General features: G+C 68.9%; 101 protein-coding genes and 1 tRNA gene (2 of these 102 cut by a window edge). 51 read left to right on the forward strand and 51 right to left on the reverse strand.

Annotated elements, in window-relative coordinates; genetic code table 11:
• From AMYBE_RS0110290 to AMYBE_RS0110300, 3 genes are all read left to right on the forward strand, one after another.
• Nucleotides 1-9,936, forward strand: partial view of a type I polyketide synthase gene (locus tag AMYBE_RS0110290; protein ID WP_020659292.1) — the 3' portion only. It extends 10,773 nt beyond the left edge of the window; only the last 9,936 of its 20,709 coding nucleotides appear in the window; its start codon lies off the left edge, out of view; the stop codon is at nt 9,934-9,936.
• A 274-nt stretch (nt 9,937-10,210) separates the two neighbouring features.
• On the forward strand, nt 10,211-10,525 hold the full coding sequence (locus tag AMYBE_RS0110295; RefSeq protein ID WP_245573177.1) for an asparagine synthase-related protein: 315 nt from the start codon (nt 10,211-10,213) through the stop codon (nt 10,523-10,525).
• Nucleotides 10,526-10,685: 160 nt separating this feature from the next.
• The gene (locus tag AMYBE_RS0110300) at nt 10,686-10,895 is read left to right on the forward strand and encodes a DUF5988 family protein (RefSeq protein WP_027927542.1); all 210 of its coding nucleotides are present in this window, start codon (nt 10,686-10,688) and stop codon (nt 10,893-10,895) included.
• Between the two features lie 453 nt (nt 10,896-11,348).
• On the opposite strand, the gene AMYBE_RS0110305 is transcribed toward AMYBE_RS0110300, so the two are convergent.
• On the reverse strand, nt 11,349-11,954 hold the full coding sequence (locus tag AMYBE_RS0110305) for a TetR/AcrR family transcriptional regulator (RefSeq protein WP_020659294.1): 606 nt from the start codon (nt 11,952-11,954) through the stop codon (nt 11,349-11,351).
• 161 nt (nt 11,955-12,115) lie between these two features.
• Here AMYBE_RS0110305 and AMYBE_RS0110310 point away from each other — a divergent pair, with 161 nt between their 5' ends.
• From AMYBE_RS0110310 to AMYBE_RS41405, 4 genes are all read left to right on the forward strand, one after another.
• A complete protein-coding gene (locus AMYBE_RS0110310) occupies nt 12,116-13,048 on the forward strand; it encodes an alpha/beta hydrolase family protein (RefSeq protein WP_020659295.1) in 933 nt (310 codons plus the stop codon).
• 77 nt (nt 13,049-13,125) lie between these two features.
• Nucleotides 13,126-13,623, forward strand: coding sequence for an LLM class flavin-dependent oxidoreductase (locus tag AMYBE_RS43915; protein WP_425386945.1), 498 nt, complete (start codon nt 13,126-13,128; stop codon nt 13,621-13,623).
• A 68-nt stretch (nt 13,624-13,691) separates the two neighbouring features.
• Nucleotides 13,692-14,660, forward strand: coding sequence for an alpha/beta hydrolase (locus AMYBE_RS0110315; protein ID WP_020659296.1), 969 nt, complete (start codon nt 13,692-13,694; stop codon nt 14,658-14,660).
• Nucleotides 14,661-15,184: 524 nt separating this feature from the next.
• Entirely contained in the window at nt 15,185-15,661 is a 477-nt protein-coding gene (locus tag AMYBE_RS41405) for a hemerythrin domain-containing protein (protein ID WP_154676160.1), read from the forward strand.
• A gap of 287 nt (nt 15,662-15,948) precedes the next feature.
• Here the strand turns inward: AMYBE_RS41405 and AMYBE_RS0110330 are convergent, their stop codons facing one another.
• Nucleotides 15,949-16,308, reverse strand: a complete 360-nt coding sequence (locus tag AMYBE_RS0110330) for a DUF2249 domain-containing protein (RefSeq protein ID WP_020659299.1) — start codon at nt 16,306-16,308, stop codon at nt 15,949-15,951.
• A gap of 112 nt (nt 16,309-16,420) precedes the next feature.
• On the opposite strand from AMYBE_RS0110330, the gene AMYBE_RS0110335 reads away from it, so the two are divergent.
• Together AMYBE_RS0110335 and AMYBE_RS0110340 are read left to right on the forward strand one after the other, a co-directional pair.
• Entirely contained in the window at nt 16,421-16,774 is a 354-nt protein-coding gene (locus AMYBE_RS0110335; RefSeq protein WP_051124673.1) for a metal-sulfur cluster assembly factor, read from the forward strand.
• Nucleotides 16,762-17,907: a hypothetical protein gene (locus AMYBE_RS0110340; protein WP_020659301.1), complete on the forward strand. Its 1,146-nt coding sequence runs from the start codon at nt 16,762-16,764 to the stop codon at nt 17,905-17,907. The genes AMYBE_RS0110335 and AMYBE_RS0110340 overlap by 13 nt, the downstream gene beginning before the upstream one ends.
• A gap of 99 nt (nt 17,908-18,006) precedes the next feature.
• Here the strand turns inward: AMYBE_RS0110340 and AMYBE_RS0110345 are convergent, their stop codons facing one another.
• Nucleotides 18,007-19,605 carry a PucR family transcriptional regulator gene (locus AMYBE_RS0110345; RefSeq protein ID WP_020659302.1) on the reverse strand — a complete coding sequence of 533 codons (1,599 nt, stop codon included), beginning with the start codon at nt 19,603-19,605 and terminating at the stop codon, nt 18,007-18,009.
• A 334-nt stretch (nt 19,606-19,939) separates the two neighbouring features.
• Between AMYBE_RS0110345 and AMYBE_RS41410 the strand changes: the two genes are divergently transcribed.
• The 9 genes from AMYBE_RS41410 (at nt 19,940) to AMYBE_RS44765 (ending at nt 29,705) form a co-directional block, all read left to right on the forward strand.
• Nucleotides 19,940-20,974, forward strand: coding sequence for a ketopantoate reductase family protein (locus AMYBE_RS41410; RefSeq protein WP_020659303.1), 1,035 nt, complete (start codon nt 19,940-19,942; stop codon nt 20,972-20,974).
• On the forward strand, nt 20,971-21,750 hold the full coding sequence (locus tag AMYBE_RS0110355; RefSeq protein ID WP_020659304.1) for a class II aldolase/adducin family protein: 780 nt from the start codon (nt 20,971-20,973) through the stop codon (nt 21,748-21,750). The genes AMYBE_RS41410 and AMYBE_RS0110355 overlap by 4 nt, the downstream gene beginning before the upstream one ends.
• A 15-nt stretch (nt 21,751-21,765) precedes the next feature.
• Nucleotides 21,766-22,752 (forward strand): MBL fold metallo-hydrolase, encoded by a 987-nt coding sequence (locus AMYBE_RS0110360; protein WP_020659305.1) that lies wholly within the window; start codon nt 21,766-21,768, stop codon nt 22,750-22,752.
• A gap of 22 nt (nt 22,753-22,774) precedes the next feature.
• Nucleotides 22,775-24,109: an MFS transporter gene (locus tag AMYBE_RS41415; RefSeq protein WP_020659306.1), complete on the forward strand. Its 1,335-nt coding sequence runs from the start codon at nt 22,775-22,777 to the stop codon at nt 24,107-24,109.
• Nucleotides 24,110-24,144: 35 nt separating this feature from the next.
• On the forward strand, nt 24,145-25,248 hold the full coding sequence (locus AMYBE_RS0110370) for an MBL fold metallo-hydrolase (RefSeq protein ID WP_020659307.1): 1,104 nt from the start codon (nt 24,145-24,147) through the stop codon (nt 25,246-25,248).
• Between the two features lie 63 nt (nt 25,249-25,311).
• Complete coding sequence (locus AMYBE_RS0110375; RefSeq protein WP_020659308.1) at nt 25,312-26,358, forward strand: MBL fold metallo-hydrolase; 1,047 nt, start codon at nt 25,312-25,314, stop codon at nt 26,356-26,358.
• A 656-nt stretch (nt 26,359-27,014) separates the two neighbouring features.
• Nucleotides 27,015-27,536: a MarR family winged helix-turn-helix transcriptional regulator gene (locus AMYBE_RS0110380; RefSeq protein ID WP_020659309.1), complete on the forward strand. Its 522-nt coding sequence runs from the start codon at nt 27,015-27,017 to the stop codon at nt 27,534-27,536.
• A gap of 130 nt (nt 27,537-27,666) precedes the next feature.
• On the forward strand, nt 27,667-29,286 hold the full coding sequence (locus AMYBE_RS0110385) for an MFS transporter (protein WP_020659310.1): 1,620 nt from the start codon (nt 27,667-27,669) through the stop codon (nt 29,284-29,286).
• A gap of 17 nt (nt 29,287-29,303) precedes the next feature.
• Nucleotides 29,304-29,705, forward strand: coding sequence for a hypothetical protein (locus tag AMYBE_RS44765; protein WP_245573178.1), 402 nt, complete (start codon nt 29,304-29,306; stop codon nt 29,703-29,705).
• An 85-nt stretch (nt 29,706-29,790) separates the two neighbouring features.
• On the opposite strand, the gene AMYBE_RS0110390 is transcribed toward AMYBE_RS44765, so the two are convergent.
• The 9 genes from AMYBE_RS0110390 to AMYBE_RS0110425 form a co-directional block, all read right to left on the reverse strand.
• On the reverse strand, nt 29,791-30,504 hold the full coding sequence (locus tag AMYBE_RS0110390) for a YgjP family zinc-dependent metalloprotease (protein ID WP_020659311.1): 714 nt from the start codon (nt 30,502-30,504) through the stop codon (nt 29,791-29,793).
• Nucleotides 30,501-33,800, reverse strand: coding sequence for a type I restriction endonuclease subunit R (locus AMYBE_RS0110395; protein WP_020659312.1), 3,300 nt, complete (start codon nt 33,798-33,800; stop codon nt 30,501-30,503). The genes AMYBE_RS0110390 and AMYBE_RS0110395 overlap by 4 nt, the downstream gene beginning before the upstream one ends.
• On the reverse strand, nt 33,797-35,068 hold the full coding sequence (locus tag AMYBE_RS43920; protein WP_084469936.1) for a restriction endonuclease subunit S: 1,272 nt from the start codon (nt 35,066-35,068) through the stop codon (nt 33,797-33,799). Before AMYBE_RS43920 ends, AMYBE_RS0110395 begins: the two co-directional genes overlap by 4 nt.
• Nucleotides 35,061-37,463 (reverse strand): type I restriction-modification system subunit M, encoded by a 2,403-nt coding sequence (locus AMYBE_RS0110400; protein WP_020659313.1) that lies wholly within the window; start codon nt 37,461-37,463, stop codon nt 35,061-35,063. Before AMYBE_RS0110400 ends, AMYBE_RS43920 begins: the two co-directional genes overlap by 8 nt.
• Before the next feature lie 262 nt (nt 37,464-37,725).
• Nucleotides 37,726-38,694, reverse strand: coding sequence for an S-4TM family putative pore-forming effector (locus AMYBE_RS0110405; RefSeq protein ID WP_020659314.1), 969 nt, complete (start codon nt 38,692-38,694; stop codon nt 37,726-37,728).
• A 3-nt stretch (nt 38,695-38,697) separates the two neighbouring features.
• Entirely contained in the window at nt 38,698-39,558 is an 861-nt protein-coding gene (locus AMYBE_RS0110410; RefSeq protein ID WP_027927548.1) for a CBASS oligonucleotide cyclase, read from the reverse strand.
• A gap of 22 nt (nt 39,559-39,580) precedes the next feature.
• Complete coding sequence (locus AMYBE_RS0110415; protein ID WP_020659315.1) at nt 39,581-40,084, reverse strand: hypothetical protein; 504 nt, start codon at nt 40,082-40,084, stop codon at nt 39,581-39,583.
• Entirely contained in the window at nt 40,081-40,560 is a 480-nt protein-coding gene (locus AMYBE_RS0110420; RefSeq protein ID WP_154676162.1) for a hypothetical protein, read from the reverse strand. Before AMYBE_RS0110420 ends, AMYBE_RS0110415 begins: the two co-directional genes overlap by 4 nt.
• Nucleotides 40,547-41,452: an AAA family ATPase gene (locus AMYBE_RS0110425; protein ID WP_020659317.1), complete on the reverse strand. Its 906-nt coding sequence runs from the start codon at nt 41,450-41,452 to the stop codon at nt 40,547-40,549. Before AMYBE_RS0110425 ends, AMYBE_RS0110420 begins: the two co-directional genes overlap by 14 nt.
• Nucleotides 41,453-41,694: 242 nt before the next feature.
• On the opposite strand from AMYBE_RS0110425, the gene AMYBE_RS43925 reads away from it, so the two are divergent.
• Nucleotides 41,695-42,810, forward strand: a complete 1,116-nt coding sequence (locus tag AMYBE_RS43925) for a helix-turn-helix domain-containing protein (RefSeq protein ID WP_020659318.1) — start codon at nt 41,695-41,697, stop codon at nt 42,808-42,810.
• 32 nt (nt 42,811-42,842) lie between these two features.
• Here AMYBE_RS43925 and AMYBE_RS0110435 read toward each other — a convergent pair whose 3' ends face one another.
• Entirely contained in the window at nt 42,843-43,514 is a 672-nt protein-coding gene (locus AMYBE_RS0110435; RefSeq protein ID WP_154676163.1) for a hypothetical protein, read from the reverse strand.
• 19 nt (nt 43,515-43,533) lie between these two features.
• Here AMYBE_RS0110435 and AMYBE_RS44770 point away from each other — a divergent pair, with 19 nt between their 5' ends.
• Nucleotides 43,534-43,728, forward strand: coding sequence for a hypothetical protein (locus tag AMYBE_RS44770; protein WP_154676164.1), 195 nt, complete (start codon nt 43,534-43,536; stop codon nt 43,726-43,728).
• A 302-nt stretch (nt 43,729-44,030) separates the two neighbouring features.
• On the opposite strand, the gene AMYBE_RS0110445 is transcribed toward AMYBE_RS44770, so the two are convergent.
• Together AMYBE_RS0110445 and AMYBE_RS0110450 are read right to left on the reverse strand one after the other, a co-directional pair.
• Nucleotides 44,031-44,405 carry a hypothetical protein gene (locus AMYBE_RS0110445; RefSeq protein ID WP_020659321.1) on the reverse strand — a complete coding sequence of 125 codons (375 nt, stop codon included), beginning with the start codon at nt 44,403-44,405 and terminating at the stop codon, nt 44,031-44,033.
• Nucleotides 44,402-44,638 carry a hypothetical protein gene (locus AMYBE_RS0110450; protein WP_020659322.1) on the reverse strand — a complete coding sequence of 79 codons (237 nt, stop codon included), beginning with the start codon at nt 44,636-44,638 and terminating at the stop codon, nt 44,402-44,404. The genes AMYBE_RS0110445 and AMYBE_RS0110450 overlap by 4 nt, the downstream gene beginning before the upstream one ends.
• A 606-nt stretch (nt 44,639-45,244) precedes the next feature.
• Between AMYBE_RS0110450 and AMYBE_RS0110460 the strand changes: the two genes are divergently transcribed.
• Nucleotides 45,245-46,714, forward strand: coding sequence for a helix-turn-helix domain-containing protein (locus AMYBE_RS0110460; RefSeq protein WP_084469938.1), 1,470 nt, complete (start codon nt 45,245-45,247; stop codon nt 46,712-46,714).
• Here AMYBE_RS0110460 and AMYBE_RS0110465 read toward each other — a convergent pair.
• The 3 genes from AMYBE_RS0110465 to AMYBE_RS0110475 form a co-directional block, all read right to left on the reverse strand.
• A complete protein-coding gene (locus AMYBE_RS0110465; protein WP_020659325.1) occupies nt 46,703-47,053 on the reverse strand; it encodes a hypothetical protein in 351 nt (116 codons plus the stop codon). The two genes, AMYBE_RS0110460 and AMYBE_RS0110465, sit on opposite strands and share 12 nt — an antisense overlap.
• The gene (locus tag AMYBE_RS0110470) at nt 47,050-48,594 is read right to left on the reverse strand and encodes a helix-turn-helix domain-containing protein (RefSeq protein WP_034286905.1); all 1,545 of its coding nucleotides are present in this window, start codon (nt 48,592-48,594) and stop codon (nt 47,050-47,052) included. Before AMYBE_RS0110470 ends, AMYBE_RS0110465 begins: the two co-directional genes overlap by 4 nt.
• Before the next feature lie 111 nt (nt 48,595-48,705).
• Nucleotides 48,706-49,086 (reverse strand): helix-turn-helix domain-containing protein, encoded by a 381-nt coding sequence (locus tag AMYBE_RS0110475; protein ID WP_020659327.1) that lies wholly within the window; start codon nt 49,084-49,086, stop codon nt 48,706-48,708.
• Between the two features lie 103 nt (nt 49,087-49,189).
• Here AMYBE_RS0110475 and AMYBE_RS0110480 point away from each other — a divergent pair, with 103 nt between their 5' ends.
• The 6 genes from AMYBE_RS0110480 to AMYBE_RS43930 all read left to right on the forward strand — a co-directional run bounded on the left by AMYBE_RS0110480 (nt 49,190) and on the right by AMYBE_RS43930 (nt 54,782).
• Entirely contained in the window at nt 49,190-49,435 is a 246-nt protein-coding gene (locus AMYBE_RS0110480) for a helix-turn-helix domain-containing protein (protein WP_245573179.1), read from the forward strand.
• Entirely contained in the window at nt 49,417-49,743 is a 327-nt protein-coding gene (locus AMYBE_RS0110485) for a WhiB family transcriptional regulator (RefSeq protein ID WP_020659329.1), read from the forward strand. The genes AMYBE_RS0110480 and AMYBE_RS0110485 overlap by 19 nt, the downstream gene beginning before the upstream one ends.
• Nucleotides 49,740-50,069, forward strand: a complete 330-nt coding sequence (locus AMYBE_RS0110490; RefSeq protein WP_020659330.1) for a hypothetical protein — start codon at nt 49,740-49,742, stop codon at nt 50,067-50,069. The genes AMYBE_RS0110485 and AMYBE_RS0110490 overlap by 4 nt, the downstream gene beginning before the upstream one ends.
• Nucleotides 50,066-50,764: a hypothetical protein gene (locus tag AMYBE_RS0110495; protein WP_020659331.1), complete on the forward strand. Its 699-nt coding sequence runs from the start codon at nt 50,066-50,068 to the stop codon at nt 50,762-50,764. The genes AMYBE_RS0110490 and AMYBE_RS0110495 overlap by 4 nt, the downstream gene beginning before the upstream one ends.
• A complete protein-coding gene (locus AMYBE_RS0110500) occupies nt 50,757-52,880 on the forward strand; it encodes an FtsK/SpoIIIE domain-containing protein (protein WP_020659332.1) in 2,124 nt (707 codons plus the stop codon). The genes AMYBE_RS0110495 and AMYBE_RS0110500 overlap by 8 nt, the downstream gene beginning before the upstream one ends.
• 150 nt (nt 52,881-53,030) lie before the next feature.
• Entirely contained in the window at nt 53,031-54,782 is a 1,752-nt protein-coding gene (locus AMYBE_RS43930) for a recombinase family protein (RefSeq protein ID WP_027927550.1), read from the forward strand.
• On the opposite strand, the gene AMYBE_RS0110515 is transcribed toward AMYBE_RS43930, so the two are convergent.
• The 4 genes from AMYBE_RS0110515 to AMYBE_RS43935 all read right to left on the reverse strand — a co-directional run bounded on the left by AMYBE_RS0110515 (nt 54,764) and on the right by AMYBE_RS43935 (nt 58,386).
• Nucleotides 54,764-54,847, reverse strand: a tRNA-Leu gene (locus AMYBE_RS0110515). The genes AMYBE_RS43930 and AMYBE_RS0110515 overlap by 19 nt on opposite strands.
• 356 nt (nt 54,848-55,203) lie before the next feature.
• Nucleotides 55,204-56,421, reverse strand: a complete 1,218-nt coding sequence (locus AMYBE_RS0110520; protein WP_020659334.1) for a vWA domain-containing protein — start codon at nt 56,419-56,421, stop codon at nt 55,204-55,206.
• A 136-nt stretch (nt 56,422-56,557) separates the two neighbouring features.
• Nucleotides 56,558-57,604, reverse strand: coding sequence for an AAA family ATPase (locus AMYBE_RS41425; RefSeq protein WP_211226814.1), 1,047 nt, complete (start codon nt 57,602-57,604; stop codon nt 56,558-56,560).
• Between the two features lie 38 nt (nt 57,605-57,642).
• Nucleotides 57,643-58,386, reverse strand: a complete 744-nt coding sequence (locus AMYBE_RS43935) for a hypothetical protein (RefSeq protein ID WP_020659335.1) — start codon at nt 58,384-58,386, stop codon at nt 57,643-57,645.
• Between the two features lie 573 nt (nt 58,387-58,959).
• Here AMYBE_RS43935 and AMYBE_RS0110535 point away from each other — a divergent pair.
• Together AMYBE_RS0110535 and AMYBE_RS0110540 are read left to right on the forward strand one after the other, a co-directional pair.
• Complete coding sequence (locus tag AMYBE_RS0110535) at nt 58,960-59,913, forward strand: cation diffusion facilitator family transporter (RefSeq protein ID WP_027927551.1); 954 nt, start codon at nt 58,960-58,962, stop codon at nt 59,911-59,913.
• Between the two features lie 189 nt (nt 59,914-60,102).
• Nucleotides 60,103-61,278, forward strand: coding sequence for a L,D-transpeptidase (locus tag AMYBE_RS0110540; protein ID WP_020659338.1), 1,176 nt, complete (start codon nt 60,103-60,105; stop codon nt 61,276-61,278).
• Between the two features lie 80 nt (nt 61,279-61,358).
• Here the strand turns inward: AMYBE_RS0110540 and AMYBE_RS0110545 are convergent, their stop codons facing one another.
• Entirely contained in the window at nt 61,359-62,420 is a 1,062-nt protein-coding gene (locus AMYBE_RS0110545) for a S1 family peptidase (RefSeq protein ID WP_027927552.1), read from the reverse strand.
• Between the two features lie 372 nt (nt 62,421-62,792).
• Between AMYBE_RS0110545 and AMYBE_RS0110550 the strand changes: the two genes are divergently transcribed.
• Together AMYBE_RS0110550 and AMYBE_RS0110555 are read left to right on the forward strand one after the other, a co-directional pair.
• On the forward strand, nt 62,793-63,509 hold the full coding sequence (locus AMYBE_RS0110550; protein ID WP_027927553.1) for a S1 family peptidase: 717 nt from the start codon (nt 62,793-62,795) through the stop codon (nt 63,507-63,509).
• A gap of 29 nt (nt 63,510-63,538) precedes the next feature.
• Entirely contained in the window at nt 63,539-64,084 is a 546-nt protein-coding gene (locus tag AMYBE_RS0110555; protein WP_020659341.1) for a snapalysin family zinc-dependent metalloprotease, read from the forward strand.
• A 76-nt stretch (nt 64,085-64,160) separates the two neighbouring features.
• On the opposite strand, the gene AMYBE_RS0110560 is transcribed toward AMYBE_RS0110555, so the two are convergent.
• From AMYBE_RS0110560 to AMYBE_RS0110580, 5 genes are all read right to left on the reverse strand, one after another.
• Entirely contained in the window at nt 64,161-65,543 is a 1,383-nt protein-coding gene (locus AMYBE_RS0110560; protein WP_020659342.1) for a family 2B encapsulin nanocompartment shell protein, read from the reverse strand.
• Nucleotides 65,544-65,548: 5 nt separating this feature from the next.
• The gene (locus AMYBE_RS0110565; protein WP_020659343.1) at nt 65,549-66,961 is read right to left on the reverse strand and encodes a family 2B encapsulin nanocompartment shell protein; all 1,413 of its coding nucleotides are present in this window, start codon (nt 66,959-66,961) and stop codon (nt 65,549-65,551) included.
• Between the two features lie 22 nt (nt 66,962-66,983).
• Complete coding sequence (locus tag AMYBE_RS0110570; RefSeq protein ID WP_027927554.1) at nt 66,984-68,087, reverse strand: family 2 encapsulin nanocompartment cargo protein terpene cyclase; 1,104 nt, start codon at nt 68,085-68,087, stop codon at nt 66,984-66,986.
• Nucleotides 68,088-68,111: 24 nt separating this feature from the next.
• Nucleotides 68,112-68,963, reverse strand: coding sequence for a geranyl diphosphate 2-C-methyltransferase (locus tag AMYBE_RS0110575; RefSeq protein ID WP_020659345.1), 852 nt, complete (start codon nt 68,961-68,963; stop codon nt 68,112-68,114).
• Between the two features lie 356 nt (nt 68,964-69,319).
• Complete coding sequence (locus AMYBE_RS0110580; RefSeq protein WP_020659346.1) at nt 69,320-70,522, reverse strand: MFS transporter; 1,203 nt, start codon at nt 70,520-70,522, stop codon at nt 69,320-69,322.
• 68 nt (nt 70,523-70,590) lie between these two features.
• On the opposite strand from AMYBE_RS0110580, the gene AMYBE_RS0110585 reads away from it, so the two are divergent.
• Both AMYBE_RS0110585 and AMYBE_RS41435 read left to right on the forward strand, forming a co-directional pair.
• Complete coding sequence (locus AMYBE_RS0110585; protein WP_020659347.1) at nt 70,591-71,568, forward strand: ArsR/SmtB family transcription factor; 978 nt, start codon at nt 70,591-70,593, stop codon at nt 71,566-71,568.
• A gap of 163 nt (nt 71,569-71,731) precedes the next feature.
• Nucleotides 71,732-74,002, forward strand: coding sequence for a protein kinase domain-containing protein (locus tag AMYBE_RS41435; RefSeq protein ID WP_051124675.1), 2,271 nt, complete (start codon nt 71,732-71,734; stop codon nt 74,000-74,002).
• A 68-nt stretch (nt 74,003-74,070) separates the two neighbouring features.
• Here the strand turns inward: AMYBE_RS41435 and AMYBE_RS0110595 are convergent, their stop codons facing one another.
• Nucleotides 74,071-74,634, reverse strand: coding sequence for a TetR/AcrR family transcriptional regulator (locus AMYBE_RS0110595; protein WP_020659348.1), 564 nt, complete (start codon nt 74,632-74,634; stop codon nt 74,071-74,073).
• Nucleotides 74,635-74,710: 76 nt separating this feature from the next.
• Between AMYBE_RS0110595 and AMYBE_RS0110600 the strand changes: the two genes are divergently transcribed.
• The gene (locus AMYBE_RS0110600; protein WP_020659349.1) at nt 74,711-75,910 is read left to right on the forward strand and encodes an FAD-dependent monooxygenase; all 1,200 of its coding nucleotides are present in this window, start codon (nt 74,711-74,713) and stop codon (nt 75,908-75,910) included.
• A 106-nt stretch (nt 75,911-76,016) separates the two neighbouring features.
• Here the strand turns inward: AMYBE_RS0110600 and AMYBE_RS0110605 are convergent, their stop codons facing one another.
• From AMYBE_RS0110605 to AMYBE_RS0110625, 4 genes are all read right to left on the reverse strand, one after another.
• A complete protein-coding gene (locus tag AMYBE_RS0110605) occupies nt 76,017-77,342 on the reverse strand; it encodes an NtaA/DmoA family FMN-dependent monooxygenase (protein WP_020659350.1) in 1,326 nt (441 codons plus the stop codon).
• A 16-nt stretch (nt 77,343-77,358) separates the two neighbouring features.
• The gene (locus tag AMYBE_RS0110610) at nt 77,359-78,462 is read right to left on the reverse strand and encodes an LLM class flavin-dependent oxidoreductase (RefSeq protein ID WP_020659351.1); all 1,104 of its coding nucleotides are present in this window, start codon (nt 78,460-78,462) and stop codon (nt 77,359-77,361) included.
• A gap of 423 nt (nt 78,463-78,885) precedes the next feature.
• Complete coding sequence (locus tag AMYBE_RS43940; RefSeq protein ID WP_084469940.1) at nt 78,886-79,683, reverse strand: nitroreductase/quinone reductase family protein; 798 nt, start codon at nt 79,681-79,683, stop codon at nt 78,886-78,888.
• Nucleotides 79,684-79,872: 189 nt separating this feature from the next.
• The gene (locus AMYBE_RS0110625; RefSeq protein ID WP_020659354.1) at nt 79,873-80,895 is read right to left on the reverse strand and encodes an LLM class flavin-dependent oxidoreductase; all 1,023 of its coding nucleotides are present in this window, start codon (nt 80,893-80,895) and stop codon (nt 79,873-79,875) included.
• Nucleotides 80,896-80,993: 98 nt separating this feature from the next.
• Here AMYBE_RS0110625 and AMYBE_RS0110630 point away from each other — a divergent pair, with 98 nt between their 5' ends.
• On the forward strand, nt 80,994-81,965 hold the full coding sequence (locus AMYBE_RS0110630) for a quinone oxidoreductase family protein (RefSeq protein WP_020659355.1): 972 nt from the start codon (nt 80,994-80,996) through the stop codon (nt 81,963-81,965).
• 2 nt (nt 81,966-81,967) lie between these two features.
• On the opposite strand, the gene AMYBE_RS43945 is transcribed toward AMYBE_RS0110630, so the two are convergent.
• A complete protein-coding gene (locus AMYBE_RS43945) occupies nt 81,968-82,237 on the reverse strand; it encodes a hypothetical protein (protein ID WP_084469942.1) in 270 nt (89 codons plus the stop codon).
• 127 nt (nt 82,238-82,364) lie between these two features.
• On the opposite strand from AMYBE_RS43945, the gene AMYBE_RS0110635 reads away from it, so the two are divergent.
• A complete protein-coding gene (locus AMYBE_RS0110635) occupies nt 82,365-83,588 on the forward strand; it encodes an MFS transporter (RefSeq protein ID WP_020659356.1) in 1,224 nt (407 codons plus the stop codon).
• A 75-nt stretch (nt 83,589-83,663) separates the two neighbouring features.
• Here AMYBE_RS0110635 and msrA read toward each other — a convergent pair whose 3' ends face one another.
• Nucleotides 83,664-84,167, reverse strand: coding sequence for a peptide-methionine (S)-S-oxide reductase MsrA (gene msrA, locus AMYBE_RS0110640; RefSeq protein WP_020659357.1), 504 nt, complete (start codon nt 84,165-84,167; stop codon nt 83,664-83,666).
• Between the two features lie 37 nt (nt 84,168-84,204).
• A complete protein-coding gene (locus AMYBE_RS0110645) occupies nt 84,205-85,095 on the reverse strand; it encodes a LysR family transcriptional regulator (RefSeq protein WP_020659358.1) in 891 nt (296 codons plus the stop codon).
• Nucleotides 85,096-85,173: 78 nt separating this feature from the next.
• On the opposite strand from AMYBE_RS0110645, the gene AMYBE_RS0110650 reads away from it, so the two are divergent.
• Entirely contained in the window at nt 85,174-86,043 is an 870-nt protein-coding gene (locus tag AMYBE_RS0110650) for an EamA family transporter (RefSeq protein ID WP_245573180.1), read from the forward strand.
• Between the two features lie 386 nt (nt 86,044-86,429).
• On the opposite strand, the gene AMYBE_RS0110655 is transcribed toward AMYBE_RS0110650, so the two are convergent.
• Nucleotides 86,430-86,753 carry a winged helix-turn-helix domain-containing protein gene (locus tag AMYBE_RS0110655; protein ID WP_020659360.1) on the reverse strand — a complete coding sequence of 108 codons (324 nt, stop codon included), beginning with the start codon at nt 86,751-86,753 and terminating at the stop codon, nt 86,430-86,432.
• Nucleotides 86,750-87,247, reverse strand: coding sequence for a hypothetical protein (locus tag AMYBE_RS0110660; protein WP_020659361.1), 498 nt, complete (start codon nt 87,245-87,247; stop codon nt 86,750-86,752). Before AMYBE_RS0110660 ends, AMYBE_RS0110655 begins: the two co-directional genes overlap by 4 nt.
• 95 nt (nt 87,248-87,342) lie before the next feature.
• Here AMYBE_RS0110660 and AMYBE_RS41440 point away from each other — a divergent pair, with 95 nt between their 5' ends.
• Nucleotides 87,343-87,966 (forward strand): DsbA family oxidoreductase, encoded by a 624-nt coding sequence (locus tag AMYBE_RS41440; protein WP_020659362.1) that lies wholly within the window; start codon nt 87,343-87,345, stop codon nt 87,964-87,966.
• Between the two features lie 138 nt (nt 87,967-88,104).
• Here AMYBE_RS41440 and AMYBE_RS0110670 read toward each other — a convergent pair whose 3' ends face one another.
• Together AMYBE_RS0110670 and AMYBE_RS41445 are read right to left on the reverse strand one after the other, a co-directional pair.
• A complete protein-coding gene (locus AMYBE_RS0110670) occupies nt 88,105-88,599 on the reverse strand; it encodes a hypothetical protein (RefSeq protein WP_027927557.1) in 495 nt (164 codons plus the stop codon).
• Nucleotides 88,600-88,727: 128 nt separating this feature from the next.
• Nucleotides 88,728-89,543, reverse strand: coding sequence for a polysaccharide lyase (locus tag AMYBE_RS41445; RefSeq protein WP_020659364.1), 816 nt, complete (start codon nt 89,541-89,543; stop codon nt 88,728-88,730).
• Between the two features lie 139 nt (nt 89,544-89,682).
• Here AMYBE_RS41445 and AMYBE_RS41450 point away from each other — a divergent pair, with 139 nt between their 5' ends.
• Complete coding sequence (locus AMYBE_RS41450; RefSeq protein WP_084469946.1) at nt 89,683-90,156, forward strand: nuclear transport factor 2 family protein; 474 nt, start codon at nt 89,683-89,685, stop codon at nt 90,154-90,156.
• Nucleotides 90,157-90,263: 107 nt separating this feature from the next.
• Here AMYBE_RS41450 and lepB read toward each other — a convergent pair whose 3' ends face one another.
• Together lepB and AMYBE_RS0110690 are read right to left on the reverse strand one after the other, a co-directional pair.
• Nucleotides 90,264-91,154 carry a signal peptidase I gene (gene lepB, locus AMYBE_RS0110685; RefSeq protein ID WP_020659366.1) on the reverse strand — a complete coding sequence of 297 codons (891 nt, stop codon included), beginning with the start codon at nt 91,152-91,154 and terminating at the stop codon, nt 90,264-90,266.
• Between the two features lie 213 nt (nt 91,155-91,367).
• A complete protein-coding gene (locus tag AMYBE_RS0110690; protein WP_020659367.1) occupies nt 91,368-92,132 on the reverse strand; it encodes a crotonase/enoyl-CoA hydratase family protein in 765 nt (254 codons plus the stop codon).
• A gap of 23 nt (nt 92,133-92,155) precedes the next feature.
• Here AMYBE_RS0110690 and AMYBE_RS0110695 point away from each other — a divergent pair, with 23 nt between their 5' ends.
• Together AMYBE_RS0110695 and AMYBE_RS0110700 are read left to right on the forward strand one after the other, a co-directional pair.
• Entirely contained in the window at nt 92,156-92,704 is a 549-nt protein-coding gene (locus AMYBE_RS0110695; RefSeq protein WP_020659368.1) for an HD domain-containing protein, read from the forward strand.
• A gap of 84 nt (nt 92,705-92,788) precedes the next feature.
• Nucleotides 92,789-93,223: a L,D-transpeptidase gene (locus tag AMYBE_RS0110700; protein WP_020659369.1), complete on the forward strand. Its 435-nt coding sequence runs from the start codon at nt 92,789-92,791 to the stop codon at nt 93,221-93,223.
• 133 nt (nt 93,224-93,356) lie between these two features.
• Here the strand turns inward: AMYBE_RS0110700 and AMYBE_RS0110705 are convergent, their stop codons facing one another.
• A complete protein-coding gene (locus tag AMYBE_RS0110705; RefSeq protein WP_020659370.1) occupies nt 93,357-94,514 on the reverse strand; it encodes an NAD(P)/FAD-dependent oxidoreductase in 1,158 nt (385 codons plus the stop codon).
• A complete protein-coding gene (locus tag AMYBE_RS0110710) occupies nt 94,511-94,828 on the reverse strand; it encodes a bifunctional 3-phenylpropionate/cinnamic acid dioxygenase ferredoxin subunit (protein ID WP_020659371.1) in 318 nt (105 codons plus the stop codon). The genes AMYBE_RS0110705 and AMYBE_RS0110710 overlap by 4 nt, the downstream gene beginning before the upstream one ends.
• A 262-nt stretch (nt 94,829-95,090) precedes the next feature.
• Between AMYBE_RS0110710 and AMYBE_RS0110715 the strand changes: the two genes are divergently transcribed.
• Nucleotides 95,091-96,209: an aromatic ring-hydroxylating oxygenase subunit alpha gene (locus AMYBE_RS0110715; RefSeq protein ID WP_020659372.1), complete on the forward strand. Its 1,119-nt coding sequence runs from the start codon at nt 95,091-95,093 to the stop codon at nt 96,207-96,209.
• A 4-nt stretch (nt 96,210-96,213) separates the two neighbouring features.
• Here the strand turns inward: AMYBE_RS0110715 and AMYBE_RS0110720 are convergent, their stop codons facing one another.
• Complete coding sequence (locus AMYBE_RS0110720) at nt 96,214-96,852, reverse strand: GntR family transcriptional regulator (protein WP_027927558.1); 639 nt, start codon at nt 96,850-96,852, stop codon at nt 96,214-96,216.
• Nucleotides 96,853-96,938: 86 nt separating this feature from the next.
• On the opposite strand from AMYBE_RS0110720, the gene AMYBE_RS0110725 reads away from it, so the two are divergent.
• The 7 genes from AMYBE_RS0110725 to AMYBE_RS0110755 all read left to right on the forward strand — a co-directional run bounded on the left by AMYBE_RS0110725 (nt 96,939) and on the right by AMYBE_RS0110755 (nt 105,927).
• A complete protein-coding gene (locus tag AMYBE_RS0110725) occupies nt 96,939-98,180 on the forward strand; it encodes a sarcosine oxidase subunit beta family protein (RefSeq protein ID WP_020659374.1) in 1,242 nt (413 codons plus the stop codon).
• An 8-nt stretch (nt 98,181-98,188) separates the two neighbouring features.
• Nucleotides 98,189-98,467: a sarcosine oxidase subunit delta gene (locus tag AMYBE_RS0110730; protein WP_020659375.1), complete on the forward strand. Its 279-nt coding sequence runs from the start codon at nt 98,189-98,191 to the stop codon at nt 98,465-98,467.
• Complete coding sequence (locus AMYBE_RS0110735) at nt 98,464-101,253, forward strand: 2Fe-2S iron-sulfur cluster-binding protein (protein ID WP_020659376.1); 2,790 nt, start codon at nt 98,464-98,466, stop codon at nt 101,251-101,253. Before AMYBE_RS0110730 ends, AMYBE_RS0110735 begins: the two co-directional genes overlap by 4 nt.
• Complete coding sequence (locus tag AMYBE_RS0110740) at nt 101,243-101,788, forward strand: sarcosine oxidase subunit gamma (protein ID WP_020659377.1); 546 nt, start codon at nt 101,243-101,245, stop codon at nt 101,786-101,788. Before AMYBE_RS0110735 ends, AMYBE_RS0110740 begins: the two co-directional genes overlap by 11 nt.
• Entirely contained in the window at nt 101,785-102,630 is an 846-nt protein-coding gene (gene purU, locus AMYBE_RS0110745) for a formyltetrahydrofolate deformylase (protein WP_020659378.1), read from the forward strand. Before AMYBE_RS0110740 ends, purU begins: the two co-directional genes overlap by 4 nt.
• 22 nt (nt 102,631-102,652) lie before the next feature.
• Complete coding sequence (locus AMYBE_RS0110750; RefSeq protein WP_020659379.1) at nt 102,653-105,076, forward strand: GcvT family protein; 2,424 nt, start codon at nt 102,653-102,655, stop codon at nt 105,074-105,076.
• A 62-nt stretch (nt 105,077-105,138) separates the two neighbouring features.
• The gene (locus AMYBE_RS0110755; protein ID WP_020659380.1) at nt 105,139-105,927 is read left to right on the forward strand and encodes an aldo/keto reductase; all 789 of its coding nucleotides are present in this window, start codon (nt 105,139-105,141) and stop codon (nt 105,925-105,927) included.
• Between the two features lie 22 nt (nt 105,928-105,949).
• On the opposite strand, the gene AMYBE_RS0110760 is transcribed toward AMYBE_RS0110755, so the two are convergent.
• From AMYBE_RS0110760 to AMYBE_RS0110785, 6 genes are all read right to left on the reverse strand, one after another.
• Nucleotides 105,950-106,642 (reverse strand): substrate-binding domain-containing protein, encoded by a 693-nt coding sequence (locus AMYBE_RS0110760; RefSeq protein ID WP_020659381.1) that lies wholly within the window; start codon nt 106,640-106,642, stop codon nt 105,950-105,952.
• Between the two features lie 89 nt (nt 106,643-106,731).
• The gene (locus AMYBE_RS41455; RefSeq protein ID WP_020659382.1) at nt 106,732-107,670 is read right to left on the reverse strand and encodes a hypothetical protein; all 939 of its coding nucleotides are present in this window, start codon (nt 107,668-107,670) and stop codon (nt 106,732-106,734) included.
• Nucleotides 107,667-108,710, reverse strand: a complete 1,044-nt coding sequence (locus AMYBE_RS0110770; RefSeq protein ID WP_020659383.1) for a hemolysin family protein — start codon at nt 108,708-108,710, stop codon at nt 107,667-107,669. The genes AMYBE_RS41455 and AMYBE_RS0110770 overlap by 4 nt, the downstream gene beginning before the upstream one ends.
• Nucleotides 108,707-110,032, reverse strand: coding sequence for a hemolysin family protein (locus tag AMYBE_RS0110775; RefSeq protein WP_020659384.1), 1,326 nt, complete (start codon nt 110,030-110,032; stop codon nt 108,707-108,709). The genes AMYBE_RS0110770 and AMYBE_RS0110775 overlap by 4 nt, the downstream gene beginning before the upstream one ends.
• A gap of 231 nt (nt 110,033-110,263) precedes the next feature.
• On the reverse strand, nt 110,264-110,932 hold the full coding sequence (locus AMYBE_RS43335; RefSeq protein WP_020659385.1) for a maleylpyruvate isomerase N-terminal domain-containing protein: 669 nt from the start codon (nt 110,930-110,932) through the stop codon (nt 110,264-110,266).
• Between the two features lie 55 nt (nt 110,933-110,987).
• Nucleotides 110,988-111,572: a TetR/AcrR family transcriptional regulator gene (locus tag AMYBE_RS0110785; RefSeq protein WP_020659386.1), complete on the reverse strand. Its 585-nt coding sequence runs from the start codon at nt 111,570-111,572 to the stop codon at nt 110,988-110,990.
• 161 nt (nt 111,573-111,733) lie between these two features.
• On the opposite strand from AMYBE_RS0110785, the gene AMYBE_RS0110790 reads away from it, so the two are divergent.
• Both AMYBE_RS0110790 and AMYBE_RS41465 read left to right on the forward strand, forming a co-directional pair.
• A complete protein-coding gene (locus AMYBE_RS0110790) occupies nt 111,734-112,066 on the forward strand; it encodes a hypothetical protein (RefSeq protein ID WP_020659387.1) in 333 nt (110 codons plus the stop codon).
• A gap of 25 nt (nt 112,067-112,091) precedes the next feature.
• Nucleotides 112,092-112,658, forward strand: the 5' portion of a protein-coding gene (locus tag AMYBE_RS41465) for a WXG100 family type VII secretion target (protein WP_027927560.1). The gene runs 210 nt beyond the window's last position; the window shows 567 of its 777 coding nt (coding positions 1-567); the start codon lies at nt 112,092-112,094; its stop codon lies beyond the right edge, outside the window.

Here is a 112,658-nt window from a genome sequence, read left to right on the forward strand (position 1 = left end):
GTCACCGTGGACACGGCGTGTTCGTCCTCCTTGGTGGCGATGCACCTCGCCGCACAGGCTTTGCGCTCCGACGAGTGCTCGCTGGCCCTGGCCGGTGGCGTGACGGTGATGTCGACGCCCGGCACCTTCGTGGAGTTTTCGCGGCAGCGGGGGATGGCGGTTGACGGCCGTTGCAAGGCTTTTTCGGATGGTGCGGATGGTGTGGGGTGGGCTGAGGGTGTTGGGATGGTCGTGTTGGAGCGGCTGTCTGATGCTGAGCGGAACGGTCATCGGGTGTTGGCGGTGGTGCGGGGTTCGGCGGTGAATCAGGATGGTGCGTCGAATGGGTTGACGGCGCCGAATGGTCCGGCGCAGCAGCGGGTGATCCGGCAGGCGTTGGCGGGGGCGGGTTTGTCGTCGTCGGATGTTGATGTGGTGGAGGCGCACGGTACTGGTACGTCGTTGGGTGATCCGATCGAGGCGCAGGCGTTGTTGGCGACTTATGGTCAGGATCGGGTGACGCCGTTGTTGCTGGGGTCGGTGAAGTCGAATATTGGTCACGCGCAGGCTGCGGCTGGTGTCGCGGGGGTGATCAAGATGGTGCTGGCGATGCGGCATGGGGTGGTGCCGAAGACGTTGCACGTGGCGGAGCCTTCGTCCCATGTGGACTGGACCGGTGGCGCGGTGTCGTTGCTGACCGAGCGGAGGGCGTGGCCGGCGGTCGGGCGGGCGCGCCGGGCCGGGGTGTCGTCGTTCGGCATCAGCGGCACCAACGCGCATGTGATTTTGGAGGAGCTGCCAGCGGTCGCCGAGGAGACCGCGCGGCCGATGCACTCCGGCGTGGTCCCGCTCCTGCTTTCGGGCAAGACGCCGGGAGCGCTCGCGGCGCAGGCCGGGCGGTTGGCCGCGCGGCTGAAGTCCAGCCCGGAACTGGCGCTGGGCGACGTCGGTTTCTCGCTGGCCGCGTCGCGTTCGGCGTTCGAGCATCGCGCGGTGGTGCTGGCCGAAAGCTGCGACCAGGCAACGGAAATCCTGACCGGAACCGGCGCGATCGAGGGAGCGGCGGCGGACAGCCGGCTGGCATTCCTGTTCACTGGTCAGGGTTCGCAGCGGCTGGGGATGGGCCGGGAGCTGTATGGCCGGTTCCCGGTGTTCGCCGAAGCGTTCGACGCGGTCGCGGGCCTGCTGGACTGTCCGGTGCGCGAGGTGGTGTGGGGCGAGGACGCCGGGGCGCTTGACGATACGCGGCATGCGCAGTTGGGGTTGTTCGCGGTCGAGGTGGCGTTGTTCCGGTTGGTGGAGTCGTTCGGGGTGCGGCCGGACTTCGTGGCGGGTCATTCCGTCGGTGAGATCGCTGCCGCGCATGTCGCGGGGGTGCTGTCGCTGGAAGACGCGTGTGTGCTGGTCTCGGCGCGGGCGCGGTTGATGGGCGAACTGCCCGGCGGTGGCGTGATGGCGGCTGTGGCAGCGGCCGAGGCCGACGTGGTGCCGTTGCTGGCCGAGGGGGTGTCGATCGCGGCGGTGAATGGCCCGGAGTCGGTGGTCGTGTCGGGGACCGAAGCCGCGGTCCGCGCCGTGGAGGAGCGGCTGGCGGAGGTGGGGTGTCGGACGCGCCGGCTGGCGGTGTCGCATGCGTTCCATTCGCCGTTGATGGATCCGATGCTGGCGGAGTTCGAACGGGCGATCGCGGGCTTGTCGTTCGGTCCGGCGCGGATCCCGGTGGTGTCGGCGGTGACCGGGCAGCTCGCGGACATTGCCTCGGTGGACTATTGGGTGCGGCAGGTGCGGGAACCGGTCCGGTTCGCCGACAGCGTCGAGACGCTGGTCTCCGAAGGCGTCGGCAATTTCCTGGATCTGGGTCCGGACGGGGCGCTGTCGAGCGCGGCCAAGTTGTCCCTGCCAGAGGACGCGGTGGCGGTTCCGTCGCTGCGCAAGGATCGTCCAGAAGAACTGACGGCGCTGACCGCGCTGGCCCACCTGTACGTGCGCGGGGTCGACGTCGCTTGGGAGTCGCTGTTCCCCGGCGCACGCCCGGTCGACCTGCCCACCTACGCCTTCCAGCATCGCCGCTACTGGCCGTCCAGCGCGGGAACGTCGCCCGGCGACGTCCGCGCCGCCGGGCTCGGCGCGCCGGAACACCCGTTGCTCGGCGCGGCCGTGCGAGTCGCCGACTCCGACACGGTGCTGCTCACCGGACTCGTGTCGACCCGCACGCAGCCATGGCTCGCGGACCACGTCGTGCACGGCCGAGTGCTCGTGCCCGGGACCGCGCTGCTCGAACTGGCGATCCGGGCGGGCGACGAGGCGGGCTGCGACCGGGTCGAGGAGCTGACGCTGGGGACTCCACTGGCGGTGCCCGAACAGAGCAGTGTGCAACTCCAGGTCGCGGTCGCGGAGCCGGACGAGTCCGGCCGGCGCGCGGTCAGCATCTACTCGCGACCGGGCGACGCCGAAGACGAGCCGTGGACTCGGCACGCCACCGGAGTGCTTGCCCTCGGCGAGCACCGGGCCGGGTTCGGCGCACCGGACTGGCCGCCCGCCGGGGCGGAACCGGTCGAGCTGGCCGATTTCTACGAACAGCGCGCTGCAGATGGGTTCGACTACGGGGAAATGTTCCGGGGCCTGCGTGCAGTGTGGCGGGCAGGAAGCGAAGTGTGGGCCGAGGCAGCACTCCCCGAAGGGGCCGGCGCCGCCGGATTCGGCCTGCATCCGGCACTGCTCGACGCGGCATTGCACGCAGGTGCGTTCGACGGCCGCGCAGCGGACGACCCGTCGCGGCGGTCGGTCCCGTTCTCGTGGACGGACGTGTCCTTGCACGCCCGCGGAGCCGCGGAAATCCGCGTCAAACTCGGCTGGGACGCCGAAGGAGCGATGACGGTCGCGGTGACCGACCAGACCGGTGCGCCGGTCGCGTCGGTCGGTGCGCTGCGAGTCCGCGCGCTTGAGGCCGAACAGCTCGGCAGCGCCACCGTGGAGCGCGATTCGCTCTTCGGCCTCGAATGGGTTCCGGCGGACGCGGTCAGCACGGCCGAGCTCGGCACGCCGACGGTGCTCGGCTCCGATCAGCTCGGCCTCGCCGGGGTACTGCACGGCGCAGGGTTCGCCTGCGAGGAGCACGCAGAGCTGGCCTCGATCGGCTCTCCCTCCGGACCGGTGCTGGTGTCGTCGGCGGACGCGTCCGAAGCCACTCCGGAGCAGGTGCACATCGCGACCGCGCGGGCACTGGCATTGCTCCAGGAATGGCTTGCCGAGGAGCGGTTCGCCGGGACGCGGCTGGTCTTTGTCAGCCGCGGCGCGAATTCCGGCGAAAATCTGGCCGCGGCGGCGGTAGCCGGTCTCGTCCGCGCGGCGCAGGCCGAAGAGCCGGGCCGGTTCGGCCTGGTCGACCTAGCCGACGGCGACGGCGAGCTGCTGGCGAACGCGCTGTGCTCCGGCGAACCCCAGGTCATGGTTCGCGAGGGAGCGGTGCTCGCGGGACGCCTCGTGCGCCTCGCCGCCGAGACTCCCGCCGGGAAATGGGATCCGGACGGCACCGTCCTGCTGACCGGCGGTACCGGCGGTCTCGGCGCGATCCTCGCCCGGCATCTCGTGGCCGAGCGCGGCGTAGCGCACCTGCTGCTGCTGAGCCGCAGCGGCGCAGCAGCACCGGGCGCGGACGAACTGGTCGCCGAACTCGCCGATCTCGGTGCGGACGTGCGGATCGAAGCCTGCGATGCCTCGGATTCCGCGGCACTGGCGGCTGTCCTCGCGGCGATCCCCGAAGAACATCCGCTGACCGCGGTCGTGCACACCGCGGGCGTCCTGGACGACGGTGTGCTCGGCTCGCTGTCGCCCGAGCAGTTGGATCGCGTGCTGCGGCCGAAGGTCGACGCCGGATGGAATCTGCACGAGCTGACCCGCGACCTTCCGCTGTCGGCGTTCGTGGTGTTCTCCTCGATCGCTGGCGTGTTCGGCAGCGCCGGGCAGGGCAACTACGCCGCGGGCAACGCTTTCCTCGACGCGCTGATGCAGCGCAGGAACGCCGAGGGCCTGCCGGGCGTTTCCCTCGCCTGGGGTCCGTGGGCCCAGACCGGCGGGATGACCAGCGAGCTGAGCGACGCCGACCTGGAGCGGGTCGCCCGCTCCGGAATTCTGCTGTTGTCGCCGGAGCGCGGAGCAGCGTTGTTCGATGCCGCGCTGGCCGCCGGCGAAACCATCGTCCTGCCGGTCCGCCTCGACCTGCCGGTGCTGCGCACCAGAGACGAGATCCCGGCGCTGCTGCGCGGGCTGATCCGGACTCCGGCCCGTCGCGCGGCGGGTTCGGCGACCGCCGCCGGACTGGTCCGGCGACTGGCCGACCTCGGCGGAACCGAACGCCGAGCCGAGCTGCTGGACCTGGTGCGGACGCAGGTCGCGACCGTGCTCGGGCATGACGGTTCCGACGAGATCGACCCCGGCGCCACCTTCCGCGACCTCGGCTTCGACTCGCTCACCGCCGTCGAGTTCCGCAACCGGATGAACACCGGCACCGGCCTCAAGCTGCCCGCCACGCTGGTCTTCGACTACCCGACTCCGGACGTGCTGGCCGAGCACCTGCTCGACACGCTGTTCGGCGGTGCGGCCGCGGCCGGTCGGGCAGCACTGGCACCGGTTGACGGCGATCCGGTGGTGATCGTCGGAATGGGCTGCCGGTACCCGGGCGGCGTGGAGTCGCCGGAGGACCTCTGGCGGCTCGTCGAGGGCGGCGTCGACGCGATCACCGGGTTCCCGGAGAATCGCGGCTGGGACGTGGACGCGTTGTACAACGCCGATCCGGACCATCCTGGCACCTCCTACACACGTTCCGGCGGTTTCTTGCACGAGGCGGGCCAATTCGATCCCGGGTTCTTCGGGATGAGCCCGCGCGAGGCGATGACGACCGACCCGCAGCAGCGGCTGCTGCTGGAGGTGTCCTGGGAAGCCCTGGAGCGCGCCGGGATCGACCCGGTTTCGCTGCGGGGCAGCCAAACCGGCGTGTTCGCGGGCGTCATGTACAACGACTACAGCGCAACGCTGTCCGCCGAGGAGTACGAGGGTTACCAGGGCCACGGCAGCGCGGGCAGCGTCGCCTCCGGACGAGTGGCCTACACGCTGGGCCTGGAAGGCCCGGCGGTCACCGTCGACACGGCGTGTTCGTCGTCGTTGGTGGCGATGCATTGGGCCGCGCAGGCTTTGCGCAGCGGCGAGTGTTCGCTCGCATTGGCCGGCGGCGTGACGGTGATGTCGACGCCCGGTACCTTCGTCGAGTTCTCCCGGCAGAAGGGCATGTCGGCCGACGGTCGATGCAAGGCGTTCGCGAGCTCCGCCGACGGGGTCGGCTGGGCCGAGGGCATCGGCATGGTGGTGCTGGAGCGCCTTTCCGACGCTCAGCGCAACGGCCATCAGGTTCTGGCCGTGCTGCGGGGTTCGGCGGTCAATCAGGACGGTGCGTCCAACGGCTTGACCGCGCCGAACGGTCCGTCGCAGCAGCGGGTCATCCGCCAAGCGCTGGCCGCGGCCGGTCTGTCCGCTTCAGACGTTGACGTGGTGGAAGCGCACGGAACCGGCACGACGCTGGGCGACCCGATCGAAGCGCAGGCCTTGCTCGCCACGTATGGCAAGGACCGTGCGACGCCGCTGTTGCTGGGGTCGGTGAAGTCCAATATCGGGCACGCGCAGGCCGCGGCCGGCGTCGCGGGCGTGATCAAGATGGTCATGGCGATGCGGCACGGCATGGTGCCGAAGACGCTGCACGTGGACGCGCCGTCGGGCGAGGTCGATTGGTCGGCGGGCGAAGTCGCCCTGGTGACCGAGCCGGTCGAGTGGCCCGAGACCGGCCGGGTGCGCCGGGCGGCGGTGTCGTCGTTCGGCATCAGCGGCACGAACGTGCACACGATCATCGAGCAGCCCGCCCCGCTCCCGGCACCCGCCGAGGCCGCTCCGGTCGAGGTCGTGCCATGGATACTGACGGGCAAAACCCCGGCGGCTCTTCGGGCACAGGCCGCGCGCCTGTTGTCCGAGACTGAGGGCCTGCATCCGGTGGACGTCGGATTCTCGCTCGCCCAAAGCCGGTCCCGTTTCCACCGCCGCGCGGTGGTGCTGGCTGGGGAATCCGACGAAGCCGTACGCGGCCTGACCGCGCTGGCCGCAGGAAAGCCCGACCCCGGGCTGATCGAAGGAACGGTCGCAAGTGGGAAGACCGCGTTCCTGTTCACCGGCCAGGGTTCGCAGCGGCTCGGCATGGGCCGGGAGCTGTCCGCGCGGTTCCCGGTGTTCGCGGAGGCGTTCGACTCGGTCGTCGACGAGCTGGAGCGGCACCTGGACGGGACCCTGCGCGAGGTGGTCTGGGGCGAGGACGTCGGGGCACTGGACAACACTGGCTGGACGCAGCCCGCGCTCTTCGCCTTCGAGGTCGCGCTGTTCCGATTGGTGCGGTCTTTCGGCCTCTCCGCCGATCAGCTCGGTGGGCACTCGATCGGCGAGCTTGCGGCTGCGTACGCCGCCGGGGTGTTCACCCTCGAAGACGCCTGCGCGGTGGTTGCCGCCCGGGCTCGCTTGATGCGGGAACTTCCGGCGAGCGGGGCGATGGTGTCGGTCCAGGCGTCCGAAGCCGAGGTCGCCGCAGCATTGGCCGGCCGGGAGGCGGAAGCGGGGATCGCCGCGGTCAACGGGCCGCTGTCGGTCGTGGTTTCCGGAGCGACCGACGCGGTCGAGGAGATCGCGCGGCGCTTCGCCGACGAAGGACGGCGGACCAAACGCCTGTCGGTCAGCCACGCCTTCCACTCGCCGCTGATGGAACCGATGCTGGAGGAGTTCCGGGCGGTTCTCAACGGCGTGTCCTTCGCCGAGCCCGCCGTGCCGGTCGTCTCGAACCTCACCGGCCGGATCGCGGAGCCGGGGGAGCTGTGCACTCCGGAATACTGGGTCCGGCACGTCCGCGAGGCCGTGCGCTTCGCCGACAGCGTCGAGGCGATGGCCGGCGACGGGGTTACGGTCTTCCTCGAACTCGGTCCGGACGCTGTGCTGACTGCGATGGCCCGTGAGACGCTGTCGGGCGCCGAGATCGCCCTGCCAGTCCTGCGGAAGAACCAGCCGGAAGTGCGGTCGCTGACTTCCGCGCTGGCCGAACTGCACGTCCACGGCACCGAGGTGGACTTCTCCCAGTTCTTCCCCGGTGCCCGGCGCGTCGACCTGCCGACCTACGCCTTCCAGCACGAGCATTTCTGGCCCGCGCCGGACCCCTCCGGAGGCGACGTCACCGCCGCCGGGCTCGCCGCGGCCGGACACCCGTTGCTCGGCGCGGCTGTCGAGCTTGCCGGGACGGGGGCAATGTTGTTTACCGGCCGGCTTTCCCTGCACACGCACCGGTGGCTCGCCGATCACGTGGTGATGGGGGAGGTGCTGGTACCTGGCACCGCGTTCGTCGAGCTGGCGTTGCGGGCGGCTGACGAGGTCGGCTGCGCACGCGTCGAGGAACTTACCCTGGCCGCACCGCTCGTGCTGCCTGCCTCGGGCGCGATGCAGACGCAGCTGTGGGTCGGCGAGGCCGACGAATCCGGCCGCCGCCAGCTGACTGTCCACTCACGACCCGACGGCGACGGGCCGTGGACCGAGAACGCGAGCGGCGTGCTCGCGGACGGGGCCCGGCAAATCGGATTCGACCCGACCGGGTGGCCGCCCGCCGACGCCGAAGAGCTGCCGACAACGGACTGCTACGAGACATTCGCTGAGGCCGGTTTCGCTTACGGGCCGGCGTTCCAGGGCCTGCGCGCGGCCTGGCAACGCGGCGACGAGATCTTCGCCGACGTCGTGCTGCCGGAAGCGGCAGGGGCCGGCGCGTTCGGCGTCCACCCGGCACTGCTCGACGCCGCGCTGCACGCTTCGATGCTCGCCGTCGGCGACGGGGAGGGCGGTGGACTGCCATTCTCCTGGGAAGGCCTTTCGATGCACGCTTCCGGTGCATCCTCAGTCCGGGTGCGGCTGACCCGCACCGCGAACGACTCGATGGCGATCGCCGTCGCCGACACTGCCGGGAACCCGGTCTTCTCGGCCGACTCGCTGCTGGTCCGCGCGGTCACCGCGGAGCAGCTGCGCCGCGTCGAGGACGACGCGCTGTTCGAGCTGACCTGGGTCGGCGTGCCCGGGGTGCCCGCGGTGCCCGGTGCCATCGCCGTGCTCGGCGCGGACGCTTCGGCATACGTCGATGCGCTGAACGGGCACGAGGTGTCCGCTGTCGAGGATCTGACGGCGTTCGCCGGCGGCGAGGTGCCTGAGCTTGTGGTGGTCCCGCTCGGCGGCGACTCGGCTGACGCGGCCGCTTCGGCGCATGAATTGTCGTCGCGAGCGCTGAATTTGATGCAGCAGTGGCTCGGGGAGAAAAAGTTCGCGTCTTCGCGGCTGGTCTTCGCGACACGAGGCGCGGTCGACGGCAGCGACACCGCGGCCGCGGCCGTATGGGGCCTGGTGCGTACGGCGCAGTCGGAGCATCCGGACCGGTTCGGCCTGCTCGACTCCGGTTCGGCCCCGCTGTCCGGTCCGCTCTTGCTGGCGGCGCTCGGCTCCGACGAGCCGCAGATCGTCGTGCGCGACGAGACTGTCCTCGCCGGACGGCTGATGCGCGCCGCTGGCGGGGAAGCCGCGGCCTGGAACCCGGACGGCACTGTGCTGATCACCGGCGGTACTGGCGGACTCGGCGCGTTGCTGGCCAAGCATCTGGTGATCGAGCACGGTGTCCGGCACCTGCTGCTGGTCAGCCGCAGCGGCCTCGCCGCCGCGAACGCCGAGGAACTGGTCGCGGATCTGGCGCAGCAGGGTGCCGACGCGACCGTGGCGGCCTGCGACGTGGCTGATCGGACTTCGCTGGCCGAACTGCTGTCCACCGTGCCCACCGAACATCCGTTGAGCGCGGTCGTGCACACCGCGGGTGTGCTGGACGACGGTGTGCTCGGCGCGTTGTCAACGGAGCGGCTGGACGACGTGCTGCGGCCGAAGGCCGACGCCGGTTGGCATTTGCATGAACTGACTCGGGAGCTCCCGTTGTCGGCGTTCGTGGTGTTCTCCTCGATCGCAGGGGTGTTCGGCAGCGCGGGGCAGGGCAACTACGCCGCGGGCAATGCCTTCCTCGATGCGTTGATGCGGCGCAGGCAGGCCGAAGGCCTGCCAGGCGTTTCCCTCGCCTGGGGCCCGTGGACGACCGGCACCGGAATGACCGGTTCGCTCAGCGACTCCGACCTGGTACGGCTGCAGCGCTCCGGCCTGCCGGCCCTGTCACCGGAACAAGGCCTCGCCCTCTTCGACGCGGCCCTGAGCACGGGCACGGCCGCAGTGGTGCCCGCCCGGATCGACCTCGCCGCGGTACGGGCGCAAGGTACGATCCCGCACCTGCTGCGCGGCCTGATCCGCACCCCGTCCCGGCGTTCCGCGACAGCCGGGCACGTCGCCGCCGAGACGCTGACCAGCCGCCTGGCCGGCTTGTCGGACGAGGCCCGCGACGAGGTGCTCCTTGATCTGGTCCGCAGCCAGGCAGCACTGGTACTCGGGCACCCGGACGGCACCGCGATCGAGCCCGACCGCGAGTTCCAAAGCCTGGGCTTCGACTCGCTGACCGCGGTCGAGTTCCGGAACCGGATGAACACCGCCACCGCCCTGCACCTGCCCGCCACGCTGCTCTTCGACTACCCGACTCCCGCGGAGCTGGTAGGCCACCTCCGCGGCGAACTCGGTTCCGACGGCCCAGCCTCCCTCCTGGCGGAACTGGACAAACTGGAAACCTCCTTCGCGCATGCCACGGTGGACGAGCAGCTGGCCAAACAGATCGAAGGGCGATTGGAGATCCTGCGCGCGAAGTGGTCCGCCCGCCGAAGCGCGGCACCGGACGAAGAGACCCCGGAGTTCGATTTCGACACTGCGACAGACGACGACGTTTTCCGCCTCCTGGACGACGAACTCGGGCTGTCTTGACTTATCGGGACGGCACTCGGGCCGCGCGAGCACACCGACGACCTCGACGCGACTGTTGCGACCACTCGTGATCTGTTCGACGACACGGTGTGGCGTCGGCTCGAACGCGACGGGCATGATGAACTCGGATATGGCGGCTGCGCTCGATCTGGAGACCTACTACCAGAATTCCTGACGAGAGGCGGCCGCCGCGGTCGAGTCGCTGCCCGGCGAGGACGAGCGCGAATGGCGGATGCGGGTCAAGTGCCACCCGCGCCTGACTCGGTTCCTGCCGATGCTGCTCGACTGCAAGGACCAGATCAGCATGGCGGTCGGGCTCGAAGTACGGGTGCCGTACGGTGATCATCGCCTGATGGAATACGTGTACAACGTCCCCTGGGCTGAAGCCGTTCTACGGGCGCGAGAAGAGCCTTCTCCGCGCGGCTGCGGGCGACCTGCTGCCAGGTTCGGTGCAGGACCGCGTGAAGAGCCCTTTTCCGTGCGGAAGGCCTCGGCGGACATCCCGGACAGCACCCGGGCGGCCCTCGACCGGACGATCGACATCACGAGGTGGCTCGAGGGCCATCAGCCGGAAACCGACGTCGGCTGAACCCGGGAAGCCCGGGAATTCACGCACCACGGAAAGGCAGCTCTAGGGGAAAAGCCAGTGTTGCCGAAGGGAACTGGACTGGCCCGTCCCGGGCGGTGCACCCTGATTCCCGGAACAACCTCAATACGCTGCTCTCCCGATTGCGGAAGGGGTGATCGAAATGGCCGGCTTGCGGATCGTGCTCACCGGTGGTCCGGAACAGGTTCGCCAAGGCGACTGGATCAGGGAGGTCGACAATCTGCACGACAAGGTCAAGATCATGTCCGGCTCGGGGTATGAGCACTTCTCGCACAATGGCGAGGTCGTCGATATAGACGGCGTTGCTCTTCCGGTTTTCCACTGGTGCGGTACGACCAAGATCGCGGAGTAGCGCCGGGTGGCCGGGGTATCCATGGGCTCCCGGAGTCTTCTCGGGTGTCCGGACCTAGTCCTCGGCCAGGCTCGATATCCCGACCGCGGTCCAGCTTTCGCCGAATCCCAGGGAAACGACTCCGATCGGGTCGCCGGCAAGGTTTGCTGCCCTGGATGACAAGCGCGCCCGTGCGTCTCGGGAGAACGGAGACAGCAAAGTGCCCGCCGCAACGAGGTTGCTGATCCGAATTGTGCGTCCGGACAGAACTGGTCGTCGGGGGAGCAGTTCGGGTCGTCGTCGGTATTAGGTGCTGAGCTTTCGGGGCGGGTTCGAGAGCTCGGATCGCGGACCGGCCTACGCCGATCCGCGGCTACTGACTCTCGGGGAAATCCTTGCCCTGCTTGACTCGGCATACGAGGGCCGACCGCCGGCCCCGATCGGACCCTGCCGCAGAGGTCCCTGGATGAGATGTCATGGGCGAACCTGTCCGGATTCGGTGGGCTGTGCGAGGCCGGTGAGGAGCAAGTCGATCATGCGGCGGGCCTGGTAGTCGGGAAAAGTCTCGACGCCGATACACAGGTTCCCGATGCCGAGCATCAGGTCATAGGCCCGGATGTCCGCGCGTGTGTGGCCGGCGGCGGCGGAAGCTTTCAGAAGCTGGTCGAGCACGGGCAGCAGGCGATCGACGAACTCGGCGTGCAGGCTCTCGAACCCGGCCTGGTCCGAGTGCAGTGCCTCGGCGAGTCCGTGCTTGGTCACGAGGAAATCGGCGAACCGATCCACCCATAACCGCAGTGCTGAATACGGGGTTTCGGCAGCGGGGATGGCGGTGCGGTTCGCGAGCGCGTCGAGCTGGTGTCGGAAGACCGCGACCACCAGGTCGGCTCTGGTTGGGAAGTGCCGGTAGATGGTGCCCATGCCGACGCCTGCTTCGGCGGCGATGTCTCGCACGGGGGCGTCGACGCCCGCGCGGACGAACACTGCGGCGGCGGCCTCCAGCAGCGTCCGTTCGTTGCGCAGGGCGTCGGATCGTTTACGCCGGCCACCGCCGGGCGGTGGCGTGTCGGGCGTGGTCATCTAGAGGCTCCCGTCCCGCTTCCTTCGCGCTCCGACTTGCCAACCGGAACGATGCTCCGTATAACTTGATACGGAGCAATGCTCCGTATCAGTACCTTGCCAGATCGTCGCCCTGCCCGGAACGGGCCGACCTGGCCCATCGCGAGGAAGGTAGTCAGCACATGAGCGACACACTCTCGGCCGGCGTCGACGCGGACGTGATCGCCCCCATCATTTCGGTCAGGCCGGTCACTCTCGCGGCCCCGGGCCGTGGTCAGGACCTGCTGGTGCGCGTCACCGCGCCCACCACGGGCCGCGACCTGCCGGTCATCGTTTTTTCGCACGGCATGACCCTGGGCATGGACGACTACGCACCGCTGGCCGAGTTCTGGGCCGCCCATGGATTCGTCGTCGTCCAGCCCACCCATCTCGACTCGCTCGGGCTCGCTCCCGACGACCCGCGCACCCCGCACATCTGGCGTATCCGGACCGACGATCTGACTTGGATCATCGACCAGCTCGGTGTTGTCGAAGCCGAAGTGCCTGGGCTGGCCGGACGTATCGACCGGGAGCGCATCGCGGCCGCCGGTCACTCCTGGGGAGCGCAAACTGCAAGCACGCTGGTGGGCGCACGGGTCCTCGATGCCAACGGAACGCCCGGCGAAAGCATGGCTGACTCCCGAGTCATGGCCGCGGTGCTGCTCTGCCTGCCCGGAACCGGTGGTGCCGACCTGAGCCCGATGGCCGCCCAGTACTTCCCGTTCATGAGTCCGGATTTCAGCGAGCTGAAAACGTCGAGTTTGATCGTCGCCGGTGACCACGACCAGTCTCCGCTGACGGTGCGCGGCCCGGACTGGTTCACCGACGGCTACCGCCTCAGCTCGGGTGCGACCGATCTGCTGACGTTGTTTGGCGCCGAACACGGGCTCGGCGGCATCCAAGGCGCCCACGACGCCAGGACCACTGACGAGAGCCCGGAGCGCGTCGCGGTCGTCCAGGCGGCCACCGTGGCGTACCTGCGCACCGCGCTGGGCCTGGACAACGATGCGTGGCCGACCACCCGAGCGGCTCTTACGTCGACCAGCGACCCGCTGGGCAGGGTCGACTCGAAGTGACGAGCCTTCGGAGGCTCAGCTTCGGGACCTGGTTGTTGGACCACCTCATGCCGGTGTCCGGTGGCCCGAAGGGACCTATGTTCGAGGGCTGGACACTGCTGTCCGCGCCAGCGGCCCAAACTCGACGACTTCGTCTCGGGCGGCCGCTCCCGGCCGGGCCGGCGAAGATCGCGGCGGGTGTCGATGTCCTCTCCGGCGGCCGGCTCGAGTTGGGCATCGGCGCAGCCACCCACGCGGTCGGAAGTCTCGCCGAAGCGTGCACGGTCATCCGGCGTTTGCGGACCGAGGCCGAGCCGTTCGACTTCCCCGGCGGCTGTCACCGGCTGACGGGCGCGTTCTGCAACCCCAAACCCGTTCAGCGGCCCCACTCGCTGGTCGTGATCGGCGGACGCGCCGAAGCGGTCGCCGAACATGTCGACCGGTGGAACTTCCCCGTGGCGACATCCAGGAGGCGACCTCGTGCCGCAGGGCGCTGGACCGGCCGCGTGCTGAGATCACCCGATCCATCGTGCTGCCCGTCTCCCGCGACCAGCCCGACCACATCCGGCAGGCAGCCCGCGTCGTCCTCAGCCTGAGCACACCTATCCGCGCGAGGTCGCACGCTGAATCGCCGACATCGCTGCCCCGAACCGAGGAACCGCCGATGACGAGAACGCACCCACCGTTCGATCCTGAGCTTGCCGCAGCGCTGAAGGCGGTGCACGAGCATCTGTCGCCGCGCATCACACCCCAAGACATCGAGGCGCTGCGAACCAATCCGTTGTTCGCGGTCGTGGACGAAGACCTGTCCAGGAACGGGACCGTCGAACTGCGGGACCTCTCCGTAACAGGCCCGCCGGACGGTCCGGAGATTCGGCTGCTCGTGCTACGACCTGCGGGCCTGCCGCCAGGGGCGCCTGTCTTCTACCACATCCACGGCGGCGGCATGATCATCGGCGACCGTCGCACCGGAGTGGGCGAGGTGCTCGATTGGGCGGTCGACAACGGCGCGGTTGTCGTATCCGTGGAGTATCGCCTGGCCCCGGAACACCCCGACCCGGCTCCGATCGAGGACTGCTACGCGGGCTTGCTGTGGACCCACGAACACGCCGGGGAAATCGGCGGCGATCCCGACCGCATCATCGTCGCCGGCGCGAGCGCCGGCGGGGGGCTTGCCGCCGGTGTCGCGCTGCTCGCACGCGATCGCGGTGGGCCGCGGCTGCTCGGGCAACTGCTCATGTGCCCGATGCTCGACGACCGGTGCATCACGCCGAGCAGCCAGGAACTCGACGGCGCGGGCATCTGGGACGCCACCAGCAATCTGACCGGGTGGAACGCCCTGCTGGGCGAGCGCCGAGGTGGCGACGGCGTGAGCATCTACACGGCGCCGGCACGGGCGACCGACCTGTCCGACTTGCCTACGTCGTTCATCAGCGTCGGCTCGGTGGAGACCTTCCGGGACGAGGACATCGACTACGCCACTCGGCTGCTGCGGGCTGGCGTCCAGTGCGAACTGCACGTCTGGCCGGGCGGCTTCCACGGATTCGAGGGCATGGTCCCCCATGCTTCGCTTTCGCAGATCGCGTCCGCGGCCCGGGCAGCCTGGGTCCGGCGGCTGCTGGCCGTGGGCTGACTTCCGGCGCCGCCGCGTCCGCGCCTCGCGGGCCGCCGGTGGCCCGGCTCGGCGAGCCGTACCCGAACGGGCGCGTCGAACAACGGCATGCGGTCGGGAAGCTTGTCCTCGTCATCAGGCTGGAGGCGCGGCTGATCGGTGTGGCCACCAGCAGCCCATCTGCGGGGTGCCAGAACTCGGTGATGCGCGGCTGGTGCCGGGTGCACAGCGCGGCGTGAATCGGGGTGCAGGCTGTCGTACCCAAGGACGATCGCGATGGCGACAGTGGATCCTCACGATCGACCGACAAGGACAATCAAATGCGACAAGGAACACCACTGGTGCGTCCGGCACGCGCAACGGACGATCGGGTTTGACGGTGTCGAGCGTCCAGTCCGGCACCGGCAGATCCGGATCGATCACGGTGACGCGGGCGGTGGCGGTGGTGTGGTGCTTCAGGCAGCCAGCGCGTCAAGGAGTTTACACTAGACTGGCTAGTTAAAACTGCTCGATCTGGTATATCCTCGAAGGAGGAGGTGGTCGTCATGGCCGTCACTGAAAAGAACACCACCGAGCCGGTGCGCGCGATCCTGCATCACCACGCGGTGCTGCGCCGAGGGCTCGAACAGCGGGTCGGCGCGCTCTGCGCCGCGGGCGAACGCAACTCCCAGTACGACCAGGAGTTGGCGGCGCTTCAGGGGTACCTGGCGGATGAGATCATGCCCCACGCCGAGGCGGAGGAACGCACCCTGTACGCGGCCGCGGTCACCCAGGCTCGCGGTAGTCAACTCGTGCACACCTTGATCGCCGAGCACCGCGAGCTCGCCGGCCTGGTCGAACAACTCCGATCGGGCGACCAGGGCGCCACCGTCGGCGCGGTGGCGGAAAGCATCGCCACCTTGTTCGCGAGTCATGCCGCCAAGGAAAACGAGCAGTTGCTGCCCGCGCTCACGAGTTCGGGCGTCGACCTTGCGGCCCTGCTCGCGGACATGTCCAAGGGGCTGGCCGGACATCAGCACTGACCTGCGGACGTGCGTACGCGCGCGGTCAGGCGCAACGTCGGCTCCCCGGGCAGGTGGACACCAGGCGGAGGTCGCGAGCTGATGCGCGGTGTGCTGGACGAGGTCCGGTCTCCGCTGAAGGTGGACGGGCGGGAGCCGTTCGTCGAGCCGTCGCTGTGTCTGGCACCGGGCTCGGGTCGCGCCGGCCGCGCGGATGGCTGTCGCGGCCGGTAGTCCTCGCGGCGATTCGTCGGCGTGGGCGGGCGCCAGTTCACTCCGCCGCGCCCGGTGTTGGTCGGGGGGTGCGGTCAGGCGGCGGGGCGTCCGATGCGGACCTTCCACACCTCGGGGCCGAGTTCGAGGTAGTCCCAGGTGAACTGGCCGGCGTGCTCGGCGGCGAACTGGTAGTACAGCGGCTTGGGGTCGTGGTCGTTGACCAGAACGAAGCTCGCCCCGGCGGTCAGGGCGCCGTAGGTGGCGAAGATGAGCTCGTGGCGGCGAGCCGGGATTTCCTGGCGGACATCGAGTTCGGGGCTGGCGGTGGTCATGGCGCTCTCCTCGGTTGACGGGTTGGGGACGGGCAGGGCTTCGGTGGCCGGCAGGCCGGCGAGGTAGTGCGGCAGTCCGTTGAGGCGGTCGGCGGCGCGGGGCAGGCCGCTTCGGTCCATCCGCTGCAGGCTCCGGTTCGCTCACCTCACACTATTCTAGCTTGTTTTTACAATATCACTCGTCAAAACTAGTGGGTAGCGATGGCTGGAGCACAGGCGAAGGGAGCCGTCGATGACGAGCCGAGGCGAATCCCGGCGGGATGTGACGGCTCTGGTCGCCGGGCCGGCGACCGAGGATCTGGTGCTCGACCTGCTGGGCGACGTGATCGACCCCGAGTTGGGCGTGGACATCGTCAATCTCGGGCTGGTGTACGGCGTCGAGGTCAGTGCCACGGCGGTGGCGGTGCGAATGACGCTGACCACACCCGGTTGCCCGTTGCACGCTTACCTTGACGACGAGGTCACCCGCTGCCTCGCCCAGCTGCCCGGTGCGCCGCAGGTGCTGATGGATCTGGTGTGGGAGCCGCGGTGGAGTCCGGCGATGATGACCGACGAGGCCAAGCGGCTGTTGGGATGGTCGCGGTGACGACCGTCGCCGTGGCGCGTCGGCCGGGTCGCTCTGGCTGGGCCGCGCCGGTCATCGCGTTCGGCATGCTGGCGTTGCTGGCCGGGCTGTGGGCCGGGTTGCTGCGCCTCGGATTGCCGATACCGGCCGGGCACACCGACCTGGCCGAGTTGCACGGGGTGCTGATGCCGTTGGGGTTTCTCGGCACGCTCATCGCGGCCGAGCGGGCCGTGGCGCTGGACCAGGCCTGGGCCTGGCTGGTCCCCGCGGCCGGCGGGATCGGTGCGCTGTGGCTGATGGTCGGGTTGTCGGCCAGCACGGGGCAGGTGCTCGTCGGACTGGCCGGATTCGGATTGCTGGCGGTGTTCGCCGAACTGCACCGCGTCCAACCCTCTTGGCACAACGCGACTCAGGCGGCCGGGGCCGCCTGCTGGTGCGTGGCCGGGTCGCTGTGGCTGACCGGGCGGGACATCTCGGCGCTAGTGCCGTGGCTGGCCGGATTCCTGGTGCTGACCATCGCCGGGGAGCGCCTGGAACTGTCCCGCCTGGTCGCGGTCACGACCCGGGGCCGGGCGCTGTTCGCCGGGGTGATCGCGGTGCTGCTGGCCGGGCTCGGCGTCTCGGTAGTCGTGCCCGCGGTCGGGGTTCGGGTGGCCGGTCTGGGCATGCTCGGCCTGGCCGGCTGGCTGGCCGGCTATGACATCGTGCGCCGGACGATCCGTATGCGCGGGGTCACCCGGTACATGGCCGTCGCGTTGGCCGCCGGGTACGGCTGGCTGGCGGTAGCGGGCGGGCTGTGGCTGGCGTTCGGGCGGCTGGCCGACGGCCGCGGGTACGACGCGATGCTGCACGCGGTGTTTCTGGGTTTCGTGTTCTCCATGGTGTTCGCGCACGCCCCGGTGATCGTGCCCGCGGTGCTGCGGGTGCGGCTGCCCTACCACCCGATCGCCTACGTGCCGTTGGCGCTGCTGCACGTCTCGCTGGCGCTGCGGCTGCTGGGCGGTGACGCGGCGGGTGACATCCCGGCCTGGCAGGTCGGCGGTGTACTCAACGAAGTAGCCATCCTGCTGTTTCTGGCGCTCGTCGTCGGCTCCGTGGCGCGGGCCCGCCGAGGAGCCGCGAAGGTGGCCGAGAGCACCGGTACGCCGACGTGATCGGCGGCGAGGTGCGGTCCGCGGGGACGGAGATCTCCGGTCGATCCCGCTTCCACCCAACGTTGCGTGCGCACCACGATAGGCACGCCCCGCCCACTTTCACCGAGGTACCGTCCTCGGCGCTGTGACTGCCTCAAGGGAGCGCTCCGTGACCGATCCCGCGCAGCAACTCAGTTCCAGTTCGAGCTGGAGCCGTTGTGCGGGATTGCCGAAATCGAGGTCGAACAGGTCCTGGGCGCGGCGCAGCCGCTGGCGGAGGGTGTTCTGGTGGATGAGCACGTGCGCGCTCGCTGTGGCGACATCGCCGAGGTGCCGGAGATACGCGAGCAGGGTGGCACCGAATTCGGTGCTGTGCCTCCGATCGTGCTCGAGAATGCGTTCGCCGAGACCGGTGCGCAGCGACGGGTCGCGGCGCACTGTGTCGAGCAGTCGCTTGTGGACGAGTTCCGCGCGTAGTTCGTCCGTCGTGTACCGCCCGTTGGCGACACCGGTGGCACGCAGGTGGTCCAGCGCACTGTCCACATCACGGCGCTTGTCGCGCAGCTCGGACAGCGTCGACACCTCGCCGCTGCTGACCGTGGTGATCTCGAGGTGCAAGGCCCGAGCGGCGCGCTCGTGCAGGTGGGCCACCAGCGTTTCGACCGGGATCGCGTCGCCGGCGGCGATCGGCAGCAGGGCGTAGATCCGGTCGTTGCTCAGCACCAGCGCGGGTTGGTGCCCCAGCGCCCGGCCGTCCTGGGCGAACAGATCGAGCAGGCGCAGGTTGTTGGTGGTGTGCCGGGCAGCGGGTTTCGGCAGGTCAAGCCCGAGCAGCGTGCTCGGCAGGGGCACCTCGACATCCGTGCTCTCCGGGCGGTCGAGCGCGGTGCGGAACGCGAGATTGCGGCTGTCCTGATCGGCATCGAGCTGGCGGCGGAGCGCGAGCATGTGCAGCGCGGCCATCTTGGCCGACTGTTGCATCGGCGCCTCGCATCCGGAGATCGCGATGGTCTCGGGAAAGACCGCCCACAATGAGCCGAGGACTTCGTCTCCGGCCCGGATCACCACCGCGGCTCGCGGCAGGTCGCCTGGCCGCTGATGCCGCGCCACGGTGTCGCTGCGCCAGATCTCCTCGGCCAGATGGTCGGGCAAGGCTTCCTCCGGCACCGTCCGGCCCAGGATTCCGCGGCGCCGGGTTTCGTCGATCGGCTGATCCGGCAGGTTGGAGTACGCGATGATCGCCCGGCCGGTGTCCATGATCGCGACCGCGCCGCCGATCGCCGCCGCTGTCGCGTTGGCGAGGGTGAACAGATCCCCGCCGAGCACCGCTTCCCTGGCCTGCCCATCGCGATGCGTCGCGAGCAACGTGGACACCAGGCGCTGGACCAAGCTCCAGGGCACGCGCAAACCGATCGACACGACAGGCACGCTCGCGTCGGCGGCGCGGTTCAGGAGTTGCCGCGGCACCGGACCACTGGCCTTCACCGCGAGCACGCCGGAGGACCGGGCAGCAATGTGCACCGCGCGGGCCGTCTGTTCCGTGGATCCAAGGTCGAGCCCGACGCCGAGCAGCAGCTGGCTCGGACCGCTCGCCTCGCCCGTCTCCGGGTCGAGCAGTTCGACCCCGCTCACCTGACGCGCGGTATCGCCATGTGCGGTGACCTCCATGACGTCGTGCCGCAGCGCGACGACGAGGTCGGTGACAGATACGGCGCTCATGTCCGCCGTCCTTTCCAGCCGAATGTCGAATCCAACGCTATCAAGGCTCGTGCGGTGTCGGTATCGCCATTGTTGCTCCGTGCTGTGCTTGGCACGCTGAGACAGCCAGTTCACCGACGGAACAGGGAGGCTCAGGTGGAGCCCGATCCAGTCACGAGGACTCGACGTCGTCCTGCCAAGGTGATCGCGGTCCATCTGAACCGCGCCGCCGAGCGGGGCGAGCGCCGATGAACCCTCCTGCTTCTTCAAGCCCAGTTCCTCGGTCGCCACGCACATCGGCGCGGACGGGTTCTCTTGTGCCGGTAAGCGCGACTCCGCAGAAGGAGCGATAGCCATGGGTTCGCGCGTGACTGTGGTGGGCCCGGGCGGCGTGGGTGCCGTCCTCGCCGCCGCGTGCCTTGCGGCCGGCGGGGAGGTGTCGGTACTGGGCAGGCGCGGTCCGCACCTCGCTGCCATCGCCGACCGAGGCCTCCAGGTGAGCGTGCCGGGGGAGCCTCGCGAGGTTCGCCTTCGAGTGCCGGCAGCGTCCGAACCGGCCGAGTTGCCGGAGCCCGACCTCGTCGTGATGTGCGTCAAGAGCCAGGATCTCGCGGCCGCGGCCCGCGGTGTCCGCGGATGGCTCGAGCAAGGCGCCGAACTGCTGGTCGTGGTCAACGGCGTGCCCTGGTGGTTGCCGTCCACAGTGGACGCGTTTGGCGACGATCCCGTGCTGCGGTCCGTCGATCCCGAAGGGGCGCTGTTGCGCCTGCTGCCGCCAGGGCGTGCGATGGCCGGCGTCGCGCACTTCACGAGCGCTGTCGCCGCGCCCGGACACGTCACCCACACCAGCGGCACGAAGCTCCTGATCGGTGATCCGCTCGGTGGCGTCACGGACCGGATCGTCCGGTGTGCCGAGGCGTTCTCGGGCAGTGACCTCGACGTGGCACCGGTGGCCGACATTCGCGTTGCCGTCTGGGAGAAGCTCCTGGGCAACGTCAACCTGAACCCGATCAGCGCGCTGACCGGGGCCACCGTCGCGGACATCCTCGACGACCGCGAATTGTGGCGGCTGTGCTCCGGCATGTTCGACGAGGCAGCCGCGGTCGGGGCGAAACTCGGTATCCCGACCCCGATGACAGCCGGGCAACGGCTGGACATCGCGCGACAACTCGGCGCGTTCCGCACCTCCATGTTGCAGGACGCGGAAGCCGGCCGGCCGCTCGAACTTGCCGCCATCGTCGGCGCGGTGCGCGAACTTGCGCTCCGCACCGGTGTTCCGTCCCCGTTGACCGACGCGGTCCATGCGCTGCTCGCCTGCCGAGAGCGCCTTCCGGGGGCAACTTCCCGAACCCATCGCATCCACGATAACCAGCCAAGGAGGATCTCTTGACTGCCGTCTACCCCGACGTCCGGTCGTCGAAGCCCGCGTCCATGAGCCAGGCGGAATGGGACGCCCGGCTCGAACTGGCCGCCTGCTACCGCGTCTTCGATCAGCTGGGCTGGGTGGAAATGATCTTCAATCACATCACGGTCCGCGTTCCGGGGGAGGAGGGGCACCTGCTCATCAATCCGTTCGGCCTGATGTACCGCGAGGTGACCGCCTCCAACCTGGTCAAGATCGACCTCGACGGGAACATCCTGTCCGATTCGGACTGGCCGATCAACGAGGCGGGCCTGCTGATCCACTCCGTCATCCACGCCGCGCGCCCGGACGCCCACTGCGTCATGCACACCCACACCACGTCGGGCACCGGCGTCGCCTGCCTGCGTGACGGACTGGACCCGAACAACTTCTACTCCGCGCAGTTGCTCGACATGATCGCCTACCACGACTTCGAGGGCATCACGGTCGATCCCGAGGAGAAGCCGCGGCTCGTGGCGAATCTCGGCGACCGCAACCTGATGATCCTGCGCAACCACGGTCTGCTCGCACTCGGACCGACGCTGCCCGCCGCCTTCGCGATGCTCTGGACTTTGCAGCGTGCCTGCGAGATCCAGCTCGCCGCGCAGTCCTGCGGGCAGCCGCTCATGCCCGTCACCGACGAGGCCGCCGTGCGATCGACCCGCGAGTCGTTCCAGCTCGGCGACCGTACCGTCGCGGGCAAATCCCTGTTCGACGCGCTGCGCCGTCGGGTCGATCAGATCGACCCCGGCTATGCGGCCTAACGATTCGGAGCACTGATGACCCAGTCATCCGAGCCCGCCGTCGTCCTCCTCGGGACGGCGGGCGGCCCCCGCGTGTGGGGCGCTCGCGCGGGCATCTCTTCCGCACTCGTGCTCGACGGCGCGGTGTACCTGGTGGACCTCGGTTACGGTGCATGCCGCCAGTTCAAGCTCGCGGGGCTCGACTTCGGGGCACTCCGCGCGGGGTTTGTCACGCACCTGCATTCGGACCACATCTCCGACCTGGCGAACCTGTTGCTGTATGGATGGTTCGAGAACCTGGAGGAAGTGGCGTCGCCCGTCAGCCTCTACGGCCCCGGTTCTCGCGGGCAGGCACCGCCGCTCGGCGCGGACGTCGGTGGCTTGGTGTGCCCGGAACAGCCGGTACCCGGTTTCGCCGACACTGTAAGAAAACTCGTCGAAGCGTTCGCGACCGACGTCAACGACCGGCTGGCGGACAACGCGCGCAGCCATCCGAGCCGGCTCCTGCAGGCGCGGGACATCGAACTCCCCGAGGAGGTGGCATTTCATCCGGAGACCGCTCCTGCGCCACCGATGGAGCCGATACCGGTATATCGCGACGAGCACGTCACCGTGTCGGCGGTTCTTGTGCGGCACGCACCGATGGTGCCCGCGTTCGCCTTCCGCTTCGACACGGAACACGGATCGGTGGTGTTCTCCGGAGACACCGGATACTGCGACAATGTCGTCGCCCTCGCCACCGGTGCCGACATTCTGGTGCACGAGGTAATTGACGAGCAGTGGGTCGGGCGTCGCTACGGCAATGCGGATACCGCGGTGGCCGAGGCGATGATCGCGCACCACACCTCCGCGCACACGTCCATTCCGGAGGTCGGCCGGGTCGCGGAGAAGGCCGGGGTCGGCACGCTCGTGCTGAACCATTTCGTACCCGGTGAAATCGACCGCCCGCGCTGGCACGCGGCGGGCGAGCATTTCTCCGGGAGCCTGATCGTCGGCGACGATCTCGACCGCATTCCACTCTGACAATCCTGATAGGGAGGCTTCGATGTCGCAGCCCCACCAGCGCAGGCAGCTTCGAACCGTCGCCGTGTCCGGCCTGCTCGGCACCGCTTTGGAGTTCTACGACTTCCTGTTGTACGGCACCCTTGCGGCGCTCGTGTTCAACAAACTGTTCTTCCCGGATCTCGACCCCGCGATCGGCACCATCGCTTCGTTCGGCACGTTCACCGCCGGATACCTGGCACGGCCGCTCGGCGGGGTTGTCTTCGGGCACTTCGGCGACCGGCTCGGTCGCAAGTCGATGCTGCAGCTCACCATGATCATCATGGGGGTCTCGAGCTTTCTCATCGGCCTGCTCCCGACCTACCAGAGCATCGGTATCTGGGCACCGATCTGCCTGACGGTGCTGCGCGCCGTGCAGGGCATCGCGGTCGGGGGCGAGTGGGGCGGTTCGGTGCTGATGACCGCCGAGCACGCCGACGGCCGGCGCCGCGGCTTCTGGAGCAGCTTCACGGTGATGGGTGCACCGCTGGGGTCCTTGATGTCGACGGTCGCCGTGCTCGCCGTGACCGCGTTGCCCAGGAACGAGTTCCTCAGCTGGGGATGGCGGGTGCCGTTCCTGGCCAGCATCGTGCTGCTGGGGGTCGGCCTGTTCATCCGGATGAAGGTCGACGAAAGCCCCGTTTTCCGGCAAGCCAAGAAAACCGACCGCACGGGTCCTCCGCCGATTGTGGAGATCCTGCGCAGGCCGCGCACACTCGTCCTCACCACGGGGATCGGCCTTGGGCCGCTGGTGATCCAGGCCCTGTGGAGCACGTTCATCCTCGCCTACGCGGTGCAGCGCGGGCACGCCCAGTCGACCGTACTGGCCGGGCTCGCCATCGGTTCCGCGCTGCAACTGGTCACGATGCCCGCGGCGGCAGCGCTGAGCGACCGGATAGGACGCCGCCCGACCATGCTCATCGGTGCGGTGGCAACGGTCGCGCTGGCCTATCCGACGTTCGCTCTGATCGAGGCGGGCTCCACGGCCGGGTTGATGATCTCGCTGCTCTTCGGCCGAGCCGTGTTGCAGGTCGTGTGCTATGCGCCCTGGCCCGCAGTCATGGCGGAAAGCTTCGGCACCCGAAGCCGGTATACCGGAGCCTCGCTGGGATACCAGCTTTCGTCGGTTGTCGGCGGCGGGTTCACCCCGCTGATCGCGAGCAGCCTGCTCACCGCCGGGAAGGGCGGTATCGGTTACGTCGCGGCGTTCCTCGCGGCCAGCAGTGTCGTGACCGTTGTCTGCGTGCTTCTGATCAAGGAGACCCGGCACAACGATCTGAACGCCACCGGCGAGGAGCCCTCCCAGCCCGGCACCGAGCCGGCGCGGTCGGAAGCCTGATACGGAGTGACCGACATGGGAAGGAACGACCGGGCATGAGCCGGATCACGCGGCGCGCGGCGATGCGAGGCACCCTCGCCATCGGCTCCGCGGCAGCCCTGCCGCTCGCCGTCGCCGCACCGGCCAGCGCGGTCGCGCCACTGAAATCGTCCGCACGAACCAAGGTTGTGCTGTTGGGTACCGCGGGCGGCCCGTCACCATCGGACGGCCGGCGTGGCATCGCATCGGTGCTCGTCGCGAACGGCGTGGGATATGTCGTGGACGCCGGGGCTGCGGCCGCCGGTCAGCTCTGGCGCGGCGGCATGGGATTCGATGCGGTGCGCGGGATCTTCGTCACCCATCTGCACTCCGATCACATCGCTGATCTGTACAACATGGTCTGGCTCAACTGGAAGCCGCGCAAAGCGGGCGACACCGTCCGGCCCGTGCACGTCTTCGGCCCTGGCCGCGCCGGGGGCCTGCCCGACGACGGAGGCCGGCCGGTGCCCGTCGTGAACCCAGCCAACCCCGCGCCGGGCACCGCGGACTATTTCGCGGCCTCGATCGTCGCGACGGCCTACGACATCAACGAACGGATGCGGGACACGGAGCGCGCGGACATCAGGAATTCCTTCACGACGCAGGACATCGAGGTCCCCGACGTCGGAGCCGGTCCCGCCGGTCCCTTCGCGCCGGACATGCAGCCGTGGCCGGTGTACCGGGACGAGAATGTCGAAGTCACGGCGACGCTGGTCGCTCATCCGCCCGTGTTTCCGTCTTTCGCGTTCCGTTTCGACACCCCGGATGGGGCGGTGGTCTTCAGCGGTGACACCGCGGTCTGCGACAACCTCGTCCGGCTCGCCTCCGGTGCCGACGTGCTCTGCCACGAGGTGGTCGACATCGCGTACTACACGGCACAGCAGTTGCCGCCGAAGCAGCTGGCGCATCTGCGAGATTCCCACACCGACGTCACCGACGTCGGGAAGGTCGCCGCCCGGGCCGGTGTCCGCGCACTGGCCCTGCACCACTTCGCGCCGGCTGACCCCGCGGCCGTGCCCGACCACGAATGGGAACGGCGGGTACGCAAGGACTTCGACGGCGACATCGTCATCGGGCACGACCTCGACGAGATCGCCGTCACGAAGCGCAACTCCGCATAGCCTCCCGGTTGAGGCCCCCACCGGCCGGGAGCATCTTGTCGGCCCGACGGACAAGGAGTCCAGATGTCCATTTCAGACGATCAAGCCCGCCCATCCGACGAGCCCGCGTTCACCCGACGGCGCCTGGGCCGGTACGCGGCCGCCGCGGCGGCCGGTGTCGGCGCCTACGCCTTCATGCCCGGCGGCGTCGCGAACGCTGAAAGCGCTACCACCGCCCAGCACTACTACGACCAGGCGAAACGGCTGGCCGGTGACGACCCCGTCCTGCTGGACATCATCGGCTCGCTGGGCGGCCGGAACACCCCTCCCCGGCAGTACCCGCCCGGGCCGATGATGGTCTTCGACAATCTGGCTGTGTTCGGTGTCGGTGAGCCGATTTCCGTCGAGGCGCGAGCCGTGTTCACCAGCGCGGGGATCGTGCTGATCGACTCGCTGAACTCGCCTGCGGACGTTCAGAACGTCATCGCGCCCGGCCTGCGCGCGCTCGGCGCGGACCCGGCGGCGATCAGGTACGTGGTCGTCACCCATGGGCATTTCGACCATTTCGGCGGGGCGCAATATCTTGCCGACACCTATGGTGCGCGGGTCCTGATGTCGCCCGCCGACTGGGCCTATATGGCGGGCACCACGCAATCCGACCAACCGCGGCACGACCTCGACATCAGCAACGGGCAGCGGCTCACGCTGGGGGACACCACCCTGACCCTGCACTACACCCCGGGGCATACCCCCGGCACCGTCTCACCGATCTTTCCCGTGCGGTACAAGGGCAAGCACCACACCGCGATGCTGTGGGGCGGGACCAAAGTGCCGAGCGACCTGGCGAGCCAGCGCACCTACCTCTCCTCCATCGAGACGTTCCGGCTCCGGATGCAGCAGGCGGGCGTCGATGTGGAGCTGAACAACCACCCGTTCTGCGACTACGGACTGGAGCGGATGCAACAGCTTGCCGACGACCCTGGTGCGGGCGACCCGTTCATCCTCGGTGCCGGCGGGACAGAGCGGTTCATGAAGGTCATGGAGTACATGCTGCGCGGGCGGATCGCAGACACCGAGTCGGCCTCGCCCACCGCAGCCTCGACTGCCCACAACCATCAGTCGTGCTGCTAGCGAGGTTGCGCTGCCCGCCAGGATGATCAATGCGTTTCGGCGGAGACGTTGCCGCCGGTTTGGGTGGACCCTGCTTCAGGAGTGTGCGGACAAGTTGTAGTGCTGGGTGATTTCCGGGGTTCATTCAAGTTTGTTTAATAGGCGCAATTGTTGATGTCTCCGGATTGAGCAATGAGAGTAGAGTCCTGCATGAATGGAAACTATTTGAACCATTGCCGTCCGCGTCGTTGGAGCGTCACCCCAGCGTCGAGCAGGTATGCGCGCGCCGCGCTCGCGGTTGCATGGTGTTGCCGTGCCAGCTCATGAACCGTCCACCCGCTGTAGAGCTAGGCGGCGACCTGTGCTTCGTCCGGCTTCAGCTTGGAGAATCTTGTCCGCAGCCCGAGTCCGTGGAGTCGCAGCAGGATGGTGGTGTGGTCGACGCCGAAGCGATCCCAGCTTCTGCATAGAGGTGCCCGCCTTGAACGCCACCACGACCGGTTGCACCTCTTCGGGCTCCAGCTGGCATTGAGTGCGATAACTCGGCAGGGGAGAAAGCTCAGTCGGGAGTAGCTCAGTGAACGGACCACGACGCTGATCGCCGACGTCAGGCTGTGGCGCGCAGTCCGGTCCGGGCCTACGCCTACGATGGTTGTCCAGGGAGGTCCTGGCTAATCATGACGACTGGTGACACTCGGCCGCACCGGGCCGGTTCAGGCGATCCGGCGACGCCGCCGTCGACGTTGCTGTACCTGGTGAAGCAGGTCGAGCTGTCGGTGCGCGCCGGACTCGACGCCCTCGTCCGTCCAGCGGACATCACGACGCTGCAGTACACCGCCCTGACCGTCCTCGAGCGCCACCCCGACCTCACCGCCGCGCGCCTGGCCCGGCAGTCCTTCGTCACCGATCAGAGCATGGCCGACATGGTGACTGCGCTGCTGAACCGCGGGCTGATCGAGCGCCATCGCGACCCCGCCGACCGCCGCCGCCTCGTCATCGCACTGACGCCCGCCGGCCACCGGCTGCTCGTGCGGCTGCGACCCCAGGTGGCCGCGTTGCAGGACCGCATGGTCTCGCTGCTTTCCGACGGCCAGGCCAGCGAACTGCAACACTCGCTGGAACTGTGCCGTCGCGCGTTGCTTGAGCACCGGGTCGAAACTCACCCACCACTCCGCCCGGCGGACGAAAAACCCCGGTAGCAGCCCTTCTCCGGCAATAGTCAGGAAACCTGTACATCTGGTTTTCGGTGTGGTTTGCTTCACAATCGTGAGTGAGACCGTCGCCCCTTCCGGCCCGGCTGCACCAGTGGAGCTCCGACGGGGCACCTTGGTGGCAGCGGCTGCCGCCGTCGCCGTCGCCCAGATCGGCCTGTCCATCCCGGCCGTCATCAACGGCTTCATCAACCAGGACCTGCACACCTCGTCGACGACGCTGACCTGGGTCTCCGACGCCTTCCTGGTGCCGGTGACGTTGCTCGAGCTGTCCTTCGGCGTGGTCGGTGACCTCTTCGGACGCAAGCGGCTGCTCGCCGTCGGCGCCGCGCTGATGGCCGTCGGCGGGTTGCTCGGCTTCTTCACGCCCAGCGGCGGCACCGGCGTGCTCCTCACCGGTCAGGTGGTTTCCGGCGTCGGAGCCGCGGCGATCTTCCCGACGTCGATCGCGATGCTCGCCGCGGGTACGCAGAGCGTCCGGCAGCGCGCGCATTCCATCTCGATCTGGGCCGCCGCTCTGACCGGCGCCGGTTTCATCTCCCCGGTGCTGGCCGGCCTGCTTGCCCGCATCCACCACTCGGGCGGTGAGTACGCGAGCTGGCGCTACGCCTTCCTCGCCATGGCGGTCCTGGCCGTGGTCAGCTGTGCGATCACCCTGGCGGGTGCGCAGAACTCCGCCGCGCCGGTGGGCCGGTCCCTGGACTGGCCGGGCCAGATCACCATCGCGGTGTCCCTGTTCGCGTTGCTGTATGCGGTGATCCAGGGAGCCGACGACGGCTGGGGCAGTGTTCCGGTGATCGGCGGGTTCGTCGTGGCCGTCGTGTTCATGGCGCTGTTCGTGGCGATCGAGCGACGGGTGGACCGGCCGCTGATCCGGCTGGACCTGTTCAGCAACCGGATGTTCACGGTCTCCGCGGTGGTGACCGTCGTCGGCATGTTCGCCTACCTGGGCACCGCGTATGCGACGAGCATCCGGCTGTCGGCCATCCAGGAGTACACCCCACTCGCCACCTCGCTCGGTTTCTTCTGCCTGAACGTGATGGGCGTGGTGCTGTTCCCGGTCAGCACGCGGGTCGTCGAGCGGTTCAGCCCCGGCGTCGTGCTCGGCACCGGGATGGCGCTGATCGGTATCGGCGACTTCGTGCTCGCCGCCATTCCGGCGACGAACCTCTCCATCGGGGCGGTCGCGGCTCCGCTGCTGGTGGCGGGCGCTGGGTTCAAGCTGGCCGTCACCTCGATCACCGTCGTCGCCGTGAACAGCGTCCCGACGTCCAAGGCCGGCATGGCCAGCGGGGCGACGAGCATGTTGCGCGACGGCGGCCTGACGCTCGGGCCTGCCATCGTGGGTACGATCGCGCTGACGAACGCCGCGAACGCGATCAACGCCCAAATCGCCTCGTCCCCCTCCCTCAAGTCCGCACTGGACACGTTCTACGCCGCACCGCAGCACGTCCCCGCCGCGCAACGCCCGGCGGTGGAAGCCGCCGTCCGCGCGGTGAAGTCCGGCCCGCTCGGGCAGAACGGCGTCCCGGCGCAGGTACCGGGACCCGGCGGCGCCCCGATTCCGTTCAATCCCCTCAAAGACGTCGCGTTCCACGCACTTTCCCACGCCTACGCCCTCGGCTACCTGGTATGCGGCATCGCCGCCGCGGCGGCCGCCCTTATCGCGTTGACGATGCTGGGCCGACGGCGAAACCCGGACGTGTTCACGGAACCCGACGCGGACGAACGGCCCTGAGCGCAGCCGGTGGCACGGTGCAGGCTGCGCGAAACCGACTGGCGGACGCAGAAGGGAAGCTCCAGCGGTATCAAACTGCCATCGCTGCCGGGGTCGAGCCCGAAGCGCTTGTCGACCCGATGAACGAAGCACAAGCGGAACGAGCCGCCGCGCAAGCCCAGATCGAGAGCGTGCCGGCCGCGACGAGCGTCACGGTCGCCGAGATCTATGCGAGGATCGATGCCCTCGGCGATGTCTGCGGGACACTGGCCGACGCAACCACGGCTGGCATGAGCCGCCTGTACCGGGCGCTGAACCTGGAACTACGCTACGAACCAAAAGAGCTGGCCGTCTATGCGACGACCAGCCCTGGTGTAGATAGTAAGCGTGTCCGAGGACGATCTTGCACGCTAACCACAACGCTCCAGATCCCCGGCTGACCTGCAGGTTCTCACTCGTCGGCGCCGAAGCCGCCCGACGCGCATAGGGTAATTGAGTGTCCGAACACTAACCACACGGCTTCAGTCAGCTCAGTCGACTCGTTCGCCCAAACCAGAGGCAGGTGCCTCGCTTGGCCAGTTCCTGCTTGCGCTCGTCGTAGTCCGGCATGACGCGGGCGAGCAGCTGCCAGAACGCGGGGCCGTGGTGAGGCTCGCGCAGATGCGCGAGTTCGTGTGCCAACACGTAATCAACGAGCGGCGGAGACAGCTGCAGTGTCGCCCAGTGGATACGCACCCGGCGTCCGGCCGTCGCGCTTCCCCACTTGTGGCCGAGGTCTGCCACCTCGATGGGCCCCGCATCGACTCGTAGGCGCTCTGCCCATGCCCGAGAGCGGGGTCCTAGCCAGGCTTCGCCGCAGCGCTGGTACCAGGCAATCAGGCTTGCCTCTCCTACCCCGAGCAGACGCCGTGGTAGAACGATTCGTCCACGCTCTAGGCGAACAACGCCGTCTACGTCGTCGATCTTCAGCCGATGGCTGCGGCCTAGGTAGAGGAAGCCTTCGCCGTCGACGAGCTCCTTGGTGATCGGCTCGTGCTGCAGGACTTCCTTCTCCGCCAGCTTGCGGTAGACCCACTCGCGTTTCGAGGCCAGGAATTGATGCAGCTCCTCGGTCGCCACGTCGTCGGCGGCCAACAAACGCAGTGATCCGTCGGCTTCAATGGTGAGCCGGGCCTTACGGCTGCTGCCGCCGATCTCGACCGGCACGCGCAGATCGTCAAGCTGGAGGACAGCGGTCATGAGCGCCCCCGTGTGCGGAGTTGCTCCCTGATCAGAGACTGGTTGGAGCGTGCCAGCTCCATGAGGCGATCAGCTATGGCTGCCTGCTCGGAGAATGGAAACAGGTCGCGGTCGTCCAGCTGATGGACGATGTCCTTCCGCAGCTGGTCCTGGGCGTGCGGGTTCTGCCAGAACCGCACGATGCCAGCGTGCCGCAGTACCTCGCCAACGATGTCTTCGGCCAGGCGCAGGATATCCGCCCGCACCTCGTCTGGCAGGGTGGCACTGGTGGCGAACTCACTCTCCAGAAGGCCGTAGAAGCGGGCAACGAGCGGGTCCTCGTGGACGCGTGACGAGCTGGACTCGTCGGTTATGTCGCCGAGCAGCACCTCGAGCGCGAGGCTGAGCTGGTCCCACTTGCCGGTCAGCGTCTTCAGAATCTCGTCGAGGCGCTCGGAGAGCTTGGTGTAGCGAGCAGGATCCTCATCGAAGTTCTTCCGGATATGGAACCGCAGCGCGTGCTCCATCTCCGAGGCCTTCGCCTTGTCGGAGCTAAGCCCCTTCACCTTCGCGAGGAAGTCCGGGTCGGTGACCGAGACGGGTGGGATCTTCGTCGCGATGTCGAGCGCGGTGACGTGCTCGTCGATCAGGGCGCGCACCTTCTCGCCGTACAGCGAGGCGTTGAAGTCGCCGAAGCCATCGTCCCGGTATCGTCGTCGGGCCACCTTTTGGATCAGGCCGAGCTGCTTGGCGTCGGCCGCGAACGGCAGTGCCTCCGGCCGAGGCAGGATTGTGTCGAGCGTGGTGAGGAACTGCTTGAGCAGCACGCCGAAGCGGGCCCTGAGAGCGTCCTCTGAGAGCAGGTCGACGCAGGCCTCGATATCCTCGTCCAGGTCGAACGTCTCGATGCCCGCCTGGGCGAAGAGCGCCAGCACCCGGGCGTGCCGATCGCGCAGCTTCGGCACCTCGTCCGAGATCGAGGCCAAGGCGCCGATCGCATCCTCGGCGTCCTCGGGCGCGTAGGCCTGGAGCGCTTTCTGCAGATGGGCGCCGACGCCGAAGTAGTCGACAAGCAGGCCGGCGGCCTTGCCAGGGCTGGTCCGGTTGACACGGGCAATGGCCTGGAGCAGCTCGGCGTCCTGGATAAAGCGGTCGAGGTAGAGCGCCTGCTCGACCGGGGCATCGAAGCCGGTCAGTAGCATGGTGCGGACCAGGAGGAAGGCGACGGGACTCGTCTGCTCGCCCGGGAGGCCCAATGGCTTCTTGAACTCCGCGATGGCGGCGTCCTGGCGGGCCTTGTCGGTCCACTGCAGCCAGGTCGGGTCATCGTTGTTGCTGCCCGAGATGACTGGGACGAAGCCCAGGATCCGGATGAGCTCAAGATGCGGCAGGGCGCGGACCAGAACCTGCTTGCGCCGATCAAGCCCGTCGATGTCCAGGCTGCCCTCCTCGGCCCCACGCACGAGGTACTCCGGCAAGCCCTCGATCTGCGCGACGAGGTCATCCCGCGCACCGAGGAGCGCCTCGCGGTACCGAACTGTCGCCAGGCGGCTGGTCGCTGACAGTTGCGCCTTGAAGCCACCGGGCAGCACCGTCGATACGTAGTGCCAGAGGATCGACTTTGCCTTGGCTGCGATGAGTTTCGGGGCTTCCAGCACGGCGCCGGTCGTGGCGTAGCGCGCCTTGAGTTTCTCGATCTCCTCGTCGGTGTGCTCGGCGAACATGTCCTCGAACAGCTCGTCCAAGTCGCTGCCGCCGGCCACCGCCCCCTTGGCGGTGCGTCCCTCGTAGAAGATGGGAACGACGGCGCCGTCGTGCTCGGCCTGGCGGATCGTATATTTGTCGATGAACGACCCGAAGATGGCGTCGGTGCGCTTCTTCCCTTCCCGCATGATCGGGGTGCCGGTGAAGCCGATCTTGGCCGCGTTCGGCAGTGCCGCCATGAGGTTGGCGTGCAGCGTCGAGGTCTGGGAGCGGTGCGCCTCGTCGACGAGGATCACGACGGTCTCGTCGGTATTGAGAACCCCGAGCGCCTCGTTCTTCTCGTCCGCGGCCATGCGGCTCTCACCGGCGCCGGCCCCGTCCGTGTCCCGATACTTCTGGATCATGGCGAAGACCAGCGCAGGGCCCTTCTCCGCCAGGATGGTCCGCAGCCGAGCCGTGCGCCGCGCCCGCACGACACCCTCACCGGAGAGCTTGGCGGTCTCGGAGAGCTGCTTTTCGAGGTCGGTCCGGTCAGTGATGACCACGACTTTGAAGGCGCGCAGCACCGGATCCGAGCGCATCGCCCGCACCAGGAACACCATGGTCAGAGACTTACCCGATCCCTGGGTGTGCCAGATCAGGCCGCCACGGCGGTCGCTCTCGCCGTCCTGGGCTCGTGTCTTGCCGGTCCGGAGCCGCGTGAGCGCCCGGCCGACGGCACGGTACTGCTGGTAACGGGCGACGATCTTGATTCGCCGACCATTGACCTCCGTGAAGAGGGTGAAGTGCCGGACGAGGTCGAGCAGGTTGGACGGCGCCAGCATCCCGGCAGTGAGCAGCTCTTGACCCGTCAGCTCGGCTGCGGGCTTGCCCAGCCGCGAGGCCAGCTCGTCACGGGTGAGCGGGAAGGCATCCTTCCACTCCAGGAAGTGCTCCGGTCCAGCGGTGAAGGTCGCGACGCGGGCGTTGTCGCCGTAGGTGGAGACCACGAACTGGTTGGTCCAAAACAGCTGCTCGTTGCCCTCAGGCAGGCCGAGGTGACGCTGGTTGGCATAGCGCCGCAGTTGGGTGATGCCCTCGGCCATGGGGTCGGTGATGTACGGGCTCTTGCACTCGATGACCACCAGAGGGATGCCGTTGACGAACAGCACGACGTCGGGAGCGACGAACTTCTTGGCCTGGCCGCCGGGCTCATCCACCCGGAACTGGCTGATCGCCAGGAAGTCGTTGTTCGCGGGGTTGTCGAAGTCGATGAACTGGATGCGCTGGGAGCGACCCTGGTCCCAGTCCGGTAGACCGGCCACGGACACACCCTCAAGGAGGCGCTCGGTCATTCGCTCATTGAGCTCGATGAGCTTGCCTACTTCGGAGCGCGTGAGCGACGAGACCGCCTCGGCCAGGCGCGCATCGTCGAGCCACGGCGAACCGTCCAGCCCCGGGTTGATCTTGAGCAGCGCGGCGCGGAGCCTGCCTTCGAGGATTGAGCCGCGGAATGAGTCGCGCTCGGTGACTGAAGGGTCGGACTTTGACCCCTCGATGACCTGCCAGCCGAGACCTTCCAGCTGGTCAAGCAGTGGCTTCTCGACCTCGGTGTATTCGGGACCCTTGCTCATGAGGCGACCTCGGCTGGAATGCGTACTCGTCCGGTGAGGAGATCCCCAAGTATTGCCGCCTTCTGCGCTTTTATCTTCGCGAGAGCCTCCCGCTCCGCCAGTACTGCGTCTGAATGCGCTTTCATAACTGCACAGATACGAGCCTGCTCAGCCGGTTCAGGAAGCGGCACTTGGAGCGGACGAAGATCCTGAAGGTTGATGTTGCGCTGAGCGCTCTGCGGAGCTCGCGCTTCGAGGCGTGGCTTTGCAGCCCGAAGCACGAACTGTACATATTCACCACGATTGGGCGGCCAGACCCTTACACCAACCACGCTGTCTGGGAAGTACATGGACTGGCCGAGCATAGCCGTGTCCGCAATGTTGGCAGCAATGGTTACTGCAATCGTTCCAGCGGGAAAGCTACGACTCACCGCTGCCCCCAGGTGACTCAGCGATTGACTGGCATCGACAATTACGCCGCCCTCCATCGCGGCGATGTCTCCGGTCTGGATGAATGGGAATGGTCCACCGAGATACATGGGATCATTTCTGGGACGGTGACCGAACTTCCCTCGCTCAACATCTGCAATCTGATCAAGTCTAACAACAGTCCAGCTTGCCGGAAAAGACCCAGCGTCGCTATTCCTTGTTTCAAATGATCCGATCGGCCGAATGCGACCGCTACGATCGACTCCGCGACTCAATAGATCATTCATAAGCCCAAGGCCGACTTGTTCAAGTTTTGCAATTATTCTCGATGTCAACCGAACCTGAGTATCCAGCGAGTCTAGCATATCCGCGATTCTTTGCTGAGCGCTGCGAGGAGGCAATGCAATCGGCACTTTCGCCAGCACTCCACCCGAAAGGCCAGCCCGACCGCCACCCATTGAGCGATTACGCAGCTCTTCGTATCGATGGTCGAGGTTGTAATACAAGAATCTCGCATCGAGCCGCTCATCGATGGGTCGCAGCAGTGCCACTGACTGGTTAGTGCTGAGCGTAGTTCGCACCAGGGCAACCGTGCCCCGAGTCTTTCCTTGACCTGCAAGCGCGACCGCAACGGTAGGCGGACTGACGAGTCGAGCGTTGCTGGACTCAAGTCCACGTTTAGTGATACGTCCCGGCACATTGTCGATGATCTTCATATGGACATCCCCCGAGGACATCCACGGAATAGTTCCACCCCAGAAATCAGGGATTTCTGTACTTGGCGTCCCGCCAAGAATAATCTCAGTCAGCTCCCCAAGTTCACACTGAATCCAGTCAATCGGCGTGGGGGCCTCACTCATAACCAAGCTCCTTAAGGAACCGGGCGAGAGTGGCAACGGCTGCGTCACGTTCGGCTTCGAGCGTCGAGAGCGGCGTGTGGTACTTGTCCCACCAGGTCTCGAGCACCGAGATCACCACCCGACGATGCCGAGTAATACGGTCTTGGGCTTCCGCGACCAGATCCCGCTCCATGGCGTCGAGCACAATTCGGCGGGCGATGGCGTCATCGAGAGCGGCACCGGCGACCTCGAGGCGGTCGGCGAAGGTACCCTTCTCCGACTTGAGCTGCTTCTTGGTGGCCGTCAGCTTGCTCTTTAGCTTCTTGACTTCGGCCGGCGAGAGGGCGTCCTCGCTTGGCTCGGCGTCCTCCTCGTCGTCCGAGGCAGTAGCCGCCTTGATCGTGCTGTCCAGCTCGGCGACCTCGGCTTCGAGGGCGGCCAGCCGGTCGAGGTACTCGGGCAGCAGTGCCCGCGCCACCTTGTGGTCGAGCGGGTTGACCTTGGCCTTCTCTTCGGCCAGGGCATCCAGCACCGTGGCGACCCAGGCTTCGATGAGGCCGCGGTAGCCGTGCGTCGCGAGCGCTTTGAGATCAGGCAGGCTCTCGCCCCACCAGGATGCGACGATGCCGCGGATCGCGAACGGGTCCAGTAGCGGCGTGGAGGCCAGCGCGTCTCGGAATGTCTCGATCAGGTCCTTGCGCAGATCGACGAGGTCACCAGGCGACTTCAGCTTGTCGAAGCGCGCTTCCTGCGTCTCCCACCAAGCGCCCATGGCGTCGAGCACGGCGCTCTCTGTGGCGACCACGCCGGCGTCGGCCTCGATCAGGCGACGGAGATCGCGTCGCTCGGTTACGACATCGGCAAACTGCAGGTAATCGTCGCTCTTCGGGGCCAAGAGGTGTTCTGGCGTCAAGCCATGGGCGGCGAAGATGCGTGCCTTGGCGCTGACCTCGGTCTTCGGGATGCCGCCGTGCAGATGCGCCCGCACGTCCTGCGGCTCGGGAGGCGGCGTGGTGTCGACGTAGCGGCGAATGTTGAGGTTGTCGTCATTCTCGGCCAGCTCACCGCGGGAGACGACGCGCGCGAAGCCGGGGACATCCTCGAAGGCCCGGTAAGCCGAGACGATCTTCTCGATGTGCTCGGGCTCCAGATAGTTCTGCGCCCGGCCTTCGCGGTAGTCCCGGTCCGCGTTGATGAACAGCACCTTGCCTTCGCGGTGCTTTGGCTTCGAGCCGAGTGGCCGCAGTACGAGGATGCAGGCCGGGATGCCCGTCCCGTAGAAGAGCTGGGGGCCGAGACCGATCACGGCCTCGAGGAGGTCGTCGTTCAGGAAGCCGGTCCGGATCCGCCCCTCGTCGCCGCTACGGAACAGCACACCATGCGGCATGACGGTCGTGACGAGCCCGCCGGGCCGGGTCACGGCCAGCATGTGCTGGACGAACATCAGGTCGGCCTTCTTGCCCTTCTCGGGCGTGTAGCCGTAGCGGAAGCGCTCGGGGAACGGGATGCCATCGGCACTGTAGTTCATCGAGAACGGCGGGTTGGTGATCACGCGGTCGAAGCGCTGCAGCTCCCCACCGGTGATGTGTGCCGGGTCTTCGAGCGTGCCGTCGTCGTTGTTGCGAAGATCGGCATCCGGGATGCCGTGGAGCAGCATGTTCATCTTGGAGATAGCCCAGACACTGCCGTCCTTCTCCTGGCCGGCGAGGGCGAGGTTGCGGCCGTCGCCACCCGACTCCTCGACGTACTCCTTGGAGAGGATGAGCATGCCGCCAGATCCCGTGCACGGGTCGTAGACGCTCATGCCGGGACGTGGATCGGCGATCTGCACCATAAGGCGGACGACGTCACGCGGGGTGTAGAACTCACCGCCCTTCTTGCCTGCCGAATCGGCGAAGTCACGGATCAGGTACTCGTAGGCGGCGCCGAGGAGGTCGGGGAACTCAAAGTCCTGCTGGCGGAGCGGCACCTTGTTGAAGTGCATGATCAGCTCACGCAGCTTCTTGTCGGACATCGACGACTGACCGATCTTGCGGTTGAAGTCGATGTGCTGCAGCACGCCGTCGAGCGACCGGTTGCTGTGCTCCAGCTCCTCCAGGGCCTTGTTCAGGCCACTGCCGACCGACTTATGGAGATGATCGCGAATCTGATCCCAGCGGGCCCGCTGCGGGACGTAGAACGTCCGATAGAACGAGGGCGACTCGGCCCGCTGCTCGGCCTCGGCCTGACTGCGTCCCTTCGCTCGCTGCTCGGAGATGACTTGCTGCCGCTCCGCCTCGAACTGGTCGGAAGCGTACTTCAGGAACAGCATCCCGAAGATGTACTCCTTGTAGGCCGAGGCCTCCATGGAGCCGCGCAGCACGTCCGCAGCGGCGAACAGGTGCCGCTCCAGCTGCGGCAAGGTCAAGCGAGGCATCCGGTAGCTCGTCCCTTCTGTTGCACGTCGACCCTGGCCCTGAGACCGAGTCGGTCCAGGCGAAGCAAACGTCCTGCAACCTTAGCCACGAGGCGATCTAGCCGTGCCGATCCCCTCCCGAGGAGACCATGCCCCGAAGTGCGGAGATGCTTGATCAACTTGATGCTCGCGGTGCCGGAAGTGTCAGAGGTTAAGAACAGCGCTGACCAGCGGTTTCTTGCTGGTGATGCGCTGGGCGGACTAGACGGATCCGCCCAGCGGACTATGTAGATGAGGGTGCCCCTTGGGCAAGGCGGACGCGGTGACCTTCTGCGGTGTCGCCGAAGTCGCGTTCGTCATCGTCGCGGAAGCGTTTGTAGAACCACTCGGGTACTCGGGCCGGGTCTAGGCGAGTGCGGAGGACGCCGTCCTGGACATCGCGGGCCACGTTGCGTAGGCGGTGCAATTCCGGGTCGGGCACTGAGCCGGGGCGTCCGTTGTTCAGCTCGGTATTGACGATCTTGGCGAGTCGTTCGCGTTCGTCGGCCACCTTTCGTTGGCTGGACCAGATCTCGTAGGCGATCTGGTAGGCGGCCAGGGACGGGACGAAGAAGCTGAGGAGGGTGTCGAGCAGTGTGGCGTTCGCGACCGCGAGACCGACGACCAAACCGATGGCGGTCCACAGGAATGCGGCGGTGGCGATGAGGTGGCTGTAGCGGCGGCGCATGCGTGCGTCCCAGGAGAGGTTTTGTTCCTGGGCGATGAAGACGTCGTAGGGGTGGTGAACGTCGTGGGTGGGGTCGTACCAGCCGTCGGTGATGCGCTTGTCCTTCTTGCCACCTCGCGGGAGTTGGCGGGCGAGGCGGCGGACGTCTGGTTCGGGGATCGGGTCGCCGGCGACGGTGGCGCGCCAGGGCATGTGGAACAGGGCGGTGTCGAACATCTCTTGGAGCAGGGCGCCTTGGCGGGCGGTGTTCCCGGCGAGGCCCTTGAGCAGGAACGCGGAGACGACGGACCAGAAGAAGCCGACGATCGAGACCGCGGTTCGGCCATGTCCGATCAGCGTGATCAGGACACCGGCGGCGGCTAGTAGCACGGCGGCGTCGACGCGGACGGCCTCGAAGAGCTGGCCACGTTGGTGACTTGCCGCCGCGGCGCGCTGCAGGAGCAACATGTCGTCGTCGAGCTGCCGTTCGTGGATGGCCCGAGGCGGTATCCCACGAACGCCGGCAGGGTCGGTGGAGAGGTTCATGGCTTAGTCATCCGGTTCCCGAAGAGCTTCCTCCACTCGTCGTAGGCGGCGCGGTCTTGGCCGTCGTCCTCCAGGTCGACCGCCCGCTCGGCGATGACGCGTGCTTTGTTGAGCGCGTCGGCCGCGGCGAGTTTCTGGGTGGCGTTCATGACGGCGTTGACGTCGCCGCCGAGACCGGGCGGGGTCGAGCCACTCGTCGCCGATGCGTTCGGCGGCGGTGGCCAGGAACAGCACGATCTCGTCCTGGTAGCGCCCGATCGGCGGCTTCACCAGGGACTGGGCCATGACCTCCAGCAGGAAGGAGGGCGAGACGGGTTCGCCGAGCTCGCGGTTGATGCCCTTGATCATCTTGACGAAGGGCACGTGCTTGCCGTCGCAGTCGGCGTTCTTGGCGATGCTCAGCTCGTGGTGGCGCTTGGGGTTGGTCGCGAGCCAGTCACCCGCCGACGGGTTGGGGATGTAGTAGCCGCCGTCCTCCCGCTTGAAGGCGGGGACCACGTCGATGGACATGACGTCGTCGTCGGCCCCGAAGGGGATGACGACCGCCATGCCGTCGCGGGCGGCGGCGCTCCACTTCTGGCGGAGCAGGGTCTCCAGGGCGTTGATGACCTGGATAGGGGCCTGGCCGCGGAAGCCGGCCTGGGTGCCGTCGGCGTCGAGGACGACGAAGATGTCGATGTCCTTGAGCTTCTTGGTCTTGGTGTCGCGCCGGTAGCTGCCGGTGAGGAAGTCGTCGGCGAGGTCCCAGTGCGACTTGACGAAGTCGCGGATGGCCTCGTGCCGCGCCTTGGCCAGGTTCTGCTCGGTCTGGGTGATCTCCAGGTTGTGCTTGAGCTTGGCGAAGGCGTCGTCGATGTATCCCATAACGGTGTTCCTGCTCGTGGTCTCAGTTGTGGTGGTACCGCATGCCGGTCGACGCGTGCGGGGCGGAGCCGAGGGTGCCGAAGGTGATGCCACGCAGGCCGTCGGTACTCGCCCGCTGGCCAGGACCCCAGCCCGGTTGCGGGGTGCGCGGCCCGTTGAAGGTGCAGAACAACTTGTAGGTGGTGCCCGCGGGCACCCGGTCGAGCTTGGCGCGAAACCGGGCGAGACGGGCGCGGGAGGCGGTGAACTCGGCGTTGCCGTCGCCGGGGGCGGTGCAGGACACCGGAAACTCGATCACCGGCACCACGGCGCCTGAGGGCTGGTGGCACTCGAGGACGACCGTGTCCAGGGAGCCCTCCTCGATCCACGCCTTGATCGCGTTCTCGTTCTGCACCCAGTCGCGGTGCAGCCGGTCCATGTTGATCCCCAAGTCGGCGAGGATGTCGGTGATCGCGCCGAGGATGATGTCGGTCAAGTGCGTAGCTGTGTGGGTCCGGGTGTAGCTGTAGGTATAGGTCGAGGTCATCGCTGGGTCACCGCCCGGCGGAGGGCCTCACGGTCGATCAGCGGACCCGCGCTGGCGGCCTTCGTCTCCGCAGCGGGCGGCGCGGCGTCCGACAGCCGGGCTTGCCCGTCCACCGCGGCCTTCACCTGCTCCTGCAGCGGGGCGGGCGACGGGAGGTAGACCGTGAAGTCGTCGGCGCCCGCCGCGCCGGGGACGGGATTGAGGTTCTCCTCCAGCGCCAGCGCCGCCGTGCCGGACACCGTGGTGATCTCGCAGTGCACCTTGCCGGCCACCAGAGTGATCGGGTGCTTGTGCAGGTGCCCTCTCGCGACCAGCATCCGCCCGACCGCCTCGGCGGCCGACATCGCCTGCACCGCCTCGTCGCGCGACAGCCCGGAGGACTGCGCCACGGTGTCCGCCACGAGCTCCGCGATCACCGACCAGGTCGCGCTGGCGCTGCGCATAGGCGAGGCCGCCACCTCCCTAGTGCGCCGCATGGGACTCCTCCGGCTGGCTCGTCTCCGCGACGGCGTTGCTCACCGCGGCGGCCAGGTCGTCCTCGGTGAGGCTGCCGGGGTCGAGCACCGTGTCCAGCCGCTGAGCCAGGGCTTCGAAGACCACCTTGCGCGTGCGGCGGCCGTCCAACCCGTTCGCGGCCTCGGCGATGCGGTTTATCGCCGAGGAACGCGCCAGGTCACCCAGGGGCGGGTACTTGTCGGCGAGCGCGAGCAGCGTGGAGGCCAGGATCTCCCGCAGCGCCTCCGGCTCCGGGAGCGGGACGAGGATGGCGGCGTCGGAACGGGACAGGAACGCCTCGTCCAGGGCGGTGGTGAAGTTGCTGGTCGCGACGAAGAACAGGTGCGGGTGCTCGGCGGCGTTGAGGTCTAGCGCCGTGAGCACCGCGTCGGTGGCGCGGTGGACATCGGCCGGGTTGGCGGCCAACGACGCCGCCGAGCGGGCGACCGCCATCGACTCCACCTCGTCCAGGATCACCACCGTCGGCACACCGTCCGACGCCAGCCCTGGCACGTACTCGCCGAGCAGCTCGCTGACCCGCCGTTGCGACTGCCCGTGTTCGGCGCTCATCAGCCCGTGCGGGTTGATCTCGATCCGCCGCACCTCGCCGCCGGGAACGAAGCGTGCGACCTGCGCCGGCAGACCGCGTGCCAGGGTCGTCTTGCCGGTGCCGGGCGGTCCGTAGAGGGTGCACAACCCGTGCAACGCCGTCACCGCGAACGGCAGGTCAGGCCGGACGAGCAGCGACAACAAGGTCTGGTTGCGCAACCGATCCTTGATCGCCTCCGGCACCACGATGGCGTCCCACAGCGCAGCCTCCACTGAGTCGGCGGTGACCACCTCCTCGGACAGCACGCACTCCTGAACCTTCATCCCCTCAACTCCGTCCCCCACGCACGGCGGGTTGCCTCAGATTTGAACACGATCTTCTCGAACAGCGGTAGGATACACGACAGGAGAGATGTGTAACTCGACACACTCCACTCGGGCGTGTCTTGTTGAGGTCCAGCTATTTGACCGCCCGGTAACCAAGGTGTGCCTAAGATGCGAGCGGAGCATCAAGATCACGATCGTCCGCTGATCGGCGGACACCGACTGGCGCGGAGGCGAGCGACGTGAACGACCCGCAACTGGACCCCGGCGACATCGCGGCCCTGTTCGACCGGGCCAGACTGCGGATGGCTCGCGAACTGCGCGGCCTCACCCAGGTGCAGCTGGCGCGGGAAGTCGGCTCGGTCACCGCGGCCTCGGTCAGCCAGTTCGAGAATGGACACACCAAACCCGCCACATCGACGCTGCGCCGTCTCGCGGTCGCTTTGCGGGTGCCGCCGACCTTCTTCGCCGCACCAGCTCGCCCCCCTGCTCAGGACCAAGTCAACGGGTTCTTTCGCAGCCTTCGATCAACCTCCCCTCGAGATCGTCAGCAAGCTCTCGCCTACGTGCACCTGGCGCGGGAACTCGCGCTCGAGCTCGAGAAGCACGTCGCATTGCCCGACCTCAATCTGCCACGCGTCCCGATTGACGAAGGGCAGCCGCTTCAGTCCATCGACATCGAGCAAGCGGCAGCTCAGGTCCGCAACCATTGGAACGTGCCAGGCGGCCCGGTTCGCGACGTTGTGCGACTGCTGGAGATGAACGGAATCACTGTCGTTCGTTTTCGCGTGAGTATCGAAAAGGTCGATGCATTCTGCGTCGACTTCCCTGACAGGCCAGTCGTTGCCCTGGGTGCCGATAAGGGCTTGCGCGATCGCTCCCGTTTCGATGCCGCCCACGAACTCGGCCATCTAGTCTTGCATGGCATTTCAGGACAAATAGGAGACAAGGCCACGGAAGGGCAAGCTCACGAGTTTGCCGCCGCATTCCTCATGCCAGCCGACGACATCAAATCCGAACTCCCGGATCGACTCGACTGGCCTGCATTTCTCCGTTTGAAAGCAAAATGGCACGTCTCGCTCGCGGCCCTTCTGGTTAGAGCAAAGACGCTCGGCGTCATGAGCGAACATACCTACGCGCAGGGATGGAAAGCCTTGTCCGCGCGCGGCTGGAGAAAGGTCGAACCAGGCCCGCTAGGAAACCCGGAGGTTCCGGTACTCCTGCAGCGCGCACTAGAACTCATGGAGACGACCGGCCTCTCCTTTGACGATTTCATCAACCGTTCTGGACTCCCGGAAGCAGACGTTCGGGCTCTGCTCAGTCGAGATATCACCGAACGCCCCCGAGTGGAGTTCTGATCTCGCAGCGTGTCGACCACGACCTGCGGCAGTCACGCAGACTGGGGCTCGATAGCGAGAACCTGGGCAGCGAGGTCACGAGTGACGTCGCCGTCCCGGGTGGTGCTGTGCCGGTCGGCCGCTTGCAGGTCCGGGTACTGACGCCGGATTTCGGCAGCGACGATCGAGGTGGGGAACCAAGCCGGTACATCCTCGATGTGGATGTCGATGCCTATCGATTGACTCCAATCATCTGGGTTCAACTGCTCGGCTACCTGGCTAACACCCGAGAGAATCGGTTCAAGCAAGTCGGGCTGTCCGGTGATGGCTGCGGCGAGGCGATCCCGAACCTCATCATCAGAACCGACCGAGGCTGCCAAATCCAACAATTTCCGCACATGGAACACGTTGTCGACCCAGACATCCCGGCTGGCCCAGTCGATGTCGCGCACGAGCTGGATCACGTGTTCCCGAGCTTTTGCTTTCAAGTCCGACCGCTGGGTCTTCTCGGCCATGAACATGAGTTGACGAACAAGACTAATCGCAATAGCTACAGGCCGTAGCGCGGCTGCGTCATCGATGAGGTCAGCGAAAGTATCGTCATCCGCGTTGCGGGCGACATCGGCGGCCAGCCCGGACGTCATGGCCAGGTTCACCGTAACGAACATCGGCAACTCGGGAAGATCGAGAGCGAAGCGAGCCGCCTCCACCAGTGCCGCGTACAAGTCGGCGTCGTAAGACCGGGTGTCGACGCGCGCCGGCGACCGAGTCCGCAGCACCCCGTTGACCGTGTACGACCTGGCCCCCACGGGCCGGGTCCTGGCTTTCACCAGCGACACGAACGACGGTGAGCTGGAAGCCAACATGTGCACGGGCAGCCGTACCAACCTGATCGACGCGCTCAACCTCACCCACGACGGCCTCGCCGTAGCCCGGTAAAGCCGGTATCCGGCCAGCGCAGTCAACCTGCGCCGGCCGGGCCGACTCGGCCGTTCCGCTCGGATGGTCGCGAGGGGTGCGACGCCGGAACAGCCAAGACTCAACGCCAGTCACCGGGCCGGAGTGGCGGTCTCCCGTCCCGGGCGATCTTGGCTATCGCAGTCCGAGTTAGCCGTCACGGCCGTCATACGGCTTGTGACGGCAACGAATGCCGGTTGACCTGCGAGAACGCTGGCGTGACGGCTGTGACAGCTCGGCTGGGGTCCCGTCACAGCCGTCACTAGCAGCCGTCTTCAGACGGTTTAGCGCATCGGGCCATCCCCTGTCACAGCACACCGGATGGGCGGAGCGCGCCGCGCAGTGACGAGGTCGGCGGCTGTGTTCGCGACAGACCGCAGCGCGGTCACGTGCTCGGTCAGCCCGTCGAGTCCGAGCGGTGTCAAACGGAGCACCAGGCTACCTCTCTCGAACCGGGTCTCCACGTATCCGGCGGCGCGCAAGGTCATCAGGTGGGGCGCGAGACTCCGCGCGCCCACGCCCGGAGCGCTCCCGACCACCACAACCCTGCGCCAGCGCATGTCCACCAGTTGGCCCAGTACGAACAGCCGCGCCGGCAGGAGCAGCAGCGGGTCCAGTTCGCGTTGAAACGCCGGCGCGATCGGCGGGCTCGGCGTCATCGCTCGATCGCCTTCCAGTCGGCGGCCGGGGTGGGCGCGAGGCGCAGGCAGGTCACGCACGGCATCCCGACCGGACGTTCCAACAACTCAAGCTCGCCGCGGCCGAACGTCGCGCCGCAATACGCGGTCAGCCGTTCAGGCGCCAGGCCCTCTGCTGGGAGCGGGAAGACATGGACGACGCGGCGGGATTCCCCAACTGTGCCGCGCAGCGGGCGCGCGATGAAGACAGTCATCGGGTCAACGGCCGGGGATGGCGGTCAGCGGGAACGGGCGCGGTCGGAGCGCTACCCGTTCCCGCTGACGTGCTGGTCCGGCCGCCCTGCTCGGGTATGGGCCGCACGCGTTGAGGCGGGCGCGGCGGCAGGGCGGCCGGAGTCTGGAGGCGTCCGAAGACGCGGCGCCAGCGCGACGGTTTGCGGTGGGACGCGGGCTTGGTCGTCGGCGTGGCCGTGCAGTGCCAGACCAGCGACTTGCAGGTAGTGCACGGCCGCCCGGGCGGCGTCAGGCACGAGTGGAATAGCACATCTCGGCCGCATAACGTCCAGTAGCGGCCTTCCTGGCGCGCGATGCCATCGGCCAGAGCGTCGTCGGTGACGGCGTGGTCCAGGTTGTCGATCACGCAGTGGTGCCAGGTCATGTACAAGCGCGAGCTAGGTTCACCGCTGGTCACATTCGCCCCTGTCGTCTTCTGATCTGTTGAAATCATCCAAGTTGCAAAGGCCGCCATAGCCCAGAGCGGAATCGTTGATGTTTCGTGGCGGAGACGTGGCACTCATGGCTTACACCTGGCAAGACGGCTGCTACGCTGTGATCGACATCAACCGGGGCGAGGTGGTCGAGTGGGCAGCGATCGGCGGCGCGAGGAGCTTGTTTCAGCGCGCAAGGCGGCCGGGCTGACTCAAGAGAACCTTGCCGAGGTGATGTCCGTTGACCGGTCGACGGTCATCCGGTGGGAGGCTGGCGATCACGCGCCGCTGCCGTACCAGTGGCCGAAGCTGGCCAAGGCTCTTGGCCGCACCGCTGACGAGCTGCGTGGGCTGATCGGCCTGCGCCTGCTCGCGGATACACCGGAGCTTGATTCGTCGCTTGAGCCCGCGTTCGGTTGGCTGGATCGGCGCGCCGGATGGTCTGCCGGGACTGCGCGCGCACGCGTGGCGAGCGCAGAGCCGGCGAGGCCGCAATCCGAGACGTCGGCCGGTCGGAGTCGTGTTGCAGCCGTTTTGGCGGAGTACTACAACGAACCGGTTCCCGGGCATTCGGCGTACGCCGCGCGCTGTGGACAGGTTGAGGTCGCGACCAGCATTCTGACGCAGCCGGGTTGGCTGGACCTTGCGTGCCCGCTGACCGCCAAGAACGACCGGCTTGTGTTGTCCGCCAGCGATGAAGCGGCGCGTGAGCTGGTCGACGAATGCGCTGCCGTTCGGCGACTGGCCGCAGCCGCGGCCGAAGACGTGCGTATCGCGGACGTACCGCTGTACCGACTCACGGACGTGCAGATCCGGCCGGATGGGATCGCCGGCCGCGTCCAGCTGGTGCCGTTCGTCGAATACGCCCTGAGCATGGATCTCCTCGAACGGGAGCTACGCGAAAGTCGGGCGGTGCAGCCAGGCCGGATGCCGCTACGAGATCGGTACCTGCCGGATCTTCACTCCGTGCTCGACCTTGCGGGCCGGCTTTGCGCTGGTGGCGTGCTCGCATTGACGGCGATCGCGCGGCCCGCCGATCCCTTCCGCGGCGAAGCGGACTACCTCATGCTGGTACAGGAGCGTTCGCAGCACGTCGTGAATGCGACGCGCCGGCTGGCCGTCATCCCTAAGAGCTTTCACGGGCCGCTCGCCAATCAACGCGCCGACGCGCGCATCGGTGCCACATTGCGCCGTGAGCTGGAAGAAGAACTGTTCGGCAGGGGAGACGTCGATCGGACGACCGGTGTCCAGCGGGCCGCCGATCCCATGCACCCGGCCCGGCTATCGGGGCCGATGCGATGGTTGACCGAACAGCCCGGCCGGTTGCGGATGGAGTGCACCGGGTTTGGGCTCAACCTCGTCAGCGGGAACTACGAGTTCGCCAGCTTGGTCGTGATCGACGACGAAGAGTTCTGGCCGCGATTCGGCGGCGACGTCGAAGCGAACTGGGAGGCCGCCGGGCTGCGGCAGTACTCGACTCTCGACGGCGACCTGATCACCGAACTGATCAGTGACGAGACCTGGAGCAATGAAGGATTGTTTGCGTTTCTTCAGGGGCTGCGTCGGCTCGCAGAGATCGGCGGTGAACGGGTGCGGATTCCCGCCGTCGAATTAGGTAGCTGACGGCCAACGGACGGTCAAGACGACGGAATCCGCCAACGCTTCCCAGGAATGGTCGATGCTCGGGCCCCACATGAGGTAGTCGCCCGGCCGATTCATTACTTTGCTGCCGCCGGTGACTTCAACTCGAAACTCACCTGAGACGAGCATCACGAGCGTGGTTCGCTGGTCGTCGGAGGTCCACTCGGGACGTTTGTCGCCCGCGGGATGGTTCGCCCACTTGACTTCCACGTCCTTCGACGATCGAACGCCCTGCGACGGATCGATGAAGTGGCCGACCAGCCAGCCCCGCGTGTCCGCCGCATCTTCGTTGGCGTTGCCGGTGGTCCAACCGTCAGTCACTGGCTGATCTCCCATTCGATCGCGGGTAGTCTCACGCGCTCTCCGCCGATTTCCGCAAGGCGCCTGAGTCCTTGCGACATGGCGAACAATCCTTCGTTGCTCCACGCTACATCACCCAGCAACTCGGTGACGAGCTCGTCGTCAGTAGTCGAATATTGACGAAGAGTCGCGGATTCCCAGTTTGCTTCGACCACGCCGCCGTAGCGCGACCAGAATTCTTCGTCGTCGATGACGATCAGACTGGCGAACTCGTAGTTCCCGCTGACCAAGTTGAGGCCGAACCCCGTGCACTCCATCCGCAGGCGTCCAGGCTCCGCCATGAGCCAGCTCATCGGCTCAGTGAGTTTGGTCGCGTGCAGCGGGTCCGCCGCCAGCATGTAGCCCAGGGTGTTGTCGACGTCAGGCCGACCGAACAACTCCTCTTCCATCTCGCGGCGGAGCGTCATGCCCACCTGCGCGTCTCGGCGGACGTCGGTCAGTGGCTGGTGAAAACCCTTCGGGATCACCGCGAGCCGGCGTGCGGCGTTCAGCACGTTGCCGGACCGCTCTTGGACCAGCAGCAAGTAGTCCGCGTCGCCGCGGTATGGATCGGCAGGCCGGGCGATGGCGGTGAGCGCGAGGACACCGCCCGCACAAAGCCTGTCGTCGACGTCGAGCACCGAACGGAGGTCCGGCAGATAACGGTCGCGGAGCGGCATAGCCGTCGACCCCTCGGCCACCGCGTCGACCAGTTCACCTTCGAGAAGGTCGGCCGTCAGCGCGTAGTGCACGAACTGGGACACGCCGAACGTGCCGCGAAGCTGGTGTTCACGGATGTCCGCGCCCGTGAGCCGGTAGATCGGGCTGTCCGTGAGCCGAGTGTTCATGGACAGCGTCTCGGCGAGACGCTGAGCGGCGCAGCCGGCGGCGTGATCGCCCAATTCCAGGTCGGCTTCCGGCCGCGCGCTCGGGACCCGGAGCCGGTCGTACGGCGGACGCAACTCGCAATCCAAGTCCAGCCAGTCTTCGCAGGTCAGGACGCTGGTGTTCATGGCGAGATCGCCACATTGCGCCGTGTACAGGCCGTGGTCGTCGAGCCGGTTGCCGTAGTAAGTGGCCAGTGCTGCCGCGATGTCGCGCTGGCTGACCCAACCACGTCGTGTCCCACGGTCTTGAAGCGCTCGGACGTCCATGTGCGAGATGCGATCGGCGACGGCGCGACGCGCGGTGCCCGGCTTCCAGCGCGCGTGACGGTCGAGCCACTCCAGCGCCGCGCCGATGTGGGGGTCGGCATCCAGGCGTTCGTCAACCTCGCTCGACACCGCTGGCGTGTTGCCGGTCAGCTCGCCGAACCGATCGCGCTCGGCGTCCGACGCCTGCGCTAACGCAGTGTCCAAGACCTGTTGCATGTCCGACTGTGGCCGGAGATCGGGTTTCTTGTGCCACGACGCGACCGTGCGGGCGCTGATCCCGAGGCGTTCGGCGAACCGTTCTTGACTCAGCCGCAATGCCGACTGCAATGCAGTCGCAGTGCGCCCTGTCCATCTCCCGGCCGGATTCATCGCGCTCCCGAATGTCGGTGTTCTGCAGTGGTTGTGCAGTGGCACTGCGGTACTTGCGCATGGGTTGAGACGTCGTTTCAGCCTTGAATTGAAGGCATGGAAAAGACCTCGCTAACGCTTCGGCTGGATGTGCTCAACCACCGTCGCCAGGCTTGTTTGAACATCATCGAGCCGATCCGTGATCTCGGCCAGCCGCTGTTCGAGTGCGTCCAATCGGGACGCGAGTTCGTGGCTGTCGTCGATCGGCTCGCCCGGGTGCGGCGGTGTGCGGTTCTGCAGCACGGCCAACAGATGCCGCGGGTGCCAGCCCAACGTCGTCGACAGCGCTTCGAGCGTTCGGGCGCTGCGGCGCCGCTCGACGACATGGTGCTGAAGCTCTCGCACCGTTGCTTGCGACACGTGCGAACGTTCGGCCAGCTCGCGTTGCCGCCAGCCCAGTTCCCGCACGCGCATATCGATCGCCTTCGCGACCGCCGCCCAGTCCTCCGTCACGTATTCCTCCGCGCTCCGCCTCAGCGCCGAGATTAGCGGCTTTTCAACCACTCATCGGCATCGCGGGCGCGTGTTGCCGCGATGCGCGGACAAACATGTCCGCGTGACAGCTGAAATCAACAACATAGTATTGAAATCAACAGAATGGTTTCTCATGAACGCCAAAAAGACCTTTCACACCATTCCCGAGTCCGCGTGGATTCTGGGCGTCTCCCGCAACACCGTCAGCCGGGCGATCCGGACCGGCGCGCTCCGCGCCACGCTGTGCCGCTCCGGACTGCGCGTCTCGTCTGCCGAGCTGGCCAAAGCTCTTCAGGACGGAGGTGTGGCATGGACGACCTCTGGCTGATCGGTGTCGCATGGCGGCTCGACCGTCTGCGGTGGGTACCGACCGATGTCCTGACCAAGATCGTGACCAGCGACGGAGCGTGCATGATCCCGGCGGAGAGTGGGCCGCCGGACGCGAACGACGATCGCGAGTTCGCAAAGCTGCTGTGCGGCGGCTGCCCGGTCCAGGACGAGTGTCTTGAGTTGGAGCTTCGGACGGCCGGCGTCGACACGGTCGGCGTCTGGGGCGCGATGACCGATGACGACCGTCGTGCGCTGTATCCGCACCGGCTGCGTCGCGGTGAGCGGATCGAGCGGGGTGCGCGATGAACGGACTGACCGTGACACCCACGCAGATCCTCGCTGGCGTCGGCGTCCTGCTCGTGCTGTTCTGGGTCTGGCGAGCCGGTTCCCGCAGGGCAAAAGCCGCCGCCGAAGCCACCCGGAGCGGTGCCCGGCTTGTCTCGCTGGTCGGGCGGGTGCTGTTCAACGCGGGACTCATCGTTGCTGTCCAGTGGGTGGTCATCGCCCATTCGGGCAACCGGTGGCTGCTGCTTGCCGTGCTCGGTCTGCCCGCGTTATTCGCGTCCTATGCGCTGACCCGCGCGATGACTGTGACGACGGTCGATGCCTCGAAGCGGGGTGGTCGGCGATGAACCGGGCTCAACGCCTTTCGCAGGACGCGGCCGAGGCCGCGGAGGTGCGTGCCTATCAGACCGATCCGGACGTCGTGGCGCTTCGGATCGAGCGGGTGCGGCGGCAGGTCGACTGGATGTGCTGGTCCGGGATCGTGCTCGGACTGGCGTTCACGATGACCAATGTCCAGGGCTTCGCGTCGGCTGGGACGCGGCCGGGCTCATTGCCGTGGCTGGCTGCGTGGGTGCTGGACCCGACCGTTTCACTTGTCCTGCTCGCAATCTTGCGGGCTGAGCAAGTGACGGCGCGGTACCAGGTCCGGACCGGTGTCTGGGTTCGGCGTGCGAAGGGGTTCACGCTTGCTGCCACCTACGTCATGAACACCTGGACGTCGTTCGCAGCTGGCGAGCCCGCGTCGATCGTCCTGCACTCGGTGCCGCCACTGGTCGTCTTCGTCGCGGTCGAAGCGATAACTGATCTGCGGGACAAGCTCACCGACGCCGTGCTCGTGGCTGCTGAACGCCGTCCCGTTCACAAGGAGCCCATGAACTCCGGTCGGCGCGTGCTGTTCGGCGACTACCTCGCGATCGCCCGGGAGAGCTGGACGCCCGACGTCGAGATCACGCCCGCTTGGGTGCGGCGGGCTACCGGCTGCTCGCGTGGCCTGTCGCCGCGGCTGGCGCGGGCGCTGCGCGCGGAGGTGGCCAATGGCTGACTCATTGCCGGTCAAGGCCGATCCCGTGCTCGACGGCGAGCTGGTCGACGACACGTTGCCGCAACCGCGTCGGCGTGAACGACGTCGGAACCGTTTCGTGTTGTGGTGGTTGCACTCGCCGCGGGTGCCGTTGTGGCTCAAGAGCAGGCCGCAGGCGGTGCAGGCGCTCAAGGATGCTGTGGTGTGGCTAGTGCTGTCGCCGTTACGGTTCCTCGGTGCGGTTGTGCGCGGTGTCGTAGTCGGTGCGCGGTGGTGGCGTGGGTGGGTAACCGTCCGGGATTACCGGACGGCCGCCGAGGAATCGGAAAAGCTGGCGGACAAGTTCATCGAAATCCGGGCGCTGACGTTGTTCCGGTGGAAGGTCAGCGGTGCCGTCACGGTCGTTGTCGCCATTGCAGTGGCCGTCGTCGACCTCGTGTATGGGGACGATCCACTGTGGATCGCCGGGGCCGCTGCGTCGGTAGCGCTCGCGGTTCTCGGACGCAGGAAGGACGGCAGTCCCGGGCGTAAGCCGGCGCTTGCCGGACCGCGGACGCTGACGTGGACGATGGACCCGCAGGTCCTGGTGGACGCGTTCCGGGACGCGAAGCTGATCGGCAAGGACGAGACGTTGCGGCTCGTCGAGCGCGCGACGCGCGTCGGTGACGGCTGGGCGGTCACCGTCGACCTTCCTGCCACGCGCAAGGCGGCCGACGTGGTGAAGAACCGGGACGCACTCGCGTCGGCGCTCGCGGTCGACGAAGTCCAGCTGATCGTCGAGCGCGTACGAGGCAACAGCGGGCACGCCGGTCGGGTGGCGATGTGGGTGGCTGATGAAGACCCGTACGCATCACCGCCGTTGCGGACGCCGCTGCTCAGCGTGACGCAGTGGGACGCGTGGCGGCCGATTCCGTTCGGACGGGATGCGCGGGATCGGCGGATCGACCTTCCGCTGGTGTGGACGTCACTGCTCGTCGGCGCGATTCCGCGGCAGGGCAAGACGTTTTCCGCGCGACTCGCCGCTGCCGGGCTCATCCTGGACGCGTGCGTCCGGCTGTACGTCGCGGACTTCAAAGCTGGGAAGGACTGGGACGCGGCCGGTTCGGTGGCGCACCGGTTCATGTCGGGCGACGAACCCGAACACGTGCTGGCCTTGGTGGATTGGCTGATCGAGCTGGTCGGTGAGGTTCAGACGCGGTTCCGGCGGATGCGCGACCTGGACGACCTCACGTGCCCGGAGTCGAAGGTCACGCCGGAGATGTCCCGGGACAGGTCGTTGAACATGCCGATCACAGCGATCTTCATCGATGAGGTTCAGGTTCCGTTGGAGGACCGCACACCCGTTGACGTGCAAGGAAAGAAGCTTCCCGCGGGTGAGTACGTCGGTGAGCTGCTGACATGGCTTGCGAAGAAGGGGCCGGCCGCTGGGATCGTGCTCGTGCTCGCGACGCAGCGGCCGGATTCGAAGACGATCCCGTCCGGGCTGCGCGCGGTGCTCGGCTCGCGGTTCGCCTTGCGGGTGATGGACTGGCGCGACTCGAACATCGTGCTCGGCGAGCAGATGAACACGCGAGGGTTCGACTCCTCGCGGCTGCTGCCCTCACACAAGGGCGTCGGCATCCTGCGGCCGGACGGCGACACCGCGGCCGGCGCCGACGCGCTGGCCATGACGGTCCGGACCTACTACATGCCGAACGACGACTGGCGGACCATCTGCGAGCAAGGCCGCGCGCTGCGCGAAGCTGCCGGGACCCTGACCGGGCACGCAGCAGGGCAGGACACCATGCCAGTGCTTGACCACGCCGCGGCAGTGAAGGCAATCAGTGCAGGTCAGCCCGTTGACGCAGTTGAGCTGCCTGCGCTGCTCACGTCGATCGTCGACTACCTGGGCGACGATCTCAGCGAGGACGGCCGGGACTTCGTACCGACGGCCGAACTGCTCGACGCGCTGGAGATGGATCGGCGGACGTTCGCCCAGGAGATGACTGACCTGGGATGCCGGCCGACCCGGGACCGGGTGACCGGCGACGACGGCGAGGTTAGGCAGGTGCGCGGATACCTGACCGCTGAAATCAGGAGTTCCATCAGCCGTGCGGCCACTGGCGGCGAGCCGGACGTGGAGGAAGATCAGCCATGAGTGCCGATCACTCCGAGGATCGACCGATCCGAGCTATCCTACCTGCGGGATTGCCAAGGCTAACGCCTGCTGTCGCGCGCGGCTTGCTGGCCATCCTGATCGAGCTTGCCGAGGTGCCGGTACTGGACGGGCCGGCGGAGGAGGTAGACCGTGACGGCTGAAATCAGCAGTGACCCGTGGTCGACGCTTGACGACATCCTTGGCCTGGAAGTCGTCGACCCCGTAGACGACGGGATCGGCGAGCTGGCGGTCTACGGCCGGTGCTCTACCGAGGACAACCAGGACCCCGAGACTTCTCGCGGCTGGCAGTTCGGGAACGCTCGGAAGTTCGTCGAGCCGCTGGGCGGACGGGTCGTGGCCGAGTTCTTCGACATCGGGCAGTCACGTTCGGTGCCGTGGGAGCGGCGTACCGAAGCCGCTCGGCTGCTTGCCGAGCTGAAGAACCCGCGGCGGACGTGGAACGCCGTCGTGGTCGGTGAGGGCACCCGGTGTTGGTTCGGCAACCAGTTCTCGCTGATCGCGCCACGGTTCGCGGCCTACGGCGTGGACTTGTGGGTGCCCGAGCTGGGCGGAAAGTTCGACGCGCGGAACCCGTCGCACAAGATGCTCATGAGCGTGCTTGGCGGGATGAGCGAATCGGAGCGCCAGCACGTCCAGGCGCGCGTTCGCGCAGCGATGGACGCTCAGGTGGTGAACGAAGGACGGCACCAGGGCGGCCGGGCGCCGTACGGATACGTCGTGGTCGATGGCGGGCCGCACCCGAACCCGCGGAAGGCTGCAGAGGGGTTCCGGCTGCGCGTGTTGGCAATCGACGATGAGGCTGCCGGCGTCGTCCGACGGATCTTCTCCGAGTACATGGAAGGTGTGGGCGACCGCGCGATCGCGAAGGGCTTGAATGAGGACGGGGTGCCCTGCCCTTCGGAGCGGCGGCGCGACCAGAACCGTCACCGGCTCGCGGATGGCTGGCAAGGCAGCACCGTTCGATCTATTTTGGAGAATCCGCGCTACACCGGGTACGCGATCTTCGGGCGCTGGACGAAGCACGAAACCTTGCTGAACCCGGACGATGTGAGCGCGGGGCACGTCGTACGGTTCCGCCGTGCGGAGCCGGAACGCGTCGTTCGATCGCGGCGGCCCGCCCGCCCGGAGATCGTCTCGGTGGAGACGTTCAAGCAGGCACAGCTGGTGCGCCGGTCCCGGGCAGCCGGCGGGATGCGTGGCATTGCGAAGCTTGACCGGGATCGGAGCGCCACCAAGCACACCTACTTGCTGAAAGGGTTGGTGCGCTGCGAGATCTGTACGCGGAAGATGCAGGGCGCGGCGATTCGCAAAGGCGTGTACTACCGGTGCATCGCGCGGACACTGGCGCCGGGCTCTGCGGCGCTCGCCGACCACCCGAAGACGGTGAATCTGCGAGAGGACGTCGTGACTCCGCCGATCAACGGTTGGCTATGTCTGGTCTTCGACCCGGCCAACCGGGACGAGACGGTTGCCGCGCTGGTCGGGGCGCAGGGCGGCCAGCCGGGTACGGGCCGAGAGGCGGTGGAGAAGCGGCTGAACGACGCGGAAGGGCGGTTGCGCAGGCACCAGGCGGCGATCGAGGCCGGGGTTGACCCGGCGGCGCTGGTCGACGCGATGAACATCGCCCAGGCCGAGCGGAAGGCAGCCAGGGAAGAGCTAGAGAACCTGCCCAAGGCGACGACCGTCGACGCGGCGGAGGTCTACGCGATGCTCGACTCACTCGGCGACGTCGCCCGACACCTGAACTCGCGCAACCCGGACCGGATCATGCAGGTCTACCGGGACCTCGGCCTGCAAGTCGTCTACGACAACAAAAAAGAGGCGGTCGTGGTGACCGCCTCTCCCCGTGTGTCTAACGTCTGTGTCCGAGGGGGGACTTGAACCCCCACGTCCGTTAAGGACACTAGCACCTCAAGCTAGCGCGTCTGCCATTCCGCCACTCGGACTTGCTGATATGAAGAGAGTATACGACGGTCAAACCCGTCTTTCAGGGGGGTGTGAAACTGAAGCCGACCCCCGCATGAGATCATCATCTGTTTTCCGCATCTCGAATCTCTCCTGTGTTTACGCAGGTCAGCGGCTTCTGATTGTGCGGTCGGAGCGGGTCCTGCAGGTGTGGCGGGAGAGCGTCCAGTGTTCGGGGAGCCAGCAGCGAATGGCGATGCTGGCGGACGAGGCCATGTTCAGGGTGTCGCGGAGGGTCGCAGAAGGTGACCTCATGTCACCGGCGGAGCGGGCCGTTGCGGTAAGCAAGCACCGCAAGCGCCGCAAGCGGCAAGCAGCGGCCCGCAGCCGTCGTAGGTCAGCCCACTGTCACCACTCGTGCCCAGTCTGGCGGATCGTCCGGTCGGTAGCCCGGACTGTCTTCGTCCACCCGATGCTCCCGGGCGAACAGGCCCACGATCGTCCGGCACGGTGGGCGGGAGTGGGGCCACGGGGTTTGCCCGTCGGTCAGGGCCACGATCGCGTCGGGGCGCGGGCTGGCGCGCAGGGCGGTCGCGAAGCCTGCGCGCAGGTCGGTGCCGCCACCGCCCCGGAGCGGTATTCCTTCGGCTTCGCACAGTCGGCCGGTCGCGTAAGACGCGGCGTCGCAGGACAGCACCGACACCAGATCCCGCCGGCCGCCGGTGGCGTGGACGATGGCGGCGATCTCCAGGATGGCGCTGCCTAGCTCGGCGTCGCTGACGGAAGCCGAGGTGTCGACGATGACGCAGACTCGAGGCGGCCTGCGGCGCAGGCTCGGCAGGATGATGCCGGGCAGACTGGATGCTCTGCGGGCCGGGCGGCCGTAGGTGTAGTCGTCGGCGGAGCCGGACATTGCGGAGCGGAGTGCGGCACCCAGCAGTTCCCGCCACGGTTGTGGAGTATGGAACGCTTCTTCGGCCCAGCGTTGCCATCCTCTCGGCGCGTTCCCGGGGCTGCCGGTAACGGCTTGTGCGACCCGGAAGCGGACGGCATCTCGTTCGTGCGGGCTGAGGGAGTGTGCGCCGTCTGCGGCTAGGTCCCAGTCCCGAGGGAGCCCGTCGGCTCCGCTGCCGCAGTCCAACCAGGCGAATCCGTTGGTGTGCGGGCCCAGCCGGAACTGGTGCAGGTAGTCCTCCATCAGCTGTCCGTCTTGCAGTCTGAGCAGGGACGGGTCGACGGCGCCTTCGGGGCGGGCCAGTCCGTCGCCGAATATGTCGTCGTTGATTTCGCAGTCGGCGGCGATGTTCATCCGCAGTCGTTCTCCTGGCCCGGTAAGTTCGTGCTGCGCGGCGAAGCGGTCGCTGCGGCCGTGGTGGTCGCGCAGCAGGTGCGAGACCTCGTGTACCCAGACTCCGGCGAGTTCTTCCATCGGGGTACCGGCTACGAAGGCGGGCGAAACGTAGCAACGCCAGTACTGGTCGACGGCCATCGTTCGCACTCGGTGCGATTCCACGGTGTGCAGGGCGAACAGCGCGGTCGCGAGGTATGGCCGGGCGCGGACGGCGTGCAGGCGGGCGGCGAAGAGCTTTTCCTCGTCCAGGGTTCGTGAGGTCATCGGGGCTCACCTGCGAGCCGGGAGACCGAGACGGCGCTGGAAAGGCGTTCGATGGCGGCGGGCACTTCCCAGTCGTCGCGGCGCAAGGACGCGAGCGTGGCGGCTGGGACGACTACCAGGTCCGGAGCGCCGGTCTTCAGCGCCCGGACCAGGACTGACCAGGCGGCGTGCCAGCGTGCTGCTTCCGAACGGCTTCGACTACGTCGTCGAGGACGGTTTGGCGCAGGTCGCCGCGCTCGGGCAGGACTGCTTTGCCGGGCTCAGCGAGCAGGGTTTCGGGATCGGGCAAGTCCGTCCAGTCCAGGCTGGCCAGCAACTCCAGGCCCGGCCCGTCGCTGACGGTGCCGCGTGCCAGCAGGGAGAGTACTTCCCGGGAGGCGTCGGCTGCGGTGGCGAAGGCGACCAGCCGGAGGGTCGTTTCCCAGCTGCGCGGCGACGGCCACGGGCCGCCGCGGCGCGCTTCGTTCTTCGGGAGTTGATGGACCAGTCCCGGCCGGGCGGCGAGCAGGCCGCAGACTGCTCGCCGGGCGAAATCGACGGCGTCAGGGAGCTGGGCGGGGTTGAGTTCCGGCAGCGTCGCCACTGGCCAGGTTCCGCCCATTCCGCGCACCACGACATCGTGCTCGTATGTCCACTGTAGCTGGACGAATCGGTTGGCCAGCGGCGGGCTCAGCTCCCAGCCGTCAGCCGCCGAGGACCGGGGGTTGGCGGCGGCGGCGATGCGGACGCCGCGCGGAAGCTGCAGAGCGCCGATCCGCCGCTCCAGCACGACGCGCAACAGCGCGGCTTGGACGGCGGGCGGCGCGGTGGACAGCTCGTCCAGGAACAGCAGGCCTCGTCCGGCCTGCACCAGGCGTACCGCCCAGTCCGGCGGAGCCATCGGCACGCCCTGCTCGGCGGGATTGTCGCCGAGCACCGGCAGACCGGAGAAGTCGGACGGTTCGTGGACGCTCGCGATGACGGTGGTGAGCGGGAGATCCAAGGTTGCGGCGAGGTGGTTCAGTGCGGCGGTTTTGCCGATCCCGGGCTCGCCCCACAACAGCACGGGCAGATCGGCGGAGACGGCGAGCGTCAACGCGTCCAGCTGAGGGTTGGCGCGTGCCTCGGTGGTCGTCTCGTCCAGCAGAGCGAGCAGGTCGGCGGCGACGTCGAGAGGACGGGTGGCGGCGGAAGAAGAGTGCATGGCAGTAGACAGTTTGTTCACCTTGGGGTCGGATCGGTTCAGCGAGTGGTTGCGTGGCGCGGATGTGCTCGGGCCGTGCGTCGGCCGGAGTCCTTTGTGGACGAAAGCGGGCGGTGGCCGGTGAGCTCGGCCCGGTACAAGCCGTGCGCCACTTTGCGGCGCACAGCGGACTCCAGCTCGTCGCGTAGTGCGCCGCTGCGCAGCAGAACATCTGGGCCGAGCAAGTTTTCAACGGCAGCAAGGGCACCGGCGGTGTCGCCGTGGTCGAGCCGGGCGCGGACATCGACCAGGTTTTCCGGATACCGGTGCGCCTCGTCGATCGCTCGCAGGCAGGGCAGCTCGGCACCGCCCAGCGCGCCCAGCAGCTTTTCTCTGCGGACCTCGTCGGCGAGATGGTCCAGCGGGGGGAGTTCGCCGTTGACCACGCCGATTCGGTGGGTGGCGCCGCGGCAATCGACGGGGCGTGAAGACGTTGCGCTGTCGGGAGGCCGGGCCAGGTCGAGAGGACGGTGGTCAGGGCGGAGCGCGGACGCGACCAGCGGGTGCAGCTGATCGACGTCGATCAATCCGGCGTGTAGCAGTTCCAGGTCCGGCGGGACCCAGGTCGCGGCGTCCGGCAGGACGGGCAAGAGATGGGAAGGATGATCGGCTGCGTCGCCCACGTTCAGCGGCAGGCGGTGCCGGCCGGTGAGCCGTACAACGACCGGGCCGCTGGTGCGTCCTTCGGACCGAAGCAGCAACGCAGCCTCGGGCAGCCACCGGCCTGCGGCAGCCGCGCCCACGCCCGCGGGGATCTCGGGCCTGGGAGGGCTCGGTGTCCAGCGTCCGGAACGTTCGCGCAGTTCGGCGGTTCAGCGCGCATCCCATAGGTGGCGGTGCAGGTCAAGGCGGAATCGGCGGTCGGGACGGGGATGCGGATGCGGGCTCGCCCCGGCCCTGGGAGATGTTGGCTCCCAGAGCGCGAGGCTGATTCGCTGCCCGGCGCTCGCCCACGCCGGGGGAGTGCGTGCGACGAGGTGGAGGTGGCCGGCGGCGGAGCGGTAGCGCGCCAGCGACAGGGTGAGTCCCGGTCGCAGCAGGCCGTCGGGGCTGATCCTCGGGAAATGCCAGCGGAGCAGGTCGGGAGCCAGATGTCGCAGGTCGGCGCGGATCTGCGCGGTCAGGACGTTGCCGTGGACGCGGCGCGCGGTGCGCAGGGCCGGAGCTGAGGGGAGTTCGCCGCAAACGGGGGCGGCGGAACGAAGACCCGGCAGGCGGCTGTGCGGCCGACCGGGTGCGGCTCGCGGTCCGGGACCTGGCGGCCCGGAGTGGACGTTCGCCAAGCCGTGCGCAACAATGCATGCACGTTTCACTATATGTCGAGGATGGGTGGGGTAGAAGTGGGCGAAGGCCACGGCCACGGCGTCTCTGCCGGTGCAGACCGCAAGTGGCTGGTCTGGGCGCTGGCGCTGATTGTCGGCTTCATGGCGGTCGAGCTGGTCGTTGGGCTGGCGGCCGGTTCGCTGGCCCTGATCACCGACGCCGGGCACATGCTGACCGATGCCGCGTCGATCGTGCTCGCACTGGTCGCGATCCGGCTGGCGGCGCGACCGGCCAAGGGCGGGTTCACCTACGGTCTCAAGCGCGCGGAAATCCTGTCCGCGCAGGCCAACGGCATCACCTTGCTGCTGCTCACCGCGTGGTTCGTCTACGAGACTGTCGACCGGTTGATCGATCCGCCGCCGGTGCGGGGCATGCTGGTGTTCGTCACGGCGATCGCCGGGATCGTCGTGAACATCGCGGCGAGCTGGTGCATCAGCCGGGCCAATCGGTCGAGCTTGAACGTCGAAGGCGCGTTCCAGCACGTCCTCAACGATCTGTACGCGTTCATCGCGACCGCGATCGCCGGCGCGGTCGTGTGGTGGACCGGGTTCGCGCGGGCGGACGCGATCGCCGCGCTGGTGGTCGCCGGGCTGATGGCGAAGGCGGGCTGGGGGCTGGTCCGGGAGTCCGGCCGGATCTTCCTGGAGGCCGCGCCGGCCGGGATCGACCCGGAGGTGGTCGGTGCGCAGGTCGCGTCGGTGCCGGACGTAGTGCAGGCGCATGACCTGCACATCTGGCAGATCACGTCGGGAGAGCCGGCGCTGTCGGCGCACGTGCTGGTCCGGCCGACCGCCGACTGCCACGCGGTGCGCGCGGGGATCGAGGAGCTCATGCGGGCCCAGCACCGCCTCCAGCACACGACGCTGCAGGTGGACCACGCGAGCGAAGACCAGCTTGACCACTGCGAGCACTCGCACGGTCCGACTTACCGATTCACCGGGCGCTGACCCGGATTCCGGCCGAGTGTCCCAGTGCGGGGTTCGTCGGCTGGGAAGCGTGGTCGCGGGTTCGGCATGGCGCTGGCGGCATCCCGAAGTCCCGCGCGCCTGACCAGCCAGTCTGGTCACGCCGGACGTACTGCTTTCGATTGCTATGTCTACTATGTCCGGTAGTGCGCGCGAAGGGGGCTGATCGGGGTGCGGAACCGCACGACGTACATCACCGCGGGAATTTTGGCCGGGCTGCTGCTGATCGCGGGTTGTTCGAGCACTCCGGATCCCAGCCCGTCCGCAGGCGGGAAGTCCGCCGCGCCCGCGCCGGCCTCGGTGCCCGCGACGCTCGAACTCGGGCCCAAGGACGGCGCGCAGGACGTCGCCCCCGGCGAGCCGGTCACCGCGGTCGCGGGCGGGTCGAAGCTGAGCGCGGTGAGTGTGAAGGCGGAGGACGGCACCGCGGTCGAGGGCGCGATGGACGATGCCAAGCAGCACTGGAGCACCGGCAAGCCGCTGGAGTACGGCACGAAGTACACGCTGAGCGCGACCTCGGCGGGCGCGGACGGCAAGCCGCTGACCCGGACCAGCACGTTCACCACCGCGAAGCCGAAGGTGCTGGCGTTCCCGTCGGTGATCCCGCTCGACGGCGAGACCACCGGCGTCGGAATGCCGATCACCGTGAAGTTCTCCAGCCCGGTCAGCGACAAGGCCGCGGCGGAGAAGATGCTGACCGTCACGTCGGACAAGCCGGCGACCGGCGCCTGGCGCTGGTTCGGCGACGACGAGGTGCACTACCGCACCAAGGACTACTGGCCCGCGTACACGACGATCGTGCTCGACATCAAGATCGCCGGCCGGTCGCTCGGCAACGGTGTCTACGGCAAAGCCGATCGGAAGATCTCGTTCAAGACCGGCGCGTCGATCATCTCGAAGGTGTCCGACAACGAAAAGCAGATGCGGACTTACCAGGACGGCCAGCTGGTGCTGACCTCGCCGGTCAGCCTCGGCAAGCCGTCGAAGAAGAGCGTCTCCGGCACGATGCTGATCATGACCGTGCAGTCGCCGTACACGATGGACTCCAGTACCTACGGCGTCCCGAACGACTCGCCGGGCGGCTACAAAACCACCGTGAAGTACGCGCTGCGGCTGACGAACTCGGGGCAGTTCCTGCATTCCGCGCCGTGGTCGGTGGCGCAGCAGGGGCGGACGAACACCTCGCACGGGTGCCTGAACGTCAGCGTCGAGAACGCGAAGTGGTTCTACGAGAACTCGCATCGAGGCGATGTCGTGGTGGTCACGGACACCGGCGCGCAGCTGGAACCGGGCGACGGCTGGACAGACTGGCGGTTCAGCTGGGAAGACTGGCGGAAGAAGGTCTGATCGCCCGCGCGGGGCCGGGATCCGGCGCTCGTCCCGGGACTTCGGCAGTGCCAAGGCCCGGGACGAGCCGGAAGACGCCGTTACGGCAGGGTCAGGCCGTACGCGGAGAGCGCGGCCGGGACCGGCTGGAAGAACGTTTCCCCGCCGGAGTTGCAGTCGCCGCTGCCGCCGGAGGTCAGGCCGATCGCGGTCGGTCCGTCGTAGAGCGAACCGCCGCTGTCGCCCGGTTCGGCGCAGACGTTGGTGTCGATCAGGCCGCTGACGGTGCCCTCCTGGTAGTTCACCTGGGCGTCGAGACCGGTGACTGTGCCGCTGTGCACGCCGCTGGTGGAGCCGCTGCGGGTGACGTTTTCGCCGACTGTCGCCTCGCCGGCGCCGGTGATGTCCTGGCCGGTGTTCACCGCGCTGGGCGCGTCGACGCCGTCGTCGTAGAGCGCCCACGAGTAGTCGGTACCCGGGAAGTCGGCGGCCTGGGTGGTGGCGATGTGCTGGGAGTTGCCGGAGTCGGCCCACCAGTCGTTGGTGGCGACGCCGCAGTGGCCGGCGGTGAGGATCGCCGGGCGGCCGCTGGAATCGTGCACGTTGAAGCCGAGCGAGCAGCGCAGGCCCTGGCCCCAGATCGCGTCGCCGCCGCTGATCAGCGGACGCAGCTTGGTGCTCGAACGGGAGAGCCGGGACTTGTCTCCAAACCGGTGTACCGCGTCGGTCAAGGTGGTGAGCTTGGCGCCGGTGACGGTCGAGTCGGCGGTGACGAGCACCTGGCCGGTGCGCGGATCGACGCGCCACGCGGTGCCGGGGATGCGGGCGGTGGCGTTGAGTTCGGCGGTGACGGCTTTCAGCTCGGATGCGCGGTACTTGACCAACTTCGGCGTCGCGCCGGCGGCACGGACCTGGGCAGCCGCGGCCGCGTCGGTGACCGTGACGACCAGTTTCGACCCGGCCTGGTCGTAGAACGACCCGACCGTGCGGTCGCCGAGCGATTTCGTCAGGCTGCCCGACAACGCGGTGGCCGCGCGGACGTTGAGCGGTTTCGCGGCGGGTGCCGCGGTCGCCGGTCCGGCGGCGGCGAAAACGGATCCCGCGGCCAGAACGGCCGCGGCTAACGCGACCCCGCGTCTTCTTTGACTGCCTGCTGAGTGCATGACCATCTCCGTTTCTGGCGAATAGGACGATGGCGCATCGCGGCGAACGAATGCGTGCGCGATTTACAGGTTAGGGAGTGGTTTCGGGCAATTGAACCCACGAAAGTCGCGAACCCCCCTTTCCGTTGCGCAGCATGGATTTCGCCCGACGTCGGAGATTATTCCGGAGTGGTTTATGCCAATCGTCGCATTCGCGACCAGGCGTGCCCGCTTCGCCTCCCTCCTTTCGACGGTGTTCGCCGCCAGGGCGGTCCTGCGACTCTGGTGTCCCGGCGCGGGCGAAACCGCCCAAGCCGAGTCCCCGGCCGGATCCGGCCGATTTCCGCATTGTCCCGGCGAGGACCGGACATGCTGCTATGGAAGGGGAAATGGATGCGCAAGCTCTTGCTTGCCGTGCTCGGCGCGTGCGCTCTGCTGCTCGCCGCGGGCGCGCCGGCGTCGGCGGTGGAGGCGCGGACCGCGGCGCAGCCGGCGATCATCGGCGGCGGCGACGCCACCGAGACGTACTCGTTCATGGTGTCGCTGGACAACGGCTGCGGCGGCAGCCTCGTTGCGCCGCAGTGGATCGTCACCGCGCACCACTGCGGCGACGCGTCCTCGGGCCGGATCGGCTCGACGGACATCAACTACGGCGGCGAGGTCGGTCAGATCGACAACGTGATCACCGATCCCGGCACCGACCTGACCATGATGCACCTGACCCAGCCGGCGCAGTCCGCCCCGATCGCGCTGGCGCACAGCAACCCGGCCCCGGGCACCGGCGCCCGGCTGCTCGGATGGGGCTGCGTGAGCTGGCCGAACTGCCAGACCCCGGAGACCCTGCAGCAGATCGACCTGTCCGTGCTGGACAGCAGCGCGTGCGCGGAAGGCGGCGGGGGAGCCGGCGACGTCTGCATCTCCGGCGACTACGCCCACTCGGCCTGCCACGGCGACTCCGGCGGCCCGGCGATCGTCGGCAGCTCCGGGAACTGGACCCTGGTCGGCGAAACCCACGGCCCCGGCGACAACGGCGGCGAATGCGCCACCACCACGCTCTACACCGGGATCGCCCAGTACTTGTCCTGGATCGATCAGCAAATCGGCAGTTGACGCCGCTCTTCGGAGAGAGGACTACCTTGATGGCAATCTCCCGCACTGCTCGCCTCGCGGGCGGCCTCGCCGCCGCGCTGCTCGGACTGACCGGCGTCCAGGTCGCCACGGCAGCCGCCGCGGACGCGTCGCCGAACGCGGTCGAGCTGTACTACGACGCCAGCGGCGCTCCCGACTACCAGTCGGAAGCGACCCAAGCCGCCGCGAACTGGAACAGCGTGCTGCAGAACGTCCACCTGAACGCGGGCGGCGCAGCCACGATCTCGATCCACGAGATCACCGGCGGCGGCTCGTACACACAGACCGACGGACACGGCAACGGCGACATCTACATCGACACCGAGCAAGTGGCCGAAGGCAACGATCCCACCCGGATCCTGGCCCACGAATTCGGGCACAACCTGGGCCTGCCGGACGACTACAGCGGACCATGCTCGGAGATCATGTCCGGGCACGGGCCGGGACCGTCGTGCAAGAACGCGATGCCGGACGCGCAGGAGAGCGCGCAGGTGGACGCGAACTTCGCGAACGGCTTCGTCCGCGAGGCGGCGGCCGCCTGGCATCTCTACCGGTAGCTGCCACCGGTCGCGCACGTCCGGGAAGGGCCGCAATCCGAGGCCCCGACAGGGCCCTTCCCGGACTGCTCCGCCGTCACGGCCGGGCGACCTCGACGTCGTCCAGGACCCCCAGCGCATCCGGTACCAGGACCGCCACCGACGAGTAGGCGCTGACCAGATAGGAAGCGACCGCATGCTCGTCGATCCCCATGAACCGCACGTTGACGCCGTCCTGGTACTGATCGTCCAGCTCGGGCGGGCGCAACCCGACCACGCCGGCGTCGTCGACTCCGGTCCGCAACGCGAGCACCGACGTGGTCCCGGCATCGGTGACCGGGATCTTGTCGCACGGAAGGACCGGCACCCCGCGCCATCCCATGACCTGTTTTCCTTCCACCAGAACCGGTTCGGGATAGATTCCGGCCCGCGTGCACTCCCTGCCGATCGCTGCGACGGCCCGCGGATGGGCCAGGAAGAACCGGGTCTTGCGCCGCCGGCACAGCAGGTCGTCCAGGTCGGCGGGAGTCGGCGCCCCGCGCCGGGTGGTGATCCGGTGCGCCAGATCCGCATTGTGCAGCAAGCCGAACGAGGCATTGTTGACCAGCTCGAACTCCTCCCGCTCCCGCAACGCCTCCACGGTGAGCCGCAGCTGCTGCTCGAACTGGTCCATCGGCCCGTTGTACAGATCCGAAACGCGGCTGTGCATTCGCAGCACGGTCTGCGCGACCGAAAGCTCGTACTCCCTCGGCGAAGGCTCGTAATCCGCATAGGTCCCGGAAAGCAGCGGCTCGCCGTCGTGCCCGGCGGCGAGGTCGATGCTGGCTTCGCCCTTCCGGTTCTGCGGTTTCAGTGGCCGGGCTGTCACTTCGGCTACGTGCGCGCGCAGTGAATCCAGCCGACCGTTCAACCGAGCGTAAGCCGCTTGCGGCAACACCAGCGCGACGACCCGAGTAGCCGCCCGAGCCGTGAACCCCCACGTCGCGTCGTCGCGGACCAGCACTTCCGCGCCGAAATGGTCCCCGTCGGTCAAGGTGCCCAATGCGGTCTCGACGTCGTACGCGCCGGTCCGGTGCCGGGTGACTTTCCCGTGCGCCACCAGAAACAGCCCGTCCGCTGGGGACCCGGCTCCGACCACAGTGGCCCCGGCTTCGAACTCCCGCTGCTCGAACGCGTCGGCGAGCGCGGCCAGCGCAGTCTCGTCCTCGAAACCCCGCAGCACCCCGATCTCGGTCAGCTCAGCCGGCACCACCCGCACCTGCGGCCCGTTCTGGAAGAAGCTGACCTTGCCGTCGCCGACGGCGTAGGTGAGCCGCCGGTTGACCCGGTAGCTTCCGCCGGGGACTTCGACCCAGGGCAGCTGCGAGAGCAGCCACCTCGGGGTGATCCCGCGCATTTGCGGGACCGACTTGGTCGTCGTGGCGAGCTGTCGAGCCGCCTTGACGCCGAGCGAAAGCCGCGGCTCCTCGATCGTCGGCACCGGCCTCAGCTCTCCCGCCCGATCTCAGCCGCTTCCAGCACCGCGAGCGCGTCCGGCACCAGCACCGCGGCCGAGTAATACGCGGAGACCAGGTAGGACACGATCGCCTGCTCGCTGATGCCCATGAACCGCACGTTCAGGCCCGGCTGGTACTCGTCCGGCAGCCCGGTCTGGTGCAGCCCGATCACGCCCTGCTCCGCCTCGCCGGTGCGCATCAGCAGCACCGAGCTGGTCCGGTGCTCGGTGACCGGGATCTTGTTGCACGGCAGGATCGGCACCCCGCGCCAGGCTGGTACCTGATGCCCGCCGAGGTCGACCGGGCCGGGGTAGATGCCTGCCTTGCTGCACTCCCGGCCGAAGGCGGCGATGGTCTTCGGATGCGCCAGGAAGAACCCGGGGCCCTTCCACACCAGCGACAGCAGCTCGTCGAAGTCGTCCGGCGTCGGCGGGCCGGTCCGGGTCGGCACCCGCTGGTCGAAATCGGCGTTGTGCAGCAGGCCGAAGTCGGTGTTGTTGACCAGCTCGTGTTCCTGCCGCTCCCGCAGCGCCTCGACGGTGAGCCGCAACTGCTGCTCGGTCTGGTTCATCGGTTTGCTGTACAGGTCGGAAACCCGGCTGTGCACGCGAAGCACGGTCTGCGCGACGCTGAGCTCGTACTCGCGCGGGCTCGTGTCATAGTCCACGAACGTCCCCGGCAGCGCGGGCTCCCCGTCGTGGCCGGCCGAGAGCGCGATCTCCGCTTCGCCGTGTTCGTTGCGGGCGGCGGACCCGCTGGCGACGAACTCCTCCAGGTGCGCGCGCAGGGTCTCGGACCGGTTGAGCACACCTTCGAATTCCTGCCGCGAGAGCGCCAGCACGGTCGCCGCGGTGACCGCCTTCGCGGTGAACTCCCAGATCGCGTCCGCGCTGGTCAGTACGTTCTCGCCGAAGTAGTCGCCGTTCGCGAGGGTGCCCAGAGCCGTCTGGTCGCCGTACGCGCCGACGCCGGCCTTGGCGATCTTTCCGTGCGCGATGAGGAAGACCTGGTCGGACCGGCTGCCGAACTCGGCGAGCACGTCGCCCGGTTCCAGTTCGCGCCGCTGGAACCGGCCGGCCAGTTCGGCGAGCACCTCCTCGTCCTCGAACCCGCGCAGCGGCGCGAGTTCGCCGAGCTCGGGCGGGACTACCCGGACGTCGTCGCCGTTCGCGACGAAGGTGACCCGGCCGTCGCCGACGGTGTAGCTGAGCCGCCGATTCACCCGGTAGGTCCCGCCGGACGCCTCCACCCACGGCAGCGCTTTCAGCAGCCACCGGGTGCTGATGCCCTGCATCTGCGGCACGGACTTGGTTGTGGTGGCCAGCTGCCGCGCCGCGGCCCGGCCGAGGCTCAGCGGTTCGTCGGCGGCGTCGGCGCGGCCGGCCGGTTCGGTGACAGTCACTGCGATTCCACCTTGTCTGGATTCAGGATTGGTAGCGAGGGTTCGTGGCGTGCCATTCGAAGCCGCCGCCCATCCAGTCGCGGACGCCGGCCAGGAAGCGGTGCAGTTCCGGCGACGGAACGGCCAGCAGCGCCCGGCGCCCGTCCTCGAACTCTCGGACGATCCGGTTGTGCAGCCCGACGGTGATCTCCACGGCTTCGGCCACCGGACAGCCGCGGTCCGCAGCGATCTGCAGCACCATGTTGCACACAGGGTTCTCGTCGGCTGCGTCCTTCGCGACCGAATGCAGGTCGTTGACCAGCACCGCCGCGGTGCCGGCCCGCATCATCGCCTCCCGCACCCGCGGGTCGTAGTAGTACGGCGCGCCGAGTTCGTACCCGCCGACGGCGTCGACGAGGGTCATCGACGTGTAGAAGCTGTCGTGCTGGCGGGCCGCGAGGTACTCCCAGGCGGGCGGGTATCGGCCGGTGTGGCGCCAGGCCGCGTAGGCGTCCCAGCTGACGAACATCGCGAACGTCGCGTAGCACACGCGCTGCACCAGCACCGGCGAACCGTGCCGGCCGAGGTGGTCGATCGCGGAGTGCAGCCCGACCAGGATCGGGTCGGACCGCAGTGCCTCCTCGAGCGGCGCGGTGAACTCGCCGGCCGGTGCGACCGGGTCCATCGCGGCCATCACCAGAGCCAGCCGCGGCGGGAGTTCGGTCGGTGCCGCACCGAGCGTGCTGTCGTCGGCGTAGTAGTCGTCGGCTGCCCACCATGCGGCGTTCAGTTGCGCGGCGACCAGCAGTCGATCCGGATCGGCGCAGTCCGGATGGGCGAGAGTCACCAGCTTCCCGAACCCGGCGTGCGCGATCTGTTCGAGGCCCTCGCCTTCGAAGCCGCATTCGGCAGCCCACGCGACCAGCCGCCGGTCGACCTCGGCGGCGAGTGCTTCGTCGCGCCGGACGACGACCGGACCGTACAGCGGCGGCGCGCTGCCGTCGCCCCATTCCAGCTCCGCGTACGCCGGGTCGCCGCCCTGCTGCGCACGCGGCGGCGCGAACTGGGCCGCGATCCGCGCTGCCGACATGCCGAGGCCACCGGGCAGGGGAGTGCTGCAGCCGAGGAGGGCTGCGGTTGCGGACATGACTGCCTCCCTGAGCCGGCCTGGTCAGACGCGGTCCGCGGCGATCAGCAGGTAGTGGAAGCTGCCCTCGCGATAGGCGGTCAGGAACGGCTTCTCGATGCCGGTGGCGACCGGCGACTTCTCGCGCAACTCCCAGTACGGGATGGTCTCGGCGGTCAGGTCGACCACGGTGATCGGGACGAAGCCGTTGTCCGCCAACGCCTTGAAGTAGTCGCTGCGGGCGTGGATGTTGCAGATGTAGTGCTGGTCGATCTGGCTCACCGCGCGCGACCGGCCGCCGGTCAGGTCGTTGTAACAGCCGGTGATCGTGACGTATCGCCCGCCTGGACGCAGCTGGCGCGCGTGCTCGGCGAACAGATCGTGCAGGTCGACGTACATCGTGCTTTCGTTGTTCCAGATTCCGGCGAAATCGCCGCTCTCGAATCCGGTGTCCAGCATGTTCCGCAAATGGAATCGCACCGCGCCGTCGATGCCGTGTTTGCGGGCCTGCTCGTTCGCGAATTCGACCTGCTGCTCGGAAATGGAGATGCCGTCCACCTGGCAGGCGAACCGCCGATGCGCCATCACGCTGGTGCCGCCCCGTCCGCAGCCGGCGTCGAGCAGCCGGTCGGCGGGCGACGGGTCGCCGAGATGGTGCAGCAGGACGTCCGCCTGTGCGGTCTCCAGCCGGTGCATCTCGGCGATGATCGCGTCGTCGCGCCGTTTTCCGCGGCCGTCCAGCACGGCCGGATCGTAGTCGCCGATGCCGTAGTGGTGGTGGTAGAGACCGTCGACGTCGCCGAGCCGCAGGTTGACCGGGTCCTTTTCCGCGTTCCAGTAGTCCGCGACCGATCGCTGGTAGTCGGTGCGGGTGACCGAGCGGGCGACAGAGGTCATCGTTGAATTCCTTTCGACTGCAATGAGGAATCGGCGCAGCGTGAATCAGGCGGGGCCGACGTGCTGCTTTTCCGCTCTGTGTCCGAGGCTAGCGAGGAATGTTTTATCCGGACAAGACGAGCGGAGCCGATTCACTCGCGGGCCGGAAAAACGCGGCGGCGATGCCTCGTCTGGCCTAGGACGGGCCGGGCTCGGGGTCTCAGCGGGTGGTGGCCGGAGGCACGATTGAGCAGGGGGCTGGCACTAGCGGATGACGGCGGGCGACGGTCTGTGCGGGCGGGCTGCCCGTGCGGGACCGGGCAGAGCGGCCCGATTTTCGAACGGAGCGGCCCCGCGCCGGGGCAGGAAGGCCTTCGCTAGTCCGCAGCGCGCATCGCCGAAACGATGACCGGCATTGCGGCGACCAGCGCGACCCCGCGCAGCCCACCGGCGACCGGGAAGGCCGCGCGGATGCCGAGGCGGTCGGCGACCAAGCCGCCGGCGAGTGCGCCGAGCGGCATCAGGCCCCAGCCGAGCATCCGGTACACGCTGTGCACGCGGCCGCGCAGTTCGGCCGGGATCACCTGCTGGCGCAAGCTGACCGTGACGACGCTCCACAGCGTGGTCGCGAGGCCGTTCAGCGCCATCAGCCCGCCGAGCACGAAGGCGTTCGGGCTGAGGCCGATGAAGACGAAGATGACCGCATTGGCGGTCAGGGCGAGCAGTAGCGCGGGCAGCGGGCCGATCCGTGCGGCGAGGGGAGCGTTGACCAGGCCGCCGAGCACGCTTCCGACGGCTGCGGCGGCGAGGAGCAGGCCGAAGCCGTGTTCACTGACGTGCAGGGTCTGGGTGGCGAGCAGGACGATGGTGACGTTGCCGAGCTGGAAGCAGAACGTGTTGACGGCCAGCAGCCCGGCCAAGGTGCGGAGCAGCCGGTGGCCGATGAGCCATCGGATGCCCTCCGCGACCGCAGTGCGGATCGGCGCGTGGTTCGTCCGGGCTGGCGGAGCGTGGGGCAAGGACGCGAGCAGCGCGGCGGAGACAAGGAACGAACCTGCGTCGGCGACGAACGGAAGCGTTGCCGCGGCGGCGAAGAGGGCACTGCCGACCGGCGGTCCGAGGAACAGTTGGCCGGCGTTGGCGATGGTGTACTGATGACCATTCGCGCGGTGCAGCTGCGGGGCGGTGACCAAGTCGGGCAGGACTGCCAGCGACGCGTTGGCGAAGACGACTTCGCAGGACGTCAGCACGAAGCCCAGGACTGCCAGACCGGGGACGCCGATCTTGCCCAGCCAGATCAGCGCGGCGAGGACAGCGACGATGACGGACTGGAGCGCTTGCGACCGCCACATGAGGTTGACCCGATCGACGCGGTCGACGAGTGCGCCGGCGGGCAGGGAGAGCAACAGCCACGGCAGGTAGGTCGCCGCCGAGACGAGGGAGACCTCCACCGGATCGTGGGTGAGCGTGACAGTCAGCAGGGGTACCGCGGCGGCGGCCATGCCGTCGCCGACGTTGTCCACGGCGGACGCCCACCAGAGGCGCCAGTAGGCGGCGGGCAGCCGAGTGCGTTCGGGCATGGCGAGCACAGTTCCGCACTCGAACGTGTGTTCGCCACGATGTAGCTCGGTGCTACATAATCGACGGTGTGCCGTTGACCTTGGAGCTGAGCGTTGGCGACCTTGCGGGCGTCCGGCTCGCGATCTCGCCGCTGTCGGAGACGATCTCCGGTCTGCAGACGCTGGGCCGGAGCTGGGGCCGCAGCCGGCATGAACCGTGGACGCAGTGGGCGGCCCGGCAGCTGGCCGCGCGGCCGCTGGACCTGTCGCGGACCTGGCCGCTGATCGCGTCCGGCCTGCCGCGCTGGCCCCAGTTCCTGCTGCCCGCGCCTGCCAAAGCGGTGACGACGATCGACGAGGCGTTGGCCGCGATGCGCGCCACGGCGCCGGACCAGGTCCGGGGCAGCTTGGAGCGGGTCTTCGGTTCGCGACCGCCGTCGGCGGTGCGGCAGCTGGCGGCTGACCCGGTGTCAGGTATGCGGGCGGTCGCGACCGAGCTACGGGAGGCACACGATCGGCTGATCGCGCCGCATTGGGAGCGGATCCGGGCGGTACTGGACGCGGACGTCGCGTACCGCGCACGGAGGTGGGCCGAGGGCGGCGCGTCGCGGCTGTTCGCGGATCTGCACGGCGAGCTGACCTGGCAGGACGGCCGGCTGACCCTGGAGGGTGACAATCGCCCGTCGCCAGGGCGGCCGGCAGGCGGGCTGGTGCTGTCGCCTCTGGTGCTGGGGCCGCCGGTGGTGTTGATCAAGCTGAACACGACGACGCAGACGACCGTTCGATATCCGGCGCGCGGCGTCGGTGCACTCTGGACAGAACGCCGTCCGGCGGCGGGCAATGTGGTCCGGCTGCTGGGGTGCCGGCGGGCTGAGCTGCTGGAGGTGCTGCGGGCACCCGGGACGGTGACGGGCCTGGCGGAGCGGATGCGAGTGTCGCCCAGCGCAGTGTCGCAGCACCTTCGGGTCTTGCGGGAGAGCGGGTTGGTGACGGGGGAGCGGGCGGGGCGGACGGTGGCCTACCGGACTACCGAGGAGGGGCTGCGGTTGCTGGGCGGCGGCCGGTGAGTGGTGATTCGCGGGACTGTGGCGGTGCCAGCCAGGCTGGGCAAGTGTGACAATCGGCCCTCATTCGCCACATCTCCGGAGTACGATCCCGCGGACAGGACGGAACGGGCAACGAGGGCGCCCGCGGACCGGGGAGTCCGAATCGGACCGGAGGGGGCGGCGGATGGGCGACACCTGGAGCGTGCCGGGATTCACCGAGGTGGACGAGCTCGGCGTCGGCGGCTTCGGGCGGGTCGTGCTGGCCAAGCACGAGGAGTCCGGCCGGATGGCGGCGATCAAGTACCTGCGCGCGGAGTACCTGGCCGACGCTCGGATCGCCGACGCGTTCCGCCGGGAGGCGTGGCTGCTGTCCGGCGTTCGGAGCCCGCACGTGGTCCGGCTGTTCGATTACGTCGAGACGCCGCACGGTGCGGCGCTGATCATGGAGGCGGTGCCCGGCGTGTCGCTGCGCGCGCTGCTCACCGTGGAGAAAACTCTCGCGCCGGAGGCGGCGCTGGCGATCCTGAAGGGTTCGCTGCTCGGCCTCGCCGACGCGCACGCGGTCGGCGTCGTGCACCGCGACTACAAACCGGGGAACGTGCTGGTGTCGCGGGAGGGCGATTCCAAGCTGGTCGACTTCGGGCTGGCCACTTTGGACGGACACAACGGACTGAGCGCCGGCTCGCCGTCGTACATGGCACCCGAGCAATGGTCCGGTCAGCCCGGTCAGCCCGCCACCGATGTGTACGCCGCCACCTGCGTCTTCTACCAGTGCGTCACTGGGCAGTTGCCGTTCCAGGCCGAAACCGCCGACGACCTGCGCGCGATGCACGTCGGCGCTCCGGTGTCGCTGGACGCGGTGCCGGAGGCGGTGCGGCCGCTGATCACGCGCGGGATGGCGAAGGACGCGGCGTGGCGGCCGGCGACCGCGGGTGCGTTCGTGACCGAGCTGGAAACCGTCGCTCGCGCCGCGTACGGCAAGGACTGGGAGAAACGCGGCTGGAAGCGGCTCGGCACCGCGGCCGCCGCGCTGACCGCGCTCACGCCGCTGGCGCTGCTGACCACCGCCGGCACCGCGGCAGCACCGGTCGGCGCGGGCGCCGTCGCGGCGGGCGGTGTGCCGGCTGCGGGCGCGGGGACCGGCGTGACGACGGTGATCGTCGGGAAGGTCGTCGGCGCGCTGGTTCTGGTCGGGGCGCTGGTCGCGGGCGGGGTGGCGATTTTCGGCAATGGCAAGGAGGATCCGCCGCCGCCCGCTCCGGTGACGGTGGCGATGCAGACGCTGGCGGGCAAGGATCCGGCGCTGCCCATAACGTACTCGCTGCAGTACCCGCAGCTGTCCGGCGGCGCGGACCCGGCGGTGCGGGACCGGGTGAACGCCGCGCTGCGGGCACCAGTGGACAAGCGGCTGAAGCAGATACACGACGAGGTGGCGAACCCGGACATCCTTCAGCGGTTCAAGGACGACCACGAAACCGCCGGGGCGCGGACGGCCTCGCGGGTGCTGCTGCAGACGCCGACGGTGCTGTCGGTGCGCTACGACAACGACCTCGACTCGACCATCCTGGGCCACGCCACCTGGCGTTTCCCGGAAACCGTCAACGTCGACCTGGTCACCGGCCGGGTGCTGGAGTGGAAGGACATGTTCCGGCCCGACGTGCTCACCGCGGCCGGGATGCAGACCCTCACCCAGCGGCTGACCCCGCACACGAGGTCCGGGTTCTGCACCTGGGCGGTCTCCGGGCAGGAGAACCGGCTCGCCACCATCGACGCGGCGGACATCCCGTTCGCGAAGAATCCCCATCAGCCCGCCGCGGACATCGGGTTCACGCCGTCCGGGGCGGAGTTCGAGATGCTTTGGTACGACATGGGCTGTGCTACCGCCAGCGACAAGGAAACCGTGTCGATCCCGCACGCTGAGCTGGACGATCTGCTGTTGCCGCAGTTCGTGTCACGGCTGGGCAAGGCAGCGCCGGCGGCGTCGTCGTCGGCCGCGCCTGCCTCTCCGTCGAGTTCCGCGCCGGTCTCGGACCAGGGCACCTACACCAACGACCGGTTTGGCTTCAGCGTGGCTGTCCCTCCGGGCTACGGGAAGTCGCCGTACACACCGCCGGACGGCGACGGCGTGACCTTCTCGAACGCGGGCCTCGACGCGAGCCTCACCGTGTGGGGCACGAACACCGCGGGCGGTCCGCCGGATGCGCTGTCCGCCGCGGTCGCCGAAGTCGAAGCGAGCGGCGGCCACGTCACCTTCCAGAAGGTCGAGGGCGAGCATTACTCGCTGTCCGGCTACGAGGCGGACGGGAAGATCTTCTACGAACGCGGCTACCGGGCGGCCGGATCGACGAACGCGCTGCGCTGGGTCTATCCGAAGGAACAGAAGGACGCGCTGGACGCGCTGGTGGAGCAGTCGCTGGCGTCGTTCCGGCCGGGCGACGTCTCCAAGCCGCACTGAGTGCGGCCGAGGACGAGCGGGAAATGCGTTTTGGCCCGGCCGGCTCGGGCGGCCGACAGGCAAGTTGCCTATCCGGCAGGCGAGACAGCCGCAGCGATCAACGCCGCGGCGGCGGTGTCGAGACGTTCGTCGTCTCCGGTCACCATGCGGTCCAGGCAGAGTCCTCGGAGGCCGGAGATCAGCAGGCTGGCCCGGGCGGCCGCGTCGGCTTCGGGATAGCCCAGCTTCCGGTAGACCGGGACCAGCGGGTCGATCATCGCGGAGATCGCTTCGCCGGCGACCGCGGCGTAGCGGTCGGGTTGGGTCGGGGCGAGGGCCAGCACCTGGAACAGGATGCGGATCGGCCGTTGCTGGCGGCCTCGGGTGATTGCCCGCCACAGGCGGTGTGCGGCGGCGGAGAGGGTCGCCTCGTCTTCGACGTCGCGGAAGAGTTCCGTGACGTCCGGGCGGCTGGCGGCGATCGCTTCGGCGATCAGGTTGTCGCGGCTGCCGAAGTAGTACAGCAGCATCCGTTTGCTGGTTCCCAGCGCTTCGCCCATCGGCGCGAGCGACAGGTCGGCGATGCCGTGCGTCGCGCAGTAGTCGACGACTTGCCGCAACAGTTCGGCGCGACGGCCGGTACCCGAGTCCACCCCTTGACTGTACCGATCGGTACGCCGTACCGTCCATTCCGCGTACCGATCGGTACAAGCGCGACGAGGAGGTCCGATGGCGGGGCAGGCACTCTCGGTGGCGATCGTCGGCGGCGGGATCGGCGGGCTGACGCTCGCGCTCGCGTTGCGGGAGCGCGGGATCGAGGCGCGGGTCTACGAGCGGTCGAGCGAACTGCGCGAGATCGGCGCGGCGGTGGCGTTGTCCGCCAACGGGTCCCGGGTGCTGGAGAGGCTGGGATTGGGAGCTGAGCTGGCGGCTTGTTCGGCAGTGCCGACCGAACTGGTCTACCGGCATTGGCGTGGCGGTCGGCGGTTGGTCGCGTATCCGATCGGGGCGGCCTACGAGGAGCGCTTCGCCGGACCGTACTACGGCATCCACCGCGCTGATCTGCAGCGGATTCTCGCCGGCGCTTGCGGGAATGTGCAGCTCGGGCGGCAGCTGACCGGGCTGGCATCGGCCGGAAGCGGCTATCGGCTCGAATTCGCCGACGGCAGTGCGGAAACCGCCGATGTGGTGGTGGGTGCCGACGGCGTGCATTCGACGGTTCGAGGGTGGGTCGCCGAGGTGCCGCCCGCGCGCTACTCCGGCACGAGCGGCTTTCGCGGGCTGGTGCCGGTCGAGCAGTTGCCGTCGTTGCCCGATCCGGGCGCGATCCAGTTCTGGATGGGGCCGGGCGGGCATTTGCTGCACTACCCGATCGGGGACGGCTCGGTGGTGAACTTTCTCGCGGTGCTGGACGAACCGGCAGCCTGGGCAAGCGACTCCTGGACCGAGGAGATCACCCCGCACCAGGCCGAGGCGGCGTTCGACGGCTGGCATCCGGCGGTGCGCGAGATGGTCGCCGCGACAACTCTGCACCAGCGGTGGGCGTTGTTCGGGGCGCAGCCGCTCAACCGGTGGCACCGGGGTGGAGTGGTGCTGCTCGGCGACGCGGCCCATGCGATGTTGCCGCATCACGGGCAGGGGGCGAACCAGACCATTGAGGACGCCGTGACGCTCGCTGAATGCCTGGCGCGGCAAACGCTCCTGTCGGCGTTGGACCGTTACGAGAAGCTGCGGCGCGGACGGACTCGAGCGGTGCAGCGGAGTTCGTGGGTGGCGTCGGGGTTGCTGCATCTGCCGGACGGACCAGCCGCGGAGGCGCGGGACCGGGCACTGGAGCGGATCGGCGGGACCCTGGAGTGGATCCACTCGCACGACGCGCTGGCGGTGTCTTCAGCTCCGGCGTCGCCGCCGCGTGCCGCCACGAGGTGAGATCGACCGCTGAGTACGCCGGGGCGAGGAAGTCGTGCAGCAAGACGATGACGGCCAATGCGGCGCGACTCGGGTCGATCGCGGGCCGTCGGTAGCCCGCGCCGCGTCAGGAAAGTCCCAGGTGCTGCCGCAGAGTCGAGCCCTCGTACTCCTCCCGGAACACCCCGCGCTCCTGCAGCAACGGCACCACCCGGTCGGCGAACTCGTCCAGCCCGCCGGGCGTCACGTGCGGGACGAGGACGAACCCGTCGGAAGCGTCCGCCTGCACGAGTTCGTTCATCCTCGACGCGACCGTCTCCGGCGAGCCGATGAAGTTCTGCCGGCCGGTCACCTCGATGATCAGTTCCCTGGTCGTCAGATGCTTCGCTTCCGCGAGCTCGCGCCATTCCTTGGCGGTCGCCACCGGGTCGCGGTGCATCCGGACGCTGGCCCGGCCCTTCGAGATCAGGTCGCCGACCACCGGGTCGAAGGGCGGGAGCGGACCGTTCGCGTCGTGAGCGCTCAGGTCGGTGTTCCAGAGCTGCTCCAGGACCTTGATCGCGGTCTGTTCGCTCACCTGCTTCAACCGGACCTCGTGCGCGATCTCGTGCGCCTCGGCGTCGGTGTCGCCCAGCACGAAGGTCGCGGCGGGGAGGACGACCAGGTCCTGTGCCGCGCGACCGTACTTGGCGAGGCGGCCCTTGACGTCCGAGTAGAAGGCTTGCCCGGCTTCGAGGGTGCCGTGGCGGGTGAAGATGGCGTCGGCGGTCGCGGCGGCGAATTCGCGGCCCTCCTCGGAGTCGCCGGCTTGGATGGTGACGGGGCGGCCTTGCGGGCTGCGCGGGACCGGGAAACGGCCGGAGATGGCGAAGTGGTCGTCCTGGTGCGAGAAAGCTCCGCCAACGCCGGTGAGGAAGCGGCCGGATTCCTTGTCCGCCAGCACTTCTTCGTCGTGCCAGGAATCGAACAGTTCCCACGCGGTGCGCAGGAAGGTTTCGGCGCGCGAGTAGCGCTGATCTTGCGGCAGGAAACCGCCGCGGCGGAAGTTCTCGCCGGTGAAGGCGTCCCAGGACGTCACGACGTTCCAGGCGGCCCGGCCGGCGGACAGGTGGTCGAGCGAAGCGAATTGCCGTGCTACCTCGAACGGTTCGTTGAACGTCGAGTTGATGGTGCCCGCCAGCCCTAGCCGGTCGGTGACCGCTGCCAGCGCGGAGAGCACGGTGAAGGTGTCCGGTCGGCCGACGACGTCCAGGTCGTAGATCTCGCCGCCCTGTTCCCGCAGCCGCAAGCCCTCTGCGAGGAAGAAGAAGTCGAACTTCGCGCGTTCGGCGGTCTGCGCCAGCTTGACGAACGAGCTGAACTCGATGTGGCTGCCAGCTGCCGGATCGCTCCACACGGTGGTGTTGTTGACCCCGGGGAAGTGCGCGGCGAGGTGGATCTGCTTCTGCGTCATGATCGTCTCCCGGGAGTCAGGCGGCGTAGCGGTTGGCCGGGCGCGGGAGGCCGAGCAGCTCGCGCAGGGTCGAGGCTTCGTACGCAGTGCGGAACGCGCCCCGGCCGCGAAGCTCGGGGACGAGGCCGTCCGTGATCGCGGTCAGGTCGTGCGGTATCGCACCGGGGCGCAGGCGGAACCCGGTCAGGCCGGCCGCGTGCCAGTCGAGCAGGAGATCGGCCAGTTCGGCGGGAGTGCCGGTGAAGACGTGCGCGTCGGACGTGAACTCGGCGCGGTCGTCGAGGCGGGCTTTCCGGTCTGCGGCGGCCTGTGCGGTTTCGTCCAGGAACACCACAAGATCGGCGAAGACCTGTGCCGGGGCACCGATTTCTTCGACGATGGCCAAGGCGTGCGCGCGGTCGGTCGGCGTCACGAACAGCAGGTCGCCGAGGCGATAGGCGGCGGGGCTGTCCGCGAGCGCGGCGACGATCGGCTGCCCTTGCGGCGGGCGCGGCGTGATGGACGGACCCTTGACGGAGAACCAGCGGCCCTCGAAATCGATGTAGTGCAGCTTGTCCCGGTCCACGAACCGGCCGGTCGCGACGTCGCGGATCTCCGCGTCGTCCTCCCAGCTGTCCCACAGCCGGCGCAGCACCTCGACGTAGTCGGCGGCCTCGTCGAACAGTTCGGCCACGGCGGGCGGCGTGCGGCGGCCGAACTGCCGGAATTCGGCCGGGCTGTCGGACACCTGCACGCGGACGCCGGCGCGGCCGGTGCTGACGTAGTCGAGCGTCGCGATCGCCTTCGACACATGAAACGGCTCGGTGTGGGTGACGACCGCGGTCGGGATCAGGCCGATGTGCGAGGTCAACGGCGCGACGCGGGAGGCGAGCAGCACAGCGTCGAGCCGCGTCTGCGCACGGCGGTCGCTCGGCTCGGGCGTGCCGGGGTCGCGCAGGGACAGGAAATCTTCGAAGGTGACGAAATCCAGGTGCGCGGCTTCGGCCTGCCGGACGAGCCCGGTCCAGTACTCGGCGGTGAGCAGGTCCGCCGGGCGCGCGTCCGGTTCGCGCCACGCCGCGGGATGCCAGCCGGCGCCTTCCAGCGCGACGGCGAGCCGTGGTCCGGTGAGCCCAGTCATGCTGCGTCCTTTCCCGGGGATGTGCGCAGTGTGGCTCGTGCGGCGGCACGGCGGCAGCCGCACCCAGCGTCTGGGACAGCTGGCGGGCGCGGGAATAAACCGGTTGGCTGCCGGAGCACGGACAAGGTTGGCTCGGTTTCGTTGATCCGGATGCACACGGACGGAGCGGAGATCGCCTCCGAACTGGTCCGACGCCTTGTCTCAGCCCAGCTCCGGCAGTGGCCGGGCGGCCGGCATCGGGGCTGGGGCTGGCAGGGACCGCGGACGCGATGTTCTGGCTCGGCTCGGACCTGGTGGCACGGCTGGAGGTCTGGTTCTAGCAGCGGCGGCTGCGGCCGACGATCGCAGCCGTGCTGGCGGACGGACGACCCCGGGTACGCAAGGGACCGTCAGGCCGGTTTCCCGGACGACCGGGAGCGAGGTTCAGTTCGAACGAGGGTGCTCCTCGAGGTCGATCCGGACCGTCAGCAGATCCGTCCCGACCGCCCGCACCGCCGTGCTGTTCATGCGCGGCAACGATTTCAGCCGAGCGCGCGCGTCGTCGTCGGGCAGCAGGTGGGCGACACCGGCGAACCAGCGACCGTGCAGCCGCAGCCGGACGCGCGGGTCGGCCTGGATGTTGCGCACGTAGTGCGAGCGCTCGCCGAACTCGGAGACCAGCCAGAACTGCCGCCCGGTGCGCCGCCCGCCGATCGGCGTCTGCCGGGCCAGGCCGGAGCTGCGACCGGTCGTTTCGAGCAGCGTTTGCGTCGGCAGCCGGGAGAGGACCGGGTTGCCGACCCGCCGCTGGAACGCCGTGACGATCCGATGCTGCCGATCACCCGGCCGGCCCGGCGCGGCGGCCTGCCGCAGCCGCGCCGGAATGATCAGCTGGTGACACGGGACCGCGAGCGTCCACAACACTCGGCCGAGGAACCGGTCGTAGCTGACCTCCGTGGTCCAGTGCACCCGGCGTTCGTCGAGCCGCACGATGTTGCGGGCGGTCAGCAACGGCGACGGAGTTTCGAGGACCACGCGGTCCGGCTCGACCGAAGCGACCGACCAGCCGAGCACCCGCTCCGGTGCGAGGAGAGTGCGCAACCCGAGACACCGCCAGCCGACGCGCAGAAATGTCCGTACTGGCCGCGGCGCGTCTTCCCATACCGCTCTGGCCCAGGCCAACGCGGTGCGGACGTCTTGGTCCGGGCGTTCGATGTCCACAGTGGACGTGAAATCCGGCACCGGACCAGGCTAGCACCGAGTGGACCAGGTTGCCGGTGGTCAGTCAGCACCTCTTGGCCGCACGTCACGGTGCCTTTCCGTGAAGGGCCCCTTCCCGGACTTAGATTCCCTGAGTGGGCCCCTGACGGACGGAGCGCGCCGCGGTTCCGCAAGGCCAGCGCTCGTCCGGCCGCCCGCACGAGCCGCGCCTCAGAACGTCGGCTTCCAGCCCAGCTCCGGTCCCAGCCGGGTCGCGAGATCCGTCAGGATCTGCACGTAGTCGTCAGGCTCGAAGGTGAACGGCAACGCGAATGCCACCTCGTCGACCTCCCTGAACGCCGCGTGCCGGTAAAGCCGCTCCGCGAGTTCCGCCGCCGTCCCGACGTAGTCCGGTGAGAACAGCAGACCGCCCGGTCCCTGCGGCGTCTTCGTCCGCTCTAGCCGTTTCGCCGCATAGTCCGCGTACTTGGCCCGTTGTTCGGTGCTCGCGCTGTCGGTCGGAATCACGACCAGCCCCTGCGAAACTCGTGCCCGCTCCCCGTCCGGATGCTCCTCCCGGAACGTCCGCACCTGCGCCAGCTGGATCCGTTCGAAATCGGTCGACCCGCCTTCGGCCCGCACGACACTGCTCGTCAGGTAGTTCATCCCGGCCTGCCCGGCCCAGGCGGCCGACTTCGTGCTTGCCCCGCCGTACCACATGCGCTGCGCCAGCCCGGGCGAATGCGGCTGCACGCGCGACGAGAACGTCTCGATGCCTTCGACCCCGCTGAACGTCGACGCTTGCTCGCCCCGGATCAGCGACAACAGCCGGGTCACGCGGTCATAGCCGAAGTTCTCCAGGTCGCCGGTGTCCGGGTACAGCGCGGGCTGCACCGCTTCGTAGTGCATCGGCGGGCTGACGCTGACGCCCGGGTTGAGCCGTCCGCCGGAGAGGACGTCGACGGTCGCGAGGTCTTCGGCGAGCCGCAGCGGATTTTCCCAGCCCAGCGGGATCACCGCGGTGCCCAGTTCGATCCGGCTGGTGCGCTGGGTAGCCGCGGCCAGCACTGCGACCGGCGACGAAATGCCGTGCTGCAAGTGCCGATGTCGCACCCACGCGCTGTCGAAGCCGAGCTGCTCGCCGAGTTCGAGCACCTGAAGGGTGGACTCGTGGCCGGGCCGCGGGTCGTCCGGGTCGAACAGGCCGATGGTCAGGAAACCCAGTTTGCGCAGCGGCTGCGTTTCGAGCGGCACGACGGATCCTCTCCGGTCAGCGGTACGGCGGAATAACCGCCCTCAAGGTCGAGTTGTTCCGGCTCGAAGATCCGGCTTGACACTGAGGGGAACTCGCTTTGCGCGCTTTGTCCATTACCCGTTACGGCGGTCCGGAAGTCCTCGAACCGATCGACGCGCCCGAACCGGTTCCCGGCCCGGGTGAAGTGGCCATCACCGTTTCGCACGCTTCGGTCGGACTGATCGACGCGCTGATCCGGCGCGGCACGCTCGCGGAGTACGACTATGCGCCGAAACCGCCGCTCGTCCCGGGGCTGGAAGTGGCGGGCACGGTCCGCGCCGCCGGGCAGGAGACCGGGTTCGCCGTCGGAGACGAGGTCGTCACGCTGACCCTGCCTGGGATGGGCGGATACGCCGACGCGAAAGCCGCACCCGCTGACCTCGTAGTGCCACTCGCCGGCACCGGCGTGGACCGGGTGCAAGCCGTCGCCGGTCTGGCGAACACCGTGACGGCCTATCTTTCGCTGACCGAAGCCGTGCAGCTGCGCGAGGACGCCCGGGTGCTGGTGCACGGTGCGCTCGGCGGCTTGGCCTCGGTCTACCCGGCGGTCGCGCGGCTGCTCGGCGCCCGTGAGGTGGTCGGCACGGTCCGCCGTCCCGACCAGATCGAGGCGGCCCGGACGCTCGGTTTCGACCGCGTCGTGCTGTCCGGCGACCTCGCCGAACTGGCCGACGAGCGGTTCGAGATCATCGTCGACCCGGTCGGCGGCGACGTGCGCACCGAGTCGCTCGGCCTGCTCACGCCGATGGGCCGGATGCTCGTGGTCGGCAGCGCGGGCAGCGAAACCGCGGTAATGGTGGACTCGAACGCGGTCTGGGGCGCGAACATCGGCGTGGTCGGCTTCAACGTCGGCGGTTTCCTCGCCGCGGACACGCGTCCTGCGGTCGCCGCCGCCCGCGCGGTGCTGCCGCTCTACGCGGAAGGCAAGATCCGGCTGCCGGTCACCGTGCTGCCGATGGCCGAAGCCCGCGAGGCGCATCGCCGGATGGACGCGGGCGAGGCGGTCGGCCGGCTGGTGCTCGCGAACTGAAGTCACGCCTCCACTCGTTCGCCGCCGGGGTTCGCGGCGAGCAGGTCGCGCGTGTAGTTCTCGCGCGGGCGGCGGAGGACCTCGTCGGCCGGGCCTAGTTCGAACAGCGCGCAGGCGGCGAGCGACAGCGGAACGGCAGCGCGAACTCGAGACAGGTCCGGGCACGGGCCGGTGCGAGAGTCGGCTTCCGGTTGGCGCGCAACGGAATGCGTGGCCCGCGCGGTAACCGGACGGCGGGTTGTTCGGCGAGGCTGTCCGGAGGGCGGGTGCACGCGCCGCTGCGCAGCGGGAAAACCGGTTGCGGGCGCGCGGACACTGGAGGGCATGGTTGGGCGGGGGAGCGGGTCGGCGGAAGAGGTCTCCGGACAGGACGGCGGTGGGGCGGCACTGGGCACGGCCGTGCCCGGCGGGAGCGGATCGGCCTGGCTCCGGTTGCAGGCGGTGGCGGTCTCCGGCTCGACCTGCGAAGGGCTTCTGCTGGCGGCCCTCCCGCTGCTGGCGGTCTCGATCACCACGGACCCGCGGCAGATCTCGCTGATCAACGTCGCCGGCCAAGCCCCGTGGCTGCTGCTGTCCCTGTTCGCCGGGGTGATCATCGACCGGGTGCGCCGGACGGTCGTGCTGGCCTGGGCATACGCTGTCCAAGTCGCCGCGGCGCTGCTGCTGGCGATAGTGGGTTCGACCGGTGCGCTGAGCCTGCCGGTGCTGCTGGTCGTCGCGTTCGTGCTCACCACGACGCAGGTGTTCGGCGACGGCGCGACCGGTTCGCTGGTGCCCGAGATCGTCGCCGCCGGCCAGTTGAACGCGGCGAACTCGCGGCTGCAAGTGATCGATCGCGGGATGGTCCAGTTCGTGGTCCCGCCGCTGACCGGCTTGCTGATCGGCATCGGCGCGGGCTGGCCGGCCTGGCTGGCGGTATTAGCCGCTGTCGCGGCACTGCTGGTGGCGCGCGGCATCCCGGCCGCCGCGCCGGTTCCGCGTGCCCCGGTGCACCCGCTGAAGGACTTGACCGCCGGCCTGCGCTACCTGGTCCGCACCCCGCTGCTGCGGTCCATCACGTTCACCGTCGCGATGGGCTCGTTCGCCGCGGCCGCCGGGAACTCGATGATCGTCCTGTTCGCCACGAAGGAACTCCGTCTGGGCCCGTTCGGCTATGGTGCGCTGCTCGCTTGCCTGGCTGTCGGCTGGGTGGTTTCGTCGTTCTTCGTGGCCGGCTTCGTCCGGCGGTTCGGCTACTCGACAGCGATGCGGATCGCTCAGGTGTGCGCGGTGGCGGGTCAGCTGCTGATCGCGGTGGTGCCTCCGTGGCCGGCGCTGGTCGGAGTGGTGCTGATGTTCATCACCGCGACGACGCTGATCTGGAACGTCTGCTCGCAGTCCAGCCGCCAGTTGTTCACCCCGCCGGAACTGCTCGGCCGGGTCCTCACCAGCCATCGGGCGCTGGCCTGGGGCCTGACGCCGTTGGGTGCGCTGGCGGGCGGTTTCGTGGCCGTGCACTGGGGCTTGCGCGGCGTATGGGTGATGGCGGCCGCGGTGCAGTTCGTCGGGACGGCAGTGGTGTGGCGGCAGTTGTCGCCCACGGCGTTCCGCGCGGCGGAAGAGGAAGCCGCGGCGGCCCGCTAGCCAGTCCGGGACAGGGAGGCTTCGGCGGACGCCTCGCGCTGGCCGGTCACGTCCGGCAGCCCGCCGGATAGCCGGTCATGCGGTTCGGCGGGGGAGTTTCCAGCCGGGGCGGGGGAAGTGGCAGGTGTAGCCGTTGGGGTAGCGCTGGAGGTAGTCCTGGTGTTCGGGTTCGGCTTCCCAGAAGTCGCCGGCCGGGGTGACTTCGGTGACGACTTTGCCGGGCCAGAGGCCGGAGGCGTCGACGTCGGCGATGGTGTCTTCGGCGATGCGTTTCTGCTCGTCGGTGGTGTAGAAGATGGCGGAGCGGTAGCTGGTGCCGATGTCGTTGCCTTGCCGGTTCGCGGTGCTGGGGTCGTGGACCTGGAAGAAGAATTCGAGCAGGGCGCGGAAGTCGGTCTGCTGCGGGTCGTAGGTGACTTCGATGGTTTCGGCGTGGGTGCCGTGGTCGCGGTAGGTGGCGTGGGGGACGTCGCCGCCGCTGTAGCCGACGCGGGTGGCGGTGACGCCGGGCTGGTGGCGGAACAGCTCCTCCATGCCCCAGAAACACCCGCCGGCCAGAATCGCCTTTTCCGCTGCCATGCCGCCTCCTTCGTGCCCGTACCGCCGAGCTCCCATGCTAGTCGTCGCCGCGCAGCAGCCCGAGGACGAGGGCGAGCGGCGGCCATGCTTCCCGTCCCCGCCGCGTGCAGGTGTACGACCGCTGCCGGACGTCCGGCCCGGTGAGCGGCAGCACGGTCACCTCCGGGCGGGTGACGCGCCCGGCCGGCAGCAGCCCCACCCCGCCGAAGGCGGCGATGAGTTCCTCGACCAGTTCGAGACTGTCCGCGTGATGGGTGAACCGCGGCGCGAACCCGGCCATGGACGCGAGCGTCCGCACTGCTTCCTCGTCGGAACTGTTGCGGGAATTGCCGATCCACTCATCGTCTCGGAACGCGTCGAACACCGCCAGCGTGCCTTCCCCGCGAACCCGCCCGGCCGCGGCGCGCGGCACGGCGAGGCCCCACGGCAGGCTCCACAGCGGCGTCACCTGCAGGGCCGGGTCCGCGGTCGCCGGAGCGAGGTCGTAGTCGTAGGTGAGGGCGAGGTCGGCTTCGTCGGCCATCAGCAGCGCGACCGCTTCGGCGGGTTCGGCCTCGCTGATCACCACCCGGACCCGCGGGTGACGCTGCGCGAGCCGTTCGGCCACCGGCAGCAGCGACTGCCGGACCGCGCTCGCGAAGCCCGCGATGCGCACCGTCCCGGCCGGCTCGGAGTGCGGGTCCAGGTCGACCCGCGCCGCCTCGACCGCGGCGAGGATCGTGGCTGCGTGGTCGGCGAGCCGCCGCCCGGCCGGGGTAAGCCGCACCCGGCGGCCGTCCGGTTCGAGCAACGTGACGCCGGTTTCCTTGGCCAGCGCCGAGATCTGCTGCGACACCGTGGACGTTGTGGTTTCCAGCACGTCCGCGACCGCGCGCATCGAGCCGAGTCGCGACAACTCGAGAAGGAACTGCAGCCTGCGGGTCTCCATTCGTCGATTGTTCAGGATTCCTGGACGGTACGTCCAGGATCAGCACGTGGACACGAACGGTCCAAATCCGTTTTCCTGGTGGACGTGCTTCCCTCCTCTCCTCGCGCCGGTGTTGCGCTGGCCATCGGGGCCATGCTGTCCGTCCAGCTCGGCCTGGCGGTCTCGGTCGGCCTCGCGCACGAGATCGGCCCGGCTGGGGTGGCCTGGCTCCGGCTGGCCTGGGCGGGCGTGCTGCTGCTCGTGTTCGTCCGGCCGCGCCCGGCCGACTTCGGCCGCCCGGCGCTGCTGGCCGGGCTCGGTCTGGGCGTGGTCACCGCCGGGATGACGATCTTGTTCATGGTCGCCGCGACGCGACTGCCGCTGGGCACCGCGAGCGCGCTGGAATTCCTGGGTCCGCTGACCGTCGCGATCGTCCGCGGCCGCAGCGGAACCCGGCTGTGGCCGGTGCTGGCGGCCGCCGGGGTGCTGTTGCTGACTCAGCCGTGGCAGGGCGGCGCCGACCTGGCTGGCATCGCCTGCGCGCTGGCGTCGGCGGTGTGCTGGGGCTCCTACATCCTCCTGACTCAACGGGTCGGCGACCAGGTTTCCGGCCTGCGCGGACTGGCGCTGTCGATGCCGGTCGCCGGCCTGGTCGCGACTGTCGTGCACGGCCCAGCGCTCGCCGGGCACCTGACCTGGCCGCTCGTCCTCGCCGGGCTCGGACTGGCGGTGCTCGTGCCGGTGGTCCCGTTCAGCATGGAAATGCTGGCCCTGCGCCGGTTGACCACGTCCGCGTTCGGGACTCTCGCGAGCCTGGAACCGGCGCTGGCGCTGCTGATCGGACTGCTCGTGCTGCATCAGGTGCCGAACCTGGCTGCGGTGGCCGGGATCGGATTCGTGGTCGCCGCCGGCATCGGAGCGGAACGGACCGGCGCGCGCGAGCCGGAGAACGAGGCGGCCGCCGTCTAGAGCGGTGCTTTCCGGCCTGAGCGGTGAGCGACGCTGCCGTCCAGTGCCTATCGCGGGCAGTACGCCTCGATCGTCGCCGGATACGAGGTCGGCGCGCACTACCGGCGTCGGGTGTTCGCGACCGTGGATGCGGCGGGTCAGGAGCGCGCGAGAGTGACGCGCCGTGTGTTCGCGGTTCACTGCCTTGTCCGGCAACGGATCCCGGTTCCTCGGCAGCGATCTTCGCCGACGGAACAGTTCCAGTGCGGCGCGCCAACTCCGCATTCCGTGAAAAAGCTTTCGTGCAGTGGCGGTCCGGATGAACATGCGGGCTCCCTCCCTCGGCCTTCCGGCTTGAAGAGAGCATCGCAGGCACCACCGACACTTTCGGGCACCCGACCGGCCGGCTAGTGCTCGTCGGCCGGTCGCGGAGTGCGTTCCACTATGTGCTGCAACGCCTTCACGTGTCCGAGAAATCTTCGGCGGCCGTCCTCGGTGGCGCGGATCGACGTCTTCGGGACCCGGCCGAGGTACTTCCGCTGCTGCTCGATCTGGCCGTCCGACCGGAGAGTGCTGAGCTGTTTGGACAGCGCCGAATCGGAGAGCGCCACGGCGTCGCGAAGGAAAGCGAAATCGCACCAGTCCACTGCGGACAGCATGGACATGATCGCCAGCCGGGTCGGGTCGGACAGCAGCCGGTCGAGACCGGGCGGTGGTACTGCGGCAGTCATTGGTCCCCTCGGCGCCGGGCCACCGCCAGCAGTGCCTGAGAGAGCGCGAACAGCGCGGTGAACGCGAGCCCGAAGAGCACCCCGGCGACCGTGCACGGGTATTCGCGCAGACCCAGTCCGTCGGCGAGGGTTGCGGCGAAACCGGTGCCATAGCGGGAGATCAGCCATCCGCCGACACCGCCGATCAGGGCGATCACCCCGAAGACCCACGGCACGAAGCCCTGCGTGGGCTGGACGCCGCGCAGCCGGCTCAGCGGCGCCGACCGGGTGCGCACGCCGACGGCGAACACGACGACGAGCAGCACGAGGATCACGACGGCAAGGAACTTGCTGCCAGTGAACGTGACGAAGTCGTTGGCCGCGGTGAAACCGGCGGTGAGCACGAACATGAGCGCGTAGGTCCACCACGGCAGTCGTGCGGCGCGTCGCGCCTGGTCCTGGTGGGTTCGGACGGCGGCGAGTGCTTCCTCGGCCCGCTGCTGTTCTTGGTTCACAAGTCCCTCCTCGACTACTTGCCTCATTGGAATGTAGCGACTTCTTTCCGGTGCGGCAAGTAGTCCGGGGGACGGTCCGTTCTAGGCTGGGGATCATGCAGGTGGAGATCTGGAGCGATGTGGTGTGCCCGTGGTGCTACCTCGGGAAAGCGCGGTTCGAGAAGGCGCTGGCGGGATTCGCGCACCGGGACGAGGTGACGGTCGTCTACCGGTCTTTCGAGCTGGATCCCGGCAAGGTCAGGACTGAGCCCCTGCTGGACATGCTCACCGCGAAGTATGGCCCGCAGGCGGCCGAGATGGAGCAGCGCGTGGCCGGGCTGGCCGCTGAGGAAGGACTCGGCTACCGGACCGACCGGGAGATCGGCAACACCTTCGACGCGCACCGGTTGCTGCATCTGGCGCGGGAGAAGGGGCTCGAGGGGGAGATGGTGTCGGCGTTGTTCCGGGCGAACTTCGCGGAGGCCAGGGCGGTGTTCGACGCCGGGGTGCTGGTCGAGGTGGCGGTGGAGGCCGGACTTTCGCAGGAGAGCGCGGAGGCGGTGCTCGGGGATCCGGAGCGGTACGCGGAGGCGGTTCGGGCCGAGGAGCGGGAAGCGGTCGAACTGGGGGCCGGCGGCGTGCCGTTTTTCGTGCTGGGCCGGCGGTTCGGGGTTTCCGGCGGGCAGTCGGTGGAGGTGTTCGAGAAGGCCTTGGAGAGGGCTTGGGAGGCGTCCGCCTGAGTGCCCGGGTGCTGCGACGCCGGAGGTGTCGACGGTTCGAGGGCGTCGTGCCTGGTCCGATGGAACGGCGGCGGTGCGAAGAAGGCCCGTTGAAGGAGCGGTTCCTTCAACGGGCCTTCGTTGTCTGCGTTCTTCGCGTCAGCCGTCGGACCAGGAGCTGAGGCGGTTCAGGAGCCGTTCCAGCACCTCGGGGTCCGCGCCCACCGGGCCGCCGGACACCGGTTCGTCCACCAGCGTGCGGCGGTCGCCTCGGCGGGGGAGCCGGACCTGACCGGCGGAAATGCCGCCGGGCAGCGGAAGCTCGCACCAGGTGACCCGGCCTCCTGCCGGGCCGGGGCGGACGCCGATGCGGTCGTCGCGCGGGGGGACCGGGGCGGGGAGATCGTCCTCCACCTCGACGACCAGGTGGTCGCCGCGCAGTTGCAGCCGGACGGTGACGAACGACGGGGCGGCCGGGCTGCTCTGGTCGACCACGTCGCCCACCAGCCGCACCGCGGCGTTCGTGGCCTGGTCCAGCATCGGCAGCAAGGACCAGTCGCTCAGGATCAGGCGGACGAACAGCTCTGTGCACGAAATCGCGCTCGGCTGCGCCACCAGCCGGAGGTCGTCCACCTGGGTTGTGCGCGTGCTCAAGCGTCACCTTCCTCTGGGGCTGGCGGCCCGATCGGGGGCGGGACCGTGCGGGCATCATGCCACCGTCCCCCGATCAGGTTGCGCCGGGTGGTCGATCTTGAGAAAAACCGCTGGTCGGCGGCCGATGGTCAGAGCTTGGCCGTGGACACCGCGAAATTCGAGAAGTACGCGTGTTCGTCGTGGCCGGGGCCCCAGCTGGTCTCGTGCCCGCCGAAGAACGTCGAGAAGAACACGCCCTTGAACGGGATGCCCGAAATGCCTGGTGCGGACCTGCTCGACAGCACCTGCTTCCCGTCGTACCAGACGGTGATCTGGCCGGTGCTCCGGTTGACCGACTGTTCGATGGTGTGCGTCTTGCCGTCCGGGGTGAAGTTCCACGAGCCGAGGCCGACGTCCTTGCCGTATCCGTCGCCGGACGGCGTGTACACGTAGACCTCGCCCTTCGTCCCGCCGCGGAACATGAACCGGGTGGACCAGCCCTTGCCGTGGTTGCCGCCGCTTTCCTCGCCCGGGTTGCCGCCGTACAGGCCGGGCAGTTTGCCGCCCTTGCCGAAGTCGAAGCCGGCCGGGAACTTCAGGTCGTAGCGCAGGTAGAGGGTGGTCGCGTCGCGCAGTTCGGAGTGATTCGCCTTGGCCAGGTCCTGGTAGAACTGGCCGCCGCCCTTGGTGGGGCAGTCGGTGCAGGACTGGGCCGACGAACCCTTCCCGTACTTGACGTCCAGCACGCCGCCGGAGGCGGACAGCGTGCTGCCGAACCCGAATTCGCCGGATCCGTCGATGCCCCAGGCGCCGCGCCACGAGTTCGACGGGAACCCGTCGAACGTTCCGGCCCAGCCGCCTGCCTGGGCCGGGTTGGTGCTGGCTTTGGCCGGAGTGGCCCAACATCCGGCTGTCACGGCAGCGGCGGCGGCGAGCGCGACGAAGCCCCAGCGGAGTGAACGCATTGGTGTCCCTTCCCGGTGAACGGAAGGCCCGGGCACCCCGGATGGGGGCGGGCCGCTTTCGCGGCGGCGTGATCGACACCGTACGGGTAGCGCGCCGGTCCTTTCAAGCCGCTGTCCGGCCGTCGTTTGTCCACAGTGGATGTTTACCGTGGGCGAATGCGGCGGGAATCGGCGCGATGGGCGATCCAGGACCTCCGCGGTCGACGCGGGCGATTTCGCCGGTGCGGGCGAGTTGTTCCGCGAAGGTGCATTGCACAGCGGCGGCGGACGGACCGGGCAGGACACGGATCGCGCGGTGGCCGAGTGGTGCCGCGCGATCCGTGTCCTGCACGCCGAGGGGACTCCGCGAACCAGGCGCGTGACGACGAACGTCCGGGTGGCTGTCGACGGGCAGAGCGTCTCGGCGCACAGCTGCTTCACGGTTTCCCAGGCGACGGAAAGCCTTCGGCTGCAGCCGATCGCGGCCGGGCACTACGACAACCGGTTCGTCGTGCGGGAAGGCGAATGGCGGTTCGCGGAGCGGACGCCGGTCGTGCAGCTGATCGGGGTTGGTCCTAGCACCTGCCGGGCGGACGGACTCCGGACGGCAGGCGAACGCGCCGCAGAGGTTTAGACCTGTATATCCGGTTTGCGGAGCATTGGTCCGGCCACGATCCAGCCGGAAACGCTGGCGCGGCACCGCGCGGCCAGTCAGCCCCACGGTGCCGCGTCCGAAGAAAATCAGTCCCGCTTGCCGGTGACCCGCCGCTTCACGGCACGGCTCGCCGCCAGCGTCGGGAACGCCAGCAGCGCCCCGGCGCCGAGCGGAATTCCTTGCTGCCACGCGGGCGCTCCCAGTGCCGCGGCGGGCGTGGACTGCGGGTTGTGGTCGGTGACGCCGCCGAAGCGGCTCGGCGGCAGGACGATCAGCCGGGCTTTGCCGATGACATCGTCGACCGGCACGACGCCGTTCGCTCCGCCGCCGCCCTGGCAGCGCGAATCGCACGAGTCGTTGCGGTTGTCGCCCATCACCCACAGGCCGCCGGCCGGCACGGTGAACGGCGGGAACGGCCGCTGCACCGGGTCGTTCGGGTCCATCCAGTGCAGGTACGTCTCGTTCAGGGGCTTCCCGTCGACCAGTACGCGGCCCTGCGGATCGCAGCACTGCACGGTCTGCCCGCCGACGGCGATCACGCGTTTGACGAAGTCGTGTTCGTCCGCGGCCGCGAAGCCGACGAGCGATCCGAGCCCGCGCAGCGCCTTCGAGAAAATGTCGCTCGGCTCCTGCGGCGCGATCTCGGCCGTGTTCCACGTCTTCGGCCCGCGGAAGACGATCACGTCGCCCGGCGACGGGTCGGTGAAATCGTAGGTGACGCGGTCGACTACGACCCGGTCGCCGAAACAGCCGGGGCACCCGTGCAGGGTGCTCTCCATCGACTGCGACGGGATCAGGAACACCTTCGCGACGAACTGCTGGATCAGGATGGTCAGCACTAGCGCGATCCCGATCAGGATGGGCAGTTCCTGCCACAGCGGGCGTTTCCGCTTCTGCCGCTTGGCGGAATCGTCCGGTTCGGGACGCTCCGGTTCGGGCTCGCCGGGAACGGAGGTCTGGGGGATGGGGTCGGCCACCGCGCCAGGCTACCGAGAACCGCGTCCGCGGCGGCGGAGCGGCGAGGGCCACGATCGGGGAGTCGTGCCGGTGGGCGGGACCGCGACAACCACCCCCTGCTCGCGTCCGTGTCCCCAATGTGGCATTGGGTGCATCTCGCGCACCCAATGTGGCATTCGGTGCATCTGATGCACCCAATGCCACATTGGGGTTTCAAGGACGCGGCCGCCGGGTTACCGCTCGAACGAGCCGTGCCGGCCCGCGCCGTCGGCGAACCGTTTGGCCCCGGCGAGCGTGTCCGACGCCAGCGACCGCAGTCCGTGCCGGAACTCGTTCGCCAGCGCCGCCTCTTCCGCGAGCCCTTCTCCCTCGAGCAGTGCCGCCCGGTCCTCCCGCAGGCACGTCTGCGGAAACGCGGCCAGCTCCCGCCCGAGCGCGACAGCTGCCGCGACCGCCTCGCCGGCGGGCACCACCCGGTTGGCGAGACCGATCCGGAGCGCCTCGGCGGCGTCGACCGGCCGCCCGGTCAGCACCAGGTCCATCGCATGGCTCCGGCCGATCAGCCGCGGCAGCCGCACCGTTCCGCCGTCGATGAGCGGGACTCCCCACCGCCGGCAGAACACGCCGAACACCGCCGTCTCGTCGGCGACCCGCAGATCGGCCCAAGCGGCCAGCTCCAGCCCACCCGCGACGGCGTGCCCGGACACCGCGGCGATCACCGGTTTCCGCAGGCGCAGCCGGGTCGGGCCCATCGGACCGTCGCCGTCGGGTTCGGTGCGATTGCCGTTGCCTTCGCTGACCGCCTTCAAATCGGCGCCGGCGCAGAACGTGCCGCCGGCGCCGTACAGCACCGCCACCGCCGCGTCCGAGTCGTCGAATTCGCGGAAGGCGGCGGTGAGCGCGTCGGCGGTCGGTCGGTCGACGGCGTTGCGGCGCTCTGGGCGGTTGATGCCGATCGTGACGACCGGTCCGTCGCGGTCCACCAGCACGGTGCTCATCGCAGCAGCATAAGGTCCACGGCATGGAAAGCTTGGCAGCGTTCGGTTATGAGCTCGGGGTGCTCAAGCGGGTCCGCCGCGCGGGGTGGTGGCAGGCCGGTGTCCGCGACCCGGAATCGGTTGCCGAGCACAGCCTGCGGGCGGCGCAGCTGGCCGCGCTGCTGGCCGCCGAGGAAGGGGCTTCGCCGGAGCGCGCCGCGTTTCTCGCGCTGTGGCATGACACCCAGGAGACCCGAACCGGCGACCTGCCGCACACCGCCGCGCCCTACCTGACGAAGCCGGAGCCGCGAGCGATCACCGCTGAGCAGACCGCCGGGCTGCCGGCGGCGTCAGCGGAAACGGTGCGAACAGCGGTCGACGAGTACGAGACCCGCGAGTCGCCGGAAGCGCGCTGCGCCAAGGATGCGGACAAGCTCGAGATGCTGTTGCAGGCACTGGAATACCGCGCGAACGGCGTGTCCACAGTGGACGAATGGATCGCGTCTGCGCAGGCCGGGCTCTACACCGGCACCGCGCGGCGGCTCGCCGAGGCGGCGCTGGCGACCGAACCGCTCGCCTGGCGCGCTCGTTAGTTGTCACCCACATGGGCGGAATGATGGTTGAGAGCCGTCTTCTGCGGGAATGGTCAGAGGACCACGATGTCGGGGAGGCACAAGATGAACCGGAAAATCACGGGAGTGCTCGCCAGTATCGCGGCGATGGCGGCGACGGTCGGCTTCGCGGCCACCGCGGAAGCAGCGGGACCGCCGTGCGGCCAGCAAGCCAAGGCATGCGTGAAGCTGTCCGCCAACACGGCGTGGCTGATGGACAACGGCCGGGTCGTGCGCGGAGGGGTGCCCATCACGGTGGGCAAAAAGGCGTTTCCCACTCCGCAGGGCACCTTCCGCGTCCAGTACAAGGACCTGCACCACTACAGCAAGCAGTTCCACGGGCCGATGCCGTACTCGGTGTTCTTCACCAACACCGGCGTCGCGTTCCATCAAGGCAGCCTGAAGGTGCAGTCGCACGGGTGCGTGCATCTCTCGCACGCCGACGCGGTGGCGTTCTTCAACACGCTGCAGCCGGGCGACGTGGTGCAGGTCGTGCGCTGACCGTCCGGACGTCCGCTCCACGGGGCGGCGGCGGGCCGGTCGTCCGCCTGGACGGTTTCGTCGCCCCCGGGCTGATCGGCCAGTGCTGGTCTCCGCCGCCTTCCCGCGTCTCGCCCCTGTTCCAGGCGCCCGGTCAGCCGACCGGAACCGCCCGGCGCAACGCTTGGCGGCGGAGCCGGCCGAAACCCCGCGGATGGTTGAACCCGAACACCGCCACGATCCGGCCCGCGCGGCGGTAAGCGGCGACGAACGACTCGTCGTCCGGGCCGCCTTCCTCGAAAGTCAGCTCGTCGTCGGCGCGCGGGTGCCCGGCCAGCTGCAACGTGCCGGAGTACTGGTCCGACCAGACGTAGCCGCTCGCCTCGTACTCCCGGACCACCCGGCCGGCCAGGAGATTCGCGACCGCCACCGGAGCCTGCTCGCTGGCGTTGGTCCAGTGCTCGTGGCGCGTCCCCGCCGGACCGAAGGAGGCGACGTCGCCGACTGCCACGATGTTCGGCCGCGAGGTCACCAGCCCTGCGCAGGTTCGTACCCCGTTGGCGACCTCCAGGCCGGACCCGGCGAGCCATTCGACCGCCGGAACTGTCCCGATTCCGGCGACCACCAGGTCCGCGGGCAGATGCTCGCCGTCGGCAAGCGTCACTCCGGTGACGCGTCCGGCGGTAGTGGCCAGCGCGGCCACCGACGCCCCGCACCGGAGCGAAACCCCGTGCCGTTCATGCAGGCGAGCGCAGATCGAGCCGAGCTGCGGACCCAGCACCCGAGTCAGCGGCGTCGGCAACGCCTCCAGGACGGTGACCTCCAGCCCGAGCCCGGCGCAGGTCGACGCGACCTCAGCCCCGATGAAGCCGCCTCCGGCAATCACCACCCGTGCGCCCGGAACCAGCTCGGCGCGAAGCGCGATCGCATCGTCCACGGTGCGCAGAACATGAACTCCGGCCACGGAGTCCGTTCCCGGCAGGGTCCGCGCCCGGCCGCCGGTGGCGAGGACGACCGCGTCGGCGGCGAGCGGGCCGTCGGACAGGAGCACCGATCCGGTCGAAGCGTCGAGGCGTTCCGCGCGGGTGCCGAGCCGAAGCTCCACCGATTCGAGTTCGTCCGCGTCCAGCAGATCCAGCGATTCCCGCGTCGCGCGGCCGGCGAGGAAGGCTTTCGACAGCGGCGGCCGATCGTAGGGGAGATGGGGCTCCTCGCCGATGAGCACCACCCGGCCGTCGAAGCCTTGCGTCCGCAGCTCCTGCGCGGCCCGAGCACCGGCGAGCGATGCGCCGACGATCGCGACTGTTTTCACGCAGCGTCCTCGGCGGCACCTGCGAGCACGTAGATGACGCCGTCCTCGACCCGCACTTCGTAGGTCCGTACGGGCTGCTTCGCGGGCAAGCATGTCGGCACGCCGGTGCGCAGATCGAACAACGCAGCGTGCAGCGGGCACTCTACGAAGCAGCCTTCGAGCCACCCATCGGCCAGCGACGCGTCTTGGTGGGTGCAGGTGTCGCCGATCGCGTAGAGCTCGCCGTCGGCGTTGAAGACGGCGATCGGTTCCGGTCCGGCGATCCGGATGGACTCGCCCGGGGGAAGCTCGTCCACGGTGCACGCGCGCAGCATTGATTCCTCCGAAGGACTGTTGCGTATTGAGGAACACCAGACGTGATACGCAACAGAGTGTGAGTGTCCGGACGAGGTGCCGTCAAGAGGTTCTCCGGACGAGTTTTGTGGAGTGTCGTTCCGGGTGAAACCGGTGGTCGGAGGTGGTTCCGGCGAATGGGTGCGGGTGCCGCCCGGGTGCTTGACACCATCCGCGGCGGGACGCATCTTGTTCCCGAGAGGGCAACGCGACGCGCGATACGCAACATCGAGAGGAGCCCTGGTGACGACCACCGACCTCCCGCAGAGCCTGCTGCCGACTCTGCCGGGGCCGTACTACACCGATCCGTCGATCTTCGCCCGCGAGCAGGAACGGATCTTCGAGGCCGGTTGGTTCTGCGCGGTGCGCAGCGCCGACCTGCCGTCACCCGGCTCGTTCGAGACCGTCCAGATCGGCCGCGAAAGCGTGCTCGTCGCGCGGGGCCGGGACGGGGCGCTGCGCGCGTTCCTCAACGTGTGCCGGCACCGCGGCGCGCAGCTGTGCGCCGAGGAGACGGGCGAGGTGAAGCGCGCGTTCCAGTGCAGGTACCACGCGTGGACCTACGGCTTGGACGGAAAGCTCGTCGCCGCCCCGAATCTGACCGGGATGCCGGATGTCGACCGGGTCGAGTACGGACTGACCGCGCTGCCATTGCGCGAATGGCTCGGCTACGCCTGGGTTAGCCTCGCCGACGAACCGCCGTCCTTCGCGGACACCGTGATGGCGGACGTGAGCACCCGGCTCGGCGGCCCGGGCGAGATCGAGGCGTACGCCATGGAAGGTCTCGCGCTGGGCCGCCGCATCGAGTACGACGTGCGGGCGAACTGGAAGCAGATCATCGAAAACTTCATGGAGTGCTACCACTGCGCGACCATCCACCCGGAGCTCACCGAGGTGCTGCCGGAGTTCGCCGACGGGTACGCCGCGCAATACTACGTCGGCCACGGCGCGGAATTCGGCGACAAGGTCACCGGCTTCACCGTGGACGGCGGCGACGGCGTGCAGCGCCTGCCGGGCGTCGGCGAGCACCAGGACCGGCGGTACTACGCGATCACCATCCGCCCGCAGGTGTTCGTGAACCTGGTCCCGGACCACGTGATCGTGCACCGGATGTTCCCGCTGGCCCCGGATCGGACCCTGGTCCGCTGCGACTGGCTGTACCTGCCGGAGGTGGTCGAGTCCGGAGTGGACCTGGACCGGTCGGTGGAGCTGTTCCACCGGGTGAACCAGCAGGATTTCGACGCGTGCGAACGGTGTCAGCGCGCGATGGGCTCTCGCGCCTACGCCCGCGGCGGGGTGCTGGTGCCGAGCGAGCACCACATCGGCGAGTTCCACGACTGGGTGCGCGCCCGGCTTGGCTGATCGGTCAGAGCAGCGCCCGGATCGCCTCCTCGAATCCGGTCACGTGGTCGAGCGTCAGCGCCGACGCCTTCTTCGCGTCCCCCTCGACGATCGCCGTCAACAGGGGCAGATGCTCGTCCACGTGCCCGGCCATCCCGCGCAGCCGGGGGAGGAACACGCACCAGATCCGGGTGGCGAGGTTGTCGTAATGGATCAGCGTGTCCTCGAGGAACGGGTTGTGCACGCACCGGTAGATCGCGCGGTGCAGCTCCAGGTCGGTGCGCAGGAGTTCCGCGTTGTCCGTCGGGGTCGCCGAATCCAGCCGGTCCCGCAGTCGCGACAGGTGCGCGCGGTCGGCGTCGGTCGCGCGGGTGGCGGCGGCCGCGGCGGCGGTCGGTTCGAGGGTGCGCCGGACTTCCGAGATGTGCGAGAGGTCGGAAATGTTGACGTCGGTCGCGAAGGTTCCGCGTCGCGGGTACGCCACGACGAGACGCTCGCTCTCCAGCCGTTTCAGCGCTTCTCGGATCGGCGTGCGGCCCATCCCGAGCGCGCTGCCCGCCCATTCTTCGTTGATCGGGTCGCCCGGTTTGATGTCGAGCATGACCAGACGGTCGCGCAGGAACAAGTAGGCGCGTTCGGCCAGCGACGGTTCGGCGGCCGGCATGACGTGGTTGACCGGGGTGCTCACCCCGCCTACTCTACAGCGAAGATTGATATATCAGTAGTCGACTAGCGCGGAGGCCGGTCGGAATGACGACGGAGCAGGCGCGTCCCCCGGGCGCGGACCTTCCCGAGCACCCGGATTTCCTGTGGTCGGACCCGGAACCGCAGCGGGCGTACGACGTCGTGGTGGTGGGCGGCGGCGGGCACGGCCTGGCCACCGCCTACTACCTCGCCAAGGTGCACGGCATCACGAACGTCGCGGTGCTGGAGAAGGGCTGGCTCGCCGGCGGGAACATGGCCCGCAACACCACGATCATCCGGTCCAACTACCTGTGGGACGAAAGCTCCGGCATCTACGAGCATTCGCTGAAGCTGTGGGAGGGCCTGGAAGAAGACCTCGGCTACCCGATCCTGTTCAGCCAGCGCGGCGTGCTGAACCTCGCGCACAGCCTGCAGGACGTGCGCGACAGCGTCCGACGGGTGAATGCCAACCGGCTCAACGGGATCGACGCGGAGTGGGTCGACGCGGACGGCGTCAAGGAGCTCTGCCCGATCGTGAACACGTCGCCGGACGTGCGCTATCCGGTGCTCGGCGCGACGTATCAGCCGCGTGCCGGGATCGCCAAACACGACTACGTGGCCTGGGGATTCGCCCGCGCGGCGGCTGCGATGGGCGTCGACCTGATCCAGAACTGCGCGGTCACCGGCCTGGACACGCGCGACGGGAAGGTGGTCGCGGTCGAGACCACCCGGGGCCGGATCGCGGCCGGGAAGGTCGCGTTGTGCGCGGCCGGGCACAGTTCGGTGCTGGCGAAGATGGCTGGGATCGACCTGCCGCTGGTGTCGCACCCGCTGCAGGCGCTGGTCTCCGAACTGCTCGAACCGGTGCACCCGACGGTGGTGATGTCGAACGCGGTGCACGTCTACGTTTCCCAGGCGCACAAGGGCGAACTCGTGATGGGCGCGGGTATCGACGCCTACGCCGGGTACGGGCAGCGCGGCTCGTTCCACATCATCGAGGACCAGATGGCCGCCGCGCTGGAGCTGTTCCCGGTGTTCGCGCGAGCGCACCTGCTGCGGACGTGGGCGGGCATCGTGGACGTCACCCCGGACGCGTCGCCGATCATCGGCTTGACCCCGGTGGAGAACCTGTACCTGAACTGCGGCTGGGGGACCGGCGGATTCAAAGCGACTCCCGGCGTCGGCGACTGTTTCGCATACACCGTCGCGAAGGGCAAGCCGCATCCCTACGCCGAGCCGTTCGCCCTTGACCGCTTCACCACCGGCGCGCTCGTCGACGAGCACGGCGCCGCCGCCGTCGCGCATTAGGAGCAACTGTGCAGCTGATCTCGTGCCCCTGGTGCGGTCCCCGTGAGGAGACCGAATTCCACTACGGCGGCCAAGCCCATGTCGCCTACCCGCAGGACCCGGCGGCGTTGTCCGACGAGGAGTGGGCGAAGTTCGTCTTCTTCCGCGCCAACCCGAGCGGCCCGCTGGCCGAACGCTGGTCGCACAGCGCGGGCTGCCGACGCTGGTTCAACGCGGTCCGCGACACCCGCACCCACGAACTCGCGGCGGTCTACCGCCTCGACGAGCCCCGGCCGGTGATCCCATGACGTTCCGCCTCCCCAGCGGCGGCCATCTCGACCGCGACACTGTGCTGCGGTTCGCCTTCGACGGCCGCTCGATGACTGGCCACCCCGGCGACACGCTGGCGTCCGCGCTGCTCGCGAACGGCGTGCACCAGGTCGCCAGCAGCGTGAAGCTCGGCCGCCCGCGGGGCATCATGGCGGCCGGCGTCGAAGAGCCGAACGCCGTGGTACAGCTGGAAAAGCCGTTCCCCGAGCCGATGCTGACCGCGACCGTCGTCGAACTGTTCGACGGTCTGGTCGCGCGGAGCCTGCCCGGTCAAGGGCGGCTGGCGACCGAGCCCGACCCGGCGCGCTACGACGCGAAGCACTTGCACTGCGACGTGCTGGTGGTCGGAGCCGGTCCGGCCGGATTGGTCGCCGCCCGCGCGGGCGCCCGCGCGGGCGGCCGCGTGGTACTGGTCGACGACCAGCCCGAACCCGGCGGCTCGCTGCTCGGCTCCAACGAGTACCTGGATCTCAAGCCTGCCGTCGAGTGGGCCCGCGCGATCGCCGACGAGTTGCGCGCGGCCCCGGAGGTCCACGTGCTCGACCGCACCACCGCGTTCGGCGCCTACGACGACGGGTTCGTGCTGGCGGTTCAGCACCGCACCACCGGCGCGGCCCGGCAACGGGTGTGGCGGATCCGTGCCCAGCAGACTGTGCTGGCGACCGGCGCGCACGAGCGGCCGATCGTCTTCCCGGACAACGACCGGCCCGGGCTCCTCCTCGCCTCGTCCGCCCGGACCTACCTGCACCGGTACGCCGTGCTGCCCGGTCGCCGCGCGGTGGTGTTCACGATGGACGATTCCGCCTACGCCGCGGCGATCGACCTCGCCGACGCCGGGGTGGAGATCCCGCTGGTGGCGGACGTCCGCGCGATCGCGCCGGAGAACTGGGCCGCGGCGTGCGCCGAACGGGGCATCGAGGTGCGGCCCGGCTGCGCGGTCACCGGTACCGAAGGGACCGACCGCATCGCCGGGGTGCAGGTGGCGGACGAGCTGATCCCGTGCGACACCCTCCTGGTCGCCGGCGGCTGGACTCCGGCCGTGCACCTGTTCAGCCAGTTGCGCGGCGGCCTGCGTTACGAACCCGCGCTCGGTGCTTACCTGCCCGACGGTGACCTCCCGACCGCGCGCGTCGCCGGAAGCGCCAACGGCACGCTCGACTTCGCCGGATGTGTCCGGGAGGGTCAGGCGGCCGCCGAAACCGCCCTCTCGGCAACGGGATTCGCAGCACCGCCGACGGCCCCGCTCCCAGTTTCCGACGCCCGTCGCCGCGAGCTGGCACCGGCGGTCGAATGGCAGATCCCCGGCAGCGAGTCCGAAGAGGACACCCGGTTCGTGGACCTGCAGCGCGACGCGACCGTCTCCGACGTCCTCCGCGCGACCGGCGCCGGGCTGCGCTCGCTCGAGCACGTGAAGCGCTACACCACCATCGGCACCGCACACGACCAGGGCAAAACCTCCGGCATGCTCGCCGCCGGGATCACCGGCGAAGCGCTCGGCGTCGACCTCGCGGACCGTCGCCCGACCACCTACCGCCCGCCCTACACGCCGGTCGCGTTCGCCGCCTTGGCCGGCCGCCACCGCGGCGAGCTGCACGACCCGGTCCGGGTGACCGCTCTGCATTCCTGGCACGTCGAGCACGGCGCGGAGTTCGAGAACGTCGGCCAGTGGAAACGCCCCTGGTACTACCCTCGGCCAGGGGAGGACCTCCACGCCGCGGTTCGCCGCGAATGCCTCGCCGCGCGCACCGACGTGGCCATGATGGACGGTTCGACCCTCGGCAAGATCGACGTCCAGGGCCCGGACACCGGCGAGTTCCTTGACCTGCTCTACACGAACCTGATGAGCACGCTCAAGGTCGGCCGGATCCGCTACGGCGTGATGTGCGGGGTCGACGGCATGGTCGTCGACGACGGAACCGTCATCCGGGTGGCCGAGGACCGGTTCCTCGTCACTACGACCACCGGCAACGCCGCGATGGTGCTGGACTGGATGGAGGAGTGGCTGCAGACCGAGTGGCCGCACCTGCGCGTCTTCGCCACCTCGGTCACCGAGCACTGGGCGACGGTCGCGCTGGTCGGCCCGCGTTCCCGCGAAGTGCTGGCCGGGCTCGCACCGGAGCTGGACGTCGGCAACGACGCGTTCGGCTTCATGACCTGGCGAGACGCCGAGGTGGCCGGCATCGCCGCCCGGGTCTGCCGGATCAGCTTCTCCGGCGAGCTGGCGTACGAGATCAACGTCCCGTGCTGGTACGGCTTAGCGCTCTGGGAAGCGTTGGCGGAGCGGGGGATCACCCCGTACGGCACCGAGACCATGCACGTCCTGCGTGCCGAGAAGGGCTACCCGATCATCGGCCAGGACACCGACGGCACGGTCACCCCGCAGGACCTCGGCATGAGCTGGGCGGTGTCGAAGAAGAAGGCCGACTTCCTCGGCAAACGGTCCTTCGCCCGCGCGGAGAACCTGCGGCCGGACCGGAAACAGCTGGTCGGGCTGCTGCCGGCCGATCCGCGGGTGCTGCTGCCGGAAGGCGCGCAGATCATCGAGACCGCGCACGTCCCGCGTCCGCCGGTGCGGATGCTCGGCCACGTCACCTCCAGCTACCCGAGCGCGGTGCTGGACCGCACGTTCGCGCTCGCGCTGGTCCGGTCCGGCCGGGAACGGATCGGGGAAACGCTGTACGTCCCGATCGGCGACGAGGTGGTGCCGGTGACCGTGACCGAATCCGTTCTTTACGACAAGGAGGGAGCCCGTCGTGACGGTTGAGACCCGCGCGCCGCTCGCGGAATGCGCAGACCGGCTGGCGGCGCTCGCCCCGGCGGTTCTGGCGGCGGAGAGGCCGTTCCTGTCCCAGCTGAACCTCCGGATCCGGGAGGGCGACGTCACTGGCGTTCTGGGTGCCGGGCTGCCGCAACCGTGCCGGTTCACCAGCGGGATCGGGGACGTCCTGTGGCTGGGCCCGGACGAGTACCTGGTTCTGGGCGCGCCCGAGGGCACCGAGGCGGCGCTGCGGGAAGCGATCACCGTCGGTGCGGTGACCGACGTTTCGGCGCAGCGCACGACGGTTCGGCTGGCCGGGCCGGCCGCACGGGACGTGCTCGCACACGGGTGCTCGATCGACCTGCACCCGAAGGCCGCACCGCCGGGGACCTGCGTGCAGACATTGTTCGCCCGCACCGGAATCGTGCTGCTGGTCCGGGAGGCGGGGGAGTTCACGGTGCTCGTCCGGCAGTCGTTCGCGCCCTATTTCGCCGCCTGGCTCGCCGACGCGGCAGTCGAATACTGCGAGGAGGAGTCTTGACTCAGTTCACGCTCACGCTGCACTGTCCGGAGCGCTCCGGGATCGTGCACGCGGTCACCGCGTTCCTGGTCGGCAACGGCTGCGACATCGTCGAGCACCAGCAGTTCGACGACGACGTGCACGGCGAACTGTTCCTGCGCACCGAATTCACCTGCAGCGGACCGTCCACTGCGGACGATCTGACCCGGGAGTTCGGGCCGGTCGCGCGGGACTACGCGATGCGGTACCGGTTCTCCGACCGCACGCCGGACCGGTTGCTGGTGATGGTGTCGAAGGCCGGGCACTGCCTGAACGACCTCCTCTTCCGGTGGCGGGCCGGCGGCCTCGGCGCGGAAATCGCGCTGGTCGTGTCGAACCACGAGGACCTGCGCCCGATGGCGGAGGCGGCCGGGCTGCCGTTCGAGCACGTCCCGGTGACGGCGGCGACCAAGCCGGAGGCCGAACAGCGGCTGCTGGACCTGGTGCGGGAGCACCGCGTCGACCTGGTCGTGCTCGCCCGGTACATGCAGGTGCTTTCGGACGAGCTGTGCCAGAAGCTGCAGGGCCGTGCGATGAACATCCACCATTCGTTCCTGCCGGGGTTCAAGGGCGCGAAGCCCTACGCGCAGGCTTACGACCGCGGCGTGAAGTACGTCGGCGCGACTGCCCATTATGTGACGCCCGAGCTGGACGAAGGGCCGATCATCGAGCAAGAGGTCCAGCGCGTGGACCATTCGTACTCGCCGCGGGCGCTCGCGACGGTCGGGCGGGACGCGGAAGCGCTCGCCCTGTCGAGGGCGGTGCGCTGGCACTGCGAGCGGCGGGTGCTGCTCAACGGCACCCGGACCGTTGTCTTCCGCTGACTGTCAATCCCAGGGAGTTCTGATGACCCGTGTCGTGATCATCGGCGCCGGAATCGTGGGCGCGAACCTTGCCGACGAGCTGACCGCGCGGGGGTGGACCGACGTCACCGTGCTCGACCAGGGGCCGCTGCCGCTCACCGGCGGGTCGACCTCGCACGCGCCGGGGCTGGTGTTCCAGACCAACCCGTCGAAGGCGATGACCGAGTTCGCCGGCTACACCGTGCGGAAACTGGTCGAGCTCGGATGTTTTCACCAGGTCGGCGGCATGGAGGTGGCCAGCACCCCGGCTCGCTGGGCGGATCTGAAACGCAAGCACGGCTGGGCGGCGTCGTGGGGCGTCGAAGCGCGGCTGATCGATCCGGACGAGTGCGCGCGGCGGTGGCCGCTGCTGGACCAGGAGCAGATCTTCGGCGCGCTGTACGTGCCCACCGACGGGTTGGCCGTCGCGTCGCGGGCGGTCGCTGAACTGGCGAAGCGGGCGTCGTCGCGCGGCGCGCGATTCGTCGGCTCGACGCGGGTCACCGGGGTGCGGCAGGCGAACGGGCGCGTCACCGGGGTCGAAACGGCGGACGGAGTGGTCCCGGCGGACATCGTGGTGTCCTGTGCCGGGTTCTGGGGGCGCGAGATCGGCGAGCTGGTCGGCATGCCGGTGCCGTTGCTGCCGCTGGCGCACCAATACGCGAAGACCGGTCCGCTGGCGGAACTGGCCGGGGCGGACCCGGACCTGCCCGGGTTGCCGATTCTGCGCCACCAGGACCAGGACCTGTACTTCCGCCAGCACGGCGACCGGATCGGGATCGGCTCGTACGCGCACCGGCCGATGCCGGTGGACGAGTTCGCCGAACCGGGCGAGGTCACCGCGTCGGCGATGCCGTCGATGCTGCCGTTCACCGAAGACGACTTCGCGCCCTCGTGGGAGGCGAGCACGGCGCTGCTGCCCGCGCTCGGCCGGTCGAAGGTGGAGGAGGGGTTCAACGGGATTTTCTCGTTCACCCCGGACGGCGGCTCGCTGGTGGGCGAATCCTCGCAGGTGCGCGGGTTCTGGATCGCCGAGGCGATCTGGGTCACGCACTCGGCGGGCATCGCGAAGGCGGTCGCGGAGTCCATTGTGGACGGGCACGCGTCGACCGATCTGCACGAGCTGGACGTGCACCGGTTCGAGGACGTGCAGCTCGCCCCGGAGTACGTCCGGGAAACCTCGCAGCAGAACTTCGTGGAGATCTACGACGTGCTGCACCCGCTGCAGCCCCGGCTGTCCCCGCGCGATCTGCGGGTGAGCCCGTTCCATGCCCGCCAGCGCGAGCTGGGCGCGGTGTTCCTCGAAGCGGGCGGCTGGGAGCGGCCGCACTGGTTCGAGGCGAACGCTTCGCTGCTGAAGGGGTTGCCGCACGAGTACCTGCCGCCCGCGCGGGACGGCTGGTCCGGGCAGTTCCACTCGCCGATCGTGGCCGCGGAGGCTTGGCACACACGGAACCGGGTCGCCATGTACGACATGACGCCGTTGAAGCGGGTCGAAGTCAGCGGGTCAGGTGCGCTGGAGTTCCTCCAGCGACTGACGACGAACCAGCTGGACAAGTCGGTCGGCTCGGTGACCTACACGCTGATGCTGGACGAAGCCGGCGGCGTGCGCAGCGACATCACGGTGGCGCGCCTGGAACCGGACCTGTTCCAGGTCGGGATCAACGGGAACATCGACGTCGCCTACCTGCGCGCGCAGGCGCCGTCCGGGGTGCGGGTCGAGGACATCACCGGCGGCACCTGCTGCATCGGCGTGTGGGGTCCGCTCGCGCGCGACCTCGTCCAGCCGCTGTCGGCGGAGGACCTTTCGCACAGCGGGCTCAAGTACTTCCGCGGCCGCCGCGCCCGGATCGGCGGGGTCCCGGTGACCGTGCTGCGACTGTCCTATGTGGGCGAACTGGGCTGGGAGATCTACACGTCGGCGGAGAACGGCCAGCGGCTGTGGGACGTGCTGTGGCGCGCGGGGCAGCCGCTGGGTGTGATCGCGGCCGGGCGGGGCGCGTTCAACAGCCTTCGGCTGGAAAAGGGCTATCGCTTGTGGGGCACCGACATGACCACCGAACACGACCCGTACGAGGCCGGCGTCGGGTTCGCGGTGCGGCCGGGGAAGGGGGAGTTCGTCGGCCGCGCGGCCATTGAAGGGCGAAGCGAAGAGACGTCGGAGCGGCGACTGCGCTGCCTCACCGTGGACGACGGGCGGACTGTCGTGCTGGGCAAGGAACCGGTGTTTGTCGGCGGCGCCCCGGCGGGCTATGTCACCAGCGCCGCCTACGGGTACACGATCGGACGGCCGATCGCCTATGCCTGGCTGCCCGGCGCGGTGCAGGTCGGCGACGCGGTGGAGATCGAGTACTTCGGCCGCAAGGTGGCGGCGACGGTGGCCGCGGAGCCGTTGGTCGATCCCGGGATGGAGCGCATCCGGCGCTGACTGCGGCGGCCGGGGTTCGATGGCAGGATGGGGTTCCCCGGACGCCGCAGTGAGGATCGCCGATGGCCGTGCCGCCCCTGGTCACGTTGAACAACTCGGTCGCTGTCCCGCAGCTCGGCCTTGGCATGTACCAGGTCGCGCCCGATCAGGTCGGCCAGGTCGTCTCCGCGGCCTTCGACGCCGGCTACCGCAGCCTCGACACCGCGGCGATGTACGGCAACGAAGCCGCGGTGGGCGAGGCGGTCCGGGAGTCCGGCCTGCCCCGCTCCGAGGTGTTCGTGACGACCAAGCTGTGGAACACCGAGCACGGATACGACAACGCCCTGCGCGCCTTCGACCGCAGTGCCGAGGCGCTCGGGATCGGGGTCGTCGACCTGTATCTGATCCACTGGCCGATGCCTGAGCTGGACCGGTACGTCGAGACGTGGCGTGCGCTGGAACGGCTGCTCCGCGAGGGCCGCGTGCGGGCGATCGGGGTGTCGAACTTCGGGATCGACCACCTGCGCCGCCTGCTGGCCTCGGCGGACGTGGTGCCCGCGGTCAACCAGGTCGAGCTGCACCCGTGGCAGCAGCAGCTGCCGTTGCGGACCTTTCACGCCGAGCACGGGATCGCGACCGAGGCGTGGAGCCCGCTGGCACGCGGGCGGCGGCTGGCCGACCGGGTGGTCGTGTCGCTGGCCGCGAAGTACGGGAAGACGCCAGCGCAGCTGGTGCTGCGCTGGCATCTGCAGTCCGGGATCATCGCGATCCCGAAGTCGGCGACGCCGTCGCGGATCCGGGAGAACGCGGAGGTGTTCGACTTCGAGCTGGCCGAGGACGACCTGCTCGCGCTGGCCGAGCTCGATTCCTGAGGAGGCCGGCCAGCGGACCGGGTCAGGACCCGGCGGGCCGGATGCCGGCGGCGGCGAAGTCGGCCAGCTGCGCGGGTTCCTTCAGGAAGGCGCGGAAGCTCTGGGTGCCGCGCTGCTGGGTCTCGTCGATCGTCGAGCCGCTGAGGCCGACGAACGGGTAGTCGGCGGGCGGGCCGGAGCCGATCGGCATCGCGGGCGAGCCGATGACGTCCGGTTTCGCCTGCTGCAGCTGCGTCACCCAGTACGAGGACTCCGGGATCCAGCCGTCCGGCAGTCCGTCGATGGTGTCCAGCGACGCCTTGCCGGTGAGCGCGTTGAGCACGTTCTCGGACGGGCGGACCTGCACCGATACCTGCACGCAGCTTCCGTGCACCACGGTCTTGTCCTGGTTCCAGCGGGCGGCGGCGGACTCGACCGGCTTCGCCACCTGCGGGGTCACCAGGATCCGGACGTCGGTGCGGCCGCCGTTGCAGCTGGCCGCCTGCGCCTCGGCACGGTTGTTCAGGACCGAGTCGGCCCAGTTCCAGCCGATGACGCCGAGCGTCACCAGCACCGCGAGGCCGAGCGCCACCAGCGGCCACTTCGCGATCCGGCGGCGCGGTGCCTGCTTGGCGACGATCCGGTGCGATCCGGTGGTCTCGCTGCGGCCGACGGACCGCTTCGGCGGATCGAGGGGGTGCGGTACCCGCTCCTCGGGCAGGGTGTGACGCCCCATCGTTGTCCTTTCGTGATGTGCACAACACTGTGTGTCATGCAACCAAACCGTTATCACTCTAACAGGTCAGCAACCTGCGGTGAACATTGTTACGCAGAGTTGTCGACTGGGTAGTCGGCCGACTCCGCTGAGCGCAGTGACTCCGGTGCTCGCGGCCCGCCGGGCAGTGCCGCGCACAGCGCGAGCAGCCGAGCGCGCAACGGGGCGGCCCGCCGGGCGAAACCGGCCTGGGCTCGCGCGTAGTCGGCGCGTCCTTCGGCGGTCTCGACCGGCACCGGCGAGTAGCCGTAGCCGGTCAAATCGTACGGGCTGGCCCGCATGTCCAGTTCGCGGATGTCCGCGGCCAGCTCGAAACAGTCGCCGACCAGCTCGGCGGGGACGAACGGGTCCAGCTTGTAGGCCCACTTGAACAGGTCCATGTTGGCGTGCAGGCATCCCGGCTGCTCCAGCTCGACCTGGGTCTCCCGGCTCGGTTCGAGCGTGTTGCGCGGGCGCGCCGGGCCGGTGAAGAAGCGGAACGCGTCGTAGTGCCCGCACCGGATCTCCAGCGACTCCACCACCGAGTCGGTGCCCGCCGAGCCGAGCCGCAGCGGGACCTGCGCGTGCCGGACCGAGTCCGCGGGTTCGCGGTAGACCATCGCCCATTCGTGGAGGCCGAAGCAGCTCAGCCGCGGCGACCGCGACGCGGTGGCCGACAGCAGCCGGTGCACGAACTCCGCGGTGCGGGCCCGGCGGCCGGTGAAGGCCGCCGGGTCGAGCTGCACTCCGGCTTCGGTTTCGACGTAGGCCGGCCGGTCCAGGAACCGGCGCGCGGCCGGTCCGCCGAGCGCGACGCCCGGGCCGGGCTGCCACCGCTCGACGTGCCCGGGCCGGTGCGAGTAGTAGGTGAACAGGAAGTCCAGCACCGGGTGTTTCTCCCCGCGCGCCTTGCGCTCCTGATGCGGGACCGTCCACGCGCGCATCCGCTCGACGTGTGCCTGTTCGCGTGCTTGCCAGTCCTGCTCGGCGAGCACCACCGGCGCGCTCATGCCGCCACGTGGGTGCCGTCGCGCACGGTCCCCACGTATTCCTCGACGAGATCTTCCAGCGCTACCACGCCGAGCGCGGTACCCGAGGCGTCGAGCGCACGGGCGAGGTGGCTGCCTTCCTTGCGCATCGCGGAAAGCGCGACGTCGAGGCGAGCGTCCGAGCGCAGTTCGGTGAGCGGCCGCGTCTTGTCGGCCGGGATCGCCGTGTCCGGGCTCCGCCCGACCAGGTCCAGCACATCCTTCACGTGGATGTAGCCGGTCAGCGTGCCGTCGTCGGTGCACACCGGGAACCGGGAGAACCCGGTGGTGGACACCGCGCGCTCGACGTCGCCGAGAGTCGGCCCGCACGGCAGGGTGGTCAGCTCCGCGGTCGGCACCAGCACGTCCGCGACGGTCTTGGCGACCGACGACAGCGTCTGCGAAAGCCGGCGGTGCTCGGACTGCTCGAGCAGGCCTTCCTGCCGGGACTCGCTCAGCAGCTCGGCCAGCTCCTCGGAGCTGTACGCGGTCTCCAGCTCGTCCTTGGGCTCCACCTTGAGCAGGCGCAGCAGCGAGTTCGCGGCGAAGTTGAGAAACGCGATCACCGGGTTCGCCAGCTTCACCCACGCCACGTGCACCGGCACCAGCCACAACGCGAGCCGCTCCGGCTCGGCGATGGCGAGGTTCTTCGGCACCATCTCGCCGATCAGCACGTGCAGCATGGTGATGAACGCGAGCGCGAGCGCGAACGAGATCGGGTGCAGCAGCTGGTCGGGCAGGCCGAGCAGGTCGAAGAACCCGGACAGCCGGTGCGCCACCGCGGGCTCGCCAAGACGGCCGAGCAGCAGCGAGCAGATGGTGATGCCGAGCTGCGCGCCGGCGAGCATCTGCGAAACGTGCTTGCTCGCGTTGATGACGATCTGCGCGCGGGTCTTTCCTTGTTCCAGCAACGCTTCCAGCCGGTCGCGCCGCGAGGAGATCAGCGTGAACTCCGCGCCGACGAAGAACGCGTTGGCCAGCAGCAGAACCACGACGAGGGCGATGTTCAGCCAGTCGCTCACGCGGTCACCCCCGGTTCGACCGGGCGCACCTGGACCTCGGCGATGCGGTGCCGGTCCATGCTGGTGACGGTGAGCCGCCACCCGTCGACCTCGACCGCGTCGCCCTCGGCCGGGATCCGGCCGAGCCGCTCCAGGATCAGGCCGGCGATCGTTTCGTAGTCGCCCTCGGGCATCCGGAAGCCGGTGACCTCGCGGACCTCGTCCGCGCGCAGCTGCCCGGAAACCAGCCAGCGGTCCGCGCCGAGTTGCTGCGCCGCCGGGGCCTCGCGCTCGTCGTGCTCGTCGCGGACGTCGCCGATGATCTCCTCGACGACGTCCTCCAGCGTGACCAGCCCGGCGGTGCCGCCGTACTCGTCCACCACGATCGCGAGCTGATAGCGCGAATCGCGCAGCCGGTTCAGCAGATCGTCGCCAGGCAGCGACTCCGGCACGGTGGGCACCGGGCGCATCGCGGAGCGGATCTTCGTGTTCGCCCGCTCCGCGGCCGGCACCGCGAACGCCTGTTTGACGTGCACCGCGCCCTGGACGTCGTCCAGATCCTCGGTGTAGACCGGGAACCGCGAGAACCCGGTGCGCCGCGAGATGTCTATCAGGTCCTCGATCGTGTCGTTCACGGTGAGCGATTCGACCTGCACGCGCGGGGTCATCAGCTCCTCCGCGGTGCGGTCGCCGAACCGCAGCGAACGGTCCAGCAGCTCCGCGGTGGAGGTGTCCAGCTTCCCGCTTTCCGCGCTGGAGCGGACGATCGAGCCCAGCTCCTGCGGCGAGCGCGCCGAGCGCAGCTCTTCCTGCGGCTCGACGCCGAACTTGCGGACGAGGAAGTTCGCGCTGTTGTTCATGAGCGTGATGAGCCAGCGGAACAGCGCGGAAAACCGGGAGTGGTAGCCGGAAACCGCCCGCGCGGTCGGCAGCGGCCGGGCGATCGCGATGTTCTTCGGCACCATCTCGCCGAGGATCATCGAGAGAAAGGTGGCCAGCACCAGCGCGACCGCGACGGCGACCCAGGCGGCCGCCGACGCGGGCAGGCCGATCGCGTCGAGCAGCGGGCGGACCAGGTCGCCGATGAGCGGTTCGGCGAGGAAACCGGTGATCAGCGTGGTGAGGGTGATCGCCACCTGCGCGCCGGAAAGCTGGAAGCTCAGCGTGCGGTGTGCTTTTTGGACGGTCCGCGAACGCCGGTCACCGACCTGGCGGACGTCCGCGTCGACGATGCTGCGCTCCAGGGCGGTCAGCGAGAACTCGGCGGCCACGGCGAGGCCGGTGCCGATCGTGAGAAGCAGGAAGAGCAGCACGCCGAGCACGGAAAGCAGGACGTGGATCACGGCGCACCGTCCGGGACGGCGGGCCGGAGGGCGGACGGGAAGCCGGGTCGGGCAAGACCCGGCCCGATACTGTCACCGGGCGATGGCGCAGCGCGCACGGGGTGGCGTCACTCCTTGGAGAACTGGTTTGTACTGCGACGATGCCGACAATCGTACCGGGTCCGGACAGCGGGGCGACGTCAGGACGCGGGCGTGGGGGAGGTTTCCGCGGTGATCGGCGGGGGAGGCAGCTCACCGCGGGCCGGTGCGCCCTTCCGGATCGGGGAACCACGCGTAGCGGTCGCGGCGGCGGAACAGGCGGCGCCGCGCGCGAGGCGCGGGCGGCGGTGCCGCCAGGCCCGGCTGTCGTCCGGTCAAGGCGAGCAGCCGGTCGGTGGCGGTCGGGTCCGGGCCGATCACGACGGGCGAGTCGAAGCTCTCGCGGTGCCGAGGGTCGGCGAGCAGCGGGGTCGCCCACGCCAGCAGCCAGTCCGCGAGGTCGTCCGGCAGCGGGTTCGGCTTGCCCAGCGCCACTGCGATGTCCCAGCTGCGGGTGACGAGGCCGAGTACGGACCACACGCCGTACTCGTCGATCGGCATCCCGCCGGCGACGTCCCCGGCCGGCTGGACGGCGACCCGGTCGAGCCACGCTTCGCGCGCTGCCCGCGCTGCCTGTTCCCAGACGCCGACCGGGTGAACGCCGAGCACGTCACCGAGCCAGCGCGGATCCGGCGCGTAAATCACCCGCCCGGCGAGCATGTCCGGTGCCGCCCTCTCCGCGACGACCATTTCGCTCACCAGATCGTGCACCGTCCAGCCCGGGCACGAGGGTGCGTCGCGTGCCCAGTCCTCGTCGCCGATCGCTCGGATCGCTTCGTCTGCGATCGTCAGCGCGCGGCTGTGCGCCGTCAGGAGATCCACGGGTCGCATTCAACCCGAAATGACCCGATCGTGCGGCTAAGACCGCTTAGCTCGCTCAGGCCCGCCCGGGCCGGTGCCGTCGCACGGTTTCCTCCACCAGGTCCAGCACCGGTCCGAGATGGTCGCCGGGCAGGCCCATCGCGAGGTGCGAGACCAGGCCCTCCAGCACGAGCTCCAGGAACGCGGTCAGCACCGCGACGTCCACGTCGTCGCGGAGGTTGCCGGCCTCGCGCTGCCATTCGAGCCGCTCGCGGGTGGCCGCGGTGAGCTGCTCGGACCGTTCCGCCCAGCGGGCGCGGAACTCCGGGTCGGTGCGCAGCCGCCGGGAGACCTCCAGCCGGGTGCCCAGCCAGTCCGCCGGATGCTCGTTGCGGCCGGCCAGCAGGTCGCGCATGACCTGCACGAGGCCCTGTTCCGCGACCACGTCGGCCATCCGCACCGCGTCGTCCTCGGCGAGGGCGAGAAACAGCGACTCCTTGTCGCGGAAATGGTGGAAGATGGCGCCGCGGGAGAGACCGGTGGCCTCTTCGAGACGGCGTACGGTGGCGCCTTCGTATCCGTAGCGGGCGAAACAGACGCGTGAGCCGTCCAGGATCTGGCGCCGGCGTGCGTCGAGGTGATCCTGGCTGACCCGTGGCATCCTGAAATCCTGACATCGAAGACCGGGTTCTCGCAATCCGTACGTACGTACTGTGACTTCGTGCCGTCGCGGCTGGCCGCTCGGGCACGTCGGCTGACACGAACGGGCCGGTTGACTACGCTGTGCGCATCACGACACGGGCAACCGGAAAGGAAGCCGCCTTGGTCATCGGCGAGTCAGGTCGTGCGCGGGGCGGCTTCGCGATGGACGCGGCCGAGTTGACCGCCGTCATCCGGTTGTGGGAGGACCAGCTCGGCAAGATCGCCGCGGACGGGCGCGCGATCGACGAGATCCTGGGCCTGTTCGCCGCGCCCGCCGCCGACCCGGCGAGCGCCGGGTACGCCGCCGCCGGGCGGGAATCCCTGCACACGCTGCGCGAACAGAACGACGCTCTGCGCAGGTACGCCGAGGACTATCTGGGCAAGCTGCGCACCGCGCGGGACCGGACGGCCGAGGCGGACCAGGCGGGTGCCGACCTGAGCCGCGGCCGCTGAAACGGCTGCGTGCGAAGGGATCCCGATGGACGGAAAACAGATCTTCGACAACTTCCGCGGTGGCGACACGGCGGGCCTGCGCGCGGCCGCGGCGAAGGTCCAGGAGCTTTCGGCCGCTTACCTGGAACGTGCGCACAGCGTGAAGGACCTCCAGGAACGGATGGCGCGGTCGTGGACCGGCGACACCGCGGACGCGGCGAAGGCCGGCGCCGGGCCGCTGGAAAGGAATTTCCGGGAGTCCGCCGACCCGCTCGACCTCACCAGCGCGTCGATGGACACCCAGGCCGGCAGCTTCGAAAGCGCGCGGCACGCGGTGGTCGAGGTGCCTCCGCGTCCGGAGCGCCCGCAGCCCTGGGCCGGCCCGCTGCAGGCGGTGCTGCCCGCCTCGGCCGCGCCAGTGTCCTTTCAGGACGGAATCGACCGGTTCCACGGCGCGAACGAGAACAACGTGCGCGTGATGGAGCAGTACCACGGCGTCACCGTCAGCACGAAAAGCGCGCTGCCGAAGCGCTACGGCCTGATCAGCCCGGCTGGCTCGGCGATCCGGCGCACCACGTCGGACGGCACCTCGGTGCAGGCGAGCCACGATCGC

It is taken from the genome of Amycolatopsis benzoatilytica AK 16/65 (genome assembly GCF_000383915.1).
GTDB classification, from domain to species: domain Bacteria; phylum Actinomycetota; class Actinomycetes; order Mycobacteriales; family Pseudonocardiaceae; genus Amycolatopsis; species Amycolatopsis benzoatilytica.

What these genes read in the sequence shown, in the direction of transcription:
- AMYBE_RS0110295 (WP_245573177.1), top strand. Translation starts at nt 10,211, where the DNA reads ATGCTGCTCGACTGCAAGGACCAGATCAGCATGGCGGTCGGGCTCGAA.
- AMYBE_RS0110300 (WP_027927542.1), top strand. Translation starts at nt 10,686, where the DNA reads ATGGCCGGCTTGCGGATCGTGCTCACCGGTGGTCCGGAACAGGTTCGC.
- AMYBE_RS0110305 (WP_020659294.1), bottom strand. Translation starts at nt 11,954, where the DNA reads ATGACCACGCCCGACACGCCACCGCCCGGCGGTGGCCGGCGTAAACGA.
- AMYBE_RS0110310 (WP_020659295.1), top strand. Translation starts at nt 12,116, where the DNA reads ATGAGCGACACACTCTCGGCCGGCGTCGACGCGGACGTGATCGCCCCC.
- AMYBE_RS43915 (WP_425386945.1), top strand. Translation starts at nt 13,126, where the DNA reads ATGTTCGAGGGCTGGACACTGCTGTCCGCGCCAGCGGCCCAAACTCGA.
- AMYBE_RS0110315 (WP_020659296.1), top strand. Translation starts at nt 13,692, where the DNA reads ATGACGAGAACGCACCCACCGTTCGATCCTGAGCTTGCCGCAGCGCTG.
- AMYBE_RS41405 (WP_154676160.1), top strand. Translation starts at nt 15,185, where the DNA reads ATGGCCGTCACTGAAAAGAACACCACCGAGCCGGTGCGCGCGATCCTG.
- AMYBE_RS0110330 (WP_020659299.1), bottom strand. Translation starts at nt 16,308, where the DNA reads ATGGACCGAAGCGGCCTGCCCCGCGCCGCCGACCGCCTCAACGGACTG.
- AMYBE_RS0110335 (WP_051124673.1), top strand. Translation starts at nt 16,421, where the DNA reads ATGACGAGCCGAGGCGAATCCCGGCGGGATGTGACGGCTCTGGTCGCC.
- AMYBE_RS0110340 (WP_020659301.1), top strand. Translation starts at nt 16,762, where the DNA reads ATGGTCGCGGTGACGACCGTCGCCGTGGCGCGTCGGCCGGGTCGCTCT.
- AMYBE_RS0110345 (WP_020659302.1), bottom strand. Translation starts at nt 19,605, where the DNA reads ATGAGCGCCGTATCTGTCACCGACCTCGTCGTCGCGCTGCGGCACGAC.
- AMYBE_RS41410 (WP_020659303.1), top strand. Translation starts at nt 19,940, where the DNA reads ATGGGTTCGCGCGTGACTGTGGTGGGCCCGGGCGGCGTGGGTGCCGTC.
- AMYBE_RS0110360 (WP_020659305.1), top strand. Translation starts at nt 21,766, where the DNA reads ATGACCCAGTCATCCGAGCCCGCCGTCGTCCTCCTCGGGACGGCGGGC.
- AMYBE_RS41415 (WP_020659306.1), top strand. Translation starts at nt 22,775, where the DNA reads ATGTCGCAGCCCCACCAGCGCAGGCAGCTTCGAACCGTCGCCGTGTCC.
- AMYBE_RS0110370 (WP_020659307.1), top strand. Translation starts at nt 24,145, where the DNA reads ATGAGCCGGATCACGCGGCGCGCGGCGATGCGAGGCACCCTCGCCATC.
- AMYBE_RS0110375 (WP_020659308.1), top strand. Translation starts at nt 25,312, where the DNA reads ATGTCCATTTCAGACGATCAAGCCCGCCCATCCGACGAGCCCGCGTTC.
- AMYBE_RS0110380 (WP_020659309.1), top strand. Translation starts at nt 27,015, where the DNA reads ATGACGACTGGTGACACTCGGCCGCACCGGGCCGGTTCAGGCGATCCG.
- AMYBE_RS0110390 (WP_020659311.1), bottom strand. Translation starts at nt 30,504, where the DNA reads ATGACCGCTGTCCTCCAGCTTGACGATCTGCGCGTGCCGGTCGAGATC.
- AMYBE_RS0110395 (WP_020659312.1), bottom strand. Translation starts at nt 33,800, where the DNA reads ATGAGCAAGGGTCCCGAATACACCGAGGTCGAGAAGCCACTGCTTGAC.
- AMYBE_RS43920 (WP_084469936.1), bottom strand. Translation starts at nt 35,068, where the DNA reads ATGAGTGAGGCCCCCACGCCGATTGACTGGATTCAGTGTGAACTTGGG.
- AMYBE_RS0110400 (WP_020659313.1), bottom strand. Translation starts at nt 37,463, where the DNA reads ATGCCTCGCTTGACCTTGCCGCAGCTGGAGCGGCACCTGTTCGCCGCT.
- AMYBE_RS0110405 (WP_020659314.1), bottom strand. Translation starts at nt 38,694, where the DNA reads ATGAACCTCTCCACCGACCCTGCCGGCGTTCGTGGGATACCGCCTCGG.
- AMYBE_RS0110410 (WP_027927548.1), bottom strand. Translation starts at nt 39,558, where the DNA reads ATGGGATACATCGACGACGCCTTCGCCAAGCTCAAGCACAACCTGGAG.
- AMYBE_RS0110415 (WP_020659315.1), bottom strand. Translation starts at nt 40,084, where the DNA reads ATGACCTCGACCTATACCTACAGCTACACCCGGACCCACACAGCTACG.
- AMYBE_RS0110420 (WP_154676162.1), bottom strand. Translation starts at nt 40,560, where the DNA reads ATGCGGCGCACTAGGGAGGTGGCGGCCTCGCCTATGCGCAGCGCCAGC.
- AMYBE_RS0110425 (WP_020659317.1), bottom strand. Translation starts at nt 41,452, where the DNA reads ATGAAGGTTCAGGAGTGCGTGCTGTCCGAGGAGGTGGTCACCGCCGAC.
- AMYBE_RS0110445 (WP_020659321.1), bottom strand. Translation starts at nt 44,405, where the DNA reads ATGACGCCGAGCCCGCCGATCGCGCCGGCGTTTCAACGCGAACTGGAC.
- AMYBE_RS0110450 (WP_020659322.1), bottom strand. Translation starts at nt 44,638, where the DNA reads ATGACTGTCTTCATCGCGCGCCCGCTGCGCGGCACAGTTGGGGAATCC.
- AMYBE_RS0110470 (WP_034286905.1), bottom strand. Translation starts at nt 48,594, where the DNA reads ATGAATCCGGCCGGGAGATGGACAGGGCGCACTGCGACTGCATTGCAG.
- AMYBE_RS0110485 (WP_020659329.1), top strand. Translation starts at nt 49,417, where the DNA reads ATGGACGACCTCTGGCTGATCGGTGTCGCATGGCGGCTCGACCGTCTG.
- AMYBE_RS0110490 (WP_020659330.1), top strand. Translation starts at nt 49,740, where the DNA reads ATGAACGGACTGACCGTGACACCCACGCAGATCCTCGCTGGCGTCGGC.
- AMYBE_RS0110495 (WP_020659331.1), top strand. Translation starts at nt 50,066, where the DNA reads ATGAACCGGGCTCAACGCCTTTCGCAGGACGCGGCCGAGGCCGCGGAG.
- AMYBE_RS0110500 (WP_020659332.1), top strand. Translation starts at nt 50,757, where the DNA reads ATGGCTGACTCATTGCCGGTCAAGGCCGATCCCGTGCTCGACGGCGAG.
- AMYBE_RS0110520 (WP_020659334.1), bottom strand. Translation starts at nt 56,421, where the DNA reads ATGACCTCACGAACCCTGGACGAGGAAAAGCTCTTCGCCGCCCGCCTG.
- AMYBE_RS41425 (WP_211226814.1), bottom strand. Translation starts at nt 57,604, where the DNA reads ATGCACTCTTCTTCCGCCGCCACCCGTCCTCTCGACGTCGCCGCCGAC.
- AMYBE_RS0110535 (WP_027927551.1), top strand. Translation starts at nt 58,960, where the DNA reads ATGTCGAGGATGGGTGGGGTAGAAGTGGGCGAAGGCCACGGCCACGGC.
- AMYBE_RS0110545 (WP_027927552.1), bottom strand. Translation starts at nt 62,420, where the DNA reads ATGCACTCAGCAGGCAGTCAAAGAAGACGCGGGGTCGCGTTAGCCGCG.
- AMYBE_RS0110550 (WP_027927553.1), top strand. Translation starts at nt 62,793, where the DNA reads ATGCGCAAGCTCTTGCTTGCCGTGCTCGGCGCGTGCGCTCTGCTGCTC.
- AMYBE_RS0110555 (WP_020659341.1), top strand. Translation starts at nt 63,539, where the DNA reads ATGGCAATCTCCCGCACTGCTCGCCTCGCGGGCGGCCTCGCCGCCGCG.
- AMYBE_RS0110570 (WP_027927554.1), bottom strand. Translation starts at nt 68,087, where the DNA reads ATGTCCGCAACCGCAGCCCTCCTCGGCTGCAGCACTCCCCTGCCCGGT.
- AMYBE_RS0110575 (WP_020659345.1), bottom strand. Translation starts at nt 68,963, where the DNA reads ATGACCTCTGTCGCCCGCTCGGTCACCCGCACCGACTACCAGCGATCG.
- AMYBE_RS0110580 (WP_020659346.1), bottom strand. Translation starts at nt 70,522, where the DNA reads ATGCCCGAACGCACTCGGCTGCCCGCCGCCTACTGGCGCCTCTGGTGG.
- AMYBE_RS41435 (WP_051124675.1), top strand. Translation starts at nt 71,732, where the DNA reads ATGGGCGACACCTGGAGCGTGCCGGGATTCACCGAGGTGGACGAGCTC.
- AMYBE_RS0110600 (WP_020659349.1), top strand. Translation starts at nt 74,711, where the DNA reads ATGGCGGGGCAGGCACTCTCGGTGGCGATCGTCGGCGGCGGGATCGGC.
- AMYBE_RS0110605 (WP_020659350.1), bottom strand. Translation starts at nt 77,342, where the DNA reads ATGACGCAGAAGCAGATCCACCTCGCCGCGCACTTCCCCGGGGTCAAC.
- AMYBE_RS0110610 (WP_020659351.1), bottom strand. Translation starts at nt 78,462, where the DNA reads ATGACTGGGCTCACCGGACCACGGCTCGCCGTCGCGCTGGAAGGCGCC.
- msrA (WP_020659357.1), bottom strand. Translation starts at nt 84,167, where the DNA reads ATGGCAGCGGAAAAGGCGATTCTGGCCGGCGGGTGTTTCTGGGGCATG.
- AMYBE_RS0110645 (WP_020659358.1), bottom strand. Translation starts at nt 85,095, where the DNA reads ATGGAGACCCGCAGGCTGCAGTTCCTTCTCGAGTTGTCGCGACTCGGC.
- AMYBE_RS0110655 (WP_020659360.1), bottom strand. Translation starts at nt 86,753, where the DNA reads ATGACTGCCGCAGTACCACCGCCCGGTCTCGACCGGCTGCTGTCCGAC.
- AMYBE_RS41440 (WP_020659362.1), top strand. Translation starts at nt 87,343, where the DNA reads ATGCAGGTGGAGATCTGGAGCGATGTGGTGTGCCCGTGGTGCTACCTC.
- AMYBE_RS41445 (WP_020659364.1), bottom strand. Translation starts at nt 89,543, where the DNA reads ATGCGTTCACTCCGCTGGGGCTTCGTCGCGCTCGCCGCCGCCGCTGCC.
- AMYBE_RS41450 (WP_084469946.1), top strand. Translation starts at nt 89,683, where the DNA reads ATGTTTACCGTGGGCGAATGCGGCGGGAATCGGCGCGATGGGCGATCC.
- AMYBE_RS0110690 (WP_020659367.1), bottom strand. Translation starts at nt 92,132, where the DNA reads ATGAGCACCGTGCTGGTGGACCGCGACGGACCGGTCGTCACGATCGGC.
- AMYBE_RS0110695 (WP_020659368.1), top strand. Translation starts at nt 92,156, where the DNA reads ATGGAAAGCTTGGCAGCGTTCGGTTATGAGCTCGGGGTGCTCAAGCGG.
- AMYBE_RS0110700 (WP_020659369.1), top strand. Translation starts at nt 92,789, where the DNA reads ATGAACCGGAAAATCACGGGAGTGCTCGCCAGTATCGCGGCGATGGCG.
- AMYBE_RS0110710 (WP_020659371.1), bottom strand. Translation starts at nt 94,828, where the DNA reads ATGCTGCGCGCGTGCACCGTGGACGAGCTTCCCCCGGGCGAGTCCATC.
- AMYBE_RS0110720 (WP_027927558.1), bottom strand. Translation starts at nt 96,852, where the DNA reads ATGCCGGCCGCCGAACCGTCGCTGGCCGAACGCGCCTACTTGTTCCTG.
- AMYBE_RS0110725 (WP_020659374.1), top strand. Translation starts at nt 96,939, where the DNA reads ATGACGACGGAGCAGGCGCGTCCCCCGGGCGCGGACCTTCCCGAGCAC.
- AMYBE_RS0110735 (WP_020659376.1), top strand. Translation starts at nt 98,464, where the DNA reads ATGACGTTCCGCCTCCCCAGCGGCGGCCATCTCGACCGCGACACTGTG.
- AMYBE_RS0110750 (WP_020659379.1), top strand. Translation starts at nt 102,653, where the DNA reads ATGACCCGTGTCGTGATCATCGGCGCCGGAATCGTGGGCGCGAACCTT.
- AMYBE_RS0110755 (WP_020659380.1), top strand. Translation starts at nt 105,139, where the DNA reads ATGGCCGTGCCGCCCCTGGTCACGTTGAACAACTCGGTCGCTGTCCCG.
- AMYBE_RS0110760 (WP_020659381.1), bottom strand. Translation starts at nt 106,642, where the DNA reads ATGGGGCGTCACACCCTGCCCGAGGAGCGGGTACCGCACCCCCTCGAT.
- AMYBE_RS41455 (WP_020659382.1), bottom strand. Translation starts at nt 107,670, where the DNA reads ATGAGCGCGCCGGTGGTGCTCGCCGAGCAGGACTGGCAAGCACGCGAA.
- AMYBE_RS0110785 (WP_020659386.1), bottom strand. Translation starts at nt 111,572, where the DNA reads ATGCCACGGGTCAGCCAGGATCACCTCGACGCACGCCGGCGCCAGATC.